The organism is Actinomadura spongiicola, from assembly GCF_003432485.1.
Lineage (GTDB): Bacteria > Actinomycetota > Actinomycetes > Streptosporangiales > Streptosporangiaceae > Spirillospora > Spirillospora spongiicola.
The window spans coordinates 114,377-211,055 of sequence record NZ_QVNQ01000013.1 but is presented as its reverse complement, the minus strand read 5'-3'; the positions used below and the strand labels follow the sequence as shown (position 1 = coordinate 211,055).

Annotated in this window: 78 protein-coding genes, 2 tRNA genes, 1 pseudogene and 1 riboswitch; of the genes and pseudogenes, 24 read left to right on the top strand and 57 right to left on the bottom strand. The window is 69.0% G+C overall.

The annotated features are described in order from the left end of the window. The 5 genes from D0T12_RS32070 to D0T12_RS32050 form a co-directional block, all read right to left on the bottom strand. Window positions 1-1,528, bottom strand: a 1,528-nt coding sequence (locus D0T12_RS32070) for a Clp protease N-terminal domain-containing protein (protein ID WP_117404452.1), incomplete at its 3' end; no start/stop codon positions are given. Window positions 1,529-2,427: 899 nt separating this feature from the next. Then, on the bottom strand, window positions 2,428-2,751 hold the full coding sequence (locus D0T12_RS32065) for a histone-like nucleoid-structuring protein Lsr2 (RefSeq protein WP_117404450.1): 324 nt from the start codon (window positions 2,749-2,751) through the stop codon (window positions 2,428-2,430). Between the two features lie 1,056 nt (window positions 2,752-3,807). After that, the gene (locus tag D0T12_RS36860) at window positions 3,808-4,524 is read right to left on the bottom strand and encodes an RDD family protein (RefSeq protein ID WP_233526416.1); all 717 of its coding nucleotides are present in this window, start codon (window positions 4,522-4,524) and stop codon (window positions 3,808-3,810) included. Between the two features lie 4 nt (window positions 4,525-4,528). Next, window positions 4,529-5,338: an RDD family protein gene (locus D0T12_RS32055; protein ID WP_117404449.1), complete on the bottom strand. Its 810-nt coding sequence runs from the start codon at window positions 5,336-5,338 to the stop codon at window positions 4,529-4,531. Window positions 5,339-5,342: 4 nt separating this feature from the next. After that, window positions 5,343-5,864 carry an amino-acid N-acetyltransferase gene (locus tag D0T12_RS32050; protein WP_407642137.1) on the bottom strand — a complete coding sequence of 174 codons (522 nt, stop codon included), beginning with the start codon at window positions 5,862-5,864 and terminating at the stop codon, window positions 5,343-5,345. Window positions 5,865-6,129: 265 nt separating this feature from the next. Then, window positions 6,130-6,336, top strand: a riboswitch (cyclic di-AMP (ydaO/yuaA leader). Window positions 6,337-6,468: 132 nt separating this feature from the next. Here D0T12_RS32050 and D0T12_RS32045 point away from each other — a divergent pair. Next, window positions 6,469-7,395, top strand: a complete 927-nt coding sequence (locus tag D0T12_RS32045) for an NlpC/P60 family protein (protein WP_233526415.1) — start codon at window positions 6,469-6,471, stop codon at window positions 7,393-7,395. 352 nt (window positions 7,396-7,747) lie between these two features. Here D0T12_RS32045 and D0T12_RS32040 read toward each other — a convergent pair whose 3' ends face one another. Then, window positions 7,748-7,978, bottom strand: coding sequence for a transcriptional regulator (locus D0T12_RS32040; RefSeq protein WP_067902439.1), 231 nt, complete (start codon window positions 7,976-7,978; stop codon window positions 7,748-7,750). 489 nt (window positions 7,979-8,467) lie between these two features. On the opposite strand from D0T12_RS32040, the gene D0T12_RS32035 reads away from it, so the two are divergent. Beyond that, complete coding sequence (locus tag D0T12_RS32035; protein ID WP_199487822.1) at window positions 8,468-9,490, top strand: LacI family DNA-binding transcriptional regulator; 1,023 nt, start codon at window positions 8,468-8,470, stop codon at window positions 9,488-9,490. 9 nt (window positions 9,491-9,499) lie between these two features. Here D0T12_RS32035 and lysX read toward each other — a convergent pair whose 3' ends face one another. The 11 genes from lysX to D0T12_RS31980 all read right to left on the bottom strand — a co-directional run bounded on the left by lysX (window position 9,500) and on the right by D0T12_RS31980 (window position 22,886). Further along, on the bottom strand, window positions 9,500-10,993 hold the full coding sequence (lysX, locus tag D0T12_RS32030) for a bifunctional lysylphosphatidylglycerol synthetase/lysine--tRNA ligase LysX (protein WP_117404447.1): 1,494 nt from the start codon (window positions 10,991-10,993) through the stop codon (window positions 9,500-9,502). 59 nt (window positions 10,994-11,052) lie between these two features. Beyond that, window positions 11,053-11,835 carry a type III pantothenate kinase gene (locus tag D0T12_RS32025; protein ID WP_117404446.1) on the bottom strand — a complete coding sequence of 261 codons (783 nt, stop codon included), beginning with the start codon at window positions 11,833-11,835 and terminating at the stop codon, window positions 11,053-11,055. Further along, window positions 11,835-12,707 (bottom strand): carboxylating nicotinate-nucleotide diphosphorylase, encoded by an 873-nt coding sequence (nadC, locus tag D0T12_RS32020; RefSeq protein WP_117404445.1) that lies wholly within the window; start codon window positions 12,705-12,707, stop codon window positions 11,835-11,837. The genes D0T12_RS32025 and nadC overlap by 1 nt, the downstream gene beginning before the upstream one ends. Beyond that, the gene (locus tag D0T12_RS32015; protein ID WP_117404444.1) at window positions 12,704-14,560 is read right to left on the bottom strand and encodes an L-aspartate oxidase; all 1,857 of its coding nucleotides are present in this window, start codon (window positions 14,558-14,560) and stop codon (window positions 12,704-12,706) included. The genes nadC and D0T12_RS32015 overlap by 4 nt, the downstream gene beginning before the upstream one ends. Window positions 14,561-15,087: 527 nt before the next feature. After that, complete coding sequence (gene panD / locus D0T12_RS32010) at window positions 15,088-15,504, bottom strand: aspartate 1-decarboxylase (protein ID WP_117404443.1); 417 nt, start codon at window positions 15,502-15,504, stop codon at window positions 15,088-15,090. Next, entirely contained in the window at window positions 15,504-16,364 is an 861-nt protein-coding gene (panC, locus tag D0T12_RS32005) for a pantoate--beta-alanine ligase (RefSeq protein WP_117404441.1), read from the bottom strand. Before panC ends, panD begins: the two co-directional genes overlap by 1 nt. 45 nt (window positions 16,365-16,409) lie before the next feature. Then, window positions 16,410-17,384, bottom strand: a complete 975-nt coding sequence (locus D0T12_RS32000; RefSeq protein WP_117404439.1) for a Rossmann-like and DUF2520 domain-containing protein — start codon at window positions 17,382-17,384, stop codon at window positions 16,410-16,412. 101 nt (window positions 17,385-17,485) lie between these two features. Next, window positions 17,486-19,990 (bottom strand): ABC transporter permease, encoded by a 2,505-nt coding sequence (locus D0T12_RS31995; protein WP_117404489.1) that lies wholly within the window; start codon window positions 19,988-19,990, stop codon window positions 17,486-17,488. After that, complete coding sequence (locus D0T12_RS31990) at window positions 19,990-20,760, bottom strand: ABC transporter ATP-binding protein (protein ID WP_117404487.1); 771 nt, start codon at window positions 20,758-20,760, stop codon at window positions 19,990-19,992. Before D0T12_RS31990 ends, D0T12_RS31995 begins: the two co-directional genes overlap by 1 nt. Before the next feature lie 224 nt (window positions 20,761-20,984). Further along, the gene (locus D0T12_RS31985) at window positions 20,985-21,680 is read right to left on the bottom strand and encodes a response regulator (RefSeq protein ID WP_117404437.1); all 696 of its coding nucleotides are present in this window, start codon (window positions 21,678-21,680) and stop codon (window positions 20,985-20,987) included. 33 nt (window positions 21,681-21,713) lie between these two features. Further along, on the bottom strand, window positions 21,714-22,886 hold the full coding sequence (locus tag D0T12_RS31980; RefSeq protein ID WP_117404435.1) for a sensor histidine kinase: 1,173 nt from the start codon (window positions 22,884-22,886) through the stop codon (window positions 21,714-21,716). A 110-nt stretch (window positions 22,887-22,996) separates the two neighbouring features. Here D0T12_RS31980 and D0T12_RS31975 point away from each other — a divergent pair, with 110 nt between their 5' ends. Next, window positions 22,997-24,010: an SAM-dependent methyltransferase gene (locus tag D0T12_RS31975; protein WP_325050859.1), complete on the top strand. Its 1,014-nt coding sequence runs from the start codon at window positions 22,997-22,999 to the stop codon at window positions 24,008-24,010. Between the two features lie 16 nt (window positions 24,011-24,026). On the opposite strand, the gene D0T12_RS31970 is transcribed toward D0T12_RS31975, so the two are convergent. The 3 genes from D0T12_RS31970 to D0T12_RS36855 all read right to left on the bottom strand — a co-directional run bounded on the left by D0T12_RS31970 (window position 24,027) and on the right by D0T12_RS36855 (window position 27,161). Further along, a complete protein-coding gene (locus tag D0T12_RS31970; RefSeq protein WP_233526413.1) occupies window positions 24,027-25,235 on the bottom strand; it encodes a cytochrome P450 in 1,209 nt (402 codons plus the stop codon). 70 nt (window positions 25,236-25,305) lie between these two features. Continuing rightward, a complete protein-coding gene (locus tag D0T12_RS31965; protein WP_117404431.1) occupies window positions 25,306-26,817 on the bottom strand; it encodes a PH domain-containing protein in 1,512 nt (503 codons plus the stop codon). After that, window positions 26,814-27,161: a PH domain-containing protein gene (locus tag D0T12_RS36855; protein WP_233526412.1), complete on the bottom strand. Its 348-nt coding sequence runs from the start codon at window positions 27,159-27,161 to the stop codon at window positions 26,814-26,816. The genes D0T12_RS31965 and D0T12_RS36855 overlap by 4 nt, the downstream gene beginning before the upstream one ends. A 400-nt stretch (window positions 27,162-27,561) precedes the next feature. Here D0T12_RS36855 and D0T12_RS31955 point away from each other — a divergent pair, with 400 nt between their 5' ends. Further along, window positions 27,562-28,710, top strand: a complete 1,149-nt coding sequence (locus D0T12_RS31955) for an NADH-quinone oxidoreductase subunit D (RefSeq protein WP_117404427.1) — start codon at window positions 27,562-27,564, stop codon at window positions 28,708-28,710. A gap of 27 nt (window positions 28,711-28,737) precedes the next feature. Here D0T12_RS31955 and D0T12_RS31950 read toward each other — a convergent pair whose 3' ends face one another. The 11 genes from D0T12_RS31950 to dacB all read right to left on the bottom strand — a co-directional run bounded on the left by D0T12_RS31950 (window position 28,738) and on the right by dacB (window position 39,453). Further along, window positions 28,738-29,247: a DUF3180 domain-containing protein gene (locus D0T12_RS31950; protein WP_117404425.1), complete on the bottom strand. Its 510-nt coding sequence runs from the start codon at window positions 29,245-29,247 to the stop codon at window positions 28,738-28,740. Continuing rightward, window positions 29,244-29,831 (bottom strand): 2-amino-4-hydroxy-6-hydroxymethyldihydropteridine diphosphokinase, encoded by a 588-nt coding sequence (gene folK, locus D0T12_RS31945; protein ID WP_117404423.1) that lies wholly within the window; start codon window positions 29,829-29,831, stop codon window positions 29,244-29,246. The genes D0T12_RS31950 and folK overlap by 4 nt, the downstream gene beginning before the upstream one ends. After that, window positions 29,828-30,193 (bottom strand): dihydroneopterin aldolase, encoded by a 366-nt coding sequence (folB, locus tag D0T12_RS31940; RefSeq protein WP_117404421.1) that lies wholly within the window; start codon window positions 30,191-30,193, stop codon window positions 29,828-29,830. The genes folK and folB overlap by 4 nt, the downstream gene beginning before the upstream one ends. Further along, window positions 30,190-30,627, bottom strand: a complete 438-nt coding sequence (locus D0T12_RS31935) for a nuclear transport factor 2 family protein (protein WP_117404419.1) — start codon at window positions 30,625-30,627, stop codon at window positions 30,190-30,192. Before D0T12_RS31935 ends, folB begins: the two co-directional genes overlap by 4 nt. Beyond that, entirely contained in the window at window positions 30,624-31,547 is a 924-nt protein-coding gene (folP, locus tag D0T12_RS31930; RefSeq protein ID WP_117404417.1) for a dihydropteroate synthase, read from the bottom strand. The genes D0T12_RS31935 and folP overlap by 4 nt, the downstream gene beginning before the upstream one ends. A gap of 389 nt (window positions 31,548-31,936) precedes the next feature. Further along, window positions 31,937-32,521 carry a GTP cyclohydrolase I FolE gene (folE, locus tag D0T12_RS31925; protein ID WP_117404484.1) on the bottom strand — a complete coding sequence of 195 codons (585 nt, stop codon included), beginning with the start codon at window positions 32,519-32,521 and terminating at the stop codon, window positions 31,937-31,939. 164 nt (window positions 32,522-32,685) lie between these two features. Continuing rightward, window positions 32,686-34,689 carry an ATP-dependent zinc metalloprotease FtsH gene (ftsH, locus tag D0T12_RS31920; RefSeq protein WP_117404415.1) on the bottom strand — a complete coding sequence of 668 codons (2,004 nt, stop codon included), beginning with the start codon at window positions 34,687-34,689 and terminating at the stop codon, window positions 32,686-32,688. A gap of 386 nt (window positions 34,690-35,075) precedes the next feature. Next, complete coding sequence (gene hpt / locus D0T12_RS31915; RefSeq protein ID WP_117404414.1) at window positions 35,076-35,657, bottom strand: hypoxanthine phosphoribosyltransferase; 582 nt, start codon at window positions 35,655-35,657, stop codon at window positions 35,076-35,078. 127 nt (window positions 35,658-35,784) lie between these two features. Next, window positions 35,785-36,804 carry a tRNA lysidine(34) synthetase TilS gene (gene tilS / locus D0T12_RS31910; RefSeq protein WP_117404412.1) on the bottom strand — a complete coding sequence of 340 codons (1,020 nt, stop codon included), beginning with the start codon at window positions 36,802-36,804 and terminating at the stop codon, window positions 35,785-35,787. 57 nt (window positions 36,805-36,861) lie between these two features. Next, entirely contained in the window at window positions 36,862-37,971 is a 1,110-nt protein-coding gene (locus D0T12_RS31905; protein ID WP_117404410.1) for a zinc-dependent metalloprotease, read from the bottom strand. Window positions 37,972-38,127: 156 nt separating this feature from the next. Then, on the bottom strand, window positions 38,128-39,453 hold the full coding sequence (dacB, locus tag D0T12_RS31900; protein ID WP_233526411.1) for a D-alanyl-D-alanine carboxypeptidase/D-alanyl-D-alanine endopeptidase: 1,326 nt from the start codon (window positions 39,451-39,453) through the stop codon (window positions 38,128-38,130). Between the two features lie 210 nt (window positions 39,454-39,663). Here dacB and D0T12_RS31895 point away from each other — a divergent pair, with 210 nt between their 5' ends. Continuing rightward, window positions 39,664-40,155: an inorganic diphosphatase gene (locus D0T12_RS31895; RefSeq protein ID WP_117404483.1), complete on the top strand. Its 492-nt coding sequence runs from the start codon at window positions 39,664-39,666 to the stop codon at window positions 40,153-40,155. 249 nt (window positions 40,156-40,404) lie between these two features. On the opposite strand, the gene D0T12_RS31890 is transcribed toward D0T12_RS31895, so the two are convergent. Both D0T12_RS31890 and D0T12_RS35680 read right to left on the bottom strand, forming a co-directional pair. After that, window positions 40,405-41,472 carry a C40 family peptidase gene (locus D0T12_RS31890; RefSeq protein WP_233526410.1) on the bottom strand — a complete coding sequence of 356 codons (1,068 nt, stop codon included), beginning with the start codon at window positions 41,470-41,472 and terminating at the stop codon, window positions 40,405-40,407. A gap of 288 nt (window positions 41,473-41,760) precedes the next feature. Next, entirely contained in the window at window positions 41,761-43,491 is a 1,731-nt protein-coding gene (locus tag D0T12_RS35680) for an RNA polymerase sigma factor (protein WP_158581708.1), read from the bottom strand. Between the two features lie 429 nt (window positions 43,492-43,920). Between D0T12_RS35680 and D0T12_RS31880 the strand changes: the two genes are divergently transcribed. The 3 genes from D0T12_RS31880 to D0T12_RS35110 all read left to right on the top strand — a co-directional run bounded on the left by D0T12_RS31880 (window position 43,921) and on the right by D0T12_RS35110 (window position 47,658). Next, complete coding sequence (locus D0T12_RS31880) at window positions 43,921-44,559, top strand: helix-turn-helix domain-containing protein (protein ID WP_117404404.1); 639 nt, start codon at window positions 43,921-43,923, stop codon at window positions 44,557-44,559. Beyond that, the gene (locus D0T12_RS31875; protein ID WP_117404402.1) at window positions 44,556-46,928 is read left to right on the top strand and encodes a VIT domain-containing protein; all 2,373 of its coding nucleotides are present in this window, start codon (window positions 44,556-44,558) and stop codon (window positions 46,926-46,928) included. Before D0T12_RS31880 ends, D0T12_RS31875 begins: the two co-directional genes overlap by 4 nt. A 505-nt stretch (window positions 46,929-47,433) precedes the next feature. Continuing rightward, window positions 47,434-47,658, top strand: coding sequence for a hypothetical protein (locus D0T12_RS35110; RefSeq protein WP_147339721.1), 225 nt, complete (start codon window positions 47,434-47,436; stop codon window positions 47,656-47,658). Between the two features lie 1,206 nt (window positions 47,659-48,864). Here D0T12_RS35110 and D0T12_RS31870 read toward each other — a convergent pair. Next, window positions 48,865-50,316 carry an MFS transporter gene (locus D0T12_RS31870; protein WP_407642136.1) on the bottom strand — a complete coding sequence of 484 codons (1,452 nt, stop codon included), beginning with the start codon at window positions 50,314-50,316 and terminating at the stop codon, window positions 48,865-48,867. Window positions 50,317-50,418: 102 nt separating this feature from the next. Between D0T12_RS31870 and D0T12_RS31865 the strand changes: the two genes are divergently transcribed. Continuing rightward, entirely contained in the window at window positions 50,419-50,811 is a 393-nt protein-coding gene (locus D0T12_RS31865; protein ID WP_117404398.1) for a MarR family winged helix-turn-helix transcriptional regulator, read from the top strand. Window positions 50,812-51,030: 219 nt separating this feature from the next. On the opposite strand, the gene D0T12_RS35105 is transcribed toward D0T12_RS31865, so the two are convergent. From D0T12_RS35105 to D0T12_RS31845, 4 genes are all read right to left on the bottom strand, one after another. Then, window positions 51,031-51,243: a hypothetical protein gene (locus tag D0T12_RS35105; RefSeq protein WP_147339720.1), complete on the bottom strand. Its 213-nt coding sequence runs from the start codon at window positions 51,241-51,243 to the stop codon at window positions 51,031-51,033. A gap of 1,906 nt (window positions 51,244-53,149) precedes the next feature. Next, window positions 53,150-53,225: transfer RNA gene (locus D0T12_RS31855), tRNA-Thr, on the bottom strand. A 65-nt stretch (window positions 53,226-53,290) separates the two neighbouring features. After that, on the bottom strand, window positions 53,291-54,805 hold the full coding sequence (locus tag D0T12_RS31850) for an alpha/beta hydrolase (RefSeq protein ID WP_233526409.1): 1,515 nt from the start codon (window positions 54,803-54,805) through the stop codon (window positions 53,291-53,293). 68 nt (window positions 54,806-54,873) lie between these two features. Then, complete coding sequence (locus tag D0T12_RS31845; RefSeq protein WP_199487820.1) at window positions 54,874-55,539, bottom strand: TetR/AcrR family transcriptional regulator; 666 nt, start codon at window positions 55,537-55,539, stop codon at window positions 54,874-54,876. A gap of 128 nt (window positions 55,540-55,667) precedes the next feature. Here D0T12_RS31845 and D0T12_RS31840 point away from each other — a divergent pair, with 128 nt between their 5' ends. Beyond that, a complete protein-coding gene (locus D0T12_RS31840; RefSeq protein WP_117404392.1) occupies window positions 55,668-57,155 on the top strand; it encodes an MDR family MFS transporter in 1,488 nt (495 codons plus the stop codon). Between the two features lie 587 nt (window positions 57,156-57,742). On the opposite strand, the gene D0T12_RS31835 is transcribed toward D0T12_RS31840, so the two are convergent. Together D0T12_RS31835 and D0T12_RS31830 are read right to left on the bottom strand one after the other, a co-directional pair. After that, window positions 57,743-58,360: an RICIN domain-containing protein gene (locus tag D0T12_RS31835; RefSeq protein ID WP_147339719.1), complete on the bottom strand. Its 618-nt coding sequence runs from the start codon at window positions 58,358-58,360 to the stop codon at window positions 57,743-57,745. Window positions 58,361-58,803: 443 nt separating this feature from the next. Further along, window positions 58,804-59,174: pseudogene (locus tag D0T12_RS31830) on the bottom strand (transposase); the annotation flags it as partial. A 3-nt stretch (window positions 59,175-59,177) separates the two neighbouring features. On the opposite strand from D0T12_RS31830, the gene D0T12_RS37530 reads away from it, so the two are divergent. The 4 genes from D0T12_RS37530 (at window position 59,178) to D0T12_RS31815 (ending at window position 63,260) form a co-directional block, all read left to right on the top strand. Then, a complete protein-coding gene (locus D0T12_RS37530; protein WP_456318669.1) occupies window positions 59,178-59,654 on the top strand; it encodes a DUF6228 family protein in 477 nt (158 codons plus the stop codon). Window positions 59,655-59,796: 142 nt separating this feature from the next. Beyond that, complete coding sequence (locus D0T12_RS31825) at window positions 59,797-60,471, top strand: class I SAM-dependent DNA methyltransferase (RefSeq protein WP_199487826.1); 675 nt, start codon at window positions 59,797-59,799, stop codon at window positions 60,469-60,471. Between the two features lie 636 nt (window positions 60,472-61,107). Further along, window positions 61,108-62,139 (top strand): ferredoxin reductase, encoded by a 1,032-nt coding sequence (locus tag D0T12_RS31820; RefSeq protein ID WP_117404477.1) that lies wholly within the window; start codon window positions 61,108-61,110, stop codon window positions 62,137-62,139. A gap of 14 nt (window positions 62,140-62,153) precedes the next feature. Further along, on the top strand, window positions 62,154-63,260 hold the full coding sequence (locus D0T12_RS31815; protein ID WP_117404389.1) for a fatty acid desaturase family protein: 1,107 nt from the start codon (window positions 62,154-62,156) through the stop codon (window positions 63,258-63,260). A 351-nt stretch (window positions 63,261-63,611) separates the two neighbouring features. Here the strand turns inward: D0T12_RS31815 and D0T12_RS31810 are convergent, their stop codons facing one another. The 12 genes from D0T12_RS31810 to topA form a co-directional block, all read right to left on the bottom strand. Then, on the bottom strand, window positions 63,612-64,448 hold the full coding sequence (locus D0T12_RS31810; RefSeq protein WP_117404388.1) for a GNAT family N-acetyltransferase: 837 nt from the start codon (window positions 64,446-64,448) through the stop codon (window positions 63,612-63,614). A gap of 64 nt (window positions 64,449-64,512) precedes the next feature. Further along, window positions 64,513-65,106, bottom strand: a complete 594-nt coding sequence (locus D0T12_RS31805; RefSeq protein WP_117404387.1) for a S1 family peptidase — start codon at window positions 65,104-65,106, stop codon at window positions 64,513-64,515. A 750-nt stretch (window positions 65,107-65,856) separates the two neighbouring features. Beyond that, a complete protein-coding gene (locus tag D0T12_RS31800; RefSeq protein WP_117404385.1) occupies window positions 65,857-66,681 on the bottom strand; it encodes a PSP1 domain-containing protein in 825 nt (274 codons plus the stop codon). Window positions 66,682-66,744: 63 nt separating this feature from the next. Next, window positions 66,745-67,737: a hypothetical protein gene (locus tag D0T12_RS31795; RefSeq protein ID WP_117404384.1), complete on the bottom strand. Its 993-nt coding sequence runs from the start codon at window positions 67,735-67,737 to the stop codon at window positions 66,745-66,747. Window positions 67,738-67,875: 138 nt separating this feature from the next. Then, the gene (locus tag D0T12_RS31790) at window positions 67,876-68,727 is read right to left on the bottom strand and encodes a fructosamine kinase family protein (protein ID WP_117404382.1); all 852 of its coding nucleotides are present in this window, start codon (window positions 68,725-68,727) and stop codon (window positions 67,876-67,878) included. A 7-nt stretch (window positions 68,728-68,734) separates the two neighbouring features. Next, window positions 68,735-69,217: a low molecular weight protein-tyrosine-phosphatase gene (locus D0T12_RS31785; RefSeq protein WP_117404380.1), complete on the bottom strand. Its 483-nt coding sequence runs from the start codon at window positions 69,215-69,217 to the stop codon at window positions 68,735-68,737. Between the two features lie 7 nt (window positions 69,218-69,224). Further along, a complete protein-coding gene (locus D0T12_RS31780; RefSeq protein ID WP_117404378.1) occupies window positions 69,225-69,812 on the bottom strand; it encodes a permease-like cell division protein FtsX in 588 nt (195 codons plus the stop codon). Beyond that, window positions 69,809-70,417: a SigE family RNA polymerase sigma factor gene (locus tag D0T12_RS31775; protein ID WP_233526407.1), complete on the bottom strand. Its 609-nt coding sequence runs from the start codon at window positions 70,415-70,417 to the stop codon at window positions 69,809-69,811. Before D0T12_RS31775 ends, D0T12_RS31780 begins: the two co-directional genes overlap by 4 nt. A gap of 237 nt (window positions 70,418-70,654) precedes the next feature. After that, window positions 70,655-72,373, bottom strand: a complete 1,719-nt coding sequence (locus D0T12_RS31770; RefSeq protein WP_117404376.1) for a S8 family peptidase — start codon at window positions 72,371-72,373, stop codon at window positions 70,655-70,657. 187 nt (window positions 72,374-72,560) lie between these two features. Continuing rightward, window positions 72,561-73,700, bottom strand: a complete 1,140-nt coding sequence (locus D0T12_RS31765; RefSeq protein WP_117404374.1) for a DNA polymerase III subunit delta' — start codon at window positions 73,698-73,700, stop codon at window positions 72,561-72,563. Between the two features lie 19 nt (window positions 73,701-73,719). Then, window positions 73,720-75,804 (bottom strand): dTMP kinase, encoded by a 2,085-nt coding sequence (gene tmk / locus D0T12_RS31760; RefSeq protein WP_117404372.1) that lies wholly within the window; start codon window positions 75,802-75,804, stop codon window positions 73,720-73,722. 28 nt (window positions 75,805-75,832) lie between these two features. Beyond that, window positions 75,833-78,529: a type I DNA topoisomerase gene (gene topA / locus D0T12_RS31755; RefSeq protein ID WP_199487819.1), complete on the bottom strand. Its 2,697-nt coding sequence runs from the start codon at window positions 78,527-78,529 to the stop codon at window positions 75,833-75,835. Window positions 78,530-78,782: 253 nt separating this feature from the next. Here topA and D0T12_RS31750 point away from each other — a divergent pair, with 253 nt between their 5' ends. Beyond that, window positions 78,783-78,968, top strand: coding sequence for a DUF5703 family protein (locus D0T12_RS31750; protein ID WP_117404471.1), 186 nt, complete (start codon window positions 78,783-78,785; stop codon window positions 78,966-78,968). A gap of 183 nt (window positions 78,969-79,151) precedes the next feature. Here D0T12_RS31750 and D0T12_RS31745 read toward each other — a convergent pair whose 3' ends face one another. From D0T12_RS31745 to D0T12_RS31740, 3 genes are all read right to left on the bottom strand, one after another. Further along, window positions 79,152-80,726, bottom strand: a complete 1,575-nt coding sequence (locus D0T12_RS31745; protein WP_158581707.1) for a chaplin — start codon at window positions 80,724-80,726, stop codon at window positions 79,152-79,154. Between the two features lie 109 nt (window positions 80,727-80,835). Continuing rightward, window positions 80,836-81,456, bottom strand: coding sequence for a hypothetical protein (locus D0T12_RS35675; RefSeq protein WP_158581706.1), 621 nt, complete (start codon window positions 81,454-81,456; stop codon window positions 80,836-80,838). A gap of 79 nt (window positions 81,457-81,535) precedes the next feature. Beyond that, window positions 81,536-82,834: a M20/M25/M40 family metallo-hydrolase gene (locus D0T12_RS31740; RefSeq protein WP_117404470.1), complete on the bottom strand. Its 1,299-nt coding sequence runs from the start codon at window positions 82,832-82,834 to the stop codon at window positions 81,536-81,538. A 129-nt stretch (window positions 82,835-82,963) separates the two neighbouring features. Here D0T12_RS31740 and D0T12_RS31735 point away from each other — a divergent pair. After that, window positions 82,964-83,052 (top strand) — tRNA-Leu (locus D0T12_RS31735). Here D0T12_RS31735 and D0T12_RS31730 read toward each other — a convergent pair. Next, window positions 83,031-84,704, bottom strand: coding sequence for a recombinase family protein (locus D0T12_RS31730; RefSeq protein ID WP_117404368.1), 1,674 nt, complete (start codon window positions 84,702-84,704; stop codon window positions 83,031-83,033). The genes D0T12_RS31735 and D0T12_RS31730 overlap by 22 nt on opposite strands. Window positions 84,705-84,959: 255 nt before the next feature. Further along, a complete protein-coding gene (locus D0T12_RS31725; protein ID WP_158581705.1) occupies window positions 84,960-85,991 on the bottom strand; it encodes a DNA-methyltransferase in 1,032 nt (343 codons plus the stop codon). A gap of 612 nt (window positions 85,992-86,603) precedes the next feature. On the opposite strand from D0T12_RS31725, the gene D0T12_RS31720 reads away from it, so the two are divergent. From D0T12_RS31720 to D0T12_RS31685, 8 genes are all read left to right on the top strand, one after another. Further along, window positions 86,604-86,948 (top strand): pilin, encoded by a 345-nt coding sequence (locus D0T12_RS31720; protein ID WP_199487818.1) that lies wholly within the window; start codon window positions 86,604-86,606, stop codon window positions 86,946-86,948. Window positions 86,949-86,954: 6 nt separating this feature from the next. After that, a complete protein-coding gene (locus tag D0T12_RS31715) occupies window positions 86,955-88,526 on the top strand; it encodes a hypothetical protein (RefSeq protein ID WP_147339718.1) in 1,572 nt (523 codons plus the stop codon). A gap of 15 nt (window positions 88,527-88,541) precedes the next feature. Then, window positions 88,542-89,489: a PrgI family protein gene (locus D0T12_RS31710; protein WP_117404362.1), complete on the top strand. Its 948-nt coding sequence runs from the start codon at window positions 88,542-88,544 to the stop codon at window positions 89,487-89,489. A 71-nt stretch (window positions 89,490-89,560) separates the two neighbouring features. Beyond that, window positions 89,561-91,309 (top strand): VirB4 family type IV secretion system protein, encoded by a 1,749-nt coding sequence (locus tag D0T12_RS31705; protein ID WP_158581704.1) that lies wholly within the window; start codon window positions 89,561-89,563, stop codon window positions 91,307-91,309. Then, on the top strand, window positions 91,306-93,921 hold the full coding sequence (locus tag D0T12_RS31700; RefSeq protein ID WP_147339717.1) for a type IV secretory system conjugative DNA transfer family protein: 2,616 nt from the start codon (window positions 91,306-91,308) through the stop codon (window positions 93,919-93,921). Before D0T12_RS31705 ends, D0T12_RS31700 begins: the two co-directional genes overlap by 4 nt. Before the next feature lie 49 nt (window positions 93,922-93,970). Beyond that, entirely contained in the window at window positions 93,971-94,894 is a 924-nt protein-coding gene (locus tag D0T12_RS31695; RefSeq protein ID WP_117404356.1) for a replication-relaxation family protein, read from the top strand. Between the two features lie 157 nt (window positions 94,895-95,051). After that, window positions 95,052-95,495 carry a hypothetical protein gene (locus D0T12_RS31690; RefSeq protein ID WP_117404354.1) on the top strand — a complete coding sequence of 148 codons (444 nt, stop codon included), beginning with the start codon at window positions 95,052-95,054 and terminating at the stop codon, window positions 95,493-95,495. Continuing rightward, a complete protein-coding gene (locus D0T12_RS31685; RefSeq protein ID WP_158581703.1) occupies window positions 95,479-96,576 on the top strand; it encodes a C40 family peptidase in 1,098 nt (365 codons plus the stop codon). Before D0T12_RS31690 ends, D0T12_RS31685 begins: the two co-directional genes overlap by 17 nt. Window positions 96,577-96,679 lie beyond the last annotated feature (103 nt).

The window sequence follows — 96,679 nt, the reverse complement described above, 5'->3', positions numbered from 1 at the left end:
GTTCGTCCTCCATCCGCAGCAGCCGGGTCGACTCCTCCTCGGTCAGCTTGAACACCGGGATCCCGGTCGCGGTGGCCAGCACCTCGGCGATCAGCTCGTCGGTGACCTCGGCGACCACGTCCATGTCACCGGCCTTCCACTCCTTCTCCCGCTGCGCCTTCTGGCCTAGCAGCTTCTTCTCCGAGTCGCGCAGCGCGGCGGCCTTCTCGAAGTCCTGGGCGTCGATCGCCGATTCCTTCTCCCGCCGGACGTCAGCGATCTTCTCGTCGTACTCGCGCAGGTCCGGCGGCGCGGTCATCCGCCGGATCCGCATCCGGGAGCCGGCCTCGTCAATCAGGTCGATGGCCTTGTCGGGCAGGAACCGGTCGGAGATGTACCGGTCGGCCAACTGCGCCGCCGCGACCAACGCGCTGTCGGTGATCGACACCCGGTGATGCGCCTCGTACCGATCCCGCAGACCCTTGAGGATCTCGATGGTGTGCGACAGCGACGGCTCGGCCACCTGGATCGGCTGGAACCGCCGCTCAAGCGCGGCGTCCTTCTCCAGATACTTGCGGTACTCGTCCAGCGTCGTCGCGCCGATGGTCTGGAGTTCGCCGCGGGCGAGCATCGGCTTCAGGATGGACGCGGCGTCGATCGCGCCCTCGGCGGCGCCCGCGCCGACGAGCGTGTGCAGCTCGTCGATGAAGAGGATGATGTCGCCGCGGGTGCGGATCTCCTTGAGGACCTTCTTCAGGCGCTCTTCGAAGTCGCCGCGGTAGCGGGAACCGGCGACCAGCGCACCCAGGTCGAGCGTGTAGAGCTGCTTGTCCTTGAGGGTCTCGGGCACCTCGCCCTTGACGATCTTCTGGGCCAGGCCCTCCACCACGGCGGTCTTGCCCACGCCGGGCTCACCGATCAACACCGGGTTGTTCTTGGTCCGGCGCGACAGGACCTGCATGACCCGCTCGATCTCCTTGCCACGACCGATCACCGGGTCGAGCTTGCCCTCCCGGGCGGCCTGGGTCAGGTTGCGGCCGAACTGGTCGAGGACGAGGGAGGTGGACGGCGCCGACTCGGAGGGACCGCCGGAGGCGGCGGGTTCCTTGCCCTGGTAGCCGTGCAGCAACTGGATGACCTGCTGACGCACCCGGTTCAGATCGGCGCCCAGCTTCACCAGCACCTGCGCCGCGACACCCTCACCCTCACGGATCAGACCCAGCAGAATGTGCTCGGTCCCGATGTAGTTGTGACCGAGCTGCAACGCCTCACGCAACGACAGCTCAAGAACCTTCTTGGCGCGCGGAGTGAACGGAATGTGCCCCGACGGCGCCTGCTGCCCCTGACCGATGATCTCCTCGACCTGCTGGCGCACCGCCTCAAGACTGATCCCCAGGCTCTCCAAAGCCTTGGCGGCCACACCCTCACCCTCATGGATCAGGCCCAGGAGGATGTGCTCGGTGCCGATGTAGTTGTGGTTGAGCATCCTGGCCTCCTCCTGGGCCAGGACGACAACACGCCGCGCGCGGTCGGTGAACCTCTCGAACATCTCGTCGCTCCTCACAGAGCGGTTGGCCAGTGTCCGGAACGTCCGGACCTGTCCTTCCGCATGCTAGCCCGCCCCGAGGAGGCCACCCGGTGCACTCCCACCAGGAGACGTTCCCCAGCTAAGCGCTGTTCAGTCTCATCCAACTACCGCATCGGTGCGTCATGTTCCCGCTACGCCCCAAGCGAACGGGGCCTTTCCGCAGGTGGATCAAGGCGTGGGGCCCAAAGCGCCGAATGGGGGTGAAGTCGCATGCGCGCGGCCTTGGTACCTCTCGGGCGCGGGGGTGAACCGTCCGGCCGCTTCGCCATAAGCGAACGCATCCAAGGGGCGCTCCCGAACGAACAGTCTTCAGGAACTGGAGGCAGAGGTGCGACCGGACACACGACACGACCCGGCCCGCGAGCGTCCGGGGCGGAGGCGAGCCCCGGAAACCGGGGCCGCGAACAGTGCTGTGAGGGGAATTGACGATGCGCCACGCCTGAGAGGACCGGACGAGTTCGCCGGGGGCGGAGGAACGCGCGGTGCGGGCGTGCGGCATGCGAACGGCTCGGCGGCGAAAAACGCGCCACCGGAGCGGTCAAGAGGCCGTCCGAGCCAGCGGCCGGAAGGCTTGTCAGCGAACGGCGGTGGCGGCTAAGGGAACGTGTTGTCAGCGAAACGAGCGCACCCAATGAGCCACAGAGGAACGTCGGACGGCAAGACGCGTCGAGCAAGGGGCTAGGAGAGGTCTAGGGAACGGCGGCGCAAGGAACGGGTGCCGTGTGAACGTCGCCAGGGGAACGCAACCGCACCGCGAACTCGTCGACCGAACAGACGTATGAAGTGAACTGAACAACGAACGGCACCGCACACGAACGGCCCGTCTCACGAAGGGAGACGGGCCGCCGGTCGCCGAGGGGTCAGTTGGCCGCCTCGTACTGTTCGATCACATGGGCCGGGATCCTGCCGCGCTCATTGACCTTGATGCCATTGTTCTTGGCCCAGGCGCGGATCTCGGCGCTGCGCTCGCGGCTGGACGCGCCGCGTTGCCGGCGACGGCGTGTGCCCGTGCCCGCCTTGCGCGACTTGTCCACGAACGGCTTAAGAGAATCCCGCAACTTCGTAGCGTTGGCGCCACTCAGGTCGATCTCGTAGGAGGCGCCGTCGATCGAGAACGCTACGGTCTCGTCCGCCTCGCCACCGTCGAGGTCGTCGACGAGAAGCACCTGAACCTTCTGTGCCATGGGGACAGACCCTTTCGGCTTGAGCAAACTGCATTCGGTTGACAAACATATACCGAGATGCGCGCCGATGACAATTCAACCGCCGGACTTGAACCCGCACTCCTGACCAAGTCACCTTCGTGGCGGTGACCGCGCGTAATCGCGTCGTTGTTTCCCGCTCGCCCGGTGGCGCGTGCGGGCATGCGGCGGCGGCCCGTCAATTTCTCGTCCGCCGGGGCGGTCGCGGTGTTTTCGGGCGTGACCGATGTCACGACGCGCCGCGCTGACCTGGGTCGGCGCTCGCGCATTGACCGGGGGTTTGTGGACGCTCGCTCCGGCTTTCGGGCGGACGGCGTCCGGGGGCAAAAGGCCCGGGGCCACGACCTTAACAGGCCGGGCACAGCGGCACCGCCTCCATCGATTAACCCTGACGTAACGGCACTAACCGCACCTGGACGGTAATGAACCGGGTCCCGGTCGACCTCCGCCACGACCGCTGATCAGCGTCCGCGTCGCGCGGTGTGGACGGATAACGGGCGTGCGGCCGGTACCGAAAACTGTTGCCATCACCCCGTGACGGGAAGTCACCATCCGCGGTCCTTACGTAGAAGCGGTCGGCACTCGCCCCTCTCCGAATCAGGAGTTTGCGCCACAATCCCACCTTCGCTCCACTTCTTCAAGCCGCGTCCAAGACTGGCCACCGGGCGCCTACAGGTGCGGTCAACACCCGCCGTACCCGGCGGAGGAAAGGTCCGTTCCAAGGGAGGCGGCGCCTCATCCGAAGTAAGTCCAGTGCGCTATGTGGCGGGAGCACCGGGCCGAAGGCAACGGCTTCGGAAGCGGCTTCTCAAAGCGGAGGAAGCGTCCGGGACGGCGCACATCCCGCGTCGATTCAGGGCCGTAACCTGAACGAGCTGGCATTCGCCGCCGCCGCGCGGTGCGTCCGAAACAGGGCGGGCATCTCCGGGGAAAGCCGGGAGGGGCGGGCGAGCCCACTCCGCATCCGCCGGAGATCACCGGCCGACGGAGTTGGATCAGCCGCCGCCTCGTCCGGGCGAAGGCGTACGAGAGACGATCTCAGAACGCCGATGAATCGGAGGGCGAGCGTTTTACGACCGCCGTCCCGGTGATCCTGTCGTGGCCGGCCTGACGAAGCGTCCCCTCGTACAGCGCCGCCGCGTTCGCCACCCAGAAGATGCTCGCGAGTACCCCCGCGACGGGAATCGGCCGAGCCGCGATCGGCAGTGAATAGATCGCGGCTCGGACAACCGCGCGGACAACGCCCAAGCGGTGCCGATCTCGCACCGAATCCGTTTCGGAGTTCCGGGTGTCCTCTGGCCGAACGGCCGCCTCTGTGGTCGCCTCAGCCGTCATCTCGGCGCCCGTGACGCCACTCAACCCACCGGTTTCCATAACCGGTGTCACGGGCTCGGGAGGCGCCGTGGTCGCCTCTGCGTCCGTCTCGTCCCCTGGCACGCCTGAGGGAGGCGCCGTCCCGCTCGTGTCGCCGTTCCGTCCCTGTTTCTCCGTCGCATCGGGCACAGAAGTCACATCGGGGACGGCGACGACCTCTATACCTGCGAAACGCTTGCCGAGCGTCCGGCCCCAGATGGCGAGCTGGACGGCCTCGTAGAGGAACATGCAGCCGGCCAAGGCGGGCGGAGCGACGACGTCCACCGAGGGCCCGGCGACAAGCTCGCGGACGACGATGATGACGGGCACACCGACGACGAGCGTGTCGACGATGCGAGCCAGGAGGCGCTGCCCCGGCTCGGCGAGCGGTGCCTCCGTCACGGGTCTATTCCGTGTACTCGTCGTGGTACTCGTCGTATCCGATCCGCTCGTCGACAACGAGTGTTCCGGCGAAGCGGTCGTGCAGCGCCTGATGCAGGGGCTGGTCCCAGATCGCCCACAGGTAGGCCATCAGCGCGCCCGCCCAGACCAACACCATCCCGTAAGCGGCGTAGTCCCACACCATCACCGCGATGACGAGGAAGAAGAAGACACCGAGCTGGTAGGCCACGTGGACGATTCCAGCGCGCCAGATGGCCTGCGTGGTGGTCAGAGGCCCTCCGGCGGGGGCCTGGACGATGCCGAGACCCATGACGCGCTTGCCGAGCGTCCGGCCGGACATGGACAACTGGACGGCCTCATAAAGGAACGGCAGCACCGACAGAACACAGAAGAGCGTGAAGATGATGGGCCAGTTCCACACACCGCCCTCGTCCTCGGTCTCGCTCCCCGGCTTGCCCAACCCGAAGGCGCCGATCGTGATCGGCAGGACGAGCGCGAACCCGAAGACCGCCACGAGCGCGTTGTCGATGAGCCGCGCGCCCGCACGGCGATGGATCGGTGCCAGTGGCTGGTCACCACCGTGGGAGTCGCCGTAGTGGTCATAGGACTGGTCGTGGGAGGCGTCGTACGGCTCGTGGTAGCCGGGCTGCTGTTGCCCCCACTGGTCCTGCCACTGTTGCTGCGGCTGCTGCGGGGGTGGCGGTTGCTGCTGGGGCTGCTGCCACTGGGGACCTCTGTAGGGGGGTGGCGGGCCGTACGACCCCTGCCCCTGCTGCGGCTGGTATGGCCGCCCGCGGTCGGGGTAATCGCTCATTGGGTCAGTCCTCCAGGCGAAGCAACATCCGGGTGTTCCCCAACGTATTGGGCTTGACCCGATCGAGGTTCAAGAACTCCGCAACGCCCTCGTCGTAGGAACGGAGGAGTTCCTCGTACACCTCAGGCGACACCGGAGTCCCCAGGATCTGCTGGAAGCCATGGCGCGCGAAGAACTCCACTTCGAAGGTAAGACAGAAAACCCTCCGCACGCCGAGTTCCCGCGCGTTCTCCAGCAGTCGGGAGACGATGCGGTGCCCGATGCCGCGACCGCCGTACTCCTTGTCCACGGCGACCGAGCGGACCTCAGCGAGGTCCTCCCACATCACGTGCAAAGCCCCGCACCCCACGATTCGTCCCGGCGTGCCGTGCTGGACGTCCTCGGCGACCCAGAACTCCTGGACGTCCTCGTACAGCTTCACCGTGGACTTCTTCAGCAGCCGCCGTCCCGATCCCGCGTACAGATCGACCAACGTGCGGATCTGGGAAACGTCGGCGGTACGGGCTCGCCGGATCACGACCTCCACAAACAGGCGAGATTATCGAACGCCGCGCGTTCGCCGACCGTCGGTGGCCCCCGCACGCGACACGGGCGACCGTGAGTGACCAGACGGATGCGTCGAGGCACACCAGGGGCCTCGATCAGTGACGGAGACCACACTTTCGGACACCTTGCCGCTACCTGTGATCTCGACCGACAGGCGCCACCACCAGCGAGTTTCCGGGATTTGGTTGGCATTCGAGGCCGGTTCCGTTAGTGTCCTTCGCTGACATACGGCCGACCGCAGGACGGAGGCCGAACCGCCGAGTCCCCGGGCCGCAACCAGCGCCCCGAGGAGCCGGGGACCCACTTCCGGAGCGTTCGGGGATCTTCCCGGGCTGACACCGTGAGGGGTGAATCCGCAGCCCGCGTGGAGATCGATCCGCGTGCGCCCCGCGGACGGGCTGCTCCAGCCCGAACCCGTCAGCTAACCCGGTAGGCGGACGAGGAGAGGAGAATTCGTGGAACCGTCGCGTCCTGGTTCCTTTTCGCGTTCTGCTCGTACGCGATCCGCTCGGACGAGCCCCCGGCTCTCGCCGTCCCGAACCGGACGAGGCCGAACGGCGCGGTTCGGTGGCCGGGCGATCACCGTGGCGGGCGCGCTGCTCGCCCTCTCGATCGCGCCGCAGACGATCACCGTGGCCCACGCCGACCCCGAGCCGTCCACGACGGAACTCAGGTCCAAGGCGCTCAAGCTCGCGGACCAGCTGGAACAGCTCACCGAGCAGTACAACGGCCTGAAGGTCAAGCTCGCGCAGTCGCAGCGCGCCGCCAAGGTCGCCGCCGACAACGCCGAGCGGCAGGAGAAGACCCTCGAAGCCCTGCGCGCGAAGGTCGGCTCCCTGGCCGCCACCAGTTACATGCAGGGCGGCTCCGACCCGACGGTCTCGTTCGTCGCCTCACAGGACCCGCAGGCCGTCCTCGACCAGGCCTCCACGCTCCGGTACTTCGCCACGCGCGACAGCAGCAAGGTCCTCGAACTGATGCAGGCCATGCAGGCCGCGCAGCGCGCCCGCAAGTCCGCCGAGGCCCGCGCCCAGCAGGTCACCGAGCTGCGGACGCAGCTCGACGCGCAGCGCAAGAAGGTCACCGACGCCTACGAGAAGGTGCGCGGCCAGCTCGTCAAGCGGGACCCCACCCAGCTCGCCAAGCTTCCCGTCATCGGCACCGGCAAGGCCGCGCAGGCGCTCCGCCTCGCGATGACCAAGATCGGCTCCCCGTATGTGTGGGGCGCCGAGGGCCCGAGCTCCTTTGACTGCTCGGGTCTGACGATGTGGGCGTACAAGCAGGTCGGCATCAACCTGCCGCACTACACCGGCAGCCAGTGGAACGCGGGCACCCGCGTGTCGCGCAGCGAACTCCAGCCGGGCGACCTCGTGTTCTTCTACTCCGACCTGCACCACATGGGCATCTACGTCGGTGACGGCAAGATGCTGCACGCGCCCCGCACCGGCGACGTCGTGAAGATCGCTCCCATGGGCGGACGTCCCTTCGCCGGAGGCGTCCGAGTCGCCTGACCACCATGATCGACCGGGTCGCGTCGTCCGATGGAAGTCGACGGACGGTGTCGTGCTCGTACGCGCGACGGAACGTTTCCGGTCTCGGCCGCCGTCGAGCCCGCCGGACTCGCGCGGGGGCGCTCACAGGAGACGGGAGCGCCGAACGGACGCCGACGAGCCCTCCAGGGCATGCTCGAAGGAATCCGGGGCGTCTTCTGAACACCGTCCGCGGCGGCGCCTTCAGCAGGGACCTACCTGCCGGGCTGTAGGCGCCGCCGCCGCGGGGTCGGACGGACGTTCAGAAGATCTCGCCGCCTGGATTCTGGTGACGCCCGCCGTCCTCCCCGGACGAGCGTCGTGGGTCGTGCTGCTAGATGAGCTGCCTTCGGGCCGCCCACACCACGGCCTCGATAGGGGTGTTGACCTCCAGCCGGTCGCAGATGGTCCGCAATCGGCGCCGCAAGGTCCGGGCGCTCAGTTCCAGCTTTCGTGCCGCCACATCGGCGGTGACACCGCTGGCGATCTGAGCGAGCAGGCGGATCTCCTCCTCGCTCAGCCCGAAATCGTCGGTGCCACGACGTGCGAGTGTGGCCTGTTCCACTCCGTCCTCCCTCGTCCGTGGTGATGACCGCGGGGATGCAGCCGTCCGCTGCACAGGCACGGGTTGGCCTCGATCTGTACGCGCGTTGGGTTGCCGGGTCCGGAGGTCCTCCGGACTTAGATCATCGGGGGTTTTCTGGGTCTCGCGCGCTTGGCCGGAGGTGGCCGTTGGGCCGATTGCGGGGGTGTAGGGGGGAACTCCGGGTGACGATTCACTCGTTGGCCAGCCGAGGGAGTCGGGATGAGATCGCCAGCCATCCGCCCCCGCCCTTCTCGTTGGACTCGCCAGATCTCGCCGTGGTCGAAGATCGTGAATCGTTTCAAGCTACGCTTCGGCTCGGAACGCTAGGCGGCCGGATCCGGCCCGTCAAGCGCTGGTTCAGTGCACTGCGTGCACGGATGGTAGCGGTACGTGACCGCATATCCGCTATTGCACCCTGCAAAACGCCACTACCTGGGGAAACAGTCCCGGGACGGGACGAGGAGCGAGTTGCCACAGACCAGTATTCGTGAGGTCGCGAGGCGTGCTGGAGTCTCAGTTGGGACCGTTTCGAATGTCCTAAACCGGCCAGACCTCGTGGCCGAAGCTACCCGTAATCGCGTTCGTGCAGCTATCGAGGAACTCGGATTCGTCAGAAACGAGTCCGCCCGACGGCTCCGGCGACGTCCCGAACGCACCGCCGGCGAGTTCGGCGACGAGCCGCGCCGCGCGTTCGGCGTCGTCGTCGAGGACCTCACCAACCCGTACGCGACCGCCGTCGTCAGCGGCGCCGAGGCGGCGCTGAACGAAGCGGGCCATGACGCGCTCTGGCTCTCAAGTGACCACTCCACCGCCAAAGAACGGCGTTCGGTGGAACTGCTGGAAGAGCAGAACGCCGCCGGAATCCTTATCATTCCGGTCGATTTCGGCTATCAGGATATTTCTCGACTTCGCGCCGCGGGCATGAGCGTGGTGCTGATCGACCGGGACGTCTCCGACGTGTGCACCGCCCGGGTCGACCATGTCGCCGGAGGCGAGATCGCCGCCGCGCACCTGCTCGGCATCGGCCGGGAGCGGATCGCGTTCGTCACCGGCGCTCCGGAGCCTCAGCCGTGCGTCGAGCGCCGCGACGGCGCCGCCCGCACTCTGGTCGAGGCGGGCTTCGCCAAGCCCACCACGCTCGTTCAGGACGCGCTGAGCCCCACCGCGGGCCAGGCCGCGGCCCACGAGATCCTGGCGATGTCACCGCGGCCCAGCGGCGTTTTCTGCGCCAACGACCTGCTCGCCATCGGCCTGATCAACGAGCTGATCCGGCTGGGCGCCCGCGTCCCCGAGGACATCGCCGTGATCGGCTACGACGACATCGAACTCGCCGCGAGCGCCGCCGTGCCGCTCACCACGATCCGGCAGCCCCGCCGCGAGCTGGGCTGGGAGGCCGCCGAGCTGGCGCTGGCGGAGGTCGGCGAGGGCAAGTCCCACCTGCACCGGCAGGTGGTCCTGCGGCCCGACCTCGTGATCCGCGAGAGCGCCTGACCCGGGCGTTCAGCGCTCGGGCTTGACCAGCGGGAACAGGATCGTCTCGCGGATGCCCTTACCGGTGAACGCCATGATCATCCGGTCGATCCCGGCGCCCATGCCGCCCGTGGGCGGCATCGCGTACTCCAGGGCGCGCAGGAAGTCCTCGTCCAGCTGCATGGCCTCGGGGTCGCCGCCCGCCGCGAGCAGCGACTGTTCGGTGAGGCGGCGGCGCTGCTCGATCGGGTCGACGAGTTCGGAGTAGGCGGTGCCGAGTTCCGTTCCGAACCCGATGAGGTCCCACTTCTCCGTGAGGAGCGGCTCCTCCCGGTGCTGGCGGGTCAGCGGGGACGTCTCGACCGGATAGTCCATGACGAACGTGGGCTGGACGAGGGTGTGCTCGACCAGTTCCTCGAACAGCTCCTGGACGAGTTTGCCCTGCCCCCACTTCGGATCCCACGACACTCCGCGGGCGTCGGCGAGTTTCCGGACGTCCTCGATCGGCGTGTGCGGGGTGATCTGCTCGCCCAGCGCGTCCGACACCGACCCGTACAGCGTGACCCGCGGCCACTTCTCCACGCCCAGGTCGACCTCGACGCCGTCGTGGACCACCACGGTCGTGCCCAGGGCGGCGACGACCGCCTTCTGGTACATCCGCTGCGTCAGGTCGGCCATGTCGTTGTAGTCGAGGTACGTGCCGTAGGCCTCCAGCATCGTGAACTCCGGGTTGTGCGTGGAGTCCGCGCCCTCGTTCCGGAAGTTCCGGTTGATCTCGAAGACCTTCTCGATGCCGCCCACGACGAGCCGCTTCAGGTACAGCTCGATCGCGATGCGCAGGTAGAGGTCCATGTCGTAGGCGTTGATGTGCGTCTGGAACGGCCGGGCCGCCGCGCCGCCGTGGATCGGCTGCAACATCGGCGTCTCGACCTCGAGGTATCCCTGCTCGTGCCAGAAGTCGCGGACGGCGCGGACGGTGTCGCTCCTGAGCCGGGCCATCTTCCGGGCCTCGTCGTTCACGATCAGGTCGACGTAGCGCTGCCGGACCCGCGCCTCCGGGTCGGTCAGCCCGGCGTGCTTCTCCGGCAGGGGCCGCAGGCACTTGGACGTGATCGCGAACCGGTCCGCCATGACCGACAGCTCGCCGCGGCGGGACGTGATGACCTCGCCCTCGACCCCGACATGGTCGCCCAGGTCGACGTCCCGCTTCCAGGCGTCCAGCTGCTCCTGCCCGACCTTGGCGAGCGACAGCATGACCTGGATCTCTCCGGTGCCGTCCTTGATGGTCGCGAAGCACAGCTTGCCGGTGTTGCGGACCAGCATGACGCGGCCGGTGACGCCGACCTTCTCGCCCGTCTCGGTGCCCGGTTCGAGGTCCGGGTGTTTCGCGCGGACGTCGGCGATCGTCGCCGTCCGCGGAAAGGTCACCGGGTAGGGGTCGATCCCGCTCGCACGGAGCCGGTCGAGCTTCTCCCGGCGCACGCGCATCTGCTCCGGGAGTTCGTCGAAGGTGTCGTCACTCACGCCCCAAAGGCTATCCAGCCCGCCGGACGCGCCGCGAACGCGTTCCTCCCGGCGCCGTCCTACACGGTGTTGCGCTCGTAGATCAGGCGCAGGCCGATGAGGGTGAGCCACGGCTCGAACACGTCGATGCTGCGGGACTCCTCCAGGACGAGGGGCGCGAGGCCGCCGGTCGCGATGACCGTGACCTCGTCGGGGTCGCCGGCGAGCTCCTCCGACATCCGCTCGACGACGCCGTCCACCTGCCCGGCGAAACCGAAGATGATCCCGGACTGGAGCGCTTCGACGGTGTTCTTCCCGATCACGTTCCGCGGCCTGACCAGCTCGATCTTGTAGAGCTGCGCGCCACGCGTCGACAGCGCGTCGATGGACGTCTCGATGCCGGGCGCGATCGCGCCGCCCACGTACTCGCCCTTGGCGGACACCGCGTCGAACGTGGTGGCGGTGCCGAAGTCGACGACGATCGCGGGGCCGCCGTGCGTGTGGACGGCGGCCAGCGCGTTCACGATGCGGTCGGCGCCGACCTCCTTCGGATTGTCCATCCGGACGGGGACGCCGGTCTTCACACCGGGCTCCACGATCACCGCGGGCACGTCGCCGTAGTAGCGGCGGCACATCTCCCGCATCTCGTGCAGAACCGACGGAACCGTGGAGCAGAGCGCGATACCGCTGATGTCGGTGTCGGCCAGCAGCGGGCTCTGCTGGACGAGCCCCTGGAGGACCACCGCGATCTCGTCGGCGGTACGCCGCGGATCGGTGTTGATCCTCCAATGTTCGATCACCTCGTCGCCCTCGAACAGGCCGAGGACGGTCTGGGTGTTACCGACGTCGATGGTGAGCAGCATCAGGTCCCCGCTGATCGGGTGAAGTCAAGGCCGATGTCGAACACGCGCGCCGAGTGCGTCAGCGCACCGACCGCAAGGTAGTCCACCCCGGTCACGGCGACGTCTCGGGCCCGGTCCAGGGTAAGCCCACCGCTGGCCTCAAGCTCCGCCCGCCCCGCCACGAGACGCACCGCCTCGGTCATTTCGGCGTCGGTCATGTTATCCAGAAGAATGCTCGTCGCGCCCACGGAAAGGGCTTCTTCGACCTGTTCGAGGGTGTCGCATTCCACCTGAATGTGCAGGGACGGGTACACCGCGCGGATGGCCCCGTAGGCCTTGGTGACGCTTCCGGCCGCCGCGATGTGGTTGTCCTTGATGAGCGCGGCGTCATACAGGCCCATGCGATGGTTGACGCCGCCGCCGCACTGCACGGCGTACTTCTGGAGGGCGCGCAGGCCGGGCAGGGTCTTGCGGGTGTCGCGGACCTTGGCCTTGGTCCCGGACATCGCGTCCATCCAGGTCCGGGTGGCCGTCGCGATCCCGGACAGGTGCGTCAGCAGGTTCAGCGCCGTCCTCTCGGCACGCAGAACGGCACGGGTCGGGCCGCTCACCGACATCAGCACCTGCCCCGGAACAACCCGGTCGCCGTCCTCGACCCGGGCCTCATAGGCCACGTCCAGTTCCTCGAAGACGACCGAAGCCACGGGAATACCGGCGACCACTCCCTCCTCACGAGCGGTCAAGTCCCCGGCGGCGGTGTCCTCCGGCGCGAAGATCGGCATGCTGGTGACGTCGACCTCCCCGTCCTCGGCCAGCGCCGTCCGGACGAGGTTTTCCACAGCTTGTGGATCGAGCCCGGCGGCGGCCAATCGCTGCGACGATTCCGGTGTCATGAACGCTTTCCTTCCAGAGGTTCATAGGTCGTGGTCAACTCGTTCCCCACCAACCGGGTGACGAGATGGCCCCGCCACTCCTCGTCCCGCCGCTCGGGAAAGTCCTCCCGCCAGTGGCTCCCCCGTGTCTCCTCCCGCCGCAACGCCGCCGCCACGATCGCCGACGCGACGGTGTGCACGTTGGTGACCTCCCACGCCTCCACGCCGGGCTCCACCTCACCCCCACCCATCTCCGCCAACTCCCGAGCCGCAGTCCGCAACCCCTCCGCCCCACGCAACACCCCCGCGTAGGACGTCATGATCCGCTGAATCTCCCCCCGCACACCCGGCTCCAGCAACCACCCACCACCGCCCGCAGCATCGCCAAGGAGGCCACGCTCGACCGACATCTCACTGGAAAGGCCGTCTCCTTGGGCAGCCACCCGCTCAGCGGACGCAACACCCGCACGAGAGCCCCGCCCGGTCGGCACTCCGCCCTCCGAACCGCCCTCGGAGAGACCGCGCTCAGCAGGCACCGCGCGCCCGGCCAAGGTGATCGGCTCGTGGAAACCGCCGCCGGTCGGCTTCTCCACTGGAAGGACGCCGCTCCGGTTCTTCGATCCGTTCTCGGCGAGGTCGTGTTCGAGGGTGGCGGCTATGCGTTCGGCGAAGACGACGCCTTCGAGAAGGGAGTTGGACGCCAGGCGGTTGGCGCCGTGGACGCCGGTGCAGGCGACCTCGCCGCAGGCGTAGAGGCCGGGAACGGACGTCCGTCCGCGCAGGTCCGTGCGGACGCCTCCGCTGGCGTAGTGGGCGGCGGGGACGATCGGGATCGGCTCGGTCACGGGGTCGATGCCGTGGTGGCGGCAGGCGGCGAGGATGGTCGGGAAGCGGTGCTCCCACATCTCCGCGCCCAGGTGCCGGCCGTCCAGCAGCATGTTGGACGCGCCGGTCTCGCGCATCCGGTTCATGATGCCCTTGGCGACGACGTCGCGGGGGGCGAGTTCGGCGAGGTCATGGCGTCCGACCATGAACCTGTGGCCGGTGTGGTCGACGAGGTGCGCGCCCTCGCCCCGGACGGCCTCGGAGATCAGGGGCTGCTGGCCGCGCGCCCCGTCGCCGAGCCACAGCACCGTGGGGTGGAACTGGACGAACTCGAGGTCGGCGACCTCGGCTCCGGCGCGCAGCGCGAGCGCGACGCCGTCTCCCGTGGAGACCTCGGGGTTCGTGGTGGCCGAGAACACCTGGCCGAGGCCGCCCGCGGCGAGGACGACGGCTCGGGCCCGGACGGCTCCGACGCCGCCCGGCTGTCCCTCGCCCATGACGTGCAGGGTGATCCCGGCGGCGTGCCCGGCGTCGTCCTTCAGCAGGTCGAGGACCAGGGCGTGCTCGATGACCTCGACGCCGGAGTCCTTGAGGGCGGCGAGGAGGGCGCGGCTGATCTCCGCACCGGTCGCGTCCCCGCCCGCGTGCGCGATGCGGCGCCTGCGGTGGCCGCCTTCGCGGGTGAGCGCGATGTCCCCGCCGTTGGAACGATCGAAAGCGGTGCCGAGTTCGACGAGGCCGCGGATCGCGTCCGGTCCCTCGGTGACGAGGGTCCGCACGGCGTCCTCGTCGCACAGGCCGACACCGGCGGTGAGCGTGTCGGCCAGATGCTCCTCGGGCGTGTCGTCGGGGGCGAGCGCCGCGGCGATCCCGCCCTGCGCCCAGCGGGTGGATCCGGCGTCCAGGAGGGCCTTGGTGACGAGCAGCACCCGTCCCCGCGGCAGGCAGCGCAGGGCGGTGACGAGTCCGGCGATCCCGGACCCGATGACGACGATGTCGGTCTCGGTGGTCCAGCCGGGGTCGGGGGCGGCGAGCACGGAAGGGATCATGAGCCCTCCAGGGAGGATCGGTTCTCGTCATTATGACCCTAACCCCGGACCGCCCGAACAACCGCCCCCGGCATCGGCCCCAGCACCGCCGCATCCGACGCGGCGCTGGACGACCTGCTGGCCCGGTGAGCGGGGCGTCCGCGCACGCCGTTTCCCGGTGGTCCACGCCTCGCACACCCGGAGGTCGAGCCGCTCCGCGACCACCTCCCGAAGACCTTCGCCGCCGTGCGGCCGAGCGCCTCGCGCCCATTCCCGGACAGCGGCCACACCCGCGGTCGCCGCCGATCCGCGCGGATGTGGAACGGCCGGCGCCCACGGCTCCCCGCCGATCGCCATCCGTCGACTCCCGAACCACCAGCGGCCGATGCTCCGCCCGCCGCCCGCGACGCCCCCATCGATGACGGCGCCGTCACCGATCGCCTATGGAGCCGCCCGCCTGGAGCCGCAATGGACGCCTACGTCCAGTGCGTGGGGGGGGTGGGTCACCGGTGGGTGGCAACCCTGCGCGCGACGCTTTGCCCGTTTCACTAGGGGTGGGTCAGGTCGCCGCGGAGAGTGGCGGTGCCGGGGACGGGGGCGGCGGGGTCGGAGTCGACCGCGATGATCTTGTTGGTGCGGTCGACATGGACGACGCGCGGTACGAACTCGCGGGCCTCGGCGTCGGTGAGCTGGGCGTAGCTGATGATGATGACGAGGTCGCCGGGCTGGACGAGACGGGCGGCGGCGCCGTTGACGCCGATGACGCCCGAGCCGCGCTCGCCCGCGATCAGGTAGGTCTCCAGGCGGGCGCCGTTGTCGATGTCGACGACGGAGACCTGCTCGCCGGGCAGGAGGTCCGCGGCGTCCATCAGGTCCTGGTCGATGGTCAGCGAACCGACGTAGTGCAGGTCCGCCTGCGTCACGGTGGCGCGGTGGATCTTCGACTTGAACATCGTCCGGAACATCAGGACTCCTCGGGGAAGTGGAGGGGGACGTTGTCGATGAGGTGGGTGGCGCCGACCCGGCCGGCCACGGCCAGCACGGCGCGTCCGGCGTGGGACGGGGTGATCGGGGTGAAGGTCGCGGGGTCGACGAGCACGAGGTAGTCGAGGTGGAGCGGCGGGTCGGCGGCGGTGGCCTCGTCGAGGACCGCGTTCGCCGCGGCCAGAACCGCCTCGGGACCCGCGCCCGCCGCGTGCGCTCCGGCGGCGAGGGCGCGTGAGAGGGCGAGGGCGGTCCCGCGTTCCCGGTCGGTGAGGTACCGGTTCCGGCTGGAGAGGGCGAGGCCGTCCGGTTCCCGGACGGTCGGAGCGGCGGCGATCTCGACGGGGACGTTCAGGTCGGCGACCATCCGGCGGATCATCGCGAGCTGCTGCGCGTCCTTCTCACCGAAGATCGCCACATCGGGGCGGACGAGGTTGAGCAGCTTCAACACGACGGTGAGCATCCCGTCGAAGTGGCCGGGCCGGGCGGCGCCCTCCACGATCTCGCCCATCGGGCCCGAGTCGACCGTGACCCGCGGCTCGTCCGGATAGATCTCCGAGCGCGGTGGCGTGAAGACGATGTCGGCACCCTCGGCGGCGCACATCTCCAGGTCGGCGGGGAGCGTCCTGGGGTAGCGGTCGAGGTCCTCGTCCGGGCCGAACTGGAGGGGGTTGACGAAGATGCTGACCACCACCGTGTCCGCGCCCTGGCGGGCCTGGCGGATCAGGGAGCGATGGCCCTCGTGCAGCGCCCCCATGGTCGGGACGAAGGCCAGCGTTCCCTTGACCTCGGAGCGGACCTCGGCCAGTTCCTCCCGCGTCCGCACGATGATCGGGGTCACGACGCGTCCTGCCTTTCCAGCGGTTCGGTTCGGGGAGCGGGGCGATCAGTCGGCCAGCGCTTCGAGGAGGCGGGCTGCGTCCTCGGGTTTGAGCATTCCGGCGGAGAGGGCGCGGTCGGCGGTGAGGCGGGCGAGCGCGACGTAGGCGCGGCGGCTCTCCGGTGAGATCTTGGCGAGTTCGTCGACGTGCTCGGAGACGGTTCCGGCGTCGCCGCGGGCGACCGGGCCGGTGAGGCCGTCGATGCCGAGGCGGAGGCCGTTGTCGAGGGCCGCGCCGAGGAGGGGGCCGAGCATCCGGCCGGGTTCGGCGACGCCGGCGACGCGCAGCAGGTCCATGGACTCGACGACGAGGGTCACGAGATGGTTCGCGCCTCCGGCGAGGGCCGCGTGGTATAGCGGACGCGTCTCCTCGGTGATCCAGACGGGTTCGCCGCCCATCTCCACGACGAGCGCCTCCGCGACCGGCCGTAGCGGCTCGGGCGAGGTGACGCCGAAGGAGATGCCCGCGAGGCGGTTCACGTCGTCCGGACGTCCGGTGAACGTCATGACCGGGTGCAGCGCCAGCGGGAGCGCGCCGGCGCGGGTGAGCGGGTCGAGGACGGTCGTTCCGTAGCGGCCGCTGGTGTGCAGGACGAGCTTGCCGGTGACGGGCACGCCCGCCGCGACCAGCCCGGACGCCAGTTCCGGCAGTTCGTCGTCCGGGACGGTCAGCAGCACCAGGTCGGCGGCCGCGACGACCTCGGGCGGCGGCGCGATGTCCGCGCCCGGTAGGCGTTCGGCCACGCGCGCCCGCGACCGCTCGGACACGGCGGTCGCGGCGATCACACGGTGGCCCGCCTGTGACAGCGCGGCGCCGAGCGCCGTGCCGACGCGGCCGGCTCCGACGACGCCGACCGCGAGCCGGGCGGGCCTGTCCTCGGGGGTCTCCCGCGCGTTCCGAGGGGCGGGGTGCGACGTCCCCCCGCCGGGGGCCGACCCGTTTCCGGGCGTGGCGGAGGAAGGCGTGTCGTGTGGGTCCATCGGTCGTTCCAGTCCTCGGTAGGTACCGGACGCGAACCAGGGTACCCGCGGGCCCTCGTCACGCCGTCCGGTGGGTGACGGTCGCCACCCCGGCCCACCATTCAGTCATGCGCGAGGGACTCCACGACGGACGTCTTCGCGGCGCGCCGCGCGGGCATCACGGCGGCGGCCGTCCCGGCGAGCCCCGCGAGGACGACGAACGCGACGACCTGAAGGTAGGGCAGCGAGAACACCGAGTCGGTCGCCATCGCGTTCGTCGCGGCCCAGCCGAACGCGACCCCGAGCACCACCCCGGTGAACGCGCCGATCACGGCCATGACCAGCGCCTCGACGGACAGCATCCGGCGGAGCTGGCGTTTGGTGAGGCCGAGGGCGCGCAGCAGCGCCGACTCGCGGGTGCGTTCCACGACCGACAGGGTCAGCGTGTTGGCGATGCCGAACAGCGCGATGACGATCGCCAGGCCGAGCAGCCCACCGAAGATCATCAGCAGCATGTCGACGGCCTTGGTCATCGACTCCTTGAACTCGGCGGTGGAGTCGACCTTCGCGGCCACGTAGGGACTGGCGGCGTCCTCCACGATCCTGCGGGCGTGGGTCGCGGCGACGCCGTTCCGGGTCTTGACGTAGATGGTCGCCGGGTCCTGAACGCCGAAATAGCGGGTGAAGTCCGGTTCGGGGACGACGATCCCGTCCACTCCGGCCCCTGGCGCGTAGACCCCGGCGATCCTCATCGGGGCCGTGTGGCGCGCCGCCTTCACCTGGACGGTCTCCCCCGCCTCCAGGCCGAGCGACCTGGCGGTGTCGACGTCCACCATCGCGGCTCCCGGCCGGCGCGCCGCGTCCAGCGTCCCCTCCTTCATCTCCGGTTTCACGATCGTGCCGAGGGCGGACGCGGTGACCGTGGAGATGTCCGCGTTCCGCCCGGCGACCTGCGCCCTGTGCGAACGCATCTGGATGATGTGGGTGAACTCCGGGCGCCGGTCCAGTGTCGCGGCGAGCGCCCGCGGGACGGTCCCGTCCTCGTTCTGCGTGCGGATCTGGAAGTCGACCGGGAACTGCTCCTCCAGCTTGTGCGTGGCGGTCGCCTTGCCGCTCGCCGCGACGACCGCGAACAGGCTCATCAGCCCGACGCCGATGGTCAGCGCGATCGTCGTGGTCGCGGTGCGGCGCGGGGCGCGCTGCGCGTTCGCGACCGCGAGCCGTCCCGGCACCCCGCCGAGCCGCGCCGGGACCGCGCCCGCGAGCCGCCCGAGGGGCCGGACGAGCGCGGGCATCACCGCGACCACCGCGAGGAAGAACACGCCGCCCGCGAACGCCACGACGAACATCGCGGCCTGGCCCTTGGCCATCACGACCGAGCCGAGCACGCCGATGCCGAGGCCGGCGGCGCCGAGCACGGCCGCGATCACGGCGCGCGGCGCCCCGAGCCGGAACCGTCCGCTGCCCGGCTCCAGTTCCGAGCGCAGGGCCGCGACGGGCGCGACCCGTGTCGCCGCCCGTGCGGGCAGCAGCGCGGACAGGACGGTGACGACGACACCGATCACCAGCCCGACCACGATCGTCCGGACGGTGAGGGACGCGCTGGACGACCCCGCCCCCGTGAGGGAGTCGTCCAGCGCCCGCACCCCGGCGAACGCGCCCGTCCCGAGGCCGACTCCGGCCGCGAGGCCGAGCAGCGAACCGGCCAGGCCGACCACCGCGGACTCCAGCATGACTCCGCCGAAGACCTGCCGCCGGGTCGCGCCGACACAGCGCAGCAGCGCCATGTCCCGCATCCGCTGCGCGATCAGAATCGTGAAGGTGTTGTAGATCACCAGGGCGGACACCAGCATCGCCACCAGCCCGAACAGCAGCAGCCCGGTGCGGATGACCTTGGTGTCGGTGCCCGCCTCCCGCGCCATCTTCGCGGCGAGTTCCTCGCCCGTGAGGACGAGGTTGGACGTGCCCGCCGCCGCGTCGACCGCTGCCCGCGACCCGCCCGCGACGTCGATCTCCTCGAAGGTCTTCGCACCGGTCATCGCCGTCGCGGTCGCGGGGTCGAAGCCGACGGCGCCGCGGTAGCTCGCCTCCTGGTCGATGCCGAAATCGATTAGTCCGACCACGGTGAACCGGTGTGGGCGGTTCTTGTCGTCCAGGATCGACACCGTGTCGCCGACGGTGAAGCCCTCCCGTCCGGCCAGATCGGTGTCGAGGACGGTCTCGCGGCCACTGGACGGAGGGCGTCCCTTGTCGACGTTGTACCGCAACAGCCGTCCGGTGGGCACCGACATGCCGAGTGTGGCGATGTCGCCGACCGGCTTACCGTCCTTGCCGACGAGGGCGGCCTCCCCGCGGACCATGCCGTGCACGTCCGTGACGCCAGGCACCGCCCTGACCCGGCTGAGGGTCTCGGCACCGACCCCCTTCTCGGCGGAGTCGCGACCGACGAACACCGCGAAATCGACCTTGTCGGCCGAGCGCTCGAAGGTCTTCGCGACACCCTTGTCCATCGTGTCGGTGAGGACGAACGTCCCGGAGATGAAACCGACGCCGAGGGTGATGGCCACCGCCGTCAGCAGCAGCCGCAGCTTGCGGGCGCGCAGTCCCGCCAGGGTGGTTCTCAGCATCACGCCCCCAAGGCCTTGAGCCGGTCGAGCACCGACTCCGGCGTCGGCCGGACGATCTCCGACACGATCTCGCCGTCGCGGAGGAACACCACCCGGTCGGCGTAGGAGGCGGCCACCGGGTCATGGGTGACCATCACGATCGTCTGGCCCATCTCCCGGACCGAGGAGCGCAGGAATCCGAGGACCTCAGCGCCCGCCCGGGAGTCGAGGTTGCCGGTCGGCTCGTCCGCGAAGATCACCTTGGGGCGGGCGACGATCGCGCGGGCGCAGGCCACCCGCTGCTGCTGGCCGCCCGACAGCTCGTTCGGCCGGTGCCGGAGCCGGTCGCCGAGCCCCAGCACGTCGACGACGTGGGCGAACCACTCCCGGTCAGGCCGGTGCCCGGAGAGTTCCAGCGGCAGCAGGATGTTCTGTTCGGCGGTCAGTGTCGGCAGCAGGTTGAAGGCCTGGAACACGAACCCGACACGATCGCGGCGCAGCATCGTCAGCTGCCGGTCGCTCATCCCCGTGATCTCGGCGTCGCCGAGGACGATCCGTCCGGACGTGACGGTGTCCAGCCCGGCGAGGCAGTGCATCAACGTGGACTTACCGGACCCGGACGGCCCCATGATCGCGGTGAACGCGCCGGTGGCGAACGCGACACCGACCCCGCGCAGCGCGTGCACGGCCGCGTCGCCGGTCCCGTACACCTTCGAGACTCCGTCGGCGGTGACGGCCGGGACGGATCCGGCGACCGGAGCCCCTCCGGGCGGACCGGTGTACGTGTTGATCACAATGTCCTCTTCGCGGTTCGTTCGTTGCGTGTCCTGGTGAGACCACGCTAGAAATCCGCGCCGCTCCCGCCATCCGCCCGGCGGCCACGCTTCCCGTCCACCTCGCGGCTATCCGACGACGGTTCGTACGACCTGAGTCGTACCGCCCGCCACCGACGAAGGTCCTACGGAAGCGCCGGAGACCCGATCGGGTTCCGGCGCTTCGACGTTCTACGAGGCCATCAGGGGTCGCCCCGCTGGCCGCTTTTGACCAGACCCGTCTCGTAGGCGAAGACGACCGCCTGAACCCGGTCACGCAGGCCGAGTTTCATCAGGATCCTGCCCATGTGGGTTTTGACGGTCGCCTCCGAGACGTACAGCTGCCCCGCGATCTCCGCGTTCGACATGCCCCTCGCGACGAGCTTCAGCACCTCGCCCTCCCGGAACGTGAGGCTCTCCAGGGTTCGGTTCGCCTTCTCCTCGGCGTCCGGCAGGTGCACCGCGAACCGGTCCAGCAGCCGCTTCGTCGTGCTCGGCGCCACCACGGCGTCACCCGAATGCACCGCCTTGATCGCCTCGATCAGCTGGGTCGGTCCGGCGTCCTTGAGCAGGAACCCGCCCGCTCCCGCCTTGATCGCCGCGAAGGCGTACTCGTCGAGGTCGAACGTGGTGAGGATGACGACCTTGGGCCCGGACCGCGCCACCACCTGCCGGGTCGCCTCGATGCCGTCCATGCGCGGCATCCGCACGTCCATGAGCACCACGTCGGCCTGTGTGCCGCGAAGCAGTTCCAGTGCCTGGACACCGTCGCCCGCCTCACCGACGACCTCGATGTCCGGCTGAGCGTCCAGGACCATCGTGAACCCGGCGCGCACCAACTCCTGGTCGTCGACCAGGACCACCCGGATGGGCGCCTCGGCGTGCTCACTCTCGCTCATACGCGCCCCTCAAGCTGTGACTGTGACGCCCGGTCATGCCGCTTCCACTTCCTCACGCACGGGGATCCGCGCGACCACCTCGAAGCCGCCTCCGGGACATGGCCCCGCGTGGACGCTGCCCCCGTACACGGTGACGCGCTCCCTCATCCCGGCGAGACCGTGGCCGCGTCCGTCGTCGGGGGCCGCGGCGCCCCGCCCGTCATCGCGCACCCTGATCTCCAGGTCGTCCGCGGAGTACGACAGGCGGACGGACACTGTCACCTTCGGGCCACCGTGCTTCAGGGTATTGGTCAGGGCCTCCTGGACGATCCGGAAGACCGTGAGCTGGCGTCCGGCGGACATGACCGGCGGCTGTCCGTCCACGTCGAACGTCACCGCGAGCCCGGACGAACGGACCTGCTCCACCAGGTCGTCGAGCTGCGCCACCCCGGGCTGTGGCGCGTACTCGCCCGCGTCGTCCGACTCGCGCAGGACCCCCAGGAGCCGCCGCATCTCCGCCAGCGCCAGCCGCCCCGTCGAGGAGATCGTCTCCAGGGCCTGTCTGGTACGTCCCAGATCGGTGTCGATGGCGTAGGACGCGCCGTCGGCCTGCACCACGATCACGCTGACGTTGTGCGCCACGACGTCGTGCAACTCGCGGGCGATGCGCGCACGTTCGGCCGCCATGGCCATCTTGACCTCGTTGTCGCGTTCCCGCTCCAGCCGTTCGGCGCGTTCCTCCACCGAACTCAGATACGCGCGGCGCGTCCGCATGTGGAGGCCGAGGACCCACACGCCGACCACCATCATCGTCAGCATGAAGAACGTGTACTCCCTGTCCCCCGCGCCGGTCGGATAACGCCAGGTCGCCATGACGGCGCCCGTTTCCGCGACCACCGCCGCGGCCAGCCCCCAGCGGAACGAGAAGCCCGCGGCGACCGTGTAGAGGCCCATCAGTACGGCGGCGTTCCCCGGCACGGGGTTCACCCCGAGCAGGCACTGGACGCCGGAGGCCACCGCGATCACGGCGAAGACGAGGCGGGGGTAGGTGCGGCGCAGGACCAGCGGGCCGATCAGGGCCGCCGTGAGCGCCACGTACGCGACCTCGCTCACGCCATAGGACGTCGCATACAGCCAGGGGAGGGAGAAGACCAGCAACGGTGACGCGAAGCCCGCGTCGACCAGGGGTTTCCGGCGACGCAGCCACTCCCATGCCTGCACGACCATGCGGAAAGGGTATGCACCTCGCGGTTCACCCTGGATCGGCCGTAGGTCGGACGCCCGTCCGCCTCAAGGATGGGCCGATTGGAGTCCGCCTCCACGGTAACGTCACTGTCGTGGAGGCGTTGGTCGACGAGTGGCTGCCATGGCGCACCGCGATGGAGCGGGCGCTGTACGGGGAGGACGGGTTCTACCGGCGGGGGGAGCGTCCCGCCGAGCACTTCCGTACCTCGGTGCACGCCTCACCACGGTTCGCCGCCGCCGTCGCCCGCCTGCTCGTCGAGGTCGACGGGATGCTCGGACGGCCCGAACGGCTGGACGTCGTCGACGTCGGCGCGGGCTCCGGTCGGCTGCTGAGCAACATCCTGGGCTGTGTCCCGCCCGATGTGGCGGCACGGCTCGCGCCCGTGGCCGTGGAGATCGCGCCGCGTCCGTCCGACCTGCCCGACCAGATCACCTGGCGCGCCGACCTGCCCGACCACATCACCGGGCTCGCCGTGGCGAACGAGTGGCTCGACAACGTGCCCCTGGACGTCGTCGAACGGACCCCGGACGGCCTCCGTACCGTGCTGGTGGATCCGTCCACGGGCGCGGAACGTCCCGGGCCCGCGCCGTCCGACGAGGACCACGACTGGCTCGACCGCTGGTGGCCGCTGCACGAACCCGGCGACCGCGCCGAGATCGGCCACCCGCGCTGTGCCGCGTGGGCCTCCGTCGTCGAACGCCTTTCCCGCGGGCTCGCGCTCGCCGTCGACTACTCGCACTTCCGCGACTCTCGTCCGGCCTGCGGGACCCTGGCCGGCTATCGCGAGGGGCTGACGGTCCCCGCCGTCCCGGACGGCTCCTGCGACGTCACCGCCCATGTGGCCCTGGACGCCTGCGCCGTCGCCGGTGAACGCGCCGGTGCCACGTCCACCCTTCTGACGACCCAGCGCGACGCCCTGCGCGCCCTCGGTCTGTCCGGCTCACGTCCACCGATCGAGCTGGCGCACCGCGATCCCCGCGGCTACGTCGCGGCGCTCTGCCACGCCGGTGAGGACGCCGAACTGATCGACCCGTCCGGCCTGGGCGGGTTCGGCTGGCTCGCCCAGGCTGTGGACATGCCGATCCCCGGCGCCCTCACCCCGTGACCCGTTCTGGCGGCGGTCAGTGCTCCACGTAGAGGGCCTGGAGCCCGCGCAGGACGAAGCCGGGCTTCCATTTCGGTTCGGCGGACAGACGGAGCTCGGGCATCCGGCGAAGGAGCGCTCCATATGACTCGGCGAGTTCGATGCGGGCGAGCGGGGCGCCGAGGCAGTAGTGGATTCCGAGTCCGAAGGTGATGTGCGGGTTCGGGACGCGGGACAGGTCGAGCCTGTCGGGGTCGGTGAACACCTCGGGGTCGCGGTTGGCGGACGCGAACTGAAGCGCGACCTCGGACCCGCGGGGAATGTCGACGCCCCCGACCGTGATGTCCTCCAGGACCCAACGCTCGAACATGGGCGCCGAGGTGTCGTAGCGGAGCAGTTCCTCGACGGCCGTGGGGACGAGGGACGGGTCCGCCCGGAGCCGTTCCAGTTCCCCCGGGTTGCGGAACAGCGACCACCAGCCGTTACCGGTCGAGTTGACCGTCGCCTCGTGACCCGCGTTGAGCAGTAGGACGCAGGTACCGATGAGCTCGTCCTCGGTGAGCCTGTCACCCTCGTCCACGACGTGGGCCAGCGCGGTGATGAGGTCGTCGCGAGGCTCAGCACGGCGAGTGCGGGCCAGGGCGCGCAGGTAGTCGGAGAACTCCGTGGCCGCGCGGACCGCCGTCCGCTGGACGTCGTCGGGCGGGTTCAGCTCGTACATGCCGCAGATGTCGGCGGACCACGGGCGCAGCAGGGGCCGGTCCGCCACGGGGACGCCGAGCATCTCGGCGATCACGTTCACCGGCAGCGGCTCGGCGACCTCGGCGATCAGATCGCCGCCTCCCCGCTCGGCCAGCCCCGCCGCGAGTTCCTCGGAGAGCCGCCTGATGGTCGGACGCAGCCCCTCCACCATGGGGGCGGTGAACGCCTTGGAGACCAGCCGCCGCAGCCGGGTGTGCACGGGCGGCTCCATGTCGAGCATCCCGGCGCGGACGAGGTCCCAGAACGGTCTGAGGAACTCGGCCTCGGGCTGCTGGCCGAACTCCTCGTGGCTCGCGAGGTGGAGGTAGGTCCGTCCAAGCCGCCGATCTCGCAATAAGGCGTTCACGTCTTCATATCGGCTTATCACCCACTGGCGGGTGGGTTCATGGAAGAAGACCGGACTGTCCACGCGGAGCCGCTCGAACGTCGGGTAGGGGTCGGCGACGAATTCGGGGGACCAGGGGTCGTAGGTCATACCAGTCATGCTCCGACGATATTCGCAACTCTCACAGCCCCGGTTCCGAGTTCGCCGTGACCGCGTCCGCGCGTCGTCGTCAGCGGGCCCAGCGGGCGGGGTCACCACCGGCACGGCGCGCGGCCAGGGCACGGCGGGCGGTCGATTCGACGATGGCGCGGGCCTCGCCCAGTTCACGGTCGGTCGCGGCGACCCGCACCGGGCCTGGAGGCGCGTCGACATGGACGGTGGCCAGTCCGAAGAGACGCTGGAAGGGATTCACGGTGAGGCGGACGCTCTGCGCCCGAGCATGGGCGATCACATCGGTGCGGCGGCAGGGCCAGCCGTGCCTGGTCACGAAGACGACGTCATCGGTTCCGGCGCCGTCCGCACGGTCGATCGCCACAGCCTTGGACGACGCGGGGACAAGGGGAACGGCGTCGACGTGCGTACCTGGGAACACCTGCGAGACAAGGTGCATCGCGACGTGCCGGGGCGCCACCGGCAGAAGCGTGGACGACAGTGCCTGGCGCTCCCCCGCATAGCCCGCGACGGTGACTTCCACACGCGCCCAGCCGAGAGACCTCCAGAGCGTCGGTTCGACGATGCTCAGGGCTTGGACACGTCCGGGAGGAAGCGTCTGCATCCTGGTCTCCAGGAGCCCGTAGCGGAGGCGAATTCCGTCCGGGGACATCGCCACCGTGAAATTGGCGTACATCACCAGCGGCGCTACCACGGCCCGGATGAGGCCGAGCACGACCGGAACGATGACGGCCAGCATGCCGCCCTCCGCGTAGACCACCAGGAACAGCAAGGCCGCGAAGAGCAACAGGACCGTCCCGAGGACGGGGAGCCGCACGAGCAGAGATCCGAGCAGGGCGCCGAACGGAACGCGCCACACGTGCCGTTCAGGCGCCTCTGGCGTGTGGCCCGGAAGTCCGGCGGCGCGGGCGAGGAGTTCGGCGCGCAGCCGCAGGGCGGAGCGCCGTCCCAGATAGCGCAGCGCGATCTCGCTCCGCTCGCCGCCCGCCAGCTCCACGCGCACTTCCGCGAGAGCGAACACGCGCGTCACCAGGGGACGGACGAGATCGATGGCCTGGACGCGGGAAAGCGGGATGCGGCGCTTGTTCTTGCGGAGCAGACCGGTCTCGACGACGAGATCGTCCCCGTCGACGCGGAAACGTACGGCGAGCCACGCCCAGAGGCCCGTACCCACGGCGATCAACCCCATGGGGACGGTGACGACGAGGAATCTGGCCAGCACCTCGGGCGTGAGCGCCAAGGCGAAGCCATCGTCCGTCTTGGTCAGCAGCAAGGGAAAACCGAGCAGAACGAAGTAGATGATGAGGAACACGAACGCGCGCAGCGGCGCCGTCGCCCAATGGAGCCTGTGCGTGCCCTCCGAGAACCGGACCGGCGGACGTTGAAGAGGCGGCGGCCCGTAACCGTACGGGCGATGAGGCGTGCCGGGCGGTGGCCCGTACGGCGGCGGCTGCGGTGGCCCCTGGGGGCCGCGCGGTCCGTTGGGTCTGTTGTACGGCCCGTAGGGACCGGGGCGTCCCGGCAGGCCGTAGGGACCGGTGTGTCCGGGCGGGCCGTAGGGTCCGCTCACAGTCCCATGCTCCGTTCCTCGCCTTTCCGGGCGAGGCGGTCGCGGAGACGGGACGCCTCAGCGGCCGGTAGACCGGGAATGGTGGCGTCCGTGGCCGCCGCCGCGGTGTGCATCCGGACGGTGGCGATGCCCATCCATCGCTCCAGCAGCCCCGCCGTCACGTCCACGAACTGCATCCGCCCGTACGGCACGACGATGAGCCGTTTCACGAGAACCCCGTGGGTGACGATGAGGTCGTCCGCACGCTCCGCGTAGCCGTACGCCCGTCGATCCAGTTCGGCCATCAGCCAGATGAGGACGACACCCGACACCACGGCCGCGATCCACATGACGGTAGGAATCAAGCCACCGTTCATCCATACGAAGAACGCGCCCACGCCACCGACCGGAAGCGCCCACAGAACGGCGGTGAGCAGCCTGTGCCACGCATGGCGTTTCGAGATCGGCGACCATGCAAGGCCGTCACCGGCCGTGAACGCCTGGTCCGCCTGGTACAACGCCTGGTCCGCCTGGTACAGGGACTGCGCGGGTGGCTGCCGATGGTCCGGTGGGTAAGGTGCCGGTGCTGGGCCCTGAGCGGAGAAGCCCGGCGGTCGCCCCCCATGGCCGTGGGGTTGGGGCCCCGCTGCGGGGTCGTATGGCGGTCCGTCATGACTCACGTTCATCCCCACCAGTCAATCGGATAACGAGCGGCGCCCGCCATGGGACCATGAAGTACTGACCCGAGCGGGTGGAGACGCGACCATGACCACCGAACGGATCGTCGGAATCGGTGCGGGCGCCAAGGAGCTCGCCACCGAGGACATGACCCTGAACATCGGCCCCCAGCACCCGTCCACGCACGGGGTGCTCCGGCTGCGGCTGACGTTGGACGGCGAACGCATCTCGGCGGCGGAACCCATCATCGGCTACATGCACCGGGGAGCGGAGAAGCTCTTCGAGGTCCGGGACTTCCGGCAGATCATCGTGCTGGCCAACCGGCACGACTGGCTGTCGGCGTTCTCCAGCGAACTCGGCGTCGTGCTCGCCGCCGAACGGATGCTGGGCATGGAGGTCCCGGTCCGCGCCGTATGGGCGAGGACGCTGCTGGCCGAACTCAACCGCGTCCTCAACCATCTGATGTTCCTCGGCTCGTATCCGCTGGAGGTCGGCGCCATCACTCCCATCTTCTACGCGTTCCGTGAACGGGAGGCGTTGCAGCGGGTGATGGAGGAGATCTCCGGTGGACGCATGCACTACATGTTCAACCGGGTCGGTGGGCTGAAGGAGGAACTGCCCGCTGGTTGGACGGCGCGTGCGCGGAAGGCCGTGTCCGAGGTCCGTGCCCGTATGGGCGACATCGACGACCTCATCATGGGCAACGAGATCTTCCGTGCCCGGACGAGAGGCGTCGGGGTCCTCACCCAGGAACAGATCCTTCAGTACGGGGTGTCGGGGCCCATCGCACGCGCGTCCGGTCTGGATTTCGACCTTCGCCGCGACGAACCGTACCTCGCCTATGGGGATCTCGACGTCCGTGTGGTCACCCGTACCGAGGGCGACTGTCTGGCCCGGTTCGAGTGCCTCCTCGACCAGGTGCACGCGTCCCTCGACCTGGCCGACGCCTGCCTCGACCGCCTGGCCGAGCTGCCGCCAGGTCCCATCAACCAGCGGCTCCCCAAGGTCCTGAAGGTTCCGGAGGGGCACACCTACGCCTGGACGGAGAACCCTCTCGGCATCAACGGCTACTACCTGGTGTCGCGCGGTGAGAAGACTCCATGGCGCCTGAAGCTGCGGTCCGCGTCCTTCAACAACATCCAGGTTCTGAAGGAGCTGCTTCCCGGCAACCTCGTCGCCGACATGATCGCCATCCTCGGTTCGATGTTCTTCGTGGTCGGCGACATCGACAAGTGACATTGGCGACGACCCGCCCCTGGCGGGTCAGGCGCGGGACGCGCCGCGGTCGCGTTCCTCCTCGTCCGGGCCCTTGGGGACGCGGCACGCGTACTCCAGGAGCAACGCGGCGGCGACCAGGACGGCCGCGGCGAGGAACGTACCGCCGCTGACGAAGAAGTCGTACCGGGGGGTCGGCTTGTCGAGCGACGAGACGAGGCTGGCGGCGAACCCGGCGAAGATGCCCGCGATGACCGCGGCGGAGTGCGCGCTGGCCTTGCCCAGGGCGGCGAGCCGCGCCACAGCCATCGGATCCAGCGGCTTCGGCGCCGGTTTGCGGTGCGCGTCCTGCGCGCGTCCGGGGCCGGGCCTGTGGCGGAGGCGGCGCAGCACGTTCAGGCCGGTGAACCCCTCACCGAGGGCCAGCAGCAGCAACGTCGGGACCGCCGTCCACGGAAGCGGCGGCAGCGACAGGTAGGCGGAACGCAGCACCGCCCAGGTGATCACTGCGATGACGACGACGAGGGCGATGAGGAAGAGCGGGCGGGACGGTTTCATGCAGGCTGCTGGAGAGCGAGGTCCTCGCGGCGGCGCACGGCCGACGGGCCGCCCTCCGACTGTTTGGCCTGGGCGAGGTCACCGACACGGCCGTGCCCCGGAAGCAGGACGTCGGGCTCGATGTCCGCCCACGGCACGAGCACGAACGCGCGCTCGTGCGCGCGGGGGTGCGGAAGCGTGAGATCGGGGTCGTCGGACGAGATGTCCCCGAAGGCGACGATGTCGATGTCGAGGGTGCGCGGCCCCCAACGAACGCGGCGTTCCCGACGCAGCGAGTTCTCGATGTTCAGGACGCGTTCCAGAAGGTTCTCCGGTGGCAGTCGCGTGTCGGCGATGAGCACGATGTTGAGGAAGTCGCCCTGTTCGGGGATGGTCTCCCCGGGCGGGGCGTAGGGCGCGGTCTCGTAGACGGGGGAGAACGCCACGAAGTGCAGCCCGGGAGCGTCGAACAGCGCGTCCACCGCTTCCTGGATGTTGTCCAGCCGGTCTCCGAGGTTGCTGCCGATCGAGAAGACGACGCGGTGCTCGACCAGCATGTGTCCACCGGTGGCGGTGCGGTCGGGCATGCGGTCGGACGCTGTCATGGGCGACTCCTCCTGATCTTCACGGCGATGTCCGTGAAGGGGTGCGGCACAGGGGCGTTCGGCTTGTGGACGGTGATCTCGACTTCGGACACCGCCCCGTCCTCCAGACACTTCTTCGCCAGCCGGTCGGCCAGTGTTTCGAGGAGGTTGACGGGCTCTCCCTCGATGACGGCGACCAGACGACCGGCGAGTGTCCCGTAGTCGACGGTACGCGAGAGGTCGTCCCCGGCTGCGGCGGGGCGGGTGTCGAGGCCCAGTACGGCGTCCACCACGAACTCCTGCCCCAGTTCGCGTTCCGCGGGTAGGCATCCGTGCCGGCCCCGCGCCCGCAGGCCGCGCAGTTCGATGCGGTCGAGAGTCATTCTTCCTCCGCATCCGCGACGTTGAGGACGGGGGAACCGTGGTGGAGCAGAAGCCTCCACTCGCCGTCCGCCCGTACGAACACGTTCGTGGCCACGATGCTTCCTCCGGCGAGGAACCCGGCCTCGGTGTCCTCGTCGGCGGTGAGGACGTTCTCCTTGCACGTCACCACCGCGTGATCGCCGTAGACGTCGGTCTCGACGTCGGTCAGCACGAACTGGATGTAGGTCGTGTTGGCCATGATGAGCGCCCAGGAACGCAGCACTTCCTGGCGTCCGCGCAGCATCGTCCACCCGGGGTGCACGCAGGAGACCCCGTCGGCGTAGGGACCGTCCGCCCACACGTCGGACATGCGGTCCAGGTCGCCTTCCTCGAAGGCCGCGTAGAACTCGGCGTGGACCTCGTCCACGTCGGCGCGGTTCACGGCACGGCTCATCGTGGACGACTCCCGGGGTCGGCGTGGTCGGGGGTCACGGCGGTGTCAGGGTCGTCCCCGGTGACGGGACGGGCCGCGCGGACGGCGGCGGCCACGCGCACGGCGTCCGCGTTCGGGCGGACGCGGTGGACCCGCACACACCAGGCACCGGCCGCGGCGACCAGCGCGGTGATGGCGACGGTGGCGTCGTCGCATTCGAGGAACGGTCGGCGGGTCCCGTCGGGTTCCGCCAGAAGCCTGGTCAGGAACCCCTTGCGAGACGCACCGACGATGACGGGATATCCAAGGCCCGTGAAGGCGTCCACGTGCGCCAGCAGCGACCAGTTGTGCGGCTTCTCGGGGTTCTTCGCGAAACCCAGACCGGGGTCGAGCACCACCATCGACGGGTCGACGCCTTCGCCCAGTACGGCGTCGACCCGGCGCAGGAGCTCGTCCCGCACCTCCCGCACCACGTCCGTGTAGATGGCGCGGGTCTGCATGTCGTGACTGTGACCACGCCAGTGCATGACGACGTACGGGACACCGGCGGCGGCGACCACCCGCGGCATGTCCGGATCGGCGAGGCCGCCGCTGACGTCGTTCACCAGCCGGGCGCCCACACCGACGGCGGCCTCCGCCACCTCGGCGCGCATGGTGTCGACACTGACCGGGACGCCCCTTTCGACGAGCGCCTCTATGACCGGAACGACGCGACGCAGCTCCTCGTCCTTCGACACACGCTGAGCGCCGGGGCGTGTGGACTCGCCGCCCACGTCCACGATGTCGGCGCCCTCCGCGACGAGGTCCAGCCCATGCCGGATGGCCTTCTCCGGGTCGAACCAGGCGCCGCCGTCAGAGAACGAATCGGGGGTCACGTTGACCACGCCCATGACAAGGCAACGCCCTGGCTCAGGCAGCCCCGGAACGGTGGCAATGGTCATGACACCCAAGCCTATGCCTTGCCCGCGCTCGGCCGGAGCGACGCCCTCACCGCCTCATCGCCCCGCCCCGCGACCTGCGACGACGTCCCCTGACCGCGTGCTCCCGGGTCACCAGGCCACCGAATCGCCCGGCCACGAACACAGCGCGTCAACGTCGCGTCACCTGGACGTCGCCGGGGCCTGGCCGACCCCCACGGAGATCACCGTCCGGTAGGACCGGGTCCGTGCGCCGGGCGCCGCCGTCCGGCCCGCGCAGGCGGAGGGCGGCCCCCGCGCGGCCGGCCCGAAGGCCCGACCCCCCCTGCGGCCCATCGACAGCAGAACGGGCCTCAGCGGCACGCTGAGGCCCGTTGACACGGTCGGGGTCCCTGGGGCAGGGCGGACCGACGCTAGCGCCCGAGAATCAGGCTCATCGCCTCGGCCCGGGTCTCCGCATGATCACGGAAGTCGCCGCGGACCGCCGACGTCACGGTCTTCGCGCCGGGCTTGCGCACACCCCGCATCGTCATGCACAGATGCTCCGCCTCGATCACCACGATCACACCGCGGGGCTCCAGCACCTTCATCAGGGCGTCGGCGACCTGGCTGGTCATCCGCTCCTGAACCTGCGGACGGCGCGCGTACACGTCCACCAGCCGGGCCAGCTTCGACAGCCCGGTGATCTGCCCCTTCTTGTTCGGCGTGTAGCCCACGTGGGCCACCCCGTGGAACGGGACGAGGTGGTGCTCGCAGACGGAGTACACCTCGATGTCCTTCACCAGGACCATCTCTTCGTGGTCGGCGTCGAACACCGTCGTCAGCGCGTCCTCCGGCGTCTGCCTCAGACCGGCGAACTGCTCGGCGTACGCGCGGGCCACCCTGGCCGGGGTGTCACGGAGCCCGTCACGGTCAGGGTCCTCCCCGATCCCGATCAGGATCTCGCGGACCGCCTTCTCGATCCGAGCGTGGTCGAACCCGGGCGGCTCCTGAAGGATCGGCTCCTCGCCCTCGACGAACGCTCGGCCCGCGTCGCGGGCGGCCTCGTCCGTGGACCACCGGTTCCGCGCGGCGTCGGCGGACGGGCCGTCGGGGAACGGTGACCCGCCCCCCGACTTCCCCTGCGTCGGCGGCGCTTCATGCTGGAAATCGGCCAACGCGGTCAGCTTTCACCCTGGGCCGGGTCGGCGGCCTCCGAGGCGACCCCGCCCTGACCGTTGTTCTTGGTCAGGTCGGCGACGTCCTGCGGACCGAGCAGCGCCAGTTCCTTCGGCGTCATGATCGGCGGACGGTCGGACGGCAGACGCTTCCCGTAGCCGGTGTAGGAGTTCTGGTGCGGCCGCTTCTGGATCGGCTCGAAGATCTGGAGCACCTGCTCCTTGGAGAGGGTCTCCTTCTCCATGAGGTTCACGACCAGCTCGTCCAGGACGTCCCGGTACTCGACGAGGATCTCCCACGCTGTGTCGTGCGCGGCCTCGATGTACCGGCGGACCTCGTCGTCGATCGCGGACGCGATGTCCTCCGAGTAGTCACGCTCGTGACCCATGTCGCGTCCCAGGAACACCTCGCCCTGGCCGGTGCCGAACTTGCGCGCCCCGAGCCGCTCGCTCATGCCGTACTCGGTCACCATGTTGCGGGCGATGGAGCTGGCCTTCTCGATGTCGTTGGCGGCACCGGTCGTCGGCTCGTGGAAGACCAGTTCCTCCGCGGTGCGCCCACCGAGCAGCATGGCCAGCTGGTCGGTCATCTCCGAGCGCGTCGTCAGGAACTTGTCCTCCATCGGCAGGGTCATGGTGTAACCCAGGGCCCGGCCGCGCGGCAGGATCGTCACCTTGTGCACGGGGTCGGAGTTCGGCAGCGCGTGCGCCACCAGAGCGTGCCCGCCCTCGTGGTAGGCGATGATCTTCTTTTCCTTCTCCGACATCACGCGGGTCTTGCGCTCCGGCCCGGCCATGACGCGGTCGATGGACTCCTCAAGGGTGTCCATGTCGATCAGCTTGCGGTCGAACCGCGCGGTGAGGAGCGCGGCCTCGTTGATCACGTTGGCCAGGTCCGCGCCGGTGAAGCCCGGGGTACGGCGCGCGATCACGTCGAGGTCGACGTCCGGGGCGAACGGCTTGCCGCGCCCGTGCACGCGCAGGATGCCCTTACGGCCCTCCAGGTCGGGACGGTCGACGGTGACCTGCCGGTCGAACCGGCCGGGACGCAGCAGCGCCGGGTCGAGGATGTCGGGACGGTTCGTCGCGGCGATCAGGATCACGCCGCCCTTGACGTCGAAGCCGTCCATCTCGACCAGCAGCTGGTTCAGGGTCTGCTCGCGCTCGTCGTGACCGCCGCCGAGGCCCGCGCCGCGGTGCCGTCCGACGGCGTCGATCTCGTCGATGAAGATGATCGAGGGCGCGTTGGTCTTGGCCTGTTCGAACAGGTCGCGGACCCGGGACGCGCCGACACCGACGAACATCTCGACGAAGTCGGAACCGGAGATCGAGTAGAACGGGACCCCCGCCTCACCGGCCACCGCACGTGCCAGCAGCGTCTTACCTGTACCGGGCGGGCCGTACAGCAGCACGCCCTTGGGAATCTTGGCGCCGATCGACTGGAACTTCGCCGGGTTCTGCAGGAAGTCCTTGATCTCTTCGAGTTCCTCCAGGGCCTCGTCGGCCCCGGCGACGTCGGCGAAGGTGGTCTTCGGGGTGTCCTTGGTGATGAGTTTCGCCTTGGACTTGCCGAAGTTCATCACCCGCGAGCCGCCGCCCTGCATCTGGTTCATGATGAACAGGAAGATCAGCACGATGACGACGATGGGGAGCAGGCTGAACAGCAGGTTCAGGAAGAAGCTCTGCTTAGGTACGTCGACGTTGTAGCCGCCGGGCATCTTGCCCGCGTCGGCCTGCTTCTGGAGCTGCTCCTGCAGCCGGAGACCCTGACCGTCGACCCAGGAGGCCTGCTGCTGCTTGCCGTTCTTGAGCGTCAGCTCGATCCGCTGGTCCTTGTCGATGATCTTGGCGGACTTGACCTGACCCGCGTTGATCTCCTGGACGACCTTGGAGGTGTCGACCTTCTCGAACGAACGGCCGGGGTTGACGCCCCACATCACAAGGGCGATCAAGAGACCGAACAGCAGGATCCACAGCAGCGGCCCGCGAAAATAGCGCTTCACGTCCATTTATCCGGTTACCCCTCCGGGGCCCGTCCCTCCTGACCAACGTCTGTGTGCGATGCTCGCCCGTCCCGGGGGACGAACGCCGGGGCGACCAACAATGCGTCCCACGGACGGCCCGTCGCCCGGGGCGCCGGATCCGCCGTGGCGGCTTCCCTGGTGTGGCTCCCCGACCCGAGGGTCCGGGACACCGACGGTACACCGCGGGATGCGGACGACGCAGCCTGCGCTGTTCTCGTGCATCCCATGCATATACCCGTCAACGACCTTTGCAACGATTCGTCACGGGCGCTTGTTCCCTGAGCCCGTTCCACAGGATCGCCCGGAGGCCCGTCCATAGGCGCTCGGCCACACCGCGGCGGCGGCGCCGGACGCCGCGTCGATCAGCCTGGTCAGGCCCCGCTCGCGCCTTCGCCCCCACCACCGGCGTACACGTGCGGGGCGAGCGTACCGACGAACGGCAGGTTCCTGTACTTCTCCGAATAGTCGAGCCCGTACCCGATGACGAACTCGTTCGGAATGTCGAACCCGATGTATCTGACGTCCACGTCGGTCTTGACCGCTTCGGGCTTGCGCAGCAGCGCACAGACCTCCAGCGAGGCCGGACCACGCGAGCGCAGGTTGCTCACCAGCCACGACAGGGTCAGACCGGAGTCGACGATGTCCTCCACGATCAGAACGTGCCGGTCGAGGATGTCCGTGTCGAGGTCCTTGAGAATGCGCACGACACCGGACGATTTCGTCCCCGAGCCGTAGGACGAGACCGCCATCCAGTCCATCGAGGCGGGCGAATGCAGGGCACGCGCCAGATCCGCCATGATCATGACGGCGCCCTTGAGGACGCCGACGAGAAGCAGGTCCCTGCCCGCGTAGTCGGCGTCGATCTGCCCGGCGAGCTCCTGCACCTTGGCCTGGAGGTCGTCCTCCGGTATGAGCACCTTCGCCAGGTCAGTGCCCAGGTCCTTCTCGTCCACAATCCCACCCTCATCGCTCAGACCTCGCCCGTCCTGGTGGGACGGACATCACCGCGTGCCGTTCTCGCGGTTCACGCGGCGGGCGCGCCGCGAGACGGTCGTGTAACGATTCGCCCACGGCGCGATGTCAAACCGGGCCGAACAGCAGCTTCCCATACCGTCGGACGGCTCGAAGCCCCCCGGGCAGATCCACGTGCCGCTGGCCGTGCCAGGCCGTGACCAGGCGATCCACCGCCTCGACATGGACCGCCGCGAGCGTACCGGGTGGGCTGCCGGCCGTTATCGCCGCCATCCGCAATACCCGGGTGCGGACGGCTCGGGGCAGGTCCGCGAGGCCGTCCAGACGGACGGCAGCGCCGTAGCCCTCTTCGGGGGCGTCAAGGTCGGTGTAGGCGTGCGCGGCGAGTTCGTCCAGGGCGTCCGCGTCGTCGCGCAGCATTCTGGCCGTCCGTGCCAGTGCCTCGGTCACTCCGGGGCCGAGGGTCTTCTCCAGGGCGGGCAGGGCCTCCTGCCGTACCCGCACACGCGCGTAGGAGGGATCGACGTTGTGCGGATCGTCCCAGGGTTCAAGGCCCATCGCCTCACACGCCCTGCGCGTAGTGCCACGGTCGAGTTCCAGCAGTGGCCTCAGATAAAGAACCCCCTGGTTTGCTTCGCCAGTGACGGACGGGCGGCGAAACACCGGCGGCATACCAGCCAGGGATCGGGCCCCGGAACCTCGCGCCAACCCCAGGAGAACTGTTTCGGCCTGGTCGTCACGCGTGTGCCCAAGCAGGACGGCCGCCGCACCCAGACGGTGGGCGGCGTCGTCGAGCGCGCTGTAGCGAGCGTCACGGGCCGCGTTCTCCGGACCACCCGGCCCGTCCACGGTGACAGCGATCGACCCGGACGGATCGAGGCCCAGATCCGCCATGATCCGGACCACCGCGTCGGCACGTTCCTCGGAGCCGTCCTGGAGGCCGTGGTCGATCGTGACACCAGCGGCTCTCAGCCCCGCTCTGGGCGCCTCGAAGGCCAGCGCACCGGCCAAGGCCAGGGAGTCGGCACCGCCGCTACAGGCAGCGACCACCACCGCGCCCGGCGGCAGATCGGCCAGACAACGTCTCACCGCGAGACGTATCGCCGCCACCGCCGGATCAGGCCCCATGGGAAATCCATATCACCACACGGCGCCCCGACTCTGGTTCTGCTCCGCTCCCCCTACTCAGGCCTCGTTGGCCTTGGGGGGCGCATCGATGGCGCGCGGACCGACGACCCGGTCGATCCACAGGGTCGGCTCTTTGATCTCGTCATGGGTGGGGAGCGTCTCCGCGGACTGCCACACCTGGTTGAAGCCGCTCATCCCCACTTCGGTGACGACCCTGCGGACGAACCGCGAGCCCTCCGCGTACTGCTTCATCTTCAGGTCGATGCCGAGAAGGCGCCGGATCGTCTTGTCGAGCTTGGAGCTGCCGTCCCGCCGCCCCTGGAAACGTGAGCGGATCTGCTGAACGGACGGGACGACCTCCGGGCCGACCGCGTCCATGACGTAGTCGCCGTGCCCTTCGACGAGCGTCATCACCGCTGTGAGGCGGTCGAGGATCGCACGCTGTTCCGGGGACTGGATCGCGTCGATGAGGTTGGCGTCGCCTCCACGCACGGCGTCCGCGACCGCTTCGGCCGCGTCGCGGATGCGTTCCAGCATCACACCCGGGTCGAGGTCGGACGCGAGAAGGAACTCGGTCATCTGCTCCTGGACGTACTCGCGCAACCAGGAAACACCGGTGAACTGGGCGCGATGGGTCTCCTCATGCAGGCACACCCACAGGCGGAAGTCGTGCGCCTCCACGCCGAGTTCCTGCTCGACATGGACGATGTTGGGCGCGACCAGGGTCAGCCGTCCGGTCGGCGCGTGCCCGGACGGGTCCGGCGGCAGGAACAACTCGTACTGGCCCAGTACACGGCTGGCCATGTAGGCGAGGATGGCACCGACCTGCATGCCGGTGACGCGCGAGCCCACGGCCTGGACGACGACGTTGCCCGCACCGCCGAAGGCGCCCGGCCCGCGCCGCTGGGACATCTGCTCCATGAGCGGTTCGAGCACCACACGGAAACCGTCCACGTTCGCGCGGATCCAGCCGGGCCGGTCCACGATCGTCGCCGGGGCGGGATCGAGCTCGGAGGCCATGCCGGTGAAGTCCCGGACATGCCCGTGCGCGACCTTCGACAGCTCCCGCAGTTCCGTCACGACCTCGCGGGCCTCGGCGTGACTGACCTGGGGGCCGGGCCTGACAAGCCGGGTTCCGGCCTGAACTGCCACGTTCCAGTCGATCATTGAGGCGCTCATGTACTCCACCGTACGTTTCGGAGACGGCGCCGGGGCGCCCCTACACAGTCGTTCAACGAACAACCGTTCTGGTTATCTCCCGTACGGACCTGCCCACACTCCAGGTCAGCCCCCGGTGAACGCAGCCGCGCCGCCGATCCGGGCTCAGGCGCACCCGCAGGTCGCCACCGACGCCGCGAGCTGGTCGAGCTTCCCCGGATCGACCGGCCCCTTGCCGTCACCCGCCATGAAGGCGAACGCCAGCAACCGTCCGTCCTGGTCATGCGCCAGCCCCGCCAGCGTGCTGACCCCCGCCAAGGTGCCCGTCTTGGCGCGCACCACACCGGCGCCGGCACGGCTCGTCCCACCGGTGTAGCGGGGCGGGCCCAGCGTCCCCGAAAACCCTGCCACCGGCAGGCCCGTGATGACCGAACGGAGCTCCGGACGGTCCTGACCGGCGGCGAGCGACACGAGACGGGCCAGCGCGATCGGGGATATCCGATTGCGCGGCGAAAGCCCACTGCCGTCGTTCACGGAGATCCCTTCCGCGATGCCCAGCCGCGCAAGTACCTGCTGGACGGCCTGCGCGGCACCCGCGAACGTCACCGGACGTCCCAGCTTCATGGCGACCTGCCTCGCCACCGCCTCCGCCACATCGTTGTCGCTGTCGGTCAACAGCTGCTCCACCAACGCCGACATCGGCGGTGACTGGACGGCGCCCAGGCGGTCCGCCCCCTTCGGCGCGACCGTCCGGCGTCCGACCTTCGCGCCGACTCCGTACTGGGACAGCAGCCGCGCGAACTGCCTCGCCGCGACGACGGCCGGATCGGCCACCCGCGTCTTCTTGGACGGATCCGACGGAGCAACTCGTCCTTCGTCGACCGTGAGTGCCGTGACAGGCGCGACTTCACCATCGGGCAGATAGTTGGGTTTCCACCCCGCAGCCGTCGTGGGCCCCTGGTACGCGGACGTGTCGAAGTCAACACGCACCCGTTCGGTAGCCGTCCCCTTCAGCGCGGTGGCCGTCTGCCTGGCCAGGTCCCGAAGCGACGCATAGGGCGGATTTCCCGTGTTGGGGCGTGCCGGAAGGGCCGTCAATGTCGGGTCCCCTCCCCCGACCAGTACGATCTCGCCACCGGCTCCACGCACGACCTGCGTGGTGATCCTGTGGGCGGGGCCGACCGACGCCAGCGCCGCCGCCGCGGTCACGAGCTTCGTCGTCGAGGCGGGGGTCGCCGGCCGGTCCGCGCGCCACTCGAACAGGGGACGCCGGTCGGCCACATCGATGACCACCGCGTTGATCTTCGCGCGTGGACCGCCGATCACGGTCGAGAGCCGCCCGCCCAGGGTGGACGCGTTCGGTGCCGAACCTGACGCCAGGTCGGCCGCCGAGAGCGCCGCCGGTGCCGGAACCGGAACGACGTCACGTGCGGCGACGCCGGGCGGCTGCGGGGACAGGCGCCGATCCGGTGTGAGTTTCACCACTGCCACACCGGCGACAACAGCGAAAACGTTAAGGAGGGACAGCGACACGACCGCGATGGCACGGGCCCGTCCAGGGACGTGACCGCCCCTCTCCCACTCAGCACTCACCAACGTGCGACATCCTTATATAAGGGAAACACTCACCTGTGGGGACGGCCTCGCCCACGGGCTCCCGAAAGACTATTCACTGCCCGCGTGCAGGGAGCGGAGGACATCTTGGATTTCGACGTCACCATTGAGATCCCGAAGGGCCAGCGGAACAAGTACGAGGTGGACCACGAGACAGGGCGCATCCGGCTCGACCGCATGCTCTTCACCTCGACCCAGTACCCGGCCGACTACGGGTTCATCGAACACACCCTCGGGGAGGACGGCGACCCCCTCGACGCGCTGGTCCTCCTCCAGGAGCCGACGTTCCCCGGCTGCCTCATCCGCTGCCGGGCGGTCGGCATGTTCCGGATGACCGACGAGGCCGGTGGTGACGACAAGGTCCTCTGCGTGCCCGCGACCGACCCCCGCATGGAGCACATGCGCGACATCCACCACGTCGCCGAGTTCGACCGCCTGGAGATCCAGCACTTCTTCGAGGTCTACAAGGACCTGGAGCCGGGCAAGTCCGTGGAGGGCGCGAGCTGGGTGGGGCGCGTCGAGGCCGAGCAGGAGATCGAGCGTTCCCTCAAGCGCGCGGCGGACCTGGGCGGCCACTGACCGATGACCGTGACCGCAGCGACCCACCCAAGGCGACGCCGCGCCCGGTCGACGGTCTGCCCCCGATCCGCCGGCCCGATACAGACGCGACGAGCCGGGACCCGTGGACGGTGCTGACTCCGCTCCCGCGCCCAAGCGACACGACTCAGAGCGATACGGCTTACAGCGACAGGGCTCACGCAGAACCCTTCCGCATGAACCTTCTTGCGGAAGGGTTCTCGTCGTCCAGGGGGTACGCGCACGGACGCTTCAGACCGTCGGACGGGTCGCACCGATCAGGTCCGCTCGGTAGATGCTGGACACGCGCACACGTCCACCGGTGAAGGGCGCTTCCACCATCCGGCCCTTGCCGAGGTAGATGCCTACGTGGTGAATCGTTGCGGGATCGGACGTGTCCTTCGCGAAGAAGACCAGGTCGCCCCTGCGCAGCGCGTCGATGGGGATGTGCGGCCCGGACGCCCACTGCGTACCGGTCCAGTGGTCGAGTCGTACACCGGCCTGGTGCCACGCGTACATCACCAGACCAGAGCAGTCGAAGCCGACCGTTCCCGCGCCTTGCGCCACTCCATGACTCGGACCGGCGACCGTCCCGCCGCCCCACGCATACGGGGTTCCGAGCCACTTCAGTGCCGCTCGCACCGCGACAGCACCGCGCACTGCCGCAGAAGACGGCTCCGCACCAGGCAGTACCGACCCGGCGAACTCGGCACGAGCCTTGATGGCCTCCGCCTTCTCCAGTGCTCGTTCCCGTGCGCGCTTGACCCGGACCGCATGGGCCTGTGCGCGGCCGAGCAGTTCCTCCAGCCGCCGCTTCTCCGTTTCGATCAGCTGTACCGACGCCCGCTGCCTGGCCACCGCTGCCTGAGCGGCTCGCTTGGCCTCGTCGGCGCGCTTCGTCGCGGCACTCTGCTCAACGAACGCCACCCGGGCTTGGCGGCGGAACACGTCGGCGACGATCCGAGACGCCCGGACACGCTCGACCATCGCCGCCCGACGTCGGGCGAGCATCTCGACCATCACGGCCCGGTCCATGTAGCCCTGCGGGCCGCCATGACCGGCGAGCGCCGGGGGCATCCGTCCGGAGCCGGTCCCACCGCGGTAGATCTGTGCCGCGAGTGACGCAAGCTCCCCTCGCGTCTCCTCCACCCGTCGGTCGGCCGCCGCCACTCGCGCCTGGGTCTCCCCGTAGAGCTCCTGAGAGCGACGCAGCTTGACCCGCTCGCCGTGGTAGTGCTCGATCGCGGCCTCGGCGGCGACGGCGAGCCGGTCAAGTTCGCCGTCCGCCTGCGCGAGGAGGGCCTTCGTCCGACCAACCACGGAGGCCTGCTCCCTGACCCGGTTCTCGCTCCGCTCGACATCGCGCGCACTGGGCGAGGGATCGGCGAACGCGCCCGGTGACACCACGCTCATGCCCAACGCAAGGCTCACGCAGAAGGCGAACCGCCACAGCGCCGCCCCACGAAAGAGAGCCGAGAACACTCGGCTGGTCTCCGCCGCACCAGATGCCATGAGCACGTCATCCCCACGGCCACTACCACTTAGCGCAAAAGATCACCTACGGAAGGTAGTCGACTCGACCAATGACGAGTACACCGTCGTACCCGCTCAAGAACTGGAGGGCGGCGGCCCAGAGCCGTCGCCTGTAGGCGGCGGTTCGGCGGGCGGCGGCTCCGGAGAGGACGGAGGCTCCGTGCTGGCAGGCGCACTCCCCGGCCGATGAGTGGCGGACGGCGTGGGCGCAGGACCGGAATCCGTCGGCGTCGGCGTCGGCGTCGGCGTCGGCGAAGGCGTCGGCTCCGGGCCCGGCCCCTTGGGCCGCCAAGTAACGTGCACCTGGATCCCGCCCGGGGAGAACGTGACAACCCCCTCCCCGCGAGAGTCCGTTCGACGCGAAACGTGCACGCGCACGGTCACACTTTTCCCGGCTTCAAGTCGTCCCGACGTGGAACCCAATCGAAGAGGCCCACGGCTTTTCGCCGACCACGACACCGGTCCGCCGTCCGCTCGCAACTGCACCGAACCGTCCGACTCACCCGCCAGGTCAACGAAGAGCGGAGAAACCCCCAGCCTGCCCTTCTGCGCAGAGCCCGACGGCTTTGCCCCCACGCCGGAAGGCGGCGCCGACGTCTGTAGCGCCGTCGGTGGCGCGGACGAGACCCGCGCCCCCAACGGAAACGTGGCGGAGACCGGAACGAGGTCAAGGTGCCCGACCGCCTCAGGTCGGTCCGGAGACGGTCGTCCAGTCTCAGGCCGCTGCGAAATCCCGGGAACCGCGGTCGGACGCGGACCTGCAAGGATCTCCACGTCGCGTCCGCCCGTATCCGACAGCCCGAACATGAATGCGATGGCTGCCCCGGACGTGACGGCCATGGCCACCAGCACAGCGACGATCCGGACTGCCTGGACTCCCAATCCGGTCGGTCGGGGAACGTCTTCCTCCAAGGGCGCCCCCTTGAACCGAGCCCCCACTCCATGCACCAGCCGTAGCCAGCCAGGACACGATGCCCTGAGCGGCCGGGTCAGTCGCCCGGACTGAACGGGAAAACCATCGGCCGTGAATGCGGTGAGCCGCGTCGAGACGAAGAGCCGGTAACCCACCAGTTCCGGGTCGAAGAAGCAACTCATGACCCGAAGCCGTAGCTCCGCCGTCAGGCCGGCGTCCGGCAGAAGCCCATACACCTTGGTCGCCGAGACCGTCCGAGGCCGGAACGCTCCGCAGACAGAGCACTCACCCGCGTGCCGCGACAGCCGACCGTTCAGATCACGGTCGAAGCCACCCCTCCGTTCCCGGAGCAGCCGGGCACGCTCAGCACAGCCGTAAGGACCCTGATGCGCGAGTATCTCCGCCGTCAACGCCCCTTCCAACTCGGCATGCGCCTTGTCAAGCGCCGCCTGGGCGTCTTTGGACGACACGTCGAACACAGCGGCCAGATCAGATAGGGACAGCTCGTGCCTGACCCTCAGTTCCAGAATCTCCCGTGAGGTCGCGGAAAGCGAGCGAACCGCCTGCCACGCCAGGACGCGTTGGTCGACGTCATCCTGGTCATGACTGGCGACAGGAACGTCCGGAGGCTGGCCCTCGGGCGGTAACCGGCGCGCGCACTCCACCCGGGCGATGGCGTAGAGCCACAGGAGGAACCGTTCCGGGTCACGCAGTTTGCCGATGTGCGCCTCGGCCACGATGAACGTGTCACGCAACGCCACCTGCGCCGCGTCCCGGCAACGCAGCTGAAACCAGCAGTAGGAGTAGAGACGTTCGGCATGGGCGTCGTACATGGCTGCGGGGGCGTCGGGGTCGTGCTCGCGCAGCGCCTCGACCAGAAGACGGTCGTCCATGCCACAGAAAATAAGGGCTTCGAGCGTTCCTCACCGACCAATTCACGAGACCGAACCAGGATACCGAACACCATTCTCACCCTTCGCCACACCTTTTCCCAAAGTGTCACATACGAGTAGCCCAGCCGCCCTCCCCAGAAAGTCCCCCACACCCCAGCGAACAGGACAAGGGCCCCTAACCCATCGATCTAAGAACACACCGCCAGGAGCACCCAATAGACCTAAATTGCCCCGCAAAACCCCTACCCATCATCGCCGACAGGCATCCCTCAGCAGCCGCCCCACGCCGTGACCCGCACAAAACAGCCGACAAATTCCCCTGCAATTGCACGCCGCAGGCTCCGGGGCTCGACGGGCGCGCGGCCACCAGCAAAGTCGATCTTCAGAAAACCTTGACACTGTCACAATGACAGTGTCATCCTCATCTCCATGGACGGCACCTGGACGATCAGCGAGCTGGCGGAACACGCCGCGGCGGCCCTCTCCGCGGACGGGTCCACGCAGGTCAGCGGCCGGGTGCGCGACCTGCCCAACGAACGACTGATCCGCTGGTACACCACCATCGGCCTCATCGACCCACCCCTGGGCCGCCGGGGCCGCACCGCCCTGTACGGGCCTCGCCACCTCCTGCAACTGGTCGCCGTGAAACGCCGCCAGGCCACCGGCCGCTCCATCGCCGAGATCCAGATCGAACTCGCCACGGCCACCGACGAGACCCTGGAACGAATCGCCGCCCTCCCCACCCCACCCGCCGTCTCGGCACCACCACCCGCCCGGGTCGAGAAGCCCTCCCGCCCCAACTTCTGGAGTGCACGCCCCGACGTGTCGTACACCCAGGCGACCGTGCCCGACGACTACGGCAAGCCGCCCCCGCCCATCGTCCAGGGAGTCCGGCTCGCCCCCGGCCTCACCCTCGTCCTGGACGTGCCCGTCCTGAACGACGACGACCTCACCGCCATCGAGATCGCCGCCCGACCGCTCCTCCAAGAACTACAACGCCGTGGCCTCGTCAGTGCCCCGGAAAACCCCACATCCCTGTCCGCCCGTCCCACCCGGAGGTCCCAGTGACCGTGCGCATCCTGCCGCTACCCGACGCCACGTCCTCGGAGCCCGACCGCGGACTGGGCGCGCTCAGCACCGACAAGGGCAACCTGCCGCTCGACTCCGTCGACGTGCACGCCACGATCACCGGGCTCGCCGCCGGAGTCGAAATCGTCCAGGGCTTCCACAACCCCCACGACGTGCCGCTGGAGGCCACCTACATCTTCCCGCTGCCCGACCGAGGCGCCGTCACCGCACTGCGCCTGGAGGCCGCCGACCGCGTCATCGAGGGAACCCTGAAGGAACGCGCCCAGGCCAGGCAGGACTACGACACCGCGATCGCCTCCGGCCAACGCGCCGCCATCGCCGAGGAAGACCGTCCCGACGTCTTCACCATGCGGGTCGGCAACATCCTGCCGGGCGAACGCGTGACGCTCAGGCTGAACCTCGACCAACCCCTCCCGCACGACTCAGCGTCAAGCGCCACATTCCGCTTCCCCCTGGTCGTCGCCCCCCGCTTCATCCCAGGAGCCCCCCTGGACGGCGAACGCACCGGCTCCGGAGTCGCCGACGACACCGACGCCGTACCGGACGCCTCCCGAATCAGCCCACCCGTCCTCCTCCCGGGCTTCCCCAACCCGGTCGCGTTGGCCATCACCGTCGACATCAACCCGTCCGGCCTGCCGTTGACCCAGCTCCGCTCGGCCCTGCACGTGGTGACCGAGGCCGAGACCGACGAAACCACGACCCTGCGCCTCCAGCCGGGCGAACGCCTCGACCGCGACTTCATCCTCCGCCTCGACTTCGCCGCACAGGAGAGCGCGTCCCTAACCCTCGTCCCAGACGACTCCGGCGAGGAAGGAACGTTCAACCTGACCGTGCTCCCCACCGGCGAGACCCGTCCGAGCCCACGCGACGTCGTACTCGTCCTCGACCGATCCGGCAGCATGCACGGCTGGAAGATGGTCGCCGCCCGCCGCGCCGCCGCCCGCATCGTCGACACCCTCCACGCCGACGACCGTTTCACCGTCCTCTCCTTCGACAGTGTCATCGAACGCCCCAGGGACCTCTCCCCCGGCCTGGTGAACGCCACCGACCGCAACCGATTCCGCGCGGTCGAGCACCTGGCAACACTGAAGGCACGGGGCGGCACCGAAATGCTGTCCCCCCTGGACGAGGCCTGCCACCTCCTGGCCGACTCCACGCGCGACCGCGTCCTGGTCCTCATCACCGACGGTCAGGTCGGCAACGAAGACCAACTCCTCGCCCACCTCGAACCCCGCCTGCGAGGCGTCCGCGTCCACACGGTCGGCATCGACCGGGCCGTCAACGCGGGTTTCCTGAACCGGCTCGCGACCATCGGCCAGGGACGCTGCGAACTGGTCGAGTCCGAAGACCGCCTGGACGAGGCGATGGAGTCGATCCACCACCGGATCAGCGCACCGCTCGCAACCGGCCTCACCCTCCACCCCGAAGACCTGGAGATCATCCCCGACTCCGTGGCCCCCGCCAGGCTGGGCTCCCTCTTCCCCGGCGTACCCCTGGTGATCGCCGGCCGCTACCGCGGCACCCCGTCCGGCTCCCTCACCATCAAAGGAACCACGTCCGGACAACGAACCTGGGAACAACAAGCCACGGCCACCGTCACCAAGGCCCCGGCCACCCGATCCGTCTGGGCCCGCGCCCACCTCCGCGACCTGGAAGACCGCTACACGGCCGGAGGCCCCGCCGCCCTGGAACAACGCATCATCGACACATCACTCCGCTTCGGCGTTCTGTGCCGCTTCACCGCATTCGTTGCCGTGGACGACCGCGTGGTCACCAACGGCGGCACTCCACACCAGGTCGTCCAGCCAGTGGAAACGCCCCAGGGCTGGGCGGCCCCCGCAGCCGCCGCCCCCATGGCAGTACCCGCCGCCTTCTCCGCCGCCCCGGCCCCCCTCGCCTCAGCACCACCTCCGGCCCCCGGAGGCCCCCCACCGCCCTACAGCGCCGCACCACCCCCGGTAATGCCGGGCCGTGCCTCCGGCCACCCCCGCGGCAGACGAACAGCAAAGCCAAAGCCGTCCGACACCCCCCACACGCCCATCACCGGCTTCCAACAGGAACTGAAGAACATCCTCGACCGCCTACGCCAAGTACCCGACTCGCACGACCAACGCGTCCACCACCTAATAGTCGAACTCCTCCCCCTCCTCAACTCGATCATCCAACGAATGGAGGCCCAACACCTGAACACCAAACCCCTCACCGACCTACGCGACGACCTACGCCGCCTGCACCCCACATCCGACCAGACCACCATCGACAACCTATGGACCCGCACCCTCCACATCCTCACCGCCCAAACCGGCGAAAGCACCCCCCGCCGCCCCTTCTGGAAACGCCCCAAATAACCAACCCACCACAGCCCACCAAACACCACTCGCACTCAATCCACAATCACACCTACACGCGCAAGTGTTCACCCCAATCTCAGAGAGGCATGCAGTTCACCGCCCTGAATCACTCCGCGCTATAGCTGACGCCGAGCTCGTCGGCGGCCTTCACTGGGTCTGCAGGCAGCAACCTGCAGGGTCGCCCCCGTCCCACCACCGGTAGGCGACGCCATCCCAGTCGTCAGTCGACGAGCCGGCCCGCAAACCGCCCCTGGGACCGGCGCTGACCACTACAGCAGGGCACCTGTCTTCCTCGCTCGGATGCTCTGTGCGACCCTGCAGCGGACGTGTACCAGGACACCCGACCATCTCCTACCTCTCGCCCCCCAAGATGATCACTTTTCAGTGGCAAGATCCGACCGACCTCGGCCACAACACACTCCTGTCGAATGGAGCCGACCGTGATTCGGCACCGTCGAAAGACAGAGTCGCGCCCCGGCCACGGAGTAGCAACATAAGCATCGTGATTGCCTTTCTCGCCCTCGCCCTCGCCTTAAGCCTGGGAACTTTCGCTTACGACCGAGCGCGAAACAAGCATGACCTTCTGCTGAACCTTCACGATCGACTGGTCACCGCCGATCAACAAGAGGGCCGCCGACTTCTCTACCTGATGGCGGAGGAACAACGCCAGGTCGAGCAGCTCACCCAAGTTGATACGTTAAGATCAACAACTCTTTGGCTCAACTGAACGTCCTGGCGCTCTACTACACACGCCGCCACGTTCGCCCCAAAGAAGTTCTCGAACTGTGGTCGCCTCAGGTGGTCCGTGCCTTCCCCGCAGCCCAGCCGATCCTGGAACACCGGAGCGTGCTCTCGGGCTACGGCGCTGCACGGCACTTACGAGCGTTGAGCTCAGACGCAGAGGCGTATCTACAACGCCGCAGACTTTCCGTCCGTCTTCCGCAGCCGCCCCAGTCCGGCCAACCTCACCGGGCCCCTGGCGGACCGATCAGTCCACTACGAAGAAACCAGGTCGGGACTGCGCGGGCAACACGACACCGGGACACTCCCGACCCACTCGGCTGAGCAGATCGCCGGGAACGGCACGTCGCTCTTGAAGGCAGACCTCGCCGACCCCGGGCCGAAGCTCTCCCCCTCGGCCAGCACGACTTATCAGTCCAAGCGCAGGCCAGCCGACGCGCCCACCAGCATCCTCCCCACCCTGTGGACCGCCGACCAGCCCACTCCCCCAGGGCAGGGTGCGGACGACGAGGGCGTGACCGACCGGCACAAGACCTCATGCCGGCCCGCAGCGGCGACCGCCGGCGTCCGCTCGCACGAAACTTCCTGCGCAGTGTGGCAGGCACCGGAACAGGAGGCTGACCACGACCGTTCTCGACACGACTCCCACCGCCTCTCGAACTCACATGCAGCAGGGCATGGTTGACCAGCTGCCCTACTCCGCAGAGCGGTTCGCTGGGCAACTCCCCGACTACGCCCAAGCGCTCTTTTCCGAGGTCGTCATCGGTCGCATGGACGGCGAGCCGATCGGCCAGGCATCCGAGTACGTGCTACCCGTGAAGGCCAGTTTCGTGGAGTGGACTGACGACACCCGCGCCGGATGGGTTGGTTCACCCCGAGACTGGGTCATGCACGTCCGCGCTCAACGAGCTGATGGTCGTCCCGCAATGACAGAGCAGGGCCGTGGCGCACGCCTTGCCGCAACTTCCTACTGGGCAGCCGGAGCGTGGACCGGCGACGCTTTTGGTCCACGAGGCCAACGAGCCAACCCACCACACGTTCGCGCAGCGCGTCTTGGGCAGGGCCAGGAAGGCACAGGCGTCGACCCTCCGCATGCGGGCGGACGCGTGCCCGACGACATCCCAGAACACGAGGCGGGGACGCGCTCATGGTGAGCGCGTCCCCGCGTGGTCGTCGGTCCGGATCGTCCGGATCAGGCGTGCTTGGGACGGTAGCGGCGCAGGAGCGGCACCAGGTTCAGGAGCAAGCCGACCACGGCGACGACACTGACCAGGTTGACGCCCGGGTGGAACTCGGCGAAGTTCTCGCTACCGGCCGCGGTTCCGTCCGCGACCAGAACCGTGACCACCGCCAAGACCAGGGCGGCCCCGACCTGGGCCGACGTGTGGACGAGACCGGACGCCAGACCCTGTTCAGAGTCGTCGATCCCTTCCGTCGCCTGCGCCATGATCGAGCTGAACCCGAACGCGAATCCGCCGCCCAGCAGCACCATCGTCGGCAGAACCGTCACCAGGTAGTTCGGAGTGTTCCCTGCCGTCACCAGGAACCACGCGTAACCGAGGCTCAGGGACGTCAGCGCGCTGATGATCAGCCTGGGCGTGCCGAACCGGTTGATCAGGTGCCCGACGAACGGGGAACCAACGGCCACGACAAGCCCGGCCGGCAGCAACGCCAGCGCCATCTTCAGCGGCGACCAGTGCAGGACGTCCTGCAGGTAGAGCGTCATCATGAACTGGAAACTCAGGTACGACCCGAACAGCGCGATGATGCTCAGGTTCGCCCGCACGATCGACCCGATCCGCAGGATGCCGAGCCGGATCAGCGGGTGCCGCACCTTGTTCTCCGCCACGAAGAAGGCGCCCAGCAGCGCCACCGCCAACGCGACCAACCCCAGCGTGACGGGGTCGAGCCACCCGCGTTCAGGTGCGGAGACGACCGCGTACACGGCGAGCAGCATGCCGCCGGTGAGCGTCACGGCCCCGACGATGTCATGGCCGCCACCGGCCGCAGGCCGGTCCTTCGGGATCAGCGCGAGACCCGCGACAAGCGCGATAAGGGCGAGAGGCACCGGCGTCAGGAACGTCCAACGCCACCCGATGCCCGTCAGCAGGCCGCCGAGGATCAGCCCCGACGAGTAGCCGCTGGCCCCGAAGACCGAGAAGACCGACAACGCCCGGTTACGTGCCGGTCCCTCCTGGAACGTAGTGGTCAAGATCGACAAAGCGGTCGGTGCGGTGAACGCGGCGGCGAGCCCCTTGATGAAACGGGTGGCGATCAACAGGGCGCCGTTGTTGACGAGCCCGCCGATCAGCGACGCCACGGCGAACACCGCGAGCGCGATGATGAACACCTTCCGGCGTCCGAGCAGGTCCGCGGTGCGTCCACCGAGCAGCAGCAGACCGCCGTAACCAAGGACGTAACCGTTCACGATCCACTGCAGCGACGTCGTGGACAGGCCCAACTCGGCGCCGATGGACGGCAGCGCGACGCCGACCATCGAGACGTCGAGTCCGTCCAGGAACAACACGGCGCACAGGACCGCGAGGACCCCCCACAGCCGAGGAGTCCAGGTCTGTTCGGCCGGCGCGCTCTTGGTGGTCGGCGCGCCGACGGTAGAGGCAGGTGAGGTGTCAGTGATAGTCACGTCGGAGGACACTACATGCACATGCATCCAATGTCCATGCACTAGATTCCTCGGAACTTAATTCATGTGCATCAGATGCGCGCACATGGTACGATCCGCGCCATGAAAGCGGAGGCTGCCCTCATCGACCGGTGGCGTGAGCTCGCGACCTGCTACAACAAGCTCGCGTGCGCCCTCGACCGCGCGCTCCAGGACGCCCACGGCCTCACCATGAGCGAGTACGAGACGCTCGATCGCCTCGTCGACGCCCAATGTGACAAGCCCCGCATGCAGGAGATCGCCGCGGCCATGTACCTCAGCCAGAGCGCCCTCTCCCGCACCGTCGCCCGCCTGGAGAAACAGAGCTACGTCCGACGCGACCTCTGCGAGTTCGACCGCCGCGGCGTCGTCGTCGCCATCACCGACGCGGGCCGCCGATGTCACGCCGAAGCCCGCGAAACCCACCTGAAGATCCTCGCCGAGCACCTGGCCCCGTCCCCCCAACCCGTCGGCTAAGCACCACGTCCCGACAGGGAACCCAGGCCTCAATAGGAGCACCGCCCCCAGCCCTCACCAGACCGTAAGCACCACCCCGAGACCGTCTGGAGAACACGCCCGCTCCCGCCGTTTCAAACCCACTCACCCAGAACATCGCCGCCACACGCCGACATCCCGCAGAGTCGAACGCGCCCACCTGACCCCTGTTGAGGTCCAGCGGCCGTGCATGATGCTCGTTCACCGATCGCCGTACGATTCATACGCGAGGTACTCGCCAAAGTCGTCCCGAAGCCACACGGGAGTCCCCCACCGCCCGCCATGTTCCAGCGAACCCTCGTAGACGAGCTCCAAGAAGCTGCCATTCCTGTCGCCCATCTGCCCAAGCCGCCGATTCCGGCTGTACAGAAAAAGCGAAACGCTGGCACGAGGCTCCCCGTCGATGAGTTCCATCCCCAGCACACCTTCCCAGCACAATCGGAAGCCGTTGCCATGCGGAGGCGAACTACGGATGGCACAGCAGAACGCGTCGTCACCTACGAAGGCCTCCTCAAGAGGCTCCGCAAACGTTATATCTTCCTGCAGAACCGCGCTCAACTCTGCGATGAGCCGAACAATCCACCTACGCCGAGGGTCATCTCCGCTGATCACCATCACCCTCCGATCAACTTACAACGATCATGCCACGAGCAGTAACGGGGACGCTCGAACAGGTGCATACCCGCTAGCAGAAAGCCCCGAGACATACTGCAATGGCGCCGACCCAGCCTGGGCCTTGGATACTGTGCGCGCCAGAACGGCTTGACCTCACAACAGCCGCCGCAAACAGGTACCACGCCGCGCGGGCCATGGGACACTCAGGCGCATCCAAAGACCGACCGACGCCCATTCCCGCCGCAACCGGGTCGGCCCAAAACGAGCCGCGAACACCAGACTATCGTCACACCATTGCGTCCAGTAAACAAGCCGCAATGAGAACTGCCAGGGGCCGCGAACATCGATCGGCGCGTGTCCGAGTTCGCCCCTTACATACCCCAGACGCAACAGGGGCAGCCTGGTCCCGGCCATGGACACACCCTGCCGAGCAGAACCCACAGCCGCCCGGACTCATCCGCTGACCTTCTCAGCACCCGTCCAGGCGCCAGATTCCGGGTTCATCCGAGTTGTTAGCACCCGCGTTAGTCGATGCACCGTTCCGAAGGATGCTTTTATGCGAACGGCGCCCGGCCTGAGACACACGGTTGCCTAGGGGGCATCCCCCGCAGCGCAAGGCTTCCAGGAAGCTGCGATACCACCTGGCGAAGGGCTCGCTCAAACACTTCCCTCCTGAGTCAGGTAGAGATAGTGCGAGGCTAGCGGCTGCTGACCGCCACACCTTCGGAGTGATCCCAGTGCGCCGACTGTTATCTATCCTCCCATCACGTTCTTGATCTTGGGCGCTTCAGCCTGCTCTGACGGCGACCTCGACACCGTTGCAGGTAAGTGGCGTTATGAGTGGCGCAACTCCGTCGATGAAGTGGAGTCAGAAACTCTTGAGCTATGGGCAGTACCGCGTTTCGCTTGACTGCGACACGGTCAAGGTCGACCTGGATGCCGTGCCCGCCGACAACGGAAAAAGCTCACTTTAACGACGATTGAGGGCAACAAGCGCGACTTCACGCGCATGACCGGCTGACACCGGACTTCTGCAACCTGCACCTTGGGGCCCTCCGACTGCTCAGGTAAGGCGGGCGCGTACAGAAACGCGCGACATGAGCGGACGGCACAGGCCGCATGCCCAACTCCCAGAACTGGGCGCGACCACCGGGCACCCTCAACGCAACGCAGAACCCAATCAACGTTCCACCCGGGACGTCATCGCCGGCGAGCACATCGAGGGGGCGACCAAGAGCGACCGATCCCGTGCCGTAAGCGTCCTCCGCGAGCACAGCAAGGGTTAGGCGGCCAACAAGCTCCTCGTCGGCGAGAAGTGACGCGGTTCGGAAGACGACTACGTAGCCGCGCTCGGCTGGGCAACCCTATCCATTCGGACTCGATCGGCTGACTCATGACCGAGACCATTCGGACCTACCACAAACCGAGGGACGGGCCGCGTCCGGCTGAGCCGCTCCCCCACACCCGGCTTCACCACCTGCGACTCATCCACGCGACCACGTTGCTCTCGGCCAGCGCCCCCGCCCCTATGGTGGCCGCTCGACTCGGGCATACCGATCCGCCATCGCCCTCCGGGTCTACGCACACATGACCCGACCAGCCGAGGTGGCCGCTGCCGACGTGTTCCCGCGAGTCATGAACGAGGCCGCCCAGATGCTGCTGTCAGCAAAGGCCCCCTTCCACGCTCGGAAGGGGGCCTTTGAGGTGGAGCCGCCTGTCGGAATCGAACCGACGACCTATTCATTACGAGTGAATCGCTCTGCCGACTGAGCTAAGGCGGCGTGCCGTGTGGAGCACGGCGCGATGCAGTCTACCGGGTCTGCGGGGGTGCGTGTGCACTGGTTATTCAGCGGCAGGTGGTGCCGTCCTTTGGTGGGTCGGTGGAGATGAGGTAGTTGTCGGTCGCCTGGGTGATGCAGTGGTCACCCTGGAGGTAGGCGGTGTGGCCGTCGCCGTCGAAGGTGAGGAGGACGCCGCTGGAGAGTTGGTCCGCGAGGCTCTGGGACCACTTGTACGGTGTGGCGGGGTCGCGGAGGGTGCCGATGACCAGGATAGGGGCGGCGCCCTTGGCGGTGATGGGTTTTGGTTGGTCCTTCGTCTGGGCGGGCCAGTAGACGCAGGGGATGCCGCCCCAGACGACGAAGGGGCCGAAGCGGGGAGCGGCCTTCTCGGCTTCGGTGGCCGCCTTTGCGTAGGTGGCGGCGTCCGGGGGGTTGGGCTTGTCGACGCAGTTGACGGCCATGTTCGCGTCGGTCTGGTTGCTGTAGGAGCCGTCGGGTTTGCGTTCGACCATCTCGTCCGCGAGGGTCAGGAGCATCGTGCCGTCGGACTTCTGTATGGCCTGGGTGAGGGCCTGCCGGAGGACGGGCCAGTACTCCTTCACGTAGAGGGCCCTGGCCAGACCCATGACGGCCAGGGACTCGGTGACCTTTCGCGAGTCTCGGCTGTTCGCGAGCGGTGTCTGGTCGGTCTTGGCGAGGAAGGACGAGATGGTCGCCAGGACCGCGTCGACGGAGTTGCCGAAGCGGCAGGAGCCTGCTCGGACGCAGTCGTCGGCGAAGGCGCGGAGTGCGGTTTCGAAGCCCTTGGCCTGTTCGATCAGCACGTCGGTCGAGGAGAGTGTCGGGTCGACGGCGCCGTCCAGGACGAAGGCGCGGATGTTCTGGGGGAACTGCTCGGCGTAGAAGGCGCCCAGGTAGGTGCCGTAGGAAGCGCCGTAGTAGGTCAGCTTCGGGTCGCCGAGGGCGGCGCGTAGGACGTCCATGTCGCGGGCGGCGTTGACGGTTCCGACGTGTGGGAGCGTGGCGGACGCCTTCGACTTGCAGTTCTGGGCGAACTCCTGGCCTTCGGTGGCGAGCGCGTCGGTTTCCTTCTTGTCGTCCGGGGACGCGTCGGTGGCGAAGAAGTCGTCGAGTTGAGGGCCGGTGTTACAGCGGACAGGGGCACTGGCTGCGACACCGCGCGGGTCGAAGCCGACGATGTCGAAGCGGTCGCGCAGGTCGTTTCCGAACGCGCGGGCCGCCTGGCGAACGAAGTTGACGCCAGAACCGCCGGGCCCGCCGGGGTTGGTGAGGAGCGAACCGATCCGGGCGGATTCGTTCTGCGCGGGGAGTCTGATGACGGAGATGCCGACCTTCGCACCGGCCGGTTCGGTGTAGTCGAGTGGCACCTGGACGGTCGCGCACTGGAACCCGTCCCGGCAGTCCTTCCAGGAGGGTTTCTGCTGGTAGAAAGCTTCGAGGCCGGCTGGGGCGCTCGCGGACGGTACTGACCGTCGGGCGCTGCCGTCGTCGCTGTTGCATCCGGTGGCCACCGCGAGTGTCGAGACCACGGCGACACTGAGGAACTTCGCTGCCCGCACCTGAACCCCGTCTCATGATTGCGGTACGTACACTGCCGCATACGCTACGACGTCGTAGCGGCCAAGGGCTACTTCTCTGCGTAGTCGCGTTCGATGCCGTCGAGCAACCAGTTCAGGCCCTCGGTGAAGTGCTCTCGACCGTAGAGGCCCTTCTCGAAGAGCGGTTTGAGGTGAGGGAACTCACCGCTCTCCAGGAGCGAGCGGACGTACTCCCGCTCCAAGAGGCTGGTGTGGACGCGTTCCTGGCCGTTCTCGCGGACGTGTTGCTCTCGCACCGTGTAGCCCAGCATGTAGTGGTCGACGGTGGTGACGATGGCCAGCATGGCCTCGGGATCTGTGGTGAGCAGTGCGGCCGCGGCCAGGGACTGCTCGACATGACGAAGACCGTTGGGCCCCACGCGGGGAGAGCGGTGGGCGAGCTCAAGCATCCAGGGATGCCTGAGACCGACCTCGCGTTCCTTGTGGACGATCTGAAGGATCGCCTCGCGCCAGTCGTCGGACAACTCTCCCTCGACCAGGACCTCCTTGGCGACCTCGTCGTACATGAGGTCGAAGATGTCCTCTTTCGCATCGATGTGGGTGTACAGGCTCATCGCACGGACACCCAACTCGTTCGCGATGCGGCGAATCGACACCGCGTCCAGGCCCTCGGCGTCCGCGATCTTGATTGCCGCCTCGACGATCGCCGCCCGCGTCAACTTCGGGCGGCGTCCGCCGCGAGGACGCGTCCACACGTCGCCTGACCTTGCCGAACCTTCCACATCTCGATCTTACGCGATACACCGTATCGATACGGTGTACGGATTCTCTGATACGGTGTACGGTAGTGGCGATACGGTGTACGGAGACGGAGGGTGGCCGAATGACCTCCACGCGGAAGGCGCCGCGTGTCGGCGCGGAGGGCATCGACCCGCAGCTGCGCAACCTCGCGATCGTCGTGGTGCTCGGCGCGATCATGACGGTTCTGGACGGCACGATCGTCAACGTCGCGATCGCGTCGCTGGGCAGGGACTTCGGCACATCCCTGTCGACCGTTCACTGGGTGGTGACCGGCTACACCCTCGCCCTGTCCATGGCGATCCCCCTGACCGGATGGTCGGTGTGGCGGTTCGGTGCCCGCACCATGTGGCTCGTCTCGATCGGTGTGTTCGTCAGCGGGTCGCTGTTGTGCGGTCTCGCCTGGTCGATCCCTACGCTGATCGCGTTTCGCGTCCTCCAGGGAGTAGGCGGCGGGATGCTGCTGCCGGTCGGGCAGATGATGCTCGCTCGCGAGGCGGGGCCGGAACGGATGGGCCGTGTCATGAGCATCGTTTCGGTTCCGGCCATGCTCGCGCCGGTGCTCGGCCCGCTTCTCGGCGGCGTCATCCTCGACGATCTCAACTGGCGCTGGATGTTCTTCGTGAACGTCCCGTTCTGCGCGCTCGCGCTGGTCGCGGCCCTGCGGATGCTGCCGCGCGACACCGAGCGCAGCGGCGACGCCCGGCTGGACGTGGTCGGCATACTGCTCCTGTGCCCTGGTCTGGCGGCCCTGGTGTACGGGCTTTCGGAGGCCGGGAACGGAACGAGCCTCACCGGCGCGCGCTTCCTCTTCAGCGTCAGCGCCGGGGCCGTCCTGGTGGCCGCGTTCGTCGCGCACGCGTTGCGCATAAGGGACGGCGCGCTCATCGATCTACGCCCACTGGGCACCCGGGCGTTCACCACCGCCACCGGAGGTCTCTTCCTCTACAGCGGCGCGATGTTCGGTGTGATGATCCTGGTGCCACTGTTCGCGGGAATCGTCCGCGGTGACTCAGCATTGGACGCGGGCTGGCTGCTGGCCCCAATGGGTCTCGGCGCGATGATGACCATGTCGGTGTCGGGGCGGCTGAGCGACAGGTACGGCGGACGCCGGTTCGCCGTCGGTGGCGTCCTCTGCGTACTCGCCGGCGTGCTGGCACTCACCGGCATCGGTCCCGGTACCGGACGCGCCATGATCATGGTCGCGATGTTCGGTGTCGGGCTGGGCCACGGCCTGATCGCTCCCTGCCTGCTGTCGATGGCCTACCAGGGCCTGCCACGGACGGCGGTGCCCGCGGCGACGACCGGCGCGAACATCCTGATCCGCGTGGGCAGCTCGTTCGGAACCGCGGTCGTCGCGGTCATCTTGCAGATCGCCATCCGCGACGAGATTCCCGGTACGTCCGGCAACCTCCCCGAAGCCGCCGAACGACACGCGACCGACACACCCACCCTCTTGACGAGCGCCTTCACCGGGACGTTCTGGTGGGTCGCCGCGATCCTGCTCATTTCCCTCTTCCCGATTCTCGCCATCCCCCGCAGACCAAAGGAGACCCATGTCAACGCCCAATGACGACGCCAGGGCTCAAACCGAGAACGCATCCGCCACGACCCGCGACCAGGCCCAAGACCACATCCACCGACAACGCCGGAGCCCAAATCAAGCACGTTCACCATGCTTTGGCGATCAAGCTTGTATCGACGCTCACCGGGGGTGGGCACTGCGTGATGTCCGCTTGAGAGCAGTGCAGCCCGTGGCTGATGGCCTCGCGGGCGGGATCCGCTCGGCGATCTTGCGTGGGGCGAGCCCCCTTCAGGCGCCGGAGGGGGCGTCGCGCGATGCCGTCAGGGCCCTTCTGCCCGGCGAGCGTGAAGTGCGTGTCGCTGTAGAGCGGGATCACGCCGGACGTTCGGAGGGCCGACTCGGCGTAGCGGCGTTGCCCGAGCCCCCTGTCGGGTGCCGGGAGCAGTCCGAGTTTCTCGTGGTGGCGCGGCGGGCGAGGTGGCGGTCTGGGACGGCGGGTCAGTTCATCGATGGTCGGCAGATCGCCGGGCGTGCCGACTGCGGATGTACTGGAGGGCGTTGGCCACCCGCCCTGGGAACTCGCCGTGGGGAAGCATGCCAGGGGCTGGAGATAGGCCCTGTTGAACGAGGGCGGTTCAGTAGACCGAGTCGATGGTCCACGCGTAGGTGTTGGTGTTCTCCGGCTCCACCAGGAGCACGCCCGAGTTGTGGCTCGCCGGTGTGTTCGGCTTCAGGGCCCTGGTGCCGTGTTCGAGCGACAGGATGTGGTAGTGCGATGACTGCTTGGACGACACCCTGAGACTCCAAAGCTGGCGTCTGCCGGGATCCGACCGTTCACAGGCCCGGAGGCCGATGTCGGACGCAGAACTCCCCAAGTTCTCCTTGGCCTCCAGACACATCCCGGTGGCGTTGAGGTTCTCGAACTGGACCCCGTAGATGGGAGTGATCCATCGGATCACCTTCCACTGCTGGGCCTTCCGCACCTTCCAGCCGGCGATCATGGCGATGTCCGATCCGGCCGCCCTGCTCCCGCTCCGAGGGAGGAGGGCCCCGTTGTTCGCGACGTTGCGTATCTGGACTCTCGACCAGTCCGGTGGCGGGGCGGCGGCCGTCACCCCGACGTCGGGGTCGGGGGCCCCGGCCGCCGGGGAGGCCGCTCCGGAGACGGCGATGGCCGGGACCGTAGCGACGGCCGCCGCGGCGACGGCGGTGGACACGGGCAGGACGATTCCGCCAGGACGGGGGCGCTTCATGAGAACTCCCAGGTGAAGCGGGATTCTGATGCTCTCACTCTAAGTAGCGTTTTCGATACTTGGAGTGTTCGGTTAGAGGATGGTGTCCCGGCCGGGACGCATCTGTGGCTCGACGTCCGCTTGGGTCGGTAGCCACGCAGCCGGGAGCGCCCGGCCGGGGTGCGGCGGGCCGGTTCGTCAGAAGCGAGCCGCGCCGGGGGATGTCGGTGATGCGGATGCGGGAGGCGGCTCAGGGGATCTCGCGGGAAGGGACGGAATTCGAACTTCACAATTGGTGAGACCTGCACGGCCATGGCCGGCCGACCGCCGGACGCTGCACCGCGACCCTCGCCCGGCCTCGGCCCGTGTCTCAAAGCCCTGTCATGGCGGTCGCCGGGCGGCATGCGCTCGGCCCGGGTCATGCGGGGGGTGTCCCTACGGGTTCCGTCAAGTGGTGACGGGGTTTGTGGTTGGTAGAGGGTGCCGTCGCGGAGCATGGCGAACAGGACGTCGCAGCGTCGTCTGGCGAGGCAGATCAGGGCGGCGTTGTGGCGTTTGCCCTGTTCTCTCTTCTTGCGGTAGTACGCCCTGCTGACGGGGTCGGCGAGGGAGGCGAACGCGGCCAGGAACAGGGCGCTTTGAGGTTCTTGTTGCCGCCTTTGGGTGGCCGTTCGCCCTTGATCGAGGTGCCGGACTGCTTGGTGACCGGGGCGAGACCGGCGTAGGCGGCCAGATGGCCCGGGGTGGGGAAGGCCGAGCCGTCCCCGACTTCGAGGAGTACCCGGCAGGCGGTCCTGACCCCGAAGCCCGGCATCGAGGTCAGGACCTTGGCAAGAGGGTGCGCATCAAGCATCCTTTCGACCTCTGCTGCGATCTGCTTGCGTTAATCGAGGACGTTGCGCAGCGAGACGGCCAGACGGGGCAGCACCGCCTCGGCCGCCGCTGTGCCTGGGACGGTCACCGTCTGCGCGTCCAGGGTGTTCATGATGTCGGTGACGAGCTGCGCGCCCATGCGCGGTGCGAGCTTGCGGGCGAGGTTCAGCAGGCGGCGACGTCCGGCATCGCGCAGACCTTGCGGCCCGCCGAACTTGGTGAGGATCGCGAACGCACCTGGACCTCCCTCGAAGGCGACCTCGAACTTTCCGCGGTTGATCAGGGCCGCGCCGTCGAACTGCGATGGACTCTCCGGCTTCATGACAGCGAAGGAGAGGACCGCTTCTGGGACGTGATCGTCTACTCCTTCCTCACACCCGGCGAACAACTCAAGGCCATGGCCGCCGAGACCGAGCATTTCCTCGCCGTCGCCACGCGATGATGCGGTCGAGCCGGTGATGGCCGCCGCCGGGCGGAAAACTCGTCGACATCGTCCTTCGGACCATGCAGAGTGGCTTCCCGTGACGAGTAGTGAGCTGTGGACGCGTGTGACCGCCGAACGCTACGACGCCGAGGAGACCGAGATGTCCTCGGCCGCCGTTCTCGGGCCGACCCTCGACTTCCTTACCGAGCTGGCCGGGGACGGTCGGGCACTGGAGTTCGCCATCGGCACCGGACGAGTGGGCGTCCCACTGCGGGAACGCGGCGTGCCCGTAATGGGCATAGAGCTGTCCGAGCACATGGCGAAGGTCCTGAGGCGCAAGATCGACGAGGACGCGCTCCCAGTGGTCGTCGGGGACATGGCGACCACCGTTGTTCCCGGCGAGTTCACTCTCGTCTATCTCGTCTACAACACGATCGGGAACCTGCTCACGCAGGACGAGCAGGTCGAGTGTTTCCGCAACGCCGCACGCCATCTGCGGCCCGGCGGCCGGTTCGTCATCGAGGTGGGCGTGCCGTCGCTACGGCTGCTGCCGCCGGGCCAGGTCGCGGTGCCGTTCGACGTCTCCGAGCGGCATCTCGGCTTCGACACCTTCGACCTGGTGGAGCAGACTCTCGTCTCGCACCATGTCACCCGTGAGGACGGCGGCGGCTACCGTCGCGATAGTTCCCGCCACCGCTATGCCTGGCCGGCGGAACTCGATCTGATGGCGCGGATCGCCGGGCTTGAGCTGGAACATCGCGTCGCGGACTGGGACGGGGCACCGTTCACCCAAGACTCCGCGAAGCACATCTCCGTGTGGCGCAAGCCCACCTGAGAGGGGCGGCACGCGTAGAGCTCCCCCACTTTTAACCGGCCACCGCGCCGGACCAGCCGCGCCGAACAGGCTTCAGCGTCCTGGACGGCACACACCCGGCCGGTCGATTGCCGCTCATGCGTCGCATGATCACAACCTCAGCCGATGCTTAGCTTACCCGGCCGGTCGATTGCCGCTCATGGGTCGCATGATCACAACCTCAGCCGATGCTTGGCTTACCCGGCCGGTCGATTGCCGCTCATGGGTCGCATGGTCTCGACCTCAGCCGATGCTTTGGGCCCACCCGTCGGCCTGGTGGAGTATCGGCACCATGCCGATCCCGATCGGGCTCAGACCGAGGATGTGTTCGCCTCGCTTCGCGGCCTGGTCACGTGTCGATGTCCGCCGGTGATGCCGGGTCGGTTAGAGGGTGTGTTGGTAAAGCTGCGGGGTGGGCACTCAGGTCCGTGTTCGGCGGTGTCGTGGCGGCGGCGTGCACGAGGCCGGTGGCGGTGTGATGCCTGTCGCGTTTCCGGTCGAGGGGTTGAACAGCTCCTTACGCCTCCGTAAGTTACGCAAACGTAGGTTGCTCTCGACCAGGGAGGCGTCTTGGTCACCGCATCGGCGCGCGCCACCGCGAACGGTGCGGCGCCTCGTTTGAGGAGACGCATCGAGACGGCGGTACGTCAGCTGACCACGCCGCTCCTGCCGGAGGACTATCTCGGGCTGGTGAATCCGCTGTGGTCCAAGGCCGATCTCCGGGGGCGGGTCGAAGCCGTCCGGACGGAGACACCGGACGCGACCACGCTGGTGATCAGGCCGGGGCGTGCCTGGCGGAGGCACCGCCCGGGCCAGTGGGTCAAGGTGGGCGTGGACATCGATGGGGTGCGGTACTGGCGGACGTTCTCGCTGTCGTCCCCGCCCCGGCGGGACGGCCGCATCACGATCACCGTCAAGGCCGCACCGGACGGGTTCGTCTCCGCGCACCTCGCCAGGGTGGTGCGACCCGGCGCGATCGTTCGGCTCGGGCTCGCGGACGGTGAGTTCGTCCTGCCGTCGAGGGTTCCCCGGAAGATGTTGTTCGTGACGGCGGGGAGCGGGATCACGCCGGTCATGGCCATGTTGCGGCAGGTCGGCGGCACGTCCGACATCGTGCTAGTGCACTCGGACCGGACGGAGAACGACGTCATCTTCGGCGCCGAGCTCCGCGCGATGGCCGGACTGCGGCTGTATGAGAGGCACACCGCACCGGACGGGCGACTCAGCCCGTCCGACCTGCCCGCGGTCTGTCCCGACTGGGCGGAGCGTGAGGCGTGGGCCTGCGGCCCCGGGGAGATGCTGGACGATCTCGCGGGGTACTGGCACGCCGCCGGAGCCGAGAAGAGGTTGCGCGTCGAACGTTTTCGCACCGTCCTGAACGGTAGTGACGGCGAAGGCGGACAGGTCACGTTCATCAGAAGCGGCGTCGAGGTGGACGTGGACGGGGCGACGCCGCTGCTGGTCGCCGGGGAGAACGCGGGGGCGCTGCTGCCGAGCGGGTGCCGGATGGGCATCTGCTACAGCTGCGTCGGCCGCCTGCGTTCCGGCCAGGTCCGGGATCTGCGCACCGGCGAGGTGCACGGCGAGGAGGGCGAGGTCGTCCAGACCTGCGTGTCGTCCGCCGCCGGGTCCGTGGAGATCGAACTCTGAAGGAGCACGAGAAGATGACCGCCGGTCAGCTCACCGTCGCCGACTACGATGCCCTCGCCCGGGAACTGGACGCGCTCCGCGACGAGATCTTCAGCGATCTCGGTGAGCGCGACGCGTCGTACATCCACCGGGTCATCCGGTGGCAGCGGGGCCTGGAGGTGGGCGGTCGGACGCTGCTCATGGCGTCCTCCCTGCCGCCCGCGTGGATCGCCGGGACCGTGACGCTGGCCGTCGCGAAGATCCTGGAGAACATGGAGATCGGGCACAACGTCATGCACGGCCAGTGGGACTGGATGCGCGACCCGAAGATCCATTCGACGACCTGGGAGTGGGACAACGTCTCGCCCGCCGACCAGTGGAAGCGCAACCACAACTACCTTCACCACACCTTCACCAACATTCTCGGCAAGGACAGGGACGTCGGTTACGGCATCCTGCGGGTCACGCCGGAGCAGGAATGGCGACGCGCGCACCTCGCGCAGCCGCTCTACAACGTGCTGCTCGCGATGTTCTTCGAGTACGGGGTCGCGTGGCATGACCTGGTGGTCGACGACGAACTGGAAGGCGAGCAGCGCGAGGAGGCGCGGAGAGCGGGCAAGCGCGCGATCGGGCGGAAGATCCTCCGCCAGTGGGGTAAGGACTATCTGGCGTTCCCGCTGCTCAGCGGCCCGCAGTTCCTGTCGACGCTTGCCGCGAACTTCACCGCCAACGTCATTCGCAACGTGTGGGCGCACACGGTCATCTTCTGCGGGCATTTCCCCGGCGACATCGAGGTGTTCGAGGAGGAACGGCTGGACGGCGAGACGAAGGGCGAATGGTACGCCCGGCAGCTCGTCGGCTCGGGCAACATCTCCGGCGGGAAACTGTTCCACCTGATGACGGGCAATCTCAGCCACCAGATCGAGCACCATCTCTTCCCCGACATGCCGAGCAACCGGTACGCCGAGATCGCGCCGCGCGTCCGGGCGTTGTGCGAGAAGTACGGGTTGCCTTACCACACGGGTTCGCTCTCTGAGCAGGTGACGAGCACCTGGAAGAAAATCGTCCGCTACGCCGCCCCACCCAAGAAAGCACCCCGCAAAAAGTGGACTCAGTCGAAGGCTTGGGCCACGGGGAGATAGAGGCTGGACGGACATCCGGCGATGGCGCCCATACGCCATGACCGTGGGTTCGTTGTCGAAGCATGTGACGAGCGCCTGGAGGCGTCCGCTACGCCGTTCCGCATCAGAAGACGCCGTGCGGAAGGTCGACTCAGCCCGAACGTCTGGACCACAGGAGGCAGGGACGGGACGAGTCACCAGCAATGACGCCACCCTCTATCGGGCGTGCAGTGTCCAAGCACGTGACGCGTACCTGGAAACGCCCGATATGCCGTCCTGCCCCAGAAGGCGGGGTTCACCTGCCAACCAAGGGATGAGTAGTTGAACGAAGAGCTCCCGCTGTCCTGTCCAGAAGGTGCTGGAAGGGTGGGCTCAGCCGAGGGCTTGGGCTACGGGGAGGTAGAGGCGGGACGGGTCTCCGGTGAGAGGGGCGCCGTGCTCCATGACCGTGGTGGTGAATGAGGGGCGCAGGCCGTGTGACTCCGCCCAGGTGATGAGTTCCGGATGCCTGTGGTCGATGTCGAGCCGGACCGGGCCCGGTGGGACGATGTCGGCCACGAGCGCGAGGGCCGTTTCGGTGTCTTGCGCGATGACCGGGCCGACGACGACCTGGTCGTCGTTTCTCCAGAAGCCTCCGAAGCCCCTGATTTCTGGGCCGTCCCGGACGACGCGGAGCGTCTCGCAGAAGGTGGGGAGGCCGTCGATCAACTGTGCGCGGTCGGCGCCGAACACCTGGGTGTCGAGCGCGTGAACGGACGCCATGTCGCTCGCCCCCGCCGGGACGGAGACCCCTTGCCTGACCAGGTTCTCGACCTCGCCCTGGTACGACGTGCACAGCCCCACCGAACGGAAGCCCAGACGTTCGTACAGCGGGCGTCCGTAGTCGGTGGCGGTCAGGCAGAAGCCGGCGGTGCCTGCGTCCTCCATCGCGTGCCGCATGAGACGGCTGCCCAGGCCGCGTCGCTCGTGACGTTCGGCGACGAGTACCATGCTGATGGCGGCGACGTCCTTGCCGTAGGGGGTCGACACCACCGTCCCGGCGAGTTCGCCGTTCCGGTCGTCGATGCCGTACACGTCACCGACCGAGAACAGGAACCGCCACTTGCGGTCTTCGCGTCCCCAATCACGGGCCTCGGCAAGGCGCTGACAGGCGGGGAGGTCGTCGATTTCGAGCGACCTCACCGGGCCGTCCGGCAACGGTGAATGCACGCGTCGGACGGTAGATCGAACCCGTCCCCGCGCACAAACGAATTTCTGTGGTTCTGATCAGCTCCTAGTAGACGTCGACACCGAAGGCGCTGAGCGCCTTGTCGACGGGTTGGAAGTAGGACGTCCCGCCACTACTGCAGTTGCCGCTACCGGTGGCTCCGAGACCCAACGCGATGGTGCCGGTAAAGAAGGGGGCGCCCTGACGGTCGCCGGGCACCGCGCAGATGCTCGTCCTCGTCAGGCCGGTGATCGTCCCCTCGGGGTGGTTGACGCTCACGTTGACCGCCGTGACCGTGCCGCACTGCACACCGGTGAGGGGGCTGAGGCGGCAGAGGTTCTCGCCGACCTTCGGGCTGCGCGCCGCCGTGATGTCATGGGACCCGTCCGCGCCGCGGATGCTGCCGGGCCGCTCCACCTGCGGGTTGACGTAGCGGGCGAGCCCGATGGTGTTCGAGACGGAGACGACGGTGCCGAGTTCGATGTTCAGCCCCGGGTCCAGGAAGAGCTTCAATCCCGGTTCCGCGCAGCCGCCCGACGTGAGGAAGTAGTACGAGTCGTCCTTGCGGACGTTGAAGCCGATGGTGCAGCGACGGCCGCCGCTCGCGAAGATCGGCTGGCCGCCCTCGGTGTTCGGCACGGCGATGGGAATGGCGGTCACGTCCGGGGTGGGCTCGATGGTCCGGCTTGGCCTGGGCTCTGGTTCCGGCTCGGGTTCGGGTTCCGGCTCTGGCTCCGGCTCCGGCTCGACCGCCGGACCAGAACTGGCCCCGGGACGGGGACCAGCATTAGAGCCGCGACCGGGTGCGGCAGCCGGTTCGGGCGCATTGCGGGGGGCGGGAGCGGCGGCCGCACGGCCGGGAGCGGCGGCGGACGTCCGGCTCGGGGCCGGGGCGGGGCTCGCGGAAGCACGGCCACGCTTGGGGTCGGACGCGGAGTCGTCCACGAAGTCGGCTTGGGGGGAGCGCGCGGGGTCGGGGTCGGGGACGGGTGTGGGAGCGGGTACCGGAGCGGGACCGGCCACGGTTTCGGGAGCCGAGGGCGCCAGGTAGGGAGCTACGGCGACAATGGCTGCCGTTCCGCAGACCAAAAGGATCAGCGGACTGGGTCTCACGGGGCCTCCTGGGTGGCGGGTGAATGGGAACGCCCAGGATGAGGCGGGTTTCCGAATCATCCAGAAGGTTGAAGCCCCCGGCAAGGGTGCAAATCTGCCAAGGTTGGCGGCGACCTTCTATCAAATGCCAGGCCAAGGCCAGACAGAGACCATTGAGCTCAGACCCCTGGACGGGGACGACGGCCAGGCAAGAAATCGTCTCGACCTGTGTCTCGTCACTGAACACACCGAACGGGTGACACATTGTTCCGCGCACCGTGTGAATGGCGGAGACGGAGGTGGGACTCGGGCAGCAGGTCAGTCGGGGTCGGGGGGGTTGTGCATGGCGTCGTGTTGGCGGCGGGGGGAGCAGACGGACGCGGACGGGCAGGAGCAGCGGCGTGAACCTACCTTGACGGTCACGCGGTCGCCGGGGACGTTGTAGCCGATGACCTGTCCTTCGCCCTCGGGGGTGCTCACCCGTGATCCGAGGCGCGGTGCCTTTTCCTTGAACTCCATGTACAGCGGGTGTTCGTACTTGAGGCAGCACATGAGGCGTCCGCACGCGCCGGCGATGCGCAGCGGGTTGACGGGAAGGTCCTGTTCCTTCGCCATGCGGACGGAGACGGGTTCGAAGTCCTTGAGGAAGGTGGCGCAGCACAGGTCGCGGCCGCAGGGGCCGATGCCTCCCTGGAGGCGGGCCTCGTCGCGGGGGCCGACCTGGCGGAGTTCGACGCGGGCTTTGATGCCGCGGGCCAGGTCGCGGACGAGGGCGCGGAAGTCGACGCGGTGCGGGGCGGTGAAGTAGATCTTGAAGACGTGGTCGGTGTCGAGGTAGTCGACGCCGATGACCTTCATGGGGAGTTCGTGTTTGCGGATGAGGCGTTTGGCGATCGCGCGGCCTTCGGCGCGGCGGCGGCGGTTGGCGTCGTCGCGGGCCAGGTGTTCGTCGGTGGCGGGGCCGACGCATTCGGGGAGGCCGTCGATGTCCTCGGAGACCCATTGCGGTGCCCAGACGCATTCGGCGACCTCGGGGCCGGAGTCGGTGGGGACGAGGACCTTGTCGCCGACCTTCGGGGAGTGCGGGCCGGGGTCGAGGTAGTAGAGGCGACCGTAACGGGTGAAGCTGACGGCCATAACCATGCCCACGGTTTGCTCCGTTCGCCCGGTTCCGTGCGATCCACTTTAGGTCTCCGGGCCGGGAGGTCACCAGGTGGCGTCGGCGAGGTCCTCTCCTGGGACGGCACGAACACCGGGTATTCCCTTGGTGTAGAGGTCCCCGGCGGTCGCGAGAATCGCCTTCCCCGCGGGGGCGGTGTCGAGTCCGGTCAGTTCGTCCTTCACCGTCTGGCGCCACAGGACCTTGGCGGGTTTTCCGGTCACGGTGAGCATCTGCACGGTGAGCTGGGAGTTCCTCACTACTCCGGCGACGACGGCGTCCCCGCTCAGGATCGCGGTGGTGCAGCCTTCGGGCAGGTCCAGGACGGCCTTGCTCACCTTCAGGTCGCCCGCCGCGCCACGGGTGTCGAGGGTGCGGAGTTGGTGCCGGAGTCTGCCGGGCCTGTCCGTCGAGCGGGCCGGGCTCCAGACGAACGAGAGCGTGGTCCCGGACCAGGAGAGGCTGCCGATACGGGCGGGCAGTTTCGTCGTCCACACTTTGCCGGTTCCGGTCGCGGTGGAGATGACGTCGACGCGTCCGCGGGTGCGCTGGTAGGTGACGTAGGCGATGTGGGTGCCGTCGGGGCTGACGGCGAGGTCCGACCAGGAGGTGGACACGCCGGGGACGGTGACCTTCGGGATGTCCTTGAGGGTTTCGGGACGTCCGTCGTCGTCCAGCGTGAGGCGGTGGAACTTCACCGTGCGGTCGGCGTAGGTGGCGACGACGTAGGAGCCGCCCTTCACCGCCTCGACGCGGTGGAAGCGGCGGCCGGGCGGGGCGGCGACGGGCAGGCCGACGTCTTCGCCGGTGCGGACGTCGCGGACGATGAGCGCGGCGCCGGACGCGGCGACGCCGACGACGACCCGTGGCTCGGTCTCCTCGGCCTCGGACGCGGGCTTGGCGTCGTGCCGCGGTTTCTCGGGGGCGCGCTGGTGGCGGTGGACGAGGTCCATGCCGCCGGCGACGAAGAGCGCCGCCGCGGCGGCGACGGCGAGGGGAACGGCGCCCCTCCAGGGTGGGTTCTCGCGTCTGCCGTCCATCGGGTCGTCTCGCACCTGCCTTTCCGCTGCTCTGGGCACCTTGGACGCGCCCCCGTGTCCGCGCCGCCCGTCGTTTCTACCTCATCTCCACACGGACAAGAACCCATGGGCGCGAGGTAATGAAGCCCAAGGGCGGCTTCAGCCGAGCGCCGACCGTGCCGCGTCGACGAGACGGGCACGATACGACGCGCCGAAGAGCGCCACATGCACTAGGAGCGGATGCAGTTGATGCAGCGGGATCCGTGCGCGCCAACCATCCGCGAGGGGCGCGGACTCGTCGTAGACGGCGAGGATACGGTCGAGGTGCGGTGTCCCGAACAGCGCCATCATCGCCAGGTCGGTCTCACGGTGGCCGCCGTGCGCCGCCGGGTCGATGAGCAGCGCGCGGTCGTCCGTCCACAGGATGTTTCCGGACCACAGGTCACCGTGGATGCGGCTCGGCGGCTCCGGTGGCCCGGCGAGCGTCTCGACGTCCGCCATGACGCGTTCGACCAGGCGGACGTCGGCGGACGACAGATGCCGGGCACCCAGTCGCAGGAACGGTTCGAGGCGACGTTCGGCGTACCAGCGGGGCCACTCCCCGTCGTCCGGGGTGTTGTCCAGGGGAAGGTCGGCGATGTAGCCGTCCCAGGGGGCGCCGTGGACGGTCGGGCGGGCGCCGGTGTGGAGCGCGGCGAGTTCACGCCCGAGACGTTCCGCGGTGGACGGGTCGGGCGACGCGGACGGCAGCCACGGCAGGACGAGCATGTGCTCGTCGGCCGCGACCACCTCCGGGACGGGTGTCCCGGGGCCCGCCTCGGCCAGCCAGCGGAGCCCGGCCGCCTCCGCCGCGAAAACGCCCGCCTGGTCGGACGCGGCCTTCACGAACACGTCGCGGCCGTCCGCCAGGGACGCGTGGTGCAGCGTCCACGCATGGCTCGACCCCAGGGCGTGCACACCGTCCACGCGGGTGCCGAGGAGGCGTTCGAGTCGGTCGAGGCGGTCGCGCACCGGCCGCTCAGCGCTCCTTGAGCGCGGTGCGGATCTCCTCCAGAACGCCCGGCATCGACGCCTCCACCTGCTCCAGGACGAGGTCGAAGTCGGCGCGGTCGCCGTAGTAGGGGTCGGGGACGTCGAGGTTCGAGGGGCTCGCGTCCGGGTCGAACTCGCGCAGCAGCCGGACCCTGCCGCGCGACGCCTCGTCCGGCGCCATCGACAGCAGGGCCCGGCGGTGCCCCTCGTCCAGGGCGATGATCAGGTCGTACCGGTGGAACCAGGACGGTTCGAACTGCCGGGCGATGTGCGCCGAGCGGTAGCCCGCGCGTCGCAGCGCCGCGACCGTCCGCTCGTCGGCGTCGTCACCGACGTGCCAGCCGCCGGTGCCCGAACTGTCCACCTCCACGTCGAGGTTCTCGTCCTCGACATGCTGGCGCAGGACCCATTCGGCCATCGGGGAACGGCAGATGTTTCCCGTGCAGACGAACGTGACGCGGTACGGCATTCCTCCATCATGCCCCAGCCTTTCGGGGCACGACGATGACGGTGTCCACGCCGGGAACGCTCTCCACTTTGGCCTTCATCGCCTTCACGTCCACGGTGCCCTCGACCCGAACCTGGAAGAACGGGCTGATGTTCGCCGGAGTGACCCGGAACGGAAAGTTCTTGTCGTCGTCGAACTCCTTCTTGAAGGACCGGTACGCCGCCGTCCGGGACACGTAGTCGACGCGCCGCACCCCCGGCAGGGCTCGCAGCCTCCGCTCGATGTCCTGCCTCTGCTGCTCGGTCGCGTCCTTCGCCTTGCAGGCCCATTTGCTGGACGTCTTGGCGCAGAGGAACACCGACAGTCTCTGCTCTCCCGACGCCGCGGCGTTCTGCGCGCTACTTTCCCCGGCCGTCCGGTCGAGGAGCGCGTTACCGCCCACGGCCACACCGCTGATGGCCACGACGGTCGCGGCGACCACGGCGCCCATCGTCATAGGGCGAGCGAACACCCGGCGCCGCTTGGCCGGGAACGGCGGCGGCGGAACGTCCCCAGGCTGGACGATGTCTCCGACATGGTGCAACGCGTCCCTGAGACGTTCTTCGGATCCGTTCACAGCTCTTCCTCCAACATGCGACCCAGTGCGGCGACCGCACGGGACGTGGTCGACTTGACGGTGCCTCGGCTCACCCGCATCGCGGCCGCGATCTCCTCCTCGGACAGCTCGCCGAAGTAGCGGAGGACGAGGGCCTCGCGCTGCCGGACGGGGAGCCGGTGCAGGGCCTCCATGACCTCCCGCCGGTCCTCGGCGACCAGCGCCTCCGCCTCGGCCGACCAGACGGGCGGCTGGTGGACGACGCGCAACGGCAACCTGCGCTTCCGCAGTACCGTCCGCGACCGGTTGAGCACGGCGGACCGCACGTACGTGAGCGCCTTGTCGCGGTCGCGCAGGCGCGGCCAACGCCTGTAGAGGCCCGCGAACGCGTCCTGGACGATGTCCTCGGCGGTCCCCCGGTCACCGACCATGACCAGGGCGAGGCGCGTCAGCCCGAGCGCGTGCCCGCGGTACAGATCGGTGACCGCCGACGCCGCGTCACCGGAAGAGGCGGGGCTCGACGCGTCCGGCGGGCGCGGCCCGTTCCGCGCGTCCGGCATGTCGGGCGGCAGGTCGGGCGGCGGGTCGGGTGCACGTTCGGTCGCCACGAACTCAGCCTTGGTCATGGGCGGGGCCTCCGATGGGTATGCGTCCGCGCGACGAGTCGTGTCTCTGCCGGCCCCTGTCACGGCCGAGGGGACGATCGCGCGTGCCCGTCGTTGGTGGCCGGGGAGTTGACCTTCCATGTCTCAGAGACGCCGTCGTCCCTCCCAGGTTGCTTCCCTCGCAGAAATTCACGAACGACGACGGCAAAGAGCCCCGGACCGGTGCGGTCCGGGGCCCTTCTGCCAGGTGAAGCCGGGTCAGCGGCGGACAGCGTTCAACGCGTCCACGATGCCGCTGCCGAAGAAGCCGTTCCGGCCCTCCGACCCTTCACAGGTCTGCGTCGAGGTGTTCTTCACCCATTTGCCGTCCTGCAACGTGTACCAGACGTACTCGACGGTCCGGGGGCTCGGGCATTCCTTCTCCGTCGCGGTGCCGCGCAGGATCCGTTCGACGGCGCGCGGGTCGAGGCTGAGGCCGCCGTGCCGGCGGTCCCGATGCCCGTACTTGCTGACGATGAGCGCGGCGACCCCGGCGGCGTGCGGCGACGCCATCGAGGTGCCCTGGAGCGACTGGTAGTAGGCGCAGTCGTCGCCCTTGCAGCTGCGGACGATGAACGGCACCTTCGGCGTGCCGTCGTCGTTCAGCTCACCGCGGTCCTTGGCGAGACGCTCGGGGTAGGCGGCCCAGATTCCGCCGCGGTCGTCGGGACGCTGGTCCGGGTTGTCGACCTTGTCGCCGCCGGGCGCGGCCACCGCGACGTATCCCCGGCCGAAGCTGCTGTAGTACGACTTGCGGGTGCTCGGCCCGGTCGCCGCGACCGGGATGACATGGTCGCCCTCGCCCGGCATCACCTTGCAGCTCGCCGGGATCGTCCGCTCGTAGGGCTTCTCTTCCGGCTTGGACGGGAAGTCGGGGCTGCCGGTGTCCACGTTCGTCTTGGTGTAGTCGACGCGCTCGTTGCCCGCGGAGTTGACCAGCGTGACGTCGTGCTCGTGCGCGAAGTCCAGGGCCCGCTGCACGGCCTTGATGATGGTGCGCTGCTCCAGTTGGTCCTCGGGGCTGTCGGCCGGGTTGGATTCGCAATTCCAGAGCCAAGGGTCAACGTAGAAGGACATGTTGACGACGTCGATGCCGTTCTTGGCGGCGTACGTCAGGCCGTCCACCGTCGGCCCCACGAAGAAGTACCCGGAGTCCTGGCCGACGCGCAGGTTGACGATCGACACGTTCGGCGCGACGCCGGACATGCCGATACCGTTGCGCGGCGACGCGATCGTGGACGCGACATGCGTGCCGTGGTCGTTGTCGTCCCAGTCGGCGGGGTCGACGCACGAGGCGAACTCGCACGGCCCGTCGACCTCGTTGCCGTCCGCGTCGGCCGGGATGTCGCGGGTGAAGTTGCGGCTCAGCTCGCGGTTGAAGTTCGCCTTGATGTCGGGGTGGTCGCCGTCCACGCCGGTGTCCAGGACGCCGACCAGGACGCGCCTGTCACCCGGCTCCTCCTTGTACGAGCCGTCCTCGGTCGCGTGGATCTGCTTCATGTCCCACTGGAGGCCCGCCAGCGGTTCGGCGTCCCTGGACGGCTTGCCGGTGGGAGCCGGCCCGTTCTTCGTGCTGACGACCTGCTCGGGTTTCCGAGCGTCCCGCGGCCCCTTCTTACGCGTTTTCGGCGCCTGGCCGAGGATCCGGTTGTGCGCGACGCCTTCCAGGGCCCGTTCGTCCATCGCGTCCTGGACGAACTCCGGGTTCTCCGAAACGACGGTCGCGAGGCCCACGTCACGGTTCTCGTGGACGATCCTTCCCCCGGCGTCCTGCACCGCACGGTGGGCCTTGCGTGGGGAGACGTTCTCCTGGTAGAGGACGACGTACTCCGAGACCTCGCCTCTCTCGTGCGTGGGGTTCGAAGCCGCTGACACTGGGATCGCGAGGGCCGTCAGGGTGGTGACGGCGCACGCGGCGGAAACCAAGGCTCGCCGCAAAGCAGACCTCCTGGCCGTGGGGAGCTGTCCCGGACACCCGGGATTGGCCTGAGCGAGCAGAAGGTACGTGAGTGCCCGTTGAGAGATGCGTACGGTTATGTAACGAAATGGAAGACTTTGTGTAAGTCGTGAATTTCGGTCGGCTCCCGCCACAGAACCGGCCCGCCCCTCGCGGGCGCGGGGAGCCTCAGCCGGTGCGGAGCGCCAAGGTCAGCGCCTCGAACGCCAACTGGGGGTTGACGTTCGCGTCCAGCCGCTCCCGGCAGACCATGATCGCGTCCAGGCGGCGGAGCGTGTCCTCGGGACGGTCCCGGCCCGCCGCCGTCCGCAGTTCGGGCCCGAGGTCGACGTTGACCAGCTCGGAAGCCGCCCCCAACTGGAGCGCCAGCACGTCGCGGTAGTAGGACGCGAGGTCGAGGAGCGTCCGGTCGAGGGCGTCGCGCAACAGCCGCGTCGACCGTGACTTCTGCCGGGCTTCGAGGTCCTTGAGAGGGCCTGCCGTGCCGCGCGGCATTCGTCCCTTCTCGCTCTCCCCCAGCGCCTTCCGGAGAGCCGACATCTCCGCGTCGTCGAGTTCCGCCGTCTGCGCGTCCCGTTCCGCCTTCGCCGCGTCCACCAGGGTCTCCGCGGCGGCGACCGCCGGACTCACCCCGGTCAGCCGCCGCGGGACGGCCACGACACCGTCCCGCACCTGGCGCATACGCGGGTCGGAGGCGAGTCGGCGCGCACGGTCGATGTGACCCTGCGCGGCTCGCGCCACCACCTCGGCGGTGTCGCGGTCGACTCCGTCACGCTGGACGAGGTGGTCCGCGATGGCCGAGGTCGGCGGCGTCCGCAACACCGCCTGACGGCAACGCGAACGGATGGTCACCAGCAGATCCTCGACCGACGGCGCGCACAGCAGCCAGATCGTGCGCGGCGACGGCTCCTCGATGGCCTTCAGCAGCGCGTTCGCCGCCCGCTCCCCCGCCCGTTCGGCCTCCTCGAACAGGACGATGCGCCAGCGTCCACCGCCCGGCGTCGACGCGGCGCGCAGCACCAGTTCCCTGGCGTCGGCCACACTGAACGACAGCCCCTGCGGGCGGACGACCTCCACGTCCGCATGGGTGCCCTGGAGTACCTGGTGGCAGGACGGGCAGTGCCCGCATCCACGCGGCGCCTGCGCACACTGCAGCGCCGCCGCGAACGCCCGCGCGGCGGTGATGTGCCCGGAACCCGGAGGACCGGTGAACAGCCACGCGTGCGCCAGGTCGCCGTCGCTCTCCGCGGCCGACGACAGCTGCGCGACGACGGACTCCTGCCCCACCAGGTCATCCCAGACGCTCATGGCTACGAGGCTAGCGGGGTCAGAACTCCGTGATGGCCGGGAACGTGCTCGTCACGTCCTCGGTCCCGGCCGGAACGGGGTCGGGGAGGATCTCGCGGATCCGGTACTGGATCTCGCGGCTCAGCTCCGCCTGCGGCCGGCTCGCGTCCACGACCAGGTAGCGGTCCGGGTCTGCCTCGGCGAGGGCGCGGAACCCGGCGCGGACGCGCTCGTGGAAGTCGTCCGGCAGCGACTCGATGCGGTCGGCGGGCGCGGACAGCCGGTCGCGCCCGTCCCGCGGCGGGATCTCCAGCAGAACGGTCAGATCCGGGACGAGCCCGCCCGTCGCCCAGGCGTTGACGCGGGCGACGTCCTCGACCCGCTGCTGCCGACCGAACCCCTGGTAGGCGAGGGACGAGTCGACGTAGCGGTCGCTGACGACGATCGCGCCCCGGTCCAGCGCGGGCTTGATCACGTTGGCGACATGGTCGGCGCGGTCGGCGGCGTACAGCAGGCTCTCGGCACGGTCGGACAGGCCGGTCGTGTCGCGGTCGAGCAGCATCGCGCGCAGCCGCATACCGATCTTGGTGGCGCCCGGCTCGTGGGTGGTGACGACGTCGTAGCCGTGGTCGCGGAGCCAGATCGCGGCCAGCCGCGCCTGCGTGGTCTTCCCGGCGCCCTCCCCGCCCTCGAACGCGATGAACACGCCACGCTGCCCACGCTGGACGGGCTGCTGCTCCGCGGTCGAGGCCTGCTCCGGCGGCGCGTAGACCTCGCCGTTCAGGGCGGCGCGGAGGTCGGGGACGAGAGGGATGCCGCGCCGGTCGTCCAGCCGCCGGTACGCGACGACCCCGGCCAGCAGGCCCACGACGGCGGCGATGAGCAGCGCGGCGGCCGTCCCGTCGAAGTCGTACCCGCCGCCGATGGCGAGGCGGTGCGAACCGATCGCCCCCGCGACCAGCGGGACGGCCGCGAACGCCACCACACCGGTGACGACCGCGACGGAACGCAGGTAGTTGGACGGACGGGTGTCGTCCGGCGCGTCCGGGTCGGCGAGCGCGGCGGTGGCGGTCGCCCACGCCGCCCCGGCGAACACGCCCAGCAGGGCCGTCGTGAACACCACGACGACGAGGTTCAGGACGAGCGCCGTCACGACGAGCGTGACCGCGGCGGCGACGGCGGCGAGGCCGAGGAGCCTGCGGCGGCTGAACGGCACGAGGACGCGCGGGCCGAGGAACAACCCGAAGGCCGCGCCGAGCGTGAGGCCGGTGAGGACGCTGCCGTAGCCCGCGTCCCCGCCGCCCAGCTCACCGGTGCGGACCCGGGCGACGGCGACGATCGCGGCCGACGTGAGCGCGGCCGTGGCGACGGCGAGGCCGAAACCGCGGGCGACCGCCGTCCCCGGCCCCTGGAAGATCAGCTTCAGCGGCGCCGGGGCGTGGATCGGCTCCGTCGCCGGAATGGCGCGGATCGCGGCGACGACCGCCGCCGAGATCAGGAAGACGGCGGCCGTCACGTAGAGGGCGAGGTCGTCGCGGGAGCCGCGGCCGAGCGTCTCGTCCGCGATGAGGGCGAGGAAGACGAACAGCAGCGCGGCGACGGGCGCCGGGCCGTACAGGACGCGGGCCGCCACCCGGTGCGCGGCGACACGCGACTCGTCGTTCTCGGTACCTTCCGTGACGAGCGCGGGCAGCGAGGCGCGTGCCGACGACGTCCACAGCAGGCTCAGACACGCGACGAGGAACGCGGCGGCCATCGTCCACACGAGCGTGTCCACCAGTGGGACCGTCACCAGGACGGCCAGCCGCAACACATCGGCGATGATCAGCATCAGCCGCCGGTCGACCCGGGCGGCGAGCGTCCCGGCGACCGGGGCGAGCAGCACCGCGGGCAGCAACAGCAACGCCAGGACGCCGCCGACCGCCTGCACGCGCGCCGCGGCGTCGTCGTCGCGGGTCAGCGCCGCGGCCGTCGCCGTCAACGCGGGAACGGCGAGCCACAGGCCGAGGCCCGACACCGCCAGGGCGGTCCGCAGCCGCCGGAACGACCTGGTCAACGAAAGCGACGAATCTCCCGGCGGCGGTGACGCGGCGGGGTGCGGCCGGGATGCGCCCGTTCTGGTCATGTCGGTCAGGGTATCGGCGTGGATGTCCCTAGGAACTGGACTTTGCGGAGGTTCGGCGGCGCGGTGCCGCCTTCTTCTTCCCGCCTCCCGCGGCCACCTTCTCCCGGCGCTCCGCGAGCAGCTCCGCGGCGCGCTGGATGGTGATCGACTCGACCTCGTCGCCCTTGCGGAGACTCGCGTTCGTCTCCCCGTCGGTCACATACGGGCCGAACCGCCCCTCCTTCACCACGACCGGCTTCTCGCTGGACGGGTCGACGCCGAGCTCACGCAGCGGCGCGGCCGCCGCGGCCCGGCGCCCCCGCTGCTTCGGCTGCGCGAACAGCTCCTTCGCCTGCTCCAGCGTGACCGTGAACAGGTCCTCCTCCGAGGCGAGCGAACGGCTGTCGGTGCCCCTCTTGATGTACGGGCCGAACCGTCCGTTCTGCGCCGTGACCTGCTCGCCGTCCAGCTCGCCGAGCGTGCGCGGCAGCGACAGCAGCTTCAGCGCGTCGTCCAGCGTGACCGTGTCCAGCGTCATCGACTTGAAAAGCGAACCGGTGCGCGGCTTGGGGGCGTCCGCCTTCTTCGTCCGCCTCTTCTTCTCGCCCTCGGCGGGCGGCGGCGGCTCAGGCAGGATCTCGGTGACGTACGGGCCGTAGCGTCCCGACTTGGCGACGATGGTGTTCCCGGTCTCCGGGTCCGTGCCGAGCTCCCGGTCACCGGACGGCTGGGCGAGCAGCTCCTCCGCCTTCTCGGCGGTCAGCTCGTCCGGCGCGATGTCGTCCGGGATGTTGGCGCGCTGGCCGTCCCGGTCGAGATACGACCCGTAGCGGCCGACCCGCACCACGATGTCGGAGTCCTTGATCGGGAAGGAGCTGACGCCCTTGGCGTCGATGTCGCCGATGTCGCCGACCAGCTCCTTCAGGCCCTCCTCGCCGTCGTCGCCGAAGTAGAACCGCGTCAGCCACCGGACGCGCTCGGCCTCGCCGCGGGCGATCTCGTCGAGACCGTCCTCCATGTGCGCGGTGAAGTCGTAGTCGACCAGGTTGCCGAAATGCTGCTCCAGCAGGTTCACCACGGCGAACGCCAGGAACGACGGGACGAGCGCCGTGCCCTTCTTGAACACGTACCCGCGGTCGAGGATCGTCCCGATGATCGAGGCGTAGGTGGACGGCCGCCCGATCTCCCGCTCCTCCAGCTCCTTGACCAGGCTCGCCTCGGTGTAGCGGGCCGGCGGGCGGGTCGAGTGGCCCTCCGCGTCCACCGCCTTCGCGGTCAGCGGGTCGTCCTCCGCCAGGTTCGGAAGCCGCCGCTCCTGGTCGTCCCGGTCGGTGGACGGGTCGTCCGCGCTCTCCACATACGCCTTGAGGAACCCGTAGAACGTGATCGTCTTACCGGTCGCGCCGAACTCGGCCCGCTCCCCCCGCGTCGACTCGCCGACGACGCGGATCGACACCGACTGGCCGGCCGCGTCCTTCATCTGCGACGCGATCGTCCGCTTCCAGATCAGCTCGTACAGCCGGAACTGGTCGCCGGACAGGCCCGTCTCCGCCGGGGTGCGGAACGTGTCGCCCGCCGGACGGATCGCCTCGTGCGCCTCCTGCGCGTTCTTCACCTTGGACGCGTACACGCGCGGCTTGTCGGGCACGTACTCGCCGCCGAACAGCGCCGCCGCCTGCCGCCGCGCCGCCGTGATCGCCGTCTCCGACAGCGTGATCGAGTCGGTTCGCATGTAGGTGATGAAGCCGTTCTCGTACAGCTTCTGCGCCACCGACATCGTGTACTTCGCGGAGAAGTTCAGTTTCCGGCTCGCCTCCTGCTGGAGGGTCGTCGTCCGGAACGGGGGGTACGGCCTGCGGGTGTACGGCTTGCGCTCGACGGACTTGACCTCGTACGGCCTGCCGCGGAGCCGCTCCGCCAGCGCCCGTGCGGCGGGCTCGTCCAGGTGCAGCGCGTCCCGGGTCTTCAGGGTGCCGTCGGACGCGAAGTCACGGCCCTGCGCGACGCGCTTGCCGTCGACGGAGACGAGCCCGGCCTTGAACGCCTTGGGCTCCTCGTCCTTGCCGGTGTCGAACTGGGCCGCGATGTCCCAGTAGTGGGCCGGGACGAACGCGATCCGCTCCCGCTCCCGCTCGACGACCAGCCGCGTCGCCACCGACTGGACCCGGCCCGCCGACAGCTTCGGCATGACCTTCTTCCACAGGACGGGGCTGACCTCGTACCCGTACAGGCGGTCCAGGATGCGGCGCGTCTCCTGCGCGTCCACCAGGCGCATGTTCAGCTCGCGCGGGTTCGCGGCGGCGCGCTGGATCGCGTCCTTGGTGATCTCGTTGAAGACCATCCGGTGGACGGGGACCTTCGGCTTCAGGACATCTTGGAGGTGCCAGGCGATCGCCTCGCCCTCCCGGTCCTCGTCCGTCGCGAGGTAGAGCTCATCGGCCTCGGCCAGCAGCTTCTTCAGCTTCTGGACCTGGCTCCTCTTGTCGGAGTTGACGACGTACAGCGGCTCGAACTCGCGCTCCACGTTCACGCCGAGCTTGGCCCACGGCTCGCCCTTGTACTTGGCCGGCACCTCCGAGGCGCTGCCCGGGAGATCCCGGATATGGCCGATACTGGACTCCACGATGTAGCCACGACCCAGGTACCCGGCGATCGTCTTCGCCTTCGCAGGCGACTCGACGATCACCAGGCGGGTACCGGCGCCGTTGCCCCGGCCACTGCTCGCGGTGCCGTTCTTGGCTGGCACAGTCGCTCCAACCTCGCTGTCTCGTCCTCTTGAACAGGCTCTCTCTTACAGACTTCGTACAACGTCGCGGGACGGCGCGTTCATGCCCGCGGGTCGCCGCCCCGGCCCCGCGATCATCGCTCCGCCCCGGAAGACGAACGGGATTCCCACCGCCGCACGCCCCAGACAGGATGACATGCCCCCGGAGGCCCTGCGGACAGGGCCGCCAGGGTACGGTGCCGCGCTCCCGGTCATCCGGGTAATAATGGTCGCAATGGCGGAGTACACCTACCTCGTCCTGTCACTGCCCCGCGGTACCACGCGCGATACCGCCCGGCAGATCATGACCGAGCACGCGGAGCGGGGCGGCTGGGAAATCGATCGCTTGCGCCTCTACCCGGACGGCCGTCGCCGTATTCAACTCCGCCGCAAGGTCATCCGCGTCGTCCGGACATTCTGACCGGCCCCCACCGCCATGCGGACGAGCGGCTTCACTCGGCCGATACAGGCGGTCCGCCCGAAGTGTAGCACTACGTACGTCCGGCGTGACACACCGTGAAACACGGCTTCGCCCGCCCCGGACCGCGCCTTTCCGGGACGGGCAAAGCGGTCTCACGGCCGCCAGGTCACGACGTCACCGACGTCACCGCCGACCAATCCGAACCCGGCGGGTCAGAGCCAGCCCCCCGGCGAGGGCGGCCAGCAGCGCGGACGCCGCCAACGTCCACATCGACCCGACCGTCTCCTCCGCCGCGACCGGCTCGACCGACCCGAGCGCCCGCGCCACTCCCGCTCCGCTGTCGGCCGGACCGTCCACGAGCGACGGAACGAACGGCATCGCAGGAACCATCCGGCCGTTCGACGGAACACCCAGACCACCGGGCACGCCCCCCGCCCGGTGATACGAGCGGTAGCCGCCCGGGGCCGAGTGGTAACCGTCCTGAGCGCCCTCACACAGCGCGCCAACGCCCGCCACAGCGTTACCGCACACGTCCAGCGGGGCCTTGACCAGCCCGAGCTTCCGCGCCATCGGCACGCCCGCTCCGCTGTCGACCGGACCGTCCACGAGCGACGGGACGAACGGCTTCGCAGGAGCCATCCGGCCGTTCGCCGGAACGCCCAGGCCACCGGGCAACGTCACGGGCACGTCGCTCGCCCGGCGATACGAGTGGTAGCCCGGGGCCGGGTGGTAGCCGTCCTCGGCGCCCTCGCACAGCGCCCCGGCGAGACCGACACCCGCCGCGGCGTTACCGCACACGTCCACCGGGGCCTCGACCGGCGCGTTCCCCTGATTACCGGTGAGGACGCCGCCGAGCCCGGACGTGTACTGGTCGCCGCCCGAGTCGCTCCTGACAGCGGCGCCGCCCTCGCACAGCCCGGCGGCGTGCCCGACCAGCGCGGCGGCGTTCCCGCAGGCCGTCACCGGGATGCTGATCGGGGCATTTGCCTGATTTCCGGATATGACGCCATAAGCACCGTCGGTGAACTGCTCGCCCGACCCGTGACCTCCATTACGGACGGACGCGCCACCCTCGCACCCGGCCAGCGCGTTGCCTACCGCGTTCCCACACACGTCGACGGGCGCACTGATCGGAGCGCTGGCCTGGTTGCCGCTACCGACCCCGAACACACCGGCCGTCTCCTGCCCCGACCCGGTGGGACCGCCGTTCTTCACAACGGACCCGCCCTCACAACCGGCGGCCGCGAACCCCACGGCCGCCGCCGCATTACCGCACGCGCCGACCGGGACGGAGATCGGCGCGTTCACCTGGTTCCCGGCGAGGGTCCCGTCCGTCCCGTCGCTGAACCGGCCGCCGGAACCGCCGTCCACCACCTTGGCGCCGCCCTCGCAGCCCGCGGCCGCATGCCCGACCACGGCCACGCCGTTCCCGCAGACGTTCACCGGCGCGGACACCGGGGCGTCGACCTGATTGCCGGAGCCGACGCCGTCCGCCCCGGACGTCATCTGCCCCGCGGCACCGCCCCTGTTGACCTTCGCGCCGCCCCGCGACCCGGCATGGGAGGTGCCGACCAGGGACGCGCCGTTGCCGCTCACGTCGACCGGTGCCGAGACCGGCGCGGAAACCTGGTTACCGCCGAGAACGCTCCCGGTGCCGCTCGTGATGTCGGCGTAGGCGCCGGCCGGGATGGTGCCGAAGGCGACCACGCCCGCAGCCAGAACCGCGGCTCGGGATGTGCCTTTTGCCCACGTTCGCATGATGCTCCGTTCCAGGAAATGGGGGGATGACGAGACCCACGACTCGCGTGTCTCGTTCGATGAGGTGATTTGGACAGGGCACACCTGTCCGGCAGAGTTGATCGGGGATCTAGTCGGGCACGAAGGACGACTCGTCCACGGCCGTCCGAACAGCCGCACGCACCACGGCCCCGGCACTGACCAGCAAGGCCGGCGGCGGCGCCGGCACCCGAGGAAGAACACTCGGCAGGCCCGACACAACGGGACCACCGACCACGGAGGGATCACTTTCCGGCTCAGGCACCGGCTGTCGCCGCGGCACATCAACGTGCACCGCCCGAGCGACTTCACCGGAACGCCCCGGGTGCACCTTCACGGCACCCGCACTCGAACTTCGAACCTTGGCGACGGTTCGGAGTCCACCAACGGCCTTCCGCGAAGGCGACGCATCCGGCATCACCCGCTCAACAACGGGCTTCACGCGCTCGACATCCGCCGCAGACCGCTCCGGCGGCCGCTCCACCGGCAACACCCGACGCTCGGTCGTGATCTCAACCGACCGATCCAGCACCGGCGCCTGCACGACCACGCGCACCGTCACGGCCGGAATCTCCTCGGCATGCGCGTTCTGCCCCGCGCACCCGAGCAGCCAGCCCCCGATCAACAACCCGCCGAGGATGAGCAGTCGCCGGAGAAACGCGACACGGCGCGGGGGGACGATCGCCCCGGCCCGCGCCGCGTCACTTGCCACCGATCAACCTCCGTCGTGCCCGAATCACCCTCGACGAAGGGTAACGGTACCACCACGGAACGCATCGGCGAAGGCAAAATCAGGACCGCTCGAGAAAGGTGTCGAGCACCCGCACCCCGAAACGCAGACCGTCCACCGGAACGCGCTCGTCGACGCCATGGAACATTCCGGAAAAGTCCAAATCCGGTGGCAATCTCAGCGGCGCGAAACCGAAGCACCGCATCCCCAGCCGCGCGAAGGCCTTGGCGTCCGTCCCGCCGCTCAGGCAGTACGGCACCGGCAACGCCCCCGCATCCTCCGAGGTCAGCGCCGCCTCCATCGCCGCGACGAGCGCCCCCTCGTAATCGGTCTCCAGCGCATGGTCATGATGAACGAAATCCCGCTGAACGTCCGGCCCGAGGAGTTCATCCACGACCGCGAAGAACTCGGCCTCATGTCCGGGCAAAAACCGCCCATCAACCTGTGCCGTGGCCTCCTGCGGAATGACATTCGTCTTATACCCGGCATCCAGCCGCGTCGGATTGACCGTATTCCTGAGCGTCGCCCCGATCATCCGCGCCAGCGGCCCGATCTTCTCCAGGCACTCCTCCGGCCGCTCCGGATCGAACTCCACCCCGTACGCCATGCACGCCCGCTCCAGGAACGCCCGCACCGACTTCGTCAACCGCACCGGGAACTCATGCGTCCCCAACCGCGCGACCGCCCCCGCCACCGCCGTCACCGCGTTGTCCGGATGCACCATCGACCCGTGCCCGGCCGTCCCCCGGGCCCGCAGGTTCATCCACGCCATGCCCTTCTCGGCCGTCTCGATCAGATACATCCGCCGATCCCCGGGCACCGTCAAACTGAACCCGCCGACCTCCCCCACGGCCTCCGTGCACCCCTCGAACAACTCCGGATGCTCCCGCACCAGCCACTGCGCCCCCCACTTCCCCCCGGCCTCCTCATCGGCCGTGAACGCCAACACGACGTCCCGCGGCGGCCGCCGCCCCTCCCGCAACCGCTGCCGCACCACCGCGAGGATCATCGCGTCCATGTCCTTCATGTCCACGGCCCCGCGACCCCAGACGAACCCGTCCACGAGCTCCCCACCGAACGGGTCGCGCGCCCAGTCCTCCGCCTGCGCGGGCACCACGTCCAGATGCCCGTGCAACAACAACGCGTCCCGCCCCGAATCCTCCCCTCGGATCCTCGCCACCACGTTGGCCCGCCCCGGATGCGACTCCAGGATCCGCGCCTCCACCCCGACCTCATCGAGCTTCTCCGCGACATACTCCGCCGCCACCCGCTCCCCGGGCCCCGAATGATCCCCCGGGTTGCTCGTATCGATCCGAATCAACTCCTGGCAGAGCCGAACGACCTCATCCTCAGCACTCACCTGCTGAACCACACCGACCCCCTCGAGTCCTCGCGTACCGTCCCATGGTGCCCCGCCGCTCGACTTCGCCGCACCCCGCCACCTTTGGTATGGTGAACCCCGCCGCAACCCCACTGCGGCCTGCAACCGGTCCGGGTGGCGGAATAGGCAGACGCGCTAGCTTGAGGTGCTAGTGCCCTTCACGGGGCATGGGGGTTCAAGTCCCCCCTCGGACACCAACCATTTCCCCATACGGTGCGGGATCGAGATGCGCCTCGGCCCGCACTTTTTGCTGTTCAGGGTGGTAGGTGAGCTGTAGTCCGAGCTTGCCGTACAGGTCGGCTTTGTGTGCGGGATCGGCGGTGGCCAGCGCCTGGGTGTAGTCGGCCATTTCCTCGATGAGGGCGGCGATGTCGGCCTCGGTGAGGTGTTCCTGGCTCTGGGCCGGGCGCAATTGCGCTTGGGCGGCAGTGCGCTGCTGCTGGACCTGGGTGATCCACCCGGCGATCATCGCCGGGTCGGTCCCCTCGTCCAAGGCGTCCAGCGCGGCACGGTAGCGGGCGAGTTTGCGGTCGCACTCGTCGATGGTCTGCCGCGCCAGGGCCGTGCCGGGGTCTTCGCTGGCGCCGCCGCCTTGCGCGGCTGCGATCGCCGCGATGGTGTCGGCACGGCGGTGGGGAGCGAAGTAGCGGCCCAGCCACCGGTCCAGACGGGGCAGCAGGACGCTTTCGCGCAGATAGACGTTGCGTGGATGCGTGATCTTGTTGGCCAGGGCGTATTCCTCGGGAAAACGGCAGCGGTAGTAGGGCGCGCCGTTGTTCCAGGAGCCTTCCATTTTGCGGTGGCAGATGCCGCAATGCAGGATGCCCCGCAGCATGTACAGATGACGGGCACGGTGTGGCTTGTGCCGGGCCGGTCCGTGACCTCGGGCCGCTAGCAACTTCTGGGCGGCCTTGAAGGTCTCCTCGTCGATGATCGGTGGATTGACGATGTCGTTGGACCACACCCACTGGTCCGGGGTGTTCCAGACCAGCTTGGTCTCGTGGCCAAGGGTGACGTCGTGGACGTCGATGAGGACTTCGCGTTTGCGCTGCTTGTTCCAGACCTGACGGCCGGTGTAGCGAGGGTTGTTCACGATGACGCGGACAGCGCTCTTGGACCAGGCCAGGCCGCAGCGGTGCCGGTTACGCGCCCGGTCGTAGGCCGACGGCGACAGGATTCCGTCGGCGGTGAGTCCTTCGGCGATGGCGAAGAAGCCCTTGCCCGCCAGGAACTCGGCGAAGATCCGCTGGACCACCTCGGCGGTGTACGGGTCGATCTCCAGCACGTGCAGCCGCTTGCCGTCGGCGGCCTTGCTCGGATTGGGGTGCGGTCCGGCGTCGGCCAGCCGGTATCCGTAGGGTGGGCGCCCGCCGATGTGCCGGTTGGAGGTCTGTGCCAGCGCCGCCATGGTCGCCCGCACCCGGGTCTTGATCCGGGACCGTTCGCCTTTGCTGATGGATCCGAACGTCGACATGATCATGTCGTGGGCTTCGTTGGCGGGGTCGATGGGCCCGTTCACTTCCGGTACCCACAGCGGCACGTTGTAGTGCTCGAACAACGGGAAGGTGTTGCCGAACTGGTTGCCGTAGAAGGCCCGCTGTGGCTCACCGACCACGACGGCGTCGAAGGCCCGGTGAGGGTTGGCCAGCTCGGCCAGGAGCAGGCTGGCCTGGGGGCGGCGGGCCGGTGGGATGGACCGGGACTTGTCGATATCGAAGTACTCGGCGACGATCACGCCGCCGCGAGGGGTGACGAGTTGCTCGGCACGGGAGTACTGCCAAGCGCGGGAGGCTTCGGGGTCTTGACGGTCTTCGGTGGAGCACCGTCCCCAGAACGCTAGTTTGATCATGATTTCCCTCGGATGAACGAGATGCTTCTCAGTTCGTGCGCCGCTGCCGGATGTTGAGGAGGAGCCGGAGCAGTGCGCGTGCCGCCTCGGGCGTCAGAGGGGGTGGCTCGGCGGGCAGCTCTACGGACACGACGTCATCGGCCACATCGCAAGTCAGATCGGCGCGTGGCCCATCTGGCTCTGCTTCGGCAGCGTATTGGCTGTTCAGCGCCGTGCACCTTACCGAATGGTGAGTGTTCTGTTGCCTCTGCCCCATCATGCATCACCGTCCCCAGGGCGGTTGTCTCCCCGGAGTCGCTGCTCAGCGATGCGGCATAGATCTGGGTTCTGTTCCACGCCGATGAAGGAGCGGCCGAGGTGCCGGGCGGCGAGACCGGTGGTGGCGTCCGCGGTGAACATGTCCAGCACGGTGCCGCCGGGCCGGCATCCGGTGGCAATACAGGCGAGCGGCACCTCGATCGGCAAGATGTGCCGCTGCGGGCGAGGCGGCAACGACCAGACGTCGCCGACGGGCGCGAGCGGCAACGGTTCACGATCGTGCCGTTTCCGCGGGTCGGCTGCCGCGCGGCATCGGGTGCGGCAATAGCCGATCCCCTTGCCGCTGCCGCGCTGGTGGACGTGCCGCCTGATGCGCTGCCAGCCGCACCGGGGCGCCTGACTCTGCCGCTCCTGTTCGGCGCTTGGGTTGTGGTCGAGGCCGAGCTCAGTGATCAAGCGGTCCAGGGGGCGGCCGATGGCGTCACGGTCGAAGGTGTACTGATCTGTTTTGACCAGCAGGAGGATCAGCTCGTAGGAGAGCGCGAGCCGGTCCGCGGCTGAAGTCTTGGCCATGGTGGGCTGGTTCCAGACGATCACGTTGCAGACGATCCAGCCGTCGTCCTGAAGCGCGAAGGCCAGCTGCCAGGGCAGGCCGATCAGAGAGGTGGCGGGCAGGCCGGTCATCGCGTGGTCGCGGATCCGGCGACGGTGGCGGCCTGCGGGCGGGCCGTCCCATCCGGTCTGGCCGGCATAACGATCACTGGTGATCAGCCAGGCGGTCCCCTGCTCGCCCAGTACGCGATGGGCTTGGGCGAAGAGGCGGCGAAGGGCGGCGAGGTAGAGAGCCGGTGTGGGCTCGCGGCCGTAGCGGGTCGGCGCATCTGCGGCCGTATCGCGTGGCTGCGGTCTCCATGGTGGTGGGCTGGTGACGATGCAGTCGGCGGATCCGGCGGGCATCTCGGCCAGCACCTGGCGGGGGTCTCCGGCGTAGAGGGCGTGGGTCGTGTCGTGCCAGTAGGGGTCGCGCACCTGTTCGTTCCCTCCTGTGCGTGCAGACCGGTTTCCGGTACGGACGCGATTGTCGGCACGAGCCTCATAGGAACCTCTTAGAAGCGGCCTCCACCTCGGGCGTTGCCGTGCCGTTGCGCGCTGACCGAGGTTGCCGTTGCCGCTGCGCCGTTCCGTTCGGCGCCGGTTTGCCGGTCGCATTGCCGTGCTCGCGGACGGCTGATCTGCCGTTGCCGCTGCGGCACGCCGACGATCGGCGTCTGCGCCATGCCGGGTGCGAGGGAAGCGGGCCCCCTGGCCGAAGTCCGGCAGGCCCGGTCCAAGTCTGGTTGTGCCACGGGCTGTTATGCGGCGGCGTATGGCCGTTGGGGTCGCGGCGCTGAGATTTCGCATAGATCCCTCTGACCGAGACGGCGGGCCGCGCCTGCTGAGAGGTTTCTATGCGGGGGTGTGGCGTCCTGAGGGCGCCGGGGCCCCGCAGGCGGCCGATCCGCCCGCCCCGTGCGGGCCGGGTCCCCGTCCCTTCGAGGCCGCGTGACCGTGGCCGGAAGGAGATGACGGTTCCGCTGGCCCGGCCCGCATCCTCCCCCGGTCGCTGCGGGGCCCCGGTCACGTCCATCAAGGAGGTGGCCGATGCGCTCCAAATTGTCCCGGTGGGCGCCGCCGACCGCCGCTGTGCTGGTCGGGGTCCTGCTGGTGGTGCTTGCGGCACCAGACGCGTTCGCCGATGCGCTGGCGGCGCCGCCGCAGGATCTGAACACGGTGATCAACCGGATTACCAGGTGGCTGGTGGGGTTGCTGGTGTCGCTGGCGACCTTGTTCTTGACGGTCGGTTTCATCCGATACCTGCTGGCCGGCGGCGATCCGGGTGAGGTGGGCAAGGCCAAGAACACGTTGAAGTACGCCGCGATCGGCTACGGCGGCGCGGTGATGACACCGGTCCTGGTGACCATCCTCAAAGGCTTCGTGGGCGGCTGATCGGCGATGTCCACTGCTCTGCGCACCTGGCTCGCCGTCATTTGTTGCTGCGCTGCCGCGTCGGTCGCGGTGGCATTGGCCGCCGTCCCCGCGCAGGCCACCGTGACGACCGTGCCGCGGGGCGCAGTGGCTGCCGAGCCGCCGCCGACGCCGAGTTCTTCGCCCCCGGCACCGTCGGGGACACCGACCAGCCCAAGTCCATCGGCGCCCGGCGCTCCCAGCCCGAGTACCTCCGCACCGGCCAACCCGAGTTTTTCACCGGGGACGCCGACCAGTCCGGAAGAGGATTCGGGTGGGTGCGGGTGGTTCGACGTCGCGTGCAAGGCCAAGCAGGCGATCAACAACTGGTTCAAGGACCTGGTGTCCTCCGCGATCAATCCGGTGTTCGGGCTTCTGGGCGAATCCCTGCTGGTCACTCCACGGCTGGATCAGACCAGCCGGGTGCAGGGCTTGTGGACCGGGTCGCTGGTAGTGGCCAACTCCTGTTACGTGCTGCTGGTGCTGGCCGGTGGGCTGACCTTGATGGGCCGCCAAACCCTGCAGAGCTCCTACGCGGTCAAGGACATCGTGCCCCGTCTGGTGGTCGGCATGGTGGCCTCCAACACCAGCCTGATCCTGATCGGGCAGTCGATCGAGTTCGCCAACGTGTTGTCGGCGGCGCTGCTGGGTCAGGGGGTGGATCCGCAGCAAACGGCCGATCAGCTCCAGAAGATCATCATCCACTCGCTCAACCCCGGAGACGTCGGGATGTTCATCGTGCTGGTGACCATCTGGGCGGTGTCGCTGGGCGTGATCCTGCTGCTGATCTACATCACGCGGGTCATGCTCACCATCTTGCTGATCGCCGCCGCCCCGCTCGCACTCGCGTGTCACGCGCTGCCCCAGACCGAGGGTCTGGCCAAGCTGTGGTGGCGCTGCTTCTTCGGCGTGCTGGCCATCCAGGTCGCCCAAGCTTTGGTGTTCATCGCCGCGATGCGGGTCGTGCTCACCACCGACATGGTCACCATCTTGGGCTTTCGCACCCCCGGTGACCAGGTGGACCTATGGACGACGATCTGCCTGCTGTACGTGCTGGTGCGCATCCCCTCCTGGATCTCCCGCCTGATCTGGCAGGGCGGCGTGATCAGCCGCAGCCCGATCACCCGGACGGCCAAAATGATCGCTTCGTTCTTCCTGTTCCGCGGGCTGCTCGGACGGCTCGCCGGGGCCCGTGGCAGCGCGGGCAGAACACCTCCTCCGCCCCCGCCTGCGGGGCGCTCCACGGGCCCGTCAGTTCCGCCCCTTCCCCCGGGGCCGAAAACGCCGCCTCCTGCGGGGCCAGGCGAGATGGCGCAGCCACGGTGGGGACCGGCGCACGGGCGGTGGATGCCGCCCGATCCGGCCTGGCACGAGCGCGTGCATCACGGACGTCCGGCACCCGACAGCGTGGGTGAGCAGCAGCGCTGGGGCCGCCCGGAGACCGCCTGGACACCTCCGCACGCCGGGGACTGGCGCGCACCGCCACCCCAGCCAACGCGCCCGCCCCCTCCGGCTCCATATCAGCCCGACCCGCACCGCCCGTGGAAACGGCCCAGCTGACGGAGGTGACCAATCATGCCGCCCGACGAGCACAGCGTCCGAATCCCCGCCGATGTGGAAACCCCCGACAAGATCCTGGCCGGCCTCACCGCCCGCCAGGTAGCCATCCTGGCCGCGACCGGTGCGGTGCTGTGGCTGGCCTTCACCGCCACCCGCGGCCTAGTGCCGTTGCCGGTGTTCGCCGCGGCGGCGTTCCCGTCCGGGGCAGCGGCCGCCGTACTGGCGCTGGGCCGCCGCGACGGGGTGGGGCTGGATCGGCTGCTGCTGGCAGCGATCCGGCACGCCCGCTCCCCGCGCCGCCTAGTCCTTGCCCCCGAAGGGGTCGTCGCACCACCCACCTGGGCACAGCAGAAGCAGCAGCCACTGCCCGCGCCGCTGCGGCTACCCGCAGCCGCGATCTCCGCTGACGGTGTGATCGACCTGGACGCCGATGGCGCGGCGGTGGTGTGCCAGGCCAGCACGGTGAGTTTCGCATTGCGCACGCCGCAGGAGCAGGCCGCACTGGTGGGGGTATTCGGCCGCTGGCTGAACTCGCTGTCGGGCCCGGCGCAAATTGTGGTCCGCGCGCAGGACGTCGACCTGGCCCCGCTGATCTCCGGGTTGCGCGACCACGCACCCACGCTGGCCCACCCGGAGCTGGAACAAGCGGCGATCGAGCACGCCGATTTCCTGGCCGACCTGGCACGGCGCCGGGACCTGCTGCGCCGCCAAGTGCTGCTCGTGCTGCGCGAATCGCACCATGGCCGTGCCGGTGACGGGGCCGCACAACGGGTGCTGCGCCGCGCCGACGAAGCCATGCGTGCTCTGGCCGCCGCAGGCATCACCGTCCGCGTGTTGCCCGGCGGTCCCGCCACCGCGGTGCTGGCCGCCTGTTGCAACCCCTGGCACACCACCCCGGCCGGGGCAACGGATCAGCGGGCGGCACCCGCCGAAACGATCACATCCGCTGGAGGATGGGGATGACTCTGCTGAAAACCGCACGCTCGCGGTTGCGCTTCGGCACCGGTACACGCCCGCAAACAGGCCCGGCAACGGTGGGGCCGGACGCAATCGAAGTCGGTACGCGCACCCTGAACCTGTCCGACGGCGTCTGCGCGTCGTTCGCGATCACCGGGTACCCCGCAGAGGTCGGCCCCGGATGGTTGGAGCCGCTCCTGACCTACCCCGGTCGGGTCGAGGTCGCGATACACATCGAGCCGACCCCGCCGACAGAGGCGGCCGATCGGCTACGCCGCCAGCTCGCCCGGCTGGAATCCTCGGCCCGCTCTGACGCCGAACACGGCCGCCTAGAGGACTTCCAAGCCACCGCAGCCGCAGAGGACGCCCGCGGCTTGGCCGCCGCGCTCGCCCGCGGGCAGACCAAGCTGTTTCGAGTCGGCCTGTACTTCACCGTGCACGCCCCCGGCCAGGAGGCGCTGGAGGCCGAGTGCTCGCAGGTGCGGGCGCTGGCGTCCTCACTGCTGCTAGACGCCGCCCCGGCCACCTTCCGCCCGCTACAAGGACTGACCACCACCCTGCCGATCGGCGTCGACGGTCTGCGCATGCGCCGCACCTTCGACACCCAAGCGCTCGCGGCCAGTTTCCCGTTCAGCTCGCCCGATTTGGACGCGCCGATCACCGACACGACCGTGCTGTACGGGATCAACACCGCCTCCTCCAGCCTGGTGCTGTGGGACCGGTGGGGCCTGGACAACCACAACTCGGTCGTGCTGGCCCGCTCCGGCGCCGGCAAGTCCTACCTGACCAAGCTGGAGATACTGCGATCGCTGTACGCCGGAGTCGAGGTCGCCGTCATCGACCCCGAGGACGAGTACGCCCGGCTGTGCGGCGCGGTCGGCGGCTCCCACATCTCGCTCGGCTCTCCCGGCGTCCGCCTCAATCCCTTCGACCTTCCCGCCTTCAACGCCGGGACGGACGCGTTCACCCGCCGCGCGCTGTTCCTGCACACCCTGATCGGCGTGCTGCTGGACGAGCCGCTGGACCCGGCCGGCAAGGCGGCGTTGGACCGGGCGATCGTGGAAGTGTACGCCCGAGCGGGCATCACCAGCGACCCGCGCACCTGGACCCGGCCCGCCCCGCTACTGGCCGACCTGGCCACTGCGCTGCGCGACGACACCGAGGATCCGAGAGCTGGTGAGGTCGCCGCCCGGCTCGCTCCGTTCGTGACTGGTACGCACCGGGACTTGTTCGACGGCACCACGACCACCCGGCCGGACGGGCACCTGCTGGTCTTCTCGCTACGGGATCTGCCCGACGAGCTGCGCGCCGCAGGCACCCTGCTCGCGCTGGACGCGGTCTGGCGGCGGGTGTCCAACCCGCGCGACCGCAAGCGCCGCCTGGTGGTGGTAGATGAGGCATGGCTGCTAATGCGCGAGCCCGACGGCGCCAAGTTCCTGTTCCGCCTGGCCAAGTCTGCGCGCAAGTACTGGTGCGCCCTGGCGGTCGTCACCCAGGACGCCGCCGACCTGCTCGGCACCGGGCTCGGTCAAGCCGTGGTGGCCAACGCCACCACGCAGATCCTGCTCCGCCAAGCCCCGCAGGCCATCGATGCTGTGGGGGACGCCTTCAATCTGTCCGAGGGCGAACGCCAGTTCCTTCTGGCCTGCTCTCGCGGCGAGGGCCTTTTGGCGGCCGGCTCCCATCGGGTCTCGTTCCAGGCTATCGCCTCCCCCGCCGAGCACAGCGTTATCACCAGTGACCCCGCGGAGCTGGCCGCACTCGACGCCGGCTCTCGTGCGGACCTGGCCATCGACACCGACGACGAACTGGACATCGAGCCATGAGCTCTACGCCATTGAGCCTGGTCCGGCTCCGGCCGTCCCAGAACGCATGCCAGAGCCGGTCGCCGCGTCCCTCGCCGACCGAGCCACCCGGAGCGCCGTTCCTGCGCGACCCGGACGCGTTCATCCACAGTCTTATCCACAGGGCAGAAAACTTTGTCGGCAGCTACGGGTGGCTGTGCGGCGCTCTGCTGGTCTGCGCGGTGACGGCGTTCCTGACGGTGCGGCACTGGCGGTGGCGGCGCCGGCACGACCGGCTCGCCGAGGGAGCGCGGCAGATCACCGTGCTGCCGCCGCCCGAGGTGGACCCGGATGCCGCACACGAGCTGTGGGCCAACCTCCTTGGCCTGCTGCGCCCGGCCTACAAGCGGCTGCTGACCGGGCAGCCGCACCTGGCCTGGGAGTACGCGTGGGACACCGCCGCCGTCCAGATCCGGTTGTGGGTGCCGGGCACGGTGCCGCTGGGATTCATCGAGCGGGCGATCGAGGCGGCCTGGCCCGCAGCCCGCACTGAGACCGCTCCGGCCTCGGCATCCCCCCTCCCAACGGGTGCTGTCGCGGTGGGCGGCCGGTTGCGGATGGCCCGTCCCGACTGGCTGCCGCTGCGCGCCGACCATCGCGCCGACCCGCTCCGCGCCTTGGTCGGCGCCGCCTCCGGGCTGTCCCCAGGTCAGCGCGCGATCGTGCAGATCTGTGCCCGGCCCGCCACCGGCCGGCGGCTGGCCAAGGCCCACCGTGCCGCGGCCGCACTGCGCGGCAGCACCGCGTCGCAGCAGCCCTGGGGATGGTTGTTCGACCTGATCACCCCGTCCGCGGCAGCACGGCGTCCCACAACCAGCGCTTACATGGCCCACCCCGAGCGCGCCACCGAGGTGCGCGCCATCTTGGACAAGGCTCGGGAACCGCAATGGGAGATGACGATCAGTTACGCGCTGGCCATCAGCCCGGACACCGTGCCCGTGACCACTCTCGACACCGCCGCGAAGTCGTCCTCGACCACATCAAGTTCGGACGGCACGGTGACACCCCGGCAGGGGGACCGCGCGGTGCGGCGTGAACTGCGGCGCGGGCTGCGCGGGCGCGCGCACGCGATCGCCTCCGCCTACGCGCTCTACGCGGGGCACAACTACCTGCGCCGCCATCGGCTCTGGCATCCCGAGACGATGTTGGCGCGTCGGTGGATGCGACGCGGCGACCTGTGCTCGGTCACCGAGCTAGCGGCGCTGGCGCATCTGCCCTGGGACTCGGCCGTTCCCGGCCTGTCGAGGGCGGGCTCCAAAGCCGTCCCGCCACCTCCGGGCATTGCCACGCCAGGCCCGGACGCCAAGCAACTGGGTGTGAGCGACGCGGGGATCGTGCGGCCGGTCGCGCTGGGCGTCGCCGAGGCACGCCACCACATGCATGTGCTCGGCGCCACCGGATCCGGCAAGTCGACCCTGATGACGCACATGATCCTGGCCGACGCCCAAGCCGGGCGCGGCGCGGTCGTCATCGACCCCAAAGGGGACCTGATCGTCGACCTACTCGCCCGGCTGCCCGAGCACGCCGCCGACAAAGTTGTCCTGTTCGACCCCGACCAACGTCGCCGCCCGGCGCTGAACGTCCTGCAAGGACCCGACGCGCATCTGGCCAGCGACAACCTGGTCGGCATCTTCCACCGGATCTACAAGGACTTCTGGGGACCGCGTACCGACGACATCCTGCGCTCGGCCTGCCTGACGCTCTGGCACGCCCCCGACGCCACCCTGGCCGACATCCCCCGGCTGCTGGCCGACCCGGCCTACCGGGCCCCTTACACCGCCCGGGTCCGAGACCCGATCCTGGCCGACTTCTGGGCCTGGTACGACAATCTGTCCCCCGGAGCACGCGCGCACGCCACCGGCCCCGTGCTGAACAAGCTGCGCGCATTCCTGCTGCGCGACTTCATCCGCTCCACCCTCGGATCGGGGACCTCCACCTTCGACCCCACCACGGTGCTGGACGGTGGACTGCTGCTGATCCGCGCCCCCAAAGGCATCCTCGGCGCCGACGCCTGCGCGGTGTTCGGCTCGCTGATGCTGGCCAAGATCTGGGAAACGGTGTCCAACCGGACCCGCCACGGCCAAAGCGCCCGCGCCGACAGCGCGCTTTACGTGGACGAATGCCACAACTTCCTCACCCTCCCGCACGGCCTGGCCGACCTGCTCGCCGAGGCCCGCGCCTACCGGCTGTCGGTCGTGCTCGCCCACCAAGACCTGGCGCAACTGTCGCGGGAGCTGCGCGAGGCGATCTCGGCCAACGCCCGCAACAAAGTCTTCTTCGCCGTCTCCCCCGAAGACGCCCGAACGCTCGAACGCCACATGGCCCCCAACCTCTCCCAACACGACCTCGCCCACCTGGACGCCTTCCAAGCCGGCACCCGGCTGATCGTCGACGCGGCCGAGACTTCCGCCTTCACCCTGCGCACCCGGCCGCTCCCACCCGCCGTCCCCGGGCGCGCCAAGCTGATCCGCCGCGTTTCGGCCGAAACCTACGGCGCCCGTCCTCAGCAGCGTCCACATCGGGCACGCGCCGACGACCCACGCGCCGATCCCCGCGCTGAACCGCCTCCCGCCCCCGACGCCACGTCCATCTGACCCGCCCGCCCGCTGCGGCTACCGCATCCCCGACGAGGAGGGGAAGACGATGACCACCCGCTACGTTCCACCGGTTCCCCCGTCTGCTCCCGACGCCGCCAAAGCGACCAGTGGACTCAAGCAGCTGGTACCGATGTTGCTGGCCTCCCGACTGACCCAACGCGACCTCCATGTCCTGCGCGCCCTGTGGGACCATCACGTCCTCACCACCGGGCAGATCGCCCAGCTCGCCTACCCCAACGCCGACCGCGCCCGCCGCGGCATGCTCCGCCTGACCAACCTCGGAGCAGTAGAGCGGTTCCGGCCCCTGCTCCCCCCAGGCAAAGGGACCGCGCCCCTGCACTACACCATCGGCCAAGCCGGCGCCCACGTGATCGCCGCCGACCAAGGCATCCCCTTCGCCGACCTGGGCTACCGCCGCGACCGGATCCTGGCCTGGGCATTGTCGCCCCAGCTCGCGCACCTGATCGGCGTCAACGGGATCTTCACCGCCCTGGCCGCCGCCGCCCGCCATCACCCCGCGGCCGACCTGGTCCACTGGTGGCCCGAACGCCGCTGCAGCAAAACCTGGGCGCCCTACATCCGCCCCGACGGCTACGGACGCTGGTGCGAACACGGCGTATGTGTCGATTTCTTCGTCGAGTACGACACCGGGACCCAGCGCCCTCTGAAGAAGGTCGTCGACAAGCTGCGCGGCTACGCCAACCTCGCCACCGCCGACGGCTTCACCACTCCCGTGCTGATCTGGACCAGCAGTCGGCGACGCGAAACCAACCTTCACGCCGCCATCGGCACGCCCCCCGTCCCGGTGTTCACCACCACACCCGACGCGATCAGAGACGAGCAGCTGGGACCAGCCGGACCGATCTGGCTCCACGCCACCTCTCGCGGCGGACCCCCACGGCTGCGGCTCAGCACCCTGGCCCGCTACGCCCGCCCGTTTCCGCCCCATGGAGACACCAATGAGATCTGAGCGCCCCCTCTCCGCTCACCGCCTGGCGGTCGCCGCCTGCCTAACCGCGTCGACGCTCACAGCATGCGCACTGCGGCCCCCGGTGAACGCCGACCACCGCACCACAACTTCATCGACCAGCCCTACCCCGGCACTCACCGCCGCAGCAACGGCCGACGTGACCGAGCTGCTCCCGCTCACCCAGCAACAGCTCACCGGCGCGATTCGGCTAGCGGTCGGCTTCACCATGGCCTACGGCAGCCACCGATATGACCGACCACCGCAGACTTACCTCGCGCGACTGCGGCCCATGACCACACCCGAGCTGTACGCCGCGCTGGCTCGCGCGGCAAGCACCCCTTCCCTTCAAACGCAACGCATACGCAACCACGAGATCGCCGCCGCGCACGCCACGGCGATCAAGATCCGCACCATCGGCCCGAGCTCGCTCATCGTTCTCATCGACCTGCAGCAGGACGTCACCACCACGGCGGGCCGCCGCCAGCGCACTCAGCATCTCGCCGTCACCACCGTAAAGACCGGCCAAGACGGCTGGGCCGTCCACGACATCCAACCCGCCAACGCTGGCAATGCCGGAGACACCGATGCGAGCCCCGGTTAGCCGCAAGAGGGTCGGGCCGCGCGCCCTGAGCGGTGACACCGGAGCGGTCCAACTCTGGCTGGCCGTTGCTGCCGGAGCGCTCATGGTCCTGGTCGCGGTGTTCCTCGGCGCCGGAACCGGCAGCGACACCAGCCCGGCCGGATGCCTACCTCAGCCCGGCACCTCAGATGAAGCCGAAGGCACCATCCCCGCCAACTACCTGGCCCTTTATCGGAAGGTCGGCAACGAGTCCGGTATCCCTTGGACGATCCTGGCTGGCATCGGCAAGGTCGAATCCGACCACGGACGTGACCTGCGGCCCGGCTCTGGAGTGCGCTCCGGCGCCAACTTGGCCGGAGCCGCCGGGCCCATGCAGATCGGTATCGGTGGTAAGGCCACCGACAACTGGGGCGGACCACCTCGCCAGCGTTGGCAGGACCGCGAACGAGACGGAGGATTCGCCATCGACGGCAACGGCGACGGCTGGGCCAACGTCTACGACCCCTCCGACGCCATCCCCGCGGCAGCCAACATGCTCAAAGCCTACGGCGCCCCCACCAACATCCCCAACGCCCTGCTGCGCTACAACGGCTCCACCGAATACATCGGCAAAGTGCTGAACTGGGCCCGCCGCTACGCCCACGACAGCGTCCAAACGATCACTGCGGCCAACAACGTCTCCTGCCAGCCCGGCGGTGTCCCCGCCCAGCCCGCCAGCGGCACAGCCGCCAAGGTGATCACCTACGCCCGCGCGCAGCTCGGCAAACCTTACATCTGGGGAGCCGACGGTCCTGACGCCTACGACTGCTCCGGGCTGACCATGATGGCCTACCGCGCCGCCGGCATCAGCATCCCCCGCACCACCTTCGACCAATGGCGCCACGGCACCCACATCCGCCGGGGCAACCAGCAACCCGGAGACCTGGTCTTCTTCAACTCCGGCCCGGGCAGCAGCCCCAGCAATCCCGGACACGTCGGCATCGTCCTCAACGCCCACCAAATGATCAACGCCCGGTGCACCACGTGCCGTCCCGGCATCGCCGTCGACTCCTACGGCCGGCGCGCCGACCTGGTCGGCTTCGTTCGGCCTACCCAACGGTGAGAAGCGCTCGCCAGTAAACATCGGCGTTCATAGCCACCACGGAGCCCATTCCAACCTGAGTGTGCAGGTCACGGGTTCGTCGCGGGCGACGGATGTGGGCGGT

Excerpts from the sequence above, each read along its gene's own strand:
- folB (WP_117404421.1), bottom strand. The coding sequence starts at position 30,193 with ATGACTCTCGACCGCATCGAACTGCGCGGCCTGCGGGCGCGGGGCCGG.
- D0T12_RS31880 (WP_117404404.1), top strand. The coding sequence starts at position 43,921 with ATGGACGGCACCTGGACGATCAGCGAGCTGGCGGAACACGCCGCGGCG.
- panD (WP_117404443.1), bottom strand. The coding sequence starts at position 15,504 with ATGTTCCGGACGATGTTCAAGTCGAAGATCCACCGCGCCACCGTGACG.
- D0T12_RS31765 (WP_117404374.1), bottom strand. The coding sequence starts at position 73,700 with ATGAGCGTCTGGGATGACCTGGTGGGGCAGGAGTCCGTCGTCGCGCAG.
- D0T12_RS31980 (WP_117404435.1), bottom strand. The coding sequence starts at position 22,886 with ATGGTCGTGCAGGCATGGGAGTGGCTGCGTCGCCGGAAACCCCTGGTC.
- D0T12_RS31950 (WP_117404425.1), bottom strand. The coding sequence starts at position 29,247 with ATGAAACCGTCCCGCCCGCTCTTCCTCATCGCCCTCGTCGTCGTCATC.
- D0T12_RS31685 (WP_158581703.1), top strand. The coding sequence starts at position 95,479 with ATGCGAGCCCCGGTTAGCCGCAAGAGGGTCGGGCCGCGCGCCCTGAGC.
- tilS (WP_117404412.1), bottom strand. The coding sequence starts at position 36,804 with ATGGGGCCTGATCCGGCGGTGGCGGCGATACGTCTCGCGGTGAGACGT.
- D0T12_RS32055 (WP_117404449.1), bottom strand. The coding sequence starts at position 5,338 with ATGAGCGATTACCCCGACCGCGGGCGGCCATACCAGCCGCAGCAGGGG.
- D0T12_RS31995 (WP_117404489.1), bottom strand. The coding sequence starts at position 19,990 with ATGCTGAGAACCACCCTGGCGGGACTGCGCGCCCGCAAGCTGCGGCTG.
- D0T12_RS35105 (WP_147339720.1), bottom strand. The coding sequence starts at position 51,243 with ATGGAACTCATCGACGGGGAGCCTCGTGCCAGCGTTTCGCTTTTTCTG.
- D0T12_RS31835 (WP_147339719.1), bottom strand. The coding sequence starts at position 58,360 with ATGAAGCGCCCCCGTCCTGGCGGAATCGTCCTGCCCGTGTCCACCGCC.
- D0T12_RS31730 (WP_117404368.1), bottom strand. The coding sequence starts at position 84,704 with ATGATCAAACTAGCGTTCTGGGGACGGTGCTCCACCGAAGACCGTCAA.
- D0T12_RS31775 (WP_233526407.1), bottom strand. The coding sequence starts at position 70,417 with ATGACCAAGGCTGAGTTCGTGGCGACCGAACGTGCACCCGACCCGCCG.
- D0T12_RS31935 (WP_117404419.1), bottom strand. The coding sequence starts at position 30,627 with ATGAGCCGTGCCGTGAACCGCGCCGACGTGGACGAGGTCCACGCCGAG.
- D0T12_RS31800 (WP_117404385.1), bottom strand. The coding sequence starts at position 66,681 with ATGGTTATGGCCGTCAGCTTCACCCGTTACGGTCGCCTCTACTACCTC.
- folP (WP_117404417.1), bottom strand. The coding sequence starts at position 31,547 with ATGACCATTGCCACCGTTCCGGGGCTGCCTGAGCCAGGGCGTTGCCTT.
- nadC (WP_117404445.1), bottom strand. The coding sequence starts at position 12,707 with ATGACACCGGAATCGTCGCAGCGATTGGCCGCCGCCGGGCTCGATCCA.
- D0T12_RS31825 (WP_199487826.1), top strand. The coding sequence starts at position 59,797 with ATGTCCTCGGCCGCCGTTCTCGGGCCGACCCTCGACTTCCTTACCGAG.
- D0T12_RS31720 (WP_199487818.1), top strand. The coding sequence starts at position 86,604 with ATGCGCTCCAAATTGTCCCGGTGGGCGCCGCCGACCGCCGCTGTGCTG.
- D0T12_RS31715 (WP_147339718.1), top strand. The coding sequence starts at position 86,955 with ATGTCCACTGCTCTGCGCACCTGGCTCGCCGTCATTTGTTGCTGCGCT.
- D0T12_RS32015 (WP_117404444.1), bottom strand. The coding sequence starts at position 14,560 with ATGATCCCTTCCGTGCTCGCCGCCCCCGACCCCGGCTGGACCACCGAG.
- tmk (WP_117404372.1), bottom strand. The coding sequence starts at position 75,804 with ATGACCAGAACGGGCGCATCCCGGCCGCACCCCGCCGCGTCACCGCCG.
- D0T12_RS35680 (WP_158581708.1), bottom strand. The coding sequence starts at position 43,491 with ATGGACGACCGTCTTCTGGTCGAGGCGCTGCGCGAGCACGACCCCGAC.
- D0T12_RS31710 (WP_117404362.1), top strand. The coding sequence starts at position 88,542 with ATGCCGCCCGACGAGCACAGCGTCCGAATCCCCGCCGATGTGGAAACC.
- folK (WP_117404423.1), bottom strand. The coding sequence starts at position 29,831 with ATGACAGCGTCCGACCGCATGCCCGACCGCACCGCCACCGGTGGACAC.
- D0T12_RS31795 (WP_117404384.1), bottom strand. The coding sequence starts at position 67,737 with ATGGACGGCAGACGCGAGAACCCACCCTGGAGGGGCGCCGTTCCCCTC.
- D0T12_RS31815 (WP_117404389.1), top strand. The coding sequence starts at position 62,154 with ATGACCGCCGGTCAGCTCACCGTCGCCGACTACGATGCCCTCGCCCGG.
- D0T12_RS31955 (WP_117404427.1), top strand. The coding sequence starts at position 27,562 with ATGACCACCGAACGGATCGTCGGAATCGGTGCGGGCGCCAAGGAGCTC.
- D0T12_RS31970 (WP_233526413.1), bottom strand. The coding sequence starts at position 25,235 with ATGACTGGTATGACCTACGACCCCTGGTCCCCCGAATTCGTCGCCGAC.
- D0T12_RS31985 (WP_117404437.1), bottom strand. The coding sequence starts at position 21,680 with ATGAGCGAGAGTGAGCACGCCGAGGCGCCCATCCGGGTGGTCCTGGTC.
- D0T12_RS31865 (WP_117404398.1), top strand. The coding sequence starts at position 50,419 with ATGAAAGCGGAGGCTGCCCTCATCGACCGGTGGCGTGAGCTCGCGACC.
- D0T12_RS31695 (WP_117404356.1), top strand. The coding sequence starts at position 93,971 with ATGACCACCCGCTACGTTCCACCGGTTCCCCCGTCTGCTCCCGACGCC.
- D0T12_RS31785 (WP_117404380.1), bottom strand. The coding sequence starts at position 69,217 with ATGCCGTACCGCGTCACGTTCGTCTGCACGGGAAACATCTGCCGTTCC.
- D0T12_RS32025 (WP_117404446.1), bottom strand. The coding sequence starts at position 11,835 with ATGCTGCTCACCATCGACGTCGGTAACACCCAGACCGTCCTCGGCCTG.
- D0T12_RS31745 (WP_158581707.1), bottom strand. The coding sequence starts at position 80,726 with ATGCGAACGTGGGCAAAAGGCACATCCCGAGCCGCGGTTCTGGCTGCG.
- D0T12_RS31750 (WP_117404471.1), top strand. The coding sequence starts at position 78,783 with ATGGCGGAGTACACCTACCTCGTCCTGTCACTGCCCCGCGGTACCACG.
- D0T12_RS32065 (WP_117404450.1), bottom strand. The coding sequence starts at position 2,751 with ATGGCACAGAAGGTTCAGGTGCTTCTCGTCGACGACCTCGACGGTGGC.
- D0T12_RS31700 (WP_147339717.1), top strand. The coding sequence starts at position 91,306 with ATGAGCTCTACGCCATTGAGCCTGGTCCGGCTCCGGCCGTCCCAGAAC.
- D0T12_RS32000 (WP_117404439.1), bottom strand. The coding sequence starts at position 17,384 with ATGGACCCACACGACACGCCTTCCTCCGCCACGCCCGGAAACGGGTCG.
- D0T12_RS31840 (WP_117404392.1), top strand. The coding sequence starts at position 55,668 with ATGACCTCCACGCGGAAGGCGCCGCGTGTCGGCGCGGAGGGCATCGAC.
- ftsH (WP_117404415.1), bottom strand. The coding sequence starts at position 34,689 with ATGGACGTGAAGCGCTATTTTCGCGGGCCGCTGCTGTGGATCCTGCTG.
- D0T12_RS31905 (WP_117404410.1), bottom strand. The coding sequence starts at position 37,971 with ATGATCGACTGGAACGTGGCAGTTCAGGCCGGAACCCGGCTTGTCAGG.